Annotated in this window: 86 protein-coding genes, 1 other RNA gene, 3 pseudogenes and 1 riboswitch; of the genes and pseudogenes, 42 read left to right on the forward strand and 48 right to left on the reverse strand. The window is 54.3% G+C overall.

Annotated features, from left to right (window positions below; translation table 11 throughout):
* The 4 genes from argS to VLV32_05715 all read left to right on the forward strand — a co-directional run.
* The coding region (gene argS, locus VLV32_05700) for an arginine--tRNA ligase (GenBank protein ID HUL41379.1) at nt 1-1,113 on the forward strand (1,113 nt) is incomplete at its 5' end.
* A gap of 9 nt (nt 1,114-1,122) precedes the next feature.
* Nucleotides 1,123-1,737, forward strand: a complete 615-nt coding sequence (locus VLV32_05705) for an SPOR domain-containing protein (protein HUL41380.1) — start codon at nt 1,123-1,125, stop codon at nt 1,735-1,737.
* Between the two features lie 26 nt (nt 1,738-1,763).
* Nucleotides 1,764-2,402, forward strand: coding sequence for a thiol:disulfide interchange protein DsbA/DsbL (locus VLV32_05710; GenBank protein ID HUL41381.1), 639 nt, complete (start codon nt 1,764-1,766; stop codon nt 2,400-2,402).
* On the forward strand, nt 2,402-3,163 hold the full coding sequence (locus VLV32_05715) for an SDR family oxidoreductase (GenBank protein HUL41382.1): 762 nt from the start codon (nt 2,402-2,404) through the stop codon (nt 3,161-3,163). Before VLV32_05710 ends, VLV32_05715 begins: the two co-directional genes overlap by 1 nt.
* 4 nt (nt 3,164-3,167) lie before the next feature.
* Here VLV32_05715 and VLV32_05720 read toward each other — a convergent pair whose 3' ends face one another.
* Genes VLV32_05720 through VLV32_05730 form a run of 3 tightly spaced genes read right to left on the reverse strand, consistent with a single transcriptional unit; the run spans nt 3,168 to nt 4,922 of the window.
* Nucleotides 3,168-3,428: a DUF167 domain-containing protein gene (locus VLV32_05720; protein ID HUL41383.1), complete on the reverse strand. Its 261-nt coding sequence runs from the start codon at nt 3,426-3,428 to the stop codon at nt 3,168-3,170.
* Nucleotides 3,425-3,943, reverse strand: a complete 519-nt coding sequence (locus VLV32_05725; protein HUL41384.1) for an O-acetyl-ADP-ribose deacetylase — start codon at nt 3,941-3,943, stop codon at nt 3,425-3,427. The genes VLV32_05720 and VLV32_05725 overlap by 4 nt, the downstream gene beginning before the upstream one ends.
* Nucleotides 3,944-3,959: 16 nt before the next feature.
* Nucleotides 3,960-4,922 (reverse strand): lipase family protein, encoded by a 963-nt coding sequence (locus VLV32_05730; GenBank protein ID HUL41385.1) that lies wholly within the window; start codon nt 4,920-4,922, stop codon nt 3,960-3,962.
* Nucleotides 4,923-5,102: 180 nt separating this feature from the next.
* On the opposite strand from VLV32_05730, the gene VLV32_05735 reads away from it, so the two are divergent.
* Nucleotides 5,103-5,522, forward strand: a complete 420-nt coding sequence (locus tag VLV32_05735) for a secondary thiamine-phosphate synthase enzyme YjbQ (protein ID HUL41386.1) — start codon at nt 5,103-5,105, stop codon at nt 5,520-5,522.
* Nucleotides 5,523-5,539: 17 nt separating this feature from the next.
* On the opposite strand, the gene VLV32_05740 is transcribed toward VLV32_05735, so the two are convergent.
* A complete protein-coding gene (locus VLV32_05740) occupies nt 5,540-6,289 on the reverse strand; it encodes a metallophosphoesterase (protein HUL41387.1) in 750 nt (249 codons plus the stop codon).
* Between the two features lie 352 nt (nt 6,290-6,641).
* Between VLV32_05740 and VLV32_05745 the strand changes: the two genes are divergently transcribed.
* The gene (locus VLV32_05745) at nt 6,642-6,815 is read left to right on the forward strand and encodes a hypothetical protein (GenBank protein HUL41388.1); all 174 of its coding nucleotides are present in this window, start codon (nt 6,642-6,644) and stop codon (nt 6,813-6,815) included.
* 147 nt (nt 6,816-6,962) lie between these two features.
* Here the strand turns inward: VLV32_05745 and VLV32_05750 are convergent, their stop codons facing one another.
* From VLV32_05750 to VLV32_05860, 23 genes are all read right to left on the reverse strand, one after another.
* Nucleotides 6,963-7,355 (reverse strand): DoxX family protein, encoded by a 393-nt coding sequence (locus tag VLV32_05750; protein HUL41389.1) that lies wholly within the window; start codon nt 7,353-7,355, stop codon nt 6,963-6,965.
* Between the two features lie 145 nt (nt 7,356-7,500).
* Nucleotides 7,501-8,379 carry a hypothetical protein gene (locus VLV32_05755; GenBank protein HUL41390.1) on the reverse strand — a complete coding sequence of 293 codons (879 nt, stop codon included), beginning with the start codon at nt 8,377-8,379 and terminating at the stop codon, nt 7,501-7,503.
* Nucleotides 8,380-8,700: 321 nt separating this feature from the next.
* Complete coding sequence (locus tag VLV32_05760) at nt 8,701-9,525, reverse strand: FTR1 family protein (protein HUL41391.1); 825 nt, start codon at nt 9,523-9,525, stop codon at nt 8,701-8,703.
* Between the two features lie 8 nt (nt 9,526-9,533).
* A complete protein-coding gene (locus tag VLV32_05765; GenBank protein HUL41392.1) occupies nt 9,534-9,854 on the reverse strand; it encodes a cupredoxin domain-containing protein in 321 nt (106 codons plus the stop codon).
* Between the two features lie 305 nt (nt 9,855-10,159).
* Nucleotides 10,160-11,716 (reverse strand): serine/threonine-protein kinase, encoded by a 1,557-nt coding sequence (locus VLV32_05770; protein HUL41393.1) that lies wholly within the window; start codon nt 11,714-11,716, stop codon nt 10,160-10,162.
* A 223-nt stretch (nt 11,717-11,939) separates the two neighbouring features.
* Nucleotides 11,940-13,763 (reverse strand): glutamine--fructose-6-phosphate transaminase (isomerizing), encoded by a 1,824-nt coding sequence (glmS, locus tag VLV32_05775; GenBank protein ID HUL41394.1) that lies wholly within the window; start codon nt 13,761-13,763, stop codon nt 11,940-11,942.
* A gap of 97 nt (nt 13,764-13,860) precedes the next feature.
* On the reverse strand, nt 13,861-15,216 hold the full coding sequence (glmU, locus tag VLV32_05780) for a bifunctional UDP-N-acetylglucosamine diphosphorylase/glucosamine-1-phosphate N-acetyltransferase GlmU (GenBank protein ID HUL41395.1): 1,356 nt from the start codon (nt 15,214-15,216) through the stop codon (nt 13,861-13,863).
* 42 nt (nt 15,217-15,258) lie between these two features.
* The gene (glpD, locus tag VLV32_05785; protein ID HUL41396.1) at nt 15,259-16,773 is read right to left on the reverse strand and encodes a glycerol-3-phosphate dehydrogenase; all 1,515 of its coding nucleotides are present in this window, start codon (nt 16,771-16,773) and stop codon (nt 15,259-15,261) included.
* A gap of 69 nt (nt 16,774-16,842) precedes the next feature.
* Entirely contained in the window at nt 16,843-17,262 is a 420-nt protein-coding gene (locus tag VLV32_05790; GenBank protein ID HUL41397.1) for a F0F1 ATP synthase subunit epsilon, read from the reverse strand.
* Between the two features lie 77 nt (nt 17,263-17,339).
* On the reverse strand, nt 17,340-18,749 hold the full coding sequence (gene atpD, locus VLV32_05795) for a F0F1 ATP synthase subunit beta (GenBank protein ID HUL41398.1): 1,410 nt from the start codon (nt 18,747-18,749) through the stop codon (nt 17,340-17,342).
* A gap of 226 nt (nt 18,750-18,975) precedes the next feature.
* The gene (atpG, locus tag VLV32_05800) at nt 18,976-19,839 is read right to left on the reverse strand and encodes a F0F1 ATP synthase subunit gamma (GenBank protein ID HUL41399.1); all 864 of its coding nucleotides are present in this window, start codon (nt 19,837-19,839) and stop codon (nt 18,976-18,978) included.
* Nucleotides 19,840-19,884: 45 nt separating this feature from the next.
* The gene (gene atpA / locus VLV32_05805) at nt 19,885-21,426 is read right to left on the reverse strand and encodes a F0F1 ATP synthase subunit alpha (GenBank protein HUL41400.1); all 1,542 of its coding nucleotides are present in this window, start codon (nt 21,424-21,426) and stop codon (nt 19,885-19,887) included.
* A 31-nt stretch (nt 21,427-21,457) separates the two neighbouring features.
* Nucleotides 21,458-21,994 (reverse strand): F0F1 ATP synthase subunit delta, encoded by a 537-nt coding sequence (locus VLV32_05810; protein ID HUL41401.1) that lies wholly within the window; start codon nt 21,992-21,994, stop codon nt 21,458-21,460.
* A gap of 8 nt (nt 21,995-22,002) precedes the next feature.
* Nucleotides 22,003-22,473: a F0F1 ATP synthase subunit B gene (locus VLV32_05815; protein ID HUL41402.1), complete on the reverse strand. Its 471-nt coding sequence runs from the start codon at nt 22,471-22,473 to the stop codon at nt 22,003-22,005.
* A 56-nt stretch (nt 22,474-22,529) separates the two neighbouring features.
* Nucleotides 22,530-22,832, reverse strand: coding sequence for a F0F1 ATP synthase subunit C (atpE, locus tag VLV32_05820; protein ID HUL41403.1), 303 nt, complete (start codon nt 22,830-22,832; stop codon nt 22,530-22,532).
* Nucleotides 22,833-22,875: 43 nt separating this feature from the next.
* Complete coding sequence (atpB, locus tag VLV32_05825) at nt 22,876-23,658, reverse strand: F0F1 ATP synthase subunit A (GenBank protein ID HUL41404.1); 783 nt, start codon at nt 23,656-23,658, stop codon at nt 22,876-22,878.
* Between the two features lie 7 nt (nt 23,659-23,665).
* Nucleotides 23,666-24,055, reverse strand: a complete 390-nt coding sequence (locus tag VLV32_05830) for an ATP synthase subunit I (GenBank protein HUL41405.1) — start codon at nt 24,053-24,055, stop codon at nt 23,666-23,668.
* A gap of 427 nt (nt 24,056-24,482) precedes the next feature.
* The gene (locus VLV32_05835) at nt 24,483-25,328 is read right to left on the reverse strand and encodes a ParB/RepB/Spo0J family partition protein (protein ID HUL41406.1); all 846 of its coding nucleotides are present in this window, start codon (nt 25,326-25,328) and stop codon (nt 24,483-24,485) included.
* Between the two features lie 13 nt (nt 25,329-25,341).
* A complete protein-coding gene (locus VLV32_05840) occupies nt 25,342-26,124 on the reverse strand; it encodes a ParA family protein (protein ID HUL41407.1) in 783 nt (260 codons plus the stop codon).
* A gap of 11 nt (nt 26,125-26,135) precedes the next feature.
* Nucleotides 26,136-26,756 (reverse strand): 16S rRNA (guanine(527)-N(7))-methyltransferase RsmG, encoded by a 621-nt coding sequence (gene rsmG, locus VLV32_05845; GenBank protein HUL41408.1) that lies wholly within the window; start codon nt 26,754-26,756, stop codon nt 26,136-26,138.
* Nucleotides 26,753-28,648 (reverse strand): tRNA uridine-5-carboxymethylaminomethyl(34) synthesis enzyme MnmG, encoded by a 1,896-nt coding sequence (mnmG, locus tag VLV32_05850; protein ID HUL41409.1) that lies wholly within the window; start codon nt 28,646-28,648, stop codon nt 26,753-26,755. The genes rsmG and mnmG overlap by 4 nt, the downstream gene beginning before the upstream one ends.
* Before the next feature lie 101 nt (nt 28,649-28,749).
* Entirely contained in the window at nt 28,750-29,508 is a 759-nt protein-coding gene (locus VLV32_05855; protein HUL41410.1) for a TSUP family transporter, read from the reverse strand.
* A gap of 5 nt (nt 29,509-29,513) precedes the next feature.
* Complete coding sequence (locus VLV32_05860) at nt 29,514-31,340, reverse strand: phosphoenolpyruvate carboxykinase (GTP) (GenBank protein HUL41411.1); 1,827 nt, start codon at nt 31,338-31,340, stop codon at nt 29,514-29,516.
* Nucleotides 31,341-31,575: 235 nt separating this feature from the next.
* Between VLV32_05860 and VLV32_05865 the strand changes: the two genes are divergently transcribed.
* A complete protein-coding gene (locus tag VLV32_05865) occupies nt 31,576-32,568 on the forward strand; it encodes an aldo/keto reductase (GenBank protein ID HUL41412.1) in 993 nt (330 codons plus the stop codon).
* Between the two features lie 38 nt (nt 32,569-32,606).
* Here VLV32_05865 and VLV32_05870 read toward each other — a convergent pair whose 3' ends face one another.
* Both VLV32_05870 and VLV32_05875 read right to left on the reverse strand, forming a co-directional pair.
* Nucleotides 32,607-33,836, reverse strand: a complete 1,230-nt coding sequence (locus tag VLV32_05870; protein ID HUL41413.1) for an FAD-dependent oxidoreductase — start codon at nt 33,834-33,836, stop codon at nt 32,607-32,609.
* A gap of 92 nt (nt 33,837-33,928) precedes the next feature.
* Nucleotides 33,929-34,549 (reverse strand): rhomboid family intramembrane serine protease, encoded by a 621-nt coding sequence (locus VLV32_05875; GenBank protein HUL41414.1) that lies wholly within the window; start codon nt 34,547-34,549, stop codon nt 33,929-33,931.
* Between the two features lie 152 nt (nt 34,550-34,701).
* On the opposite strand from VLV32_05875, the gene VLV32_05880 reads away from it, so the two are divergent.
* Nucleotides 34,702-35,097 (forward strand): phage holin family protein, encoded by a 396-nt coding sequence (locus VLV32_05880; GenBank protein ID HUL41415.1) that lies wholly within the window; start codon nt 34,702-34,704, stop codon nt 35,095-35,097.
* Between the two features lie 50 nt (nt 35,098-35,147).
* Here VLV32_05880 and mnmE read toward each other — a convergent pair whose 3' ends face one another.
* From mnmE to rpmH, 5 genes are read right to left on the reverse strand one after another with little or no spacing between them, the layout of a single operon-like run.
* Nucleotides 35,148-36,491: a tRNA uridine-5-carboxymethylaminomethyl(34) synthesis GTPase MnmE gene (mnmE, locus tag VLV32_05885; protein ID HUL41416.1), complete on the reverse strand. Its 1,344-nt coding sequence runs from the start codon at nt 36,489-36,491 to the stop codon at nt 35,148-35,150.
* Nucleotides 36,478-38,121 (reverse strand): membrane protein insertase YidC, encoded by a 1,644-nt coding sequence (yidC, locus tag VLV32_05890; protein ID HUL41417.1) that lies wholly within the window; start codon nt 38,119-38,121, stop codon nt 36,478-36,480. The genes mnmE and yidC overlap by 14 nt, the downstream gene beginning before the upstream one ends.
* A 22-nt stretch (nt 38,122-38,143) precedes the next feature.
* Nucleotides 38,144-38,353, reverse strand: coding sequence for a membrane protein insertion efficiency factor YidD (yidD, locus tag VLV32_05895; GenBank protein HUL41418.1), 210 nt, complete (start codon nt 38,351-38,353; stop codon nt 38,144-38,146).
* Nucleotides 38,341-38,697: a ribonuclease P protein component gene (gene rnpA, locus VLV32_05900; GenBank protein HUL41419.1), complete on the reverse strand. Its 357-nt coding sequence runs from the start codon at nt 38,695-38,697 to the stop codon at nt 38,341-38,343. The genes yidD and rnpA overlap by 13 nt, the downstream gene beginning before the upstream one ends.
* Before the next feature lie 11 nt (nt 38,698-38,708).
* A complete protein-coding gene (gene rpmH, locus VLV32_05905) occupies nt 38,709-38,843 on the reverse strand; it encodes a 50S ribosomal protein L34 (protein HUL41420.1) in 135 nt (44 codons plus the stop codon).
* Between the two features lie 164 nt (nt 38,844-39,007).
* Between rpmH and dnaA the strand changes: the two genes are divergently transcribed.
* The 3 genes from dnaA to gyrB all read left to right on the forward strand — a co-directional run bounded on the left by dnaA (nt 39,008) and on the right by gyrB (nt 44,090).
* Nucleotides 39,008-40,330 carry a chromosomal replication initiator protein DnaA gene (gene dnaA, locus VLV32_05910; GenBank protein ID HUL41421.1) on the forward strand — a complete coding sequence of 441 codons (1,323 nt, stop codon included), beginning with the start codon at nt 39,008-39,010 and terminating at the stop codon, nt 40,328-40,330.
* A 207-nt stretch (nt 40,331-40,537) separates the two neighbouring features.
* Nucleotides 40,538-41,641: a DNA polymerase III subunit beta gene (gene dnaN, locus VLV32_05915; GenBank protein HUL41422.1), complete on the forward strand. Its 1,104-nt coding sequence runs from the start codon at nt 40,538-40,540 to the stop codon at nt 41,639-41,641.
* Between the two features lie 31 nt (nt 41,642-41,672).
* Entirely contained in the window at nt 41,673-44,090 is a 2,418-nt protein-coding gene (gene gyrB / locus VLV32_05920; GenBank protein ID HUL41423.1) for a DNA topoisomerase (ATP-hydrolyzing) subunit B, read from the forward strand.
* A 12-nt stretch (nt 44,091-44,102) separates the two neighbouring features.
* Here gyrB and topA read toward each other — a convergent pair whose 3' ends face one another.
* The 3 genes from topA to VLV32_05935 form a co-directional block, all read right to left on the reverse strand.
* The gene (gene topA, locus VLV32_05925; protein HUL41424.1) at nt 44,103-46,367 is read right to left on the reverse strand and encodes a type I DNA topoisomerase; all 2,265 of its coding nucleotides are present in this window, start codon (nt 46,365-46,367) and stop codon (nt 44,103-44,105) included.
* A gap of 100 nt (nt 46,368-46,467) precedes the next feature.
* Nucleotides 46,468-47,547 carry a DNA-processing protein DprA gene (gene dprA / locus VLV32_05930; GenBank protein ID HUL41425.1) on the reverse strand — a complete coding sequence of 360 codons (1,080 nt, stop codon included), beginning with the start codon at nt 47,545-47,547 and terminating at the stop codon, nt 46,468-46,470.
* Between the two features lie 29 nt (nt 47,548-47,576).
* The gene (locus VLV32_05935; protein HUL41426.1) at nt 47,577-48,767 is read right to left on the reverse strand and encodes a LysM peptidoglycan-binding domain-containing protein; all 1,191 of its coding nucleotides are present in this window, start codon (nt 48,765-48,767) and stop codon (nt 47,577-47,579) included.
* A gap of 123 nt (nt 48,768-48,890) precedes the next feature.
* Between VLV32_05935 and def the strand changes: the two genes are divergently transcribed.
* The 14 genes and pseudogenes from def to VLV32_06005 all read left to right on the forward strand — a co-directional run bounded on the left by def (nt 48,891) and on the right by VLV32_06005 (nt 63,631).
* Entirely contained in the window at nt 48,891-49,394 is a 504-nt protein-coding gene (def, locus tag VLV32_05940; protein ID HUL41427.1) for a peptide deformylase, read from the forward strand.
* Nucleotides 49,394-50,323: a methionyl-tRNA formyltransferase gene (gene fmt, locus VLV32_05945; protein ID HUL41428.1), complete on the forward strand. Its 930-nt coding sequence runs from the start codon at nt 49,394-49,396 to the stop codon at nt 50,321-50,323. Before def ends, fmt begins: the two co-directional genes overlap by 1 nt.
* A gap of 69 nt (nt 50,324-50,392) precedes the next feature.
* Nucleotides 50,393-51,241, forward strand: coding sequence for a zinc metalloprotease HtpX (gene htpX / locus VLV32_05950; GenBank protein HUL41429.1), 849 nt, complete (start codon nt 50,393-50,395; stop codon nt 51,239-51,241).
* Between the two features lie 20 nt (nt 51,242-51,261).
* Nucleotides 51,262-52,521 carry a 16S rRNA (cytosine(967)-C(5))-methyltransferase RsmB gene (gene rsmB / locus VLV32_05955; protein HUL41430.1) on the forward strand — a complete coding sequence of 420 codons (1,260 nt, stop codon included), beginning with the start codon at nt 51,262-51,264 and terminating at the stop codon, nt 52,519-52,521.
* Nucleotides 52,522-52,567: 46 nt separating this feature from the next.
* A complete protein-coding gene (locus VLV32_05960; GenBank protein HUL41431.1) occupies nt 52,568-53,089 on the forward strand; it encodes a DUF4390 domain-containing protein in 522 nt (173 codons plus the stop codon).
* A 13-nt stretch (nt 53,090-53,102) separates the two neighbouring features.
* The gene (locus VLV32_05965; GenBank protein HUL41432.1) at nt 53,103-55,226 is read left to right on the forward strand and encodes an ATP-binding protein; all 2,124 of its coding nucleotides are present in this window, start codon (nt 53,103-53,105) and stop codon (nt 55,224-55,226) included.
* 10 nt (nt 55,227-55,236) lie between these two features.
* Nucleotides 55,237-55,584 (forward strand): annotated as a pseudogene (locus tag VLV32_05970) (response regulator).
* A pseudogene (locus VLV32_05975) lies at nt 55,561-56,043 on the forward strand (sigma 54-interacting transcriptional regulator). Before VLV32_05970 ends, VLV32_05975 begins: the two co-directional pseudogenes overlap by 24 nt.
* Nucleotides 56,044-56,313: 270 nt before the next feature.
* Nucleotides 56,314-56,505 (forward strand): annotated as a pseudogene (locus VLV32_05980) (helix-turn-helix domain-containing protein).
* Nucleotides 56,506-56,674: 169 nt separating this feature from the next.
* Nucleotides 56,675-58,672: a transketolase gene (gene tkt, locus VLV32_05985; GenBank protein HUL41433.1), complete on the forward strand. Its 1,998-nt coding sequence runs from the start codon at nt 56,675-56,677 to the stop codon at nt 58,670-58,672.
* Nucleotides 58,673-58,849: 177 nt separating this feature from the next.
* Nucleotides 58,850-59,863, forward strand: a complete 1,014-nt coding sequence (gene gap, locus VLV32_05990) for a type I glyceraldehyde-3-phosphate dehydrogenase (GenBank protein HUL41434.1) — start codon at nt 58,850-58,852, stop codon at nt 59,861-59,863.
* 7 nt (nt 59,864-59,870) lie between these two features.
* Nucleotides 59,871-61,049, forward strand: a complete 1,179-nt coding sequence (locus VLV32_05995; protein HUL41435.1) for a phosphoglycerate kinase — start codon at nt 59,871-59,873, stop codon at nt 61,047-61,049.
* A 63-nt stretch (nt 61,050-61,112) separates the two neighbouring features.
* Nucleotides 61,113-62,546 carry a pyruvate kinase gene (gene pyk, locus VLV32_06000; protein ID HUL41436.1) on the forward strand — a complete coding sequence of 478 codons (1,434 nt, stop codon included), beginning with the start codon at nt 61,113-61,115 and terminating at the stop codon, nt 62,544-62,546.
* 56 nt (nt 62,547-62,602) lie between these two features.
* Nucleotides 62,603-63,631 (forward strand): class I fructose-bisphosphate aldolase, encoded by a 1,029-nt coding sequence (locus tag VLV32_06005; GenBank protein ID HUL41437.1) that lies wholly within the window; start codon nt 62,603-62,605, stop codon nt 63,629-63,631.
* A gap of 20 nt (nt 63,632-63,651) precedes the next feature.
* On the opposite strand, the gene amrS is transcribed toward VLV32_06005, so the two are convergent.
* The 4 genes from amrS to VLV32_06025 form a co-directional block, all read right to left on the reverse strand.
* Complete coding sequence (gene amrS / locus VLV32_06010) at nt 63,652-64,725, reverse strand: AmmeMemoRadiSam system radical SAM enzyme (GenBank protein ID HUL41438.1); 1,074 nt, start codon at nt 64,723-64,725, stop codon at nt 63,652-63,654.
* Nucleotides 64,722-65,291, reverse strand: coding sequence for an AmmeMemoRadiSam system protein A (gene amrA / locus VLV32_06015; protein HUL41439.1), 570 nt, complete (start codon nt 65,289-65,291; stop codon nt 64,722-64,724). The genes amrS and amrA overlap by 4 nt, the downstream gene beginning before the upstream one ends.
* On the reverse strand, nt 65,281-66,063 hold the full coding sequence (amrB, locus tag VLV32_06020) for an AmmeMemoRadiSam system protein B (protein HUL41440.1): 783 nt from the start codon (nt 66,061-66,063) through the stop codon (nt 65,281-65,283). The genes amrA and amrB overlap by 11 nt, the downstream gene beginning before the upstream one ends.
* An 82-nt stretch (nt 66,064-66,145) precedes the next feature.
* The gene (locus VLV32_06025) at nt 66,146-67,060 is read right to left on the reverse strand and encodes a LysR family transcriptional regulator (protein ID HUL41441.1); all 915 of its coding nucleotides are present in this window, start codon (nt 67,058-67,060) and stop codon (nt 66,146-66,148) included.
* A gap of 129 nt (nt 67,061-67,189) precedes the next feature.
* Here VLV32_06025 and VLV32_06030 point away from each other — a divergent pair, with 129 nt between their 5' ends.
* Genes VLV32_06030 through VLV32_06055 form a run of 6 tightly spaced genes read left to right on the forward strand, consistent with a single transcriptional unit; the run spans nt 67,190 to nt 72,497 of the window.
* Entirely contained in the window at nt 67,190-68,653 is a 1,464-nt protein-coding gene (locus tag VLV32_06030) for a form I ribulose bisphosphate carboxylase large subunit (GenBank protein ID HUL41442.1), read from the forward strand.
* A 12-nt stretch (nt 68,654-68,665) separates the two neighbouring features.
* The gene (locus VLV32_06035) at nt 68,666-69,091 is read left to right on the forward strand and encodes a ribulose bisphosphate carboxylase small subunit (protein ID HUL41443.1); all 426 of its coding nucleotides are present in this window, start codon (nt 68,666-68,668) and stop codon (nt 69,089-69,091) included.
* Nucleotides 69,088-70,038 carry a CbbX protein gene (gene cbbX / locus VLV32_06040; GenBank protein ID HUL41444.1) on the forward strand — a complete coding sequence of 317 codons (951 nt, stop codon included), beginning with the start codon at nt 69,088-69,090 and terminating at the stop codon, nt 70,036-70,038. The genes VLV32_06035 and cbbX overlap by 4 nt, the downstream gene beginning before the upstream one ends.
* 51 nt (nt 70,039-70,089) lie before the next feature.
* Entirely contained in the window at nt 70,090-70,587 is a 498-nt protein-coding gene (gene purE, locus VLV32_06045) for a 5-(carboxyamino)imidazole ribonucleotide mutase (protein ID HUL41445.1), read from the forward strand.
* A gap of 21 nt (nt 70,588-70,608) precedes the next feature.
* A complete protein-coding gene (locus VLV32_06050) occupies nt 70,609-71,505 on the forward strand; it encodes a phosphoribosylaminoimidazolesuccinocarboxamide synthase (GenBank protein HUL41446.1) in 897 nt (298 codons plus the stop codon).
* 14 nt (nt 71,506-71,519) lie between these two features.
* On the forward strand, nt 71,520-72,497 hold the full coding sequence (locus VLV32_06055; GenBank protein ID HUL41447.1) for an L-threonylcarbamoyladenylate synthase: 978 nt from the start codon (nt 71,520-71,522) through the stop codon (nt 72,495-72,497).
* Here the strand turns inward: VLV32_06055 and VLV32_06060 are convergent.
* From VLV32_06060 to VLV32_06080, 5 genes are all read right to left on the reverse strand, one after another.
* Entirely contained in the window at nt 72,494-73,288 is a 795-nt protein-coding gene (locus tag VLV32_06060) for a sulfite exporter TauE/SafE family protein (protein ID HUL41448.1), read from the reverse strand. The two genes, VLV32_06055 and VLV32_06060, sit on opposite strands and share 4 nt — an antisense overlap.
* Nucleotides 73,289-73,328: 40 nt before the next feature.
* Nucleotides 73,329-73,790 carry an EVE domain-containing protein gene (locus VLV32_06065; GenBank protein HUL41449.1) on the reverse strand — a complete coding sequence of 154 codons (462 nt, stop codon included), beginning with the start codon at nt 73,788-73,790 and terminating at the stop codon, nt 73,329-73,331.
* Nucleotides 73,791-73,848: 58 nt separating this feature from the next.
* A non-coding RNA gene (ssrS, locus tag VLV32_06070) (6S RNA) lies at nt 73,849-74,027 on the reverse strand.
* Between the two features lie 37 nt (nt 74,028-74,064).
* Nucleotides 74,065-74,364 (reverse strand): cell division protein ZapA, encoded by a 300-nt coding sequence (locus tag VLV32_06075; protein HUL41450.1) that lies wholly within the window; start codon nt 74,362-74,364, stop codon nt 74,065-74,067.
* Nucleotides 74,361-74,561: a hypothetical protein gene (locus VLV32_06080; protein ID HUL41451.1), complete on the reverse strand. Its 201-nt coding sequence runs from the start codon at nt 74,559-74,561 to the stop codon at nt 74,361-74,363. Before VLV32_06080 ends, VLV32_06075 begins: the two co-directional genes overlap by 4 nt.
* Before the next feature lie 237 nt (nt 74,562-74,798).
* Nucleotides 74,799-75,006, forward strand: a riboswitch (cobalamin riboswitch).
* Between the two features lie 110 nt (nt 75,007-75,116).
* Between VLV32_06080 and VLV32_06085 the strand changes: the two genes are divergently transcribed.
* The 11 genes from VLV32_06085 to VLV32_06135 all read left to right on the forward strand — a co-directional run bounded on the left by VLV32_06085 (nt 75,117) and on the right by VLV32_06135 (nt 87,670).
* Nucleotides 75,117-76,970 (forward strand): TonB-dependent receptor, encoded by a 1,854-nt coding sequence (locus tag VLV32_06085; protein ID HUL41452.1) that lies wholly within the window; start codon nt 75,117-75,119, stop codon nt 76,968-76,970.
* Nucleotides 76,971-77,081: 111 nt separating this feature from the next.
* The gene (gene msbA / locus VLV32_06090) at nt 77,082-78,821 is read left to right on the forward strand and encodes a lipid A export permease/ATP-binding protein MsbA (protein ID HUL41453.1); all 1,740 of its coding nucleotides are present in this window, start codon (nt 77,082-77,084) and stop codon (nt 78,819-78,821) included.
* Nucleotides 78,822-78,835: 14 nt separating this feature from the next.
* Complete coding sequence (locus VLV32_06095; protein ID HUL41454.1) at nt 78,836-79,759, forward strand: glycosyltransferase family 2 protein; 924 nt, start codon at nt 78,836-78,838, stop codon at nt 79,757-79,759.
* Nucleotides 79,752-80,543 (forward strand): hypothetical protein, encoded by a 792-nt coding sequence (locus VLV32_06100; protein HUL41455.1) that lies wholly within the window; start codon nt 79,752-79,754, stop codon nt 80,541-80,543. The genes VLV32_06095 and VLV32_06100 overlap by 8 nt, the downstream gene beginning before the upstream one ends.
* Nucleotides 80,540-80,902: an EamA family transporter gene (locus tag VLV32_06105; protein HUL41456.1), complete on the forward strand. Its 363-nt coding sequence runs from the start codon at nt 80,540-80,542 to the stop codon at nt 80,900-80,902. Before VLV32_06100 ends, VLV32_06105 begins: the two co-directional genes overlap by 4 nt.
* Nucleotides 80,903-80,910: 8 nt before the next feature.
* Nucleotides 80,911-81,768: a class I SAM-dependent methyltransferase gene (locus VLV32_06110; GenBank protein HUL41457.1), complete on the forward strand. Its 858-nt coding sequence runs from the start codon at nt 80,911-80,913 to the stop codon at nt 81,766-81,768.
* A gap of 40 nt (nt 81,769-81,808) precedes the next feature.
* Nucleotides 81,809-83,368: an MBOAT family protein gene (locus tag VLV32_06115; GenBank protein HUL41458.1), complete on the forward strand. Its 1,560-nt coding sequence runs from the start codon at nt 81,809-81,811 to the stop codon at nt 83,366-83,368.
* Between the two features lies 1 nt (nt 83,369).
* A complete protein-coding gene (locus VLV32_06120) occupies nt 83,370-84,569 on the forward strand; it encodes a hypothetical protein (GenBank protein HUL41459.1) in 1,200 nt (399 codons plus the stop codon).
* A gap of 19 nt (nt 84,570-84,588) precedes the next feature.
* Nucleotides 84,589-86,052: a hypothetical protein gene (locus VLV32_06125; protein HUL41460.1), complete on the forward strand. Its 1,464-nt coding sequence runs from the start codon at nt 84,589-84,591 to the stop codon at nt 86,050-86,052.
* Nucleotides 86,042-86,392 carry a hypothetical protein gene (locus VLV32_06130; protein ID HUL41461.1) on the forward strand — a complete coding sequence of 117 codons (351 nt, stop codon included), beginning with the start codon at nt 86,042-86,044 and terminating at the stop codon, nt 86,390-86,392. Before VLV32_06125 ends, VLV32_06130 begins: the two co-directional genes overlap by 11 nt.
* Nucleotides 86,393-86,509: 117 nt before the next feature.
* Nucleotides 86,510-87,670: a DegT/DnrJ/EryC1/StrS family aminotransferase gene (locus VLV32_06135; protein HUL41462.1), complete on the forward strand. Its 1,161-nt coding sequence runs from the start codon at nt 86,510-86,512 to the stop codon at nt 87,668-87,670.
* 98 nt (nt 87,671-87,768) lie between these two features.
* On the opposite strand, the gene VLV32_06140 is transcribed toward VLV32_06135, so the two are convergent.
* Together VLV32_06140 and VLV32_06145 are read right to left on the reverse strand one after the other, a co-directional pair.
* The gene (locus tag VLV32_06140) at nt 87,769-88,533 is read right to left on the reverse strand and encodes an FkbM family methyltransferase (protein HUL41463.1); all 765 of its coding nucleotides are present in this window, start codon (nt 88,531-88,533) and stop codon (nt 87,769-87,771) included.
* A 79-nt stretch (nt 88,534-88,612) separates the two neighbouring features.
* Nucleotides 88,613-89,294 (reverse strand): glycosyltransferase family 9 protein (locus VLV32_06145; GenBank protein ID HUL41464.1); only part of this gene is annotated, 682 nt, incomplete at its 5' end.

Below are 89,294 nucleotides of genomic sequence, written 5' to 3' on the forward strand. Positions count from 1 at the left end.
CAGCTCGTCGACAGTCAAGGTAAGCGGTACGTACGAGAAGCGAGCGATTTATTGCGAGGTGTGGCAGAAGCGCAGGCCGACCCCGAAGTGCATTTAGACGGCCTGATCGCCAACGCCAAAAAACTGCTCGGCAAAGACTACGCTGATATTCACCGCTTTGTCCTGACCGAGCAATTGAATGATTGCCGCGACGATCTTTCGGAATTTGGGGTGACTTTCGACGCGTGGTTTTCTGAAAAGTCGCTGTTCGACTCGGGACAGGTGGAACACACCATCGAACTGCTCGAGAAAAAAAAGCAAATCTATGCTAAAGACGGTGCCAAGTGGTTCAGTTCCAGCAAATTCGGAGATGAAAAAGACCGCGTAGTGCTGCGCGAAAACGGTGAGTTCACTTACTTCGCCGGCGATATCGCGTACCACCTCGATAAGTTTGAACGCGGGTTCGAACGCGTGATCGATATCTGGGGAGCGGACCACCACGGGTATGTGGCGCGCCTCAAGGGCGCATTGCAGGCTCTCGGGTTCGATGCGGACAGGCTGACCGTAGCGCTTGTGCAATTCGCGGTGCTCTACCGTAGCGGCAAGAAAGTCTCGATGTCCACCCGCGCCGGCGAATTCGTAACGCTTCGCGAACTGCGGCAGGAAGTCGGTAACGACGCCGCCCGCTTTTTCTACGTGTTGCGCAAAAGCGACCAGCATCTCGACTTTGACCTCGACCTTGCAAAATCGCAAAGCAACGAAAACCCGGTTTACTACGTGCAGTATGCGCATGCCCGGATTTGCAGCGTACTGGAGGAATGGGGCGGAGATGAGGCGAAGCTCAAGCTTGCAGACATGGCTCCGTTAACCAGCGCCCACGAGCTTGCGCTGCTGCAGCGCTTGATCGAATACCCTGAAATCGTTGAAGGCGCAGCGCGGGACTTTTCTCCGCACCTTATCGCGTTTTATCTCAAAGAACTGGCCGCCGAATTTCACAGCTATTACAATGCAACGCGGTTTCTGGTGCCGGAAGCACAAATCAGGAATGCGCGTCTGGCGCTGGTAGCTGCAGTCCGGCAGGTCTTGCGCAACGGGCTTGGCCTGGTAGGTGTAAGCTGTCCCAAAAAAATGTAGGATATGCAGGTGTCTAGGGATTACAAATCCGATTCTATCGTGTCGAATTCGGGCAATACTACCAGCGCATTTTTTCTCGGCCTTTTTGTCGGGCTGATTCTCGGTTTGACTACCGCTTTGGTCGTTGCGTGGTACGTCAACAAAGTGCCCAGCCCTTTTTTGAGCCATGAAAAAACCACGCCGAGCTTGCCCGGCCCCGAATCGAAAATCCCACCGCCCGTTCAGCAAGCCGCACCCAAGCCAGAGGAAAAACAAGCCAAGGTGCCGGCGAAGGAAAAACCGCGCTTCGATTTTTACAAAATCCTCCCGGGAATTGAGGAACCGGTGACTGAAAAAGAATTGAAACAGACCGCGAAACAGCCCGGCGCGTCCAAGGATGTTTATTATTTGCAGGCAGGCGCTTTTCAAGATATGTCCCAAGCGGACAACCTGAAGGCCAAGCTCGCGTTAATTGGCGTTGAAGCCAAGATACAAAGCGCCACGTTGGGTGATAAAGGCGTATGGCACCGGGTTCGGGTCGGACCCTACACCAACGTGGACGACCTCAACCGGATGCGCGCTAACTTGAAGCAGAACGGCATCGATACCAGCCTGATCAAGGTTCACCCAACCCCCGCAGGGTAGCGGGTAGAAATCAACAGGAGATGTGAATGAAACGAATGCAGTGTTTTCTTTTCTTGTGCGCGCTTTTTTTCGCGAATACCGCCTTCGCTGCCACTCCAGTAGCGATGAAAGACTATCGTACGTATGTACCGCCCCAACCCACCGAGAGCGGTAACAAAATCGAGGTCATCGAATTTTTCTACTACGGCTGCCCGCATTGCTTTGCCCTTGAGCCTTATATCAATAAATGGCTGAGCAACGCTCCGAAGGACGTAGCCTTCCGCCGCATCCCCGCAGTGTTTAGCAATGACTGGATACCTCTTGCCAAAACTTTTTACGCCCTGGACGCCCTTGGCGAGCTTAATCGATTAAACGACGCCGTGTACGTCGCCATTCATGTCAAACACATCGATCTAAGCCAGGAGCAAACTTTGTTTGACTGGGTAGCGCAACAGGGCATAGATCGCAAGAAATTCGCAGATGTTTACAATTCCTTTTCGGTAAAAAACCGGGCGGAGTTTGCAAAAACATTGACTTCGACTTACGCGATAGAGGGGACGCCGTCACTAGTAGTCGACGGTAAATACCTCACTTCGCCGTCAATGACCGGCTCGTATCAAAACGTCATGCAGGTGCTCGAACAGCTGATAAACATGGCGCGGCAGGAGCGTTCTTCTAAACACTGATGGCGGTTAAAGTGGTGATTACTGGTGCGACGAGCGGCATCGGCGAAGCGCTGGCGCGCGAATACGCGAAACAGGGCGCGACCCTGGCCTTGATTGCGCGGCGTGGGCAGGTTCTTGCCCAGCTTAAAGATTCGCTTTCCACCACCTGCTTCACTTACGTAGCAGATGTCCGGGATACGCGGGCAATGCAACAGGCAGCTGCCGATTTCGTCGAGGAGCGCGGTTGTCCCGATGTGGTGATCGCCAATGCCGGGATAAGCCGCGGCACCCTTACTGAATGCCCGCAAGATTTGGAGGCGTTCGAGGCCATTCTCGATACCAATGTCGCAGGCATGTTGAAAACATTTCACCCTTTCCTGGACGGCATGCGGCGGCAAAGGCACGGTATGCTTGTGGGGATTGCCAGTATCGCCGGATTCCGCGGGTTGCCCGGCGCAGGAGCTTATTCGGCTTCCAAAGCGGCAGCGATCCGCTATCTGGAAAGCCTGCGGGTGGAGCTGCGCGGCAGCGGGGTAGGAGTGCTGACGGTTTGCCCGGGTTATATTGCGACGCCAATGACTGCGAACAACCCGTACCCGATGATGTTTATTATCAGCGCGGAACAAGCCGCGAGAAAAATCGTCCGCGCCATAGAACGCCGCAGGAAATTCTTGATCATTCCGTGGCAAATGGCGATTCTCGGTCGAATTTTTAGTATTCTTCCGCTCTGGCTTTACGACCGTGCGCTCTCAAAAGCGCCGCGCAAGCCGCGAGACTTTTAGCTTTTCAATTTGCCGCAAGCCGGTGTTTAACGTCCAGCTCGCTCAGTTCGCTGATTTCCACCAGTTTTCTTGCCGAGCCGAAGCCAGACACGACACGCACATTTTGCTTGGGCAACCCAAGCTTGGCGGCGATTACTTCCTGCGCAGCGCGGTTGGCTTTGCCTTTCTCCGGAGCGGATTTCACGCAGACCTTAAGGGTATCGCCGATCCATCCCGCAATGCTGGCACGCGACGACCTGGGCACGACTTTGATTTTGAGCTTCATCGTTTTTCCGCCAATTCCTGCAAATAAGCCCGATAGACCAGCTCGTCAAAACACACGAAATGCACCATCTGCAACGATGGCCAAGCCTGCAAGGCGATCGTGGTTTCGGCAACCGCTATAGCACAGGCCTGCGCGACGGGGTAAGCATATACGCCGCAGCCGATCGCGGGAAAAGCAATGGATTTAACTCCGTGCTCATACGCAAGTTTGAAACTTTCGCGATAACATGAAGCCAACAATGCCGGCTCGCCGCTTTGGCCGCCTTGCCACACCGGACCAACTGTATGAATAACGTGGCGGGCTTTCAGGCGGTAGCCTTTAGTGATTTTAGCCAAGCCCGTGCTGCAACCACCCAGCGTGCGGCATTCGGCCAGCAGTTGCGGTCCCGCCGCGCGATGAATGGCGCCGTCAACGCCGCCACCGCCCAGTAGCGAATTATTGGCGGCATTTACTATTGCATCCACATCAAATGAAGTTATATCTCCCTTTAATACTTTGATGCGGTGGTCCGTCATCGCTTACCTTCTTATCTCATGTCAGTTTTCGGACATATTCAATGATCCGGTGATTCGAGAAAATTTTTGGACGCAGGCCGCCTGCCACCCAGTCAAAAGGTAAGATCATGAATAGGAGCCCAACGCATGTGATCACCGAACCGGCAACAAACAGCAAGTGAGCTTTCCTCCCGTCGGTACAGCTCCCTTTCCGTGTCAAGTAGACCAGGGTGCCGAAATGGCGAAAACCCCAGAATGCAGACGGCACTCTGGGCACGATATCGGTGGAATTCACGATTCTAAAGACCGGTATGTTCCTGCGGTCAAGCGCGCGCGCAAGTTCCGAATCGGCGACGCGAGGACAGCCGAATGTATATAGCATTGCGGGAGGCCGCGGGCATGCGGCAAGACATGCAAGCGCGCCGCCCAGGCTGTGTCCGGTCATGAACACCGGAATATCGCGCCAGCTATTTTCTTCAATAATATCGTAAAGCGCATCGCTTATCCCTTTTGCCCCGTACCATCTTGGCGCTTGCATTTGCCCCTTGGGAGCGAATCCGTCAATGGCTACGCCCCACGCGACTTTCAACGCATAAATGAATCCGGTGTGGGCCCGATATGAAACGCGGTCCGTTTCCGAAGCAGTCAGTACCGGATACAGCTCATCCGGCAATGTCGATTTGAAGATTGCCACATCGGTCAGAATGTCTGCCCAGTCCTTTTCAGTGCCGCGAAACGCGAGCACCGCAAATTGCCCCAGGCCGGAAGTGCCGGGGTGCGAAGCCAAGTAGCCCTGTGTCGCAAGCGTGTCGAAGAAGATCACGAATTCAAATCCCGCATTCGCGAGCTCGTCGTACACGCGACGCTTGTTTTCGTATGCCAATCTGGAACATTCAGCGAGCCACCAGGCAATGTCCCTATCAAAGCCTTTGCGCGTTGGATTGAAATCCGGCCGCACTTTGCCCGCTTTCTGAAAGTAAGACGAGCCTGCGTTGGTCATGCGATCTCCGGCTGCGCGTTGAATGCCGCCTGCTTACGGCAGGCAGTTCTTGCCGCTGGAAATGCAAAGCAAACATTTCCAGGGTATTGCTTTCTGCGGCGTGTACGGGTTAAGTTTAGGGCTCTCATATATTTTAACCCGTCAGTCAAAAACCGCCATGCCCCGCTGCGGAGGAACAAAATGAAAACCTATCGCCATGAACTGCTGTTCAAAACACCGTCCAAGGAGGCGTTCATCAACATTACGCCTCAAATCGAGGAAGCCTTGAAGGCAAGCGGCGTCAGGGAAGGTCTGGTGTTGGTGAACGCGATGCACATCACTGCTTCGGTTTTTATCAATGATGATGAACGCGGTTTGCACAGCGACTTCACGCGCTTTCTGGAGGGGCTGGCGCCGCACGACCCGATCAAGCAATACCGCCATAACGATACTGGCGAGGATAATGCCGACGCGCATATCAAGCGCCAGTTATTTGGTCGGGAAGTCGTCGTGGCGGTGACCGCCGGGAAATTAGACTTTGGTCCGTGGGAGCAGATTTTCTATGGCGAATTTGACGGTCGCCGTCCGAAACGGGTGCTGGTGAAAATTATCGGGGAGTAGTCTTTGACGGCCGACGCCTAAATTTCCACCACCAGCCCGGGGTCAAATTTCTTGTTGAGTCTAAGGCCATGGTACCCGCGCGGGTTACACACCACATGCGTACCCGCTATTTCATAGTCGAATTTGCTGTGCGTCTGGCCGTGCACCCAGAGCGTGATGGGCTTGCCCATAAGGTATTCCAAGCGGTTGAAATAGGCAGCGTCCGCATGCGTGCGGTCGTCCAGGAATTCGGTCGCAATAGATTGAATAGACGGGGCGTGATGGGTGATCACAACGGTCTTGCCGTCAAACGGCTCATCGAGTTTCTTCCGCAGCCACGCTTTGAATTCCGCGTGCTTTTTTTGGGTATCCTCGGGACGTAATTTGCGAAGGCCCATCCCGGCCCTGATTTCGCGGTAATCACTTATCCTGCGGCGCGCATCGGACATGGCCAGCTTAAGATTGCCGGTGGCCGAGAAATCCGTCCAGCAGGTACCTCCCAAGAAGCGGACGTTGTTCTGAATAGCTTCATCGCATTCAAGCACGTGTACTTTCGTGCCAGCGGCTTTTTGCTTGAGCCGCTGCACCGTGCGATCAATGTGCCCCCCATAGAACTCGTAGTTACCCGGAACATAATAGACAGGCACTGAGAAATGCTTCACAGCCCAGTCGATACCGCCTTCTTTTACATGAATGTCCCCGGCAAGAATGACCGCATCCGCGCCGGTTTGAGGCGGCACAAATTCGCCTAGCTCGACGTGCAGGTTGCTAAGGATATGCAGCTTCATGTTCTCGCCAGAATTGCTTTCAGTTCACTTGAAGCCACAGTTTATCTCGGGACACGATTTGCCGTAAGCCCCTACACACGGTATGGTGCGCCGAACAACGGCGTTCAGTCACTCTCGCGCGATCCCGGAGCCTCTGAAGGCAGTCTTGGGCTACAGCGCCCGCAAAAAAGCCTAAAAATCTATCCAGGTCTAGTTTAATTCTTTTTTGCCAATGATCGATCTCAGATAACCGGCACGATTAGGGTATTCTATTGCTAATATTCTGGCTTGCGGGGTATTCACATGTTGCGAATCTTATCCAAAAGATTGACAGGTGTATCGCATAGCGCGTTAAGTCTCTCGGAGAAATAATATGCTAAGCCTTGTATTATCGACGATAGCCTTCTTTGTCGCGGGCTATTACTTCCGGCGCTATCTGGACGATATGGGCATGCCAAAAGGCATGACACGCAATCTCTTGATATTCTGCTTGGCGTTCGTGGTATCTTCCGGCGTCGCGTATATCGTCACCTGGGCCGCTTCCTGACCGCGTAGATATGCAGTTATGATTGCCCTAATTCGCACGTCCGTCCGCAATATTCCGACCTGGGGCAGGGACCCGCAAGTGAAGATGAACCGTGTGGCGACTTCTCGCAGCTGCAATGGCGCCATTGCCTAGAGCCTAAACTTAACTTCATCCTTTCCGGATTTGATCAATACTCCATACGCCACCCCCGGCAACCGACAGGTAAAGAAATACAAAGCAATACAGCACCGCCAACTCACCGTGGTTGAGCGCGGGATAGATGCCCTGTGGGGCGTGCGCAATGAAATACGCGAAGGCCATTTCTCCGGACAGAATGAACGCAACCGGTCGGGTGAACAGGCCCAACAGAACCAGAAAGCCGCCGAAGAGCTCGAGAACACCGGCAAATCCAATGAGCGAAAGCAGCTTAAGCTCGGCGAAAGCCGGAGAAGGTGGAAAAGCTAGGAGTTTCATTGATCCGTGCTCCATGAAGAGCAATGCAGTGACGATGCGCAGAACACTGAGCAGACGCGGCGACCAGCGCATGTACAATGTATCCATCCCGGACATACCTCCCCTTCGGTCAGAAATAATTCAAGTACTCTAGCACAACGCCTCGATTTTCATGCCCATCACTGGAAATTGAATGGCGCCGATCCTCAGTCGCCCCGCATCCGCATCGGGTCGCAGCGTCCTTAAATCGGCGTCAGAATTCGTATTCGATCTGAGCACGTAAATTCTGGCTGGGCGCGTTGTTCGACTTCACAAACAGAAATGCCGCGTTATACCGGATCGACTGGCGGCCTCCCAAAGCAAATTTTCCAAATATGGCGGGCCCCATGCGATGCTGTGGCGAAGGCTCGTCAATAGCATCCCAACTGTTCCAACTCCCCACATCGCCGAATCCCTGAAAACCGAATTCAATCTTTGGCTGCCACCGGTATTTGGCCTGCCACTGATAACCGTATTCCGCGCGCTGCGAGGAATGACTTCCAAAAATTTGTGTAAGCAGAAAATTGGCGTTTAGTTGCACTTTGCCCACATCTTTTTGAAAAAGTGGGCCGGCGACTACTTGATATCCTCCCTGGAGATCGTTTGGTTTCTCGATCTCCACTATCAAGCCCATATCTAGAGGATATTGGCCGGGTTCTGTCAGCTGAAATTTGTTTTCCCACTCCCAGGCATCGAAATGCGCTCCGCGATCGCTGGTATCCTGAAATACCGAATAAAATTCGGTAAACCAGCTTTGCGTCAGCCCAAAACCAAAACCTATGGAGGCGGCGCTGGTCCGGCCTTCGTCGGACTGCTTCCATGTACCTAATTTGAGATCTATCTCACGTTCGCCATACTCAACGGCCGGCAGAAATATATAGTCGTTTGGCTCGCCGGCGGCTGCGGCCAGCGGAATAACTGCAAATACTAAGGCGCACGCAATCTGGCGACAGCGCGTCGAGCTTACACTTTTAGTGTGCTCAATAAAGAGGGGTGGCCGGGTCCCGGCGTTTACGATAGATCCTCCAGGTTGAGCGGCGATTTTCAAAGCCGACAAGAAAAAGCCGCCAAATAATTTGGCTTGATTTAACACAGCCAGCCTCCCTCTCTGATGCGGCATGGATCGTATTACTGGCTGGCTGCTTTGTGCCGGTGACGGCGTGGCTGGCTGGCTAAAATGGACGCGTCTGCAAATATTAGACTACTTTGTGAGTATCAACTTTCCTGACGCAGTGATCCTCAAACGGTATTCTTGGCGACCGTGCTGTATGATGATTAGGCGCTTGCCTTTCATAAGTTGCCCGCTCGCAATTTTGATTGCGTTATCCGCGCCAGGTGCCTGTGGGTATCGTGTCTCCGCATCAATCGTGCTCATGGTATACCGATCCCGAACGTTTTCTGGACGCTGGCACGCTTACGCGAGTACCGGCCGGCGTGGTGCCGAACCGAGCAGCCGCATCAGGACAAATATCGTGGTAAGCGTACCCAGATAGACCAAAAGCTGGAGTTCGGTCGGCCGGTCCGTATAGCCGACCAAGGTATGCAAAACTTTGCCGAGGATGCTGTCGTCGGCAAGGAAATTCGAGGTATCCCAAAGTGTCCTAGCAAAAGGCCTCACGACGCCCGCGATTTGCAGAAAAGCGACCGCCTGAGCTGCCATACCAGCAGCGAGTAACGCGATCAACCAGCTAGTCACAGAAAAAAGATAACGGACCGGAATGCGCAGCAACCCGTTATACATAACTAGCGAGACGCTTGCGCCGAGCAGTACCCCCGCCACGCCTCCGACCGCCATAGCCAAAGGAGTATCTTTACTGGAAACAGCAATGCCGTAGAGGAACAGCACTACCTCGGAACCCTCGCGCAGCACTGCGATGCCGACGACAATGGAGAGTGCGGCCATGGTACGACTGCCGGAAGCAACGGCCTCGCCGACCGCCTTCACCGCCGCCGCAATCGCGCGACCGTGGCGCGCCATCCAGACATTGTGCCAAGCCAGCATGACTACGGCGACCAGCAGGATCACCGCGTTGAAGAGTTCTTGACCCGATCCGGCAAATGCGTTGCCGATCGCTCCCGCGAAGGCTGCCACCAGGCATGCGCCAGCGATGCCTCCGGCAATCCCGTAGCTGATCCAGAGTCCACGCATCGCAACGCCCCGCGTAGCAGCGAGCACAATGCCTACTACCAGGCCAGCCTCAATGACTTCCCGGAAAACGATAATGAGCGCCGCGATCATCAAGTTTCCTATTCAACAATAATCACGCCTTTGGCGCTATCCGAATGGAACTCACCGATGAACGGATATTGGCCGGGCGTCAGGGGCCCGATGTAAACAGGAGCCGTAAAATTCGCGGGGATAACCTTTTCACGATTTAACGCGTGACTGTCGAATTCCTCTGCAGATGAGTCTCGATTCTCTATCATGAGCCGGACTCTCTTCCCAGCGGGAACACGCAGTTGTGCGGGTTCAAATCGGTGATCGTGGATTGTTAGCTTGTATTGGAGATCTTCCGCAAACGCCATTGCAGGTACGACCAGGAAAAAAATGACTAGCAGCAACCGCACGATGCGCAATCTCCTAGATGGAAACTTTAACGTAATGATAATAATTCTTATTTAAAATTGCAATTAATTCCTTTAGCTCAATACAAATACAAGATAATATATGCATGATCAAGCACTTACGCGATGACATAATGGCAGCTATTTCAAGAGTCGGGAACAAAATTAAGGCAAAATCTTCCTGCAGTGCAATAGATATTATCAAAACCCTACTGTCGATGCAGGCTTATTTAGACGATTCACCAATGAGAACAATTGCGCTTTAATCATCGCGCGGCCCAATCTTGCAAGCTTTTCCTCACCAGGCTTTAGCCTTCCGGCGGTTCAAATTGAGCCTTTACAATTGTCGACTGATTTTCTTCGACATTGACTCTGAACACCTGCGCATACGGGGGAATCCTGCTTCTTATCACAACACGGTGCCTACCCGGTGTGACGGCAAGCTTTTTAAGAGGCGGGGAAATTCCTACTTTGGATCCATCGACAAAAATCTCGCCTCTCGGTGTTACGTCGAAGCTCAGGTAGCCCACTTCACTCACCGCGACCGCCGGTGCCGTGCTCATTTTGCCGCTTTGTGCGATTGCAGGTGTTCTGTTCCCGGGGTGAGTGGTCGAAGAGAGCGAGGATTCTGGCTCGCGGGCAGTGCTACCGGGCAACTCGCGTTTGGCGCCTGGTATGCTCAGGTTCCCGGTCAAACGCTTTTCATAGCTCGGCCACCATTCGACGAAAATTACATATAGAGCCACTGCCAGTAGAGCGAACCAACTTAAGGCAACAAGAAGCGTTTTTCTTTTGGAACCTTGCCCCGCGGAGTGTTTTAATTGCCGTTCCCTGCCTTTTGTGCCTGGCAATTCAATGATCGGATATGCACGATCCGTCTGGCTGGCGGAGTTTTTTGTTTGAGACGCTGGCGGAAGCACAGTTTCTTTTCTGGCATTAGGCACTAATTCGATGGTCTTTGCCCCCGTATCCATCCTGCGGGTTGCCCTACGTTCCAATGTCTTCTGTGGTGGCCATTTGACTTGCGCCAGCTGCGAGGGGGCCGGTGACAAGGTTTTGTAATGCCTTAGATCACGCGCAAGCTCGCTTGCTTTCTGGTACCGGTTTTCGGGAAGCTTAGCCAACGCCTTGGAAATTATGAAATCAAATACCACGGGGATCCGCTTATTGATTTTCAGAATATCAGCCGGCGTTTCATTTATGATCCGGTACATTATGGTGCTGATGGAATCCCCGTCGAACGGCGTTTTCCCTGTCACCATCTCATATAAAACTATTCCCAGCGAAAAGATATCGGATCGGCCGTCGACGGCTTTACCTACGATTTGTTCCGGCGACATGTATTTCGGCGAACCGAGAATCGTTCCGGTCTCGGTCTTTGAACCAGTTGGCAGGTGGGCAATGCCGAAGTCGGTGATCTTCACCTGGCCGGTTTTCGTGATCATGATATTCGCGGGTTTGATATCGCGATGCACGATGCCATGCTCCTGCGCATAGGCTAGGCCTTCCGCAATTTGTGCGCCGATCTCGCTGATCCGGTCAAACGACATGCTTGTACCTGCCTTGAGAATTTCGCGCAGGGACTGACCTTCCAGGTATTCCATTGCAATATAGGCTGTATGTTCGGTTTCGCCCGCGTCATAAATAGTGACTATGTTGGGATGATTGAGGCGGCCAGCCGACTTCGCTTCACGATAGAAACGCTCTTCAAAGTCCTCGAACTCGTCTTTTGGCAAATCCAAGTTGATCGCCTTGATAGCCACGGTGCGCTCGATCACCGGGTCAACCGCTTTGTAGACGGTACCCGTAGTGCCGTGCCCCAGCTTCGATTGAATTTCGTAACGACCTAACTTTTGAATTGCCACGGGAATTTCACCGCTAATTTTCGCGCAAGATCGGGGTCGGGAAGAAATTACAAGATACGAATTTTAGCGGAATTTACTACTCCGCGATATGTCGCGTTTCTCATCTTTTTCGCTATGCTTCGATACATTATGCAACGACGGGGAGGCGGGCGATCGAACCAAAAATATTGGCGTTGGGGAAGGAAGTTCCAAAGTAGAAGTTCAGCGTCGCCGAATGCGGCTGCTATTCCACGGTCACCGACTTCGCGAGATTGCGCGGCTTATCGACGTCGGTGCCTCGGTGCAGTGCAGCGTGATACGCGAGGAGCTGCAGCGGTACAACGTGCAGAATCGGACTCAAATAGCCCGCATGCTCCTGCATGCGAATGACGTGTATTGCCTCGTCTTCCTGGACATGCGAGTCCGCGTCTGCGAACACATAAAGCTCGCCACCACGCGCGCGTACCTCCTGCAAATTCGACTTGAGTTTTTCCAGCAACACGTCGTTGGGTGCCACCGCGACGACCGGCATGTCCCTGTCCACCAGCGCGAGCGGCCCGTGTTTCAGCTCTCCAGCCGGATACGCTTCCGCATGAATGTAAGAAATTTCTTTGAGCTTAAGTGCGCCTTCCATGGCAATTGGATGATGGATACCCCGCCCCAGGAACAGCGCATGCTGTTTGGCCGCGAATCGCGCTCCCCATTCCGACACCTGATTTTCCAATCCCAGCACGTTTTGCACCGCGCTCGGCAGGTGCCGCAGGGCAGCCAGCCACTCGGATTCACGCTTTTCAGAGAGACGTCCATGCTGCTTGCCCAGTATCATCGCGAGCATGAACAGCGCGACGAGCTGGGTAGTGAAGGCCTTGGTCGAGGCAACTCCGATTTCAGGTCCTGCACGAGTCATGTATCTTAGCCCCGATTCCCGCACTAGAGCCGATTCTGGAACGTTGCATATGCAAAGCGTGTGCATGTGGCCCAGCGATTTTGCGTGCTTGAGCGCGGCCAGCGTGTCAGCAGTCTCGCCGGATTGTGATATGGCGATCACCAGCGCATCGAGATTCGGCACGGTGTCGCGGTAGCGGTATTCACTTGCCACCTCGACATTGCACGGAATTCCTGCAAGACCCTCGAGCCAATAACGGGCAACAAGACCGGCATGATAGCTGGTGCCGCAAGCGATTATCAGAACGCTTTTAACGCGCGCCAGAGTGTGTGCGGCGCCGGGCCCAAATATTTCGGGAGCAAGCATCGCACCCATCCCTTCCAGCGTGTCGGAAATTGCCTGCGGCTGCTCGTGTATCTCCTTCTCCATATAGTGATGATAGTTGCCGAGTTCCGCCGCTTCCGGATTCAGTTCGCTCAAGTGCACCTCGCGCTTCACCGTGTTACCGCTGGCGTCAATCACGCGGAAAGCGGATAAGCTGACGTCGGCAATATCGCCCTCTTCCAGATAAACGATTTTCTGCGTCACGGGCAAAAGCGCAGATACGTCCGAAGCGATGAAGTTTTCCCGACTGCCTAAGCCCAGTAGAAGCGGACTGCCTTTGCGCGCGCAAATCAGCCGCTGCGGCTCGCTGGAATCGACCACCCCTATGGCGTATGCGCCTTTTAATTCCGCTAGCGCGCGGCGCGTCGCATCCAGCAAATCCCTGCTCTTGCGGAAATGAAAGTGAATCAAATGCGCGATAACCTCGGTATCGGTTTCGGATGCAAATTCGTATCCCAGCGTTTTAAGTTTCTCGCGCAAAGCCTCGTGATTCTCTATGATTCCATTGTGCACCACCGCCAATGTGTCCCCGCTCACATGCGGATGCGCGTTACGCTCGGTGGGGGCACCATGAGTTGCCCATCGCGTATGGGCGATGCCCAACTGCCCGTGGACCTTTTCCTTCTGCGCCTGGCTGCTCAATTCGGCCACACGCCCCACGCTGCGAATGCGCTTCAATCCGCCGTTTACCACCGCGAGCCCTGCCGAATCGTAGCCGCGATATTCCAGGCGTCTTAGCCCCTCTAGCAAAATAGGCACTACGTCACGTTGAGCTATGGCGCCCACTATTCCGCACATTTCAAAGGCCCCGTGAATTGTGAAAAGTGAAAAGTGAAACGAAACAGGCAAGCAAGACCGTACGGTTTCGGCAACGCGGGTTTTGACGTTTCACGTTTCACCGTTCATGTTTCCCTTTTTTCTGTGGACGTTTCCATCCGCGAACGGAAATCTGCTTGACACGCGACAGCGTGAGCTCGCCCGCCGGCGCGTCCCGCGTCACGGTAGTGCCAGCGCCGATAGTTGCGCCTTTGCCGATCGTGACGGGCGCCACAAGCTGGGTATCCGAGCCGATAAATACGTTGTCCTCAATCACAGTACGCAGCTTATTGGCGCCGTCGTAATTGCAGGTTATGGTACCGGCGCCAATATTGACATCCTTACCCACCGTAGCATCGCCTACGTAACTTAAGTGATTGGCCTTGCTTCGATTGGCGACACGGCTGTTTTTCATTTCGACGAAATTGCCGACATGCACCCCGTCTTCCAGCACCGTTCCGGGGCGGATGCGCGAATAGGGTCCGATGCGGCAGTCTCTACCAATTTGTGCGCCATCGATCACGCAATATGGCAGAAGTTCCGTGCTTGCGGCGACCTTTACATTCTTAAGCACGCAATACGCCCCTACTTTAACTTCATTGCCCAGGGCCACTGTGCCTTCGAAGATACAGCCGACGTCGATATTCACGTCTGTGCCGCACAGGAGCTCGCCGCGAATATCAATGCGTTCGGGGTCAGCAAGCGTAACGCCGCGCTCGAGCAATAGCCTCGCCCGTTGCCGCTGATATTCGCGCTCAAGCTCAGCGAGCTGCAGTTTACTGTTGACACCCAGCGTCTCCCAAAAATGTTTCGGCTGAACTGCAGAAACTTTGGCTCCATCTTTAATCGCCAGTGCCACGATGTCGGTGAGATAGTATTCTTGCTGAGCGTTGTTGTTGTTCAGGCGGCTTAGCCAATTGTGCAGCGGCAAGTTTGGGATCGCCATAATGCCGGTGTTGACTTCCCGGATTTCCCGCTCGGACGCTGTCGCGTCTTTGTCTTCGACGATGCGTGATATTTTGCCATACGCATCGCGCACAATGCGCCCGTAACCGGCGGCTTCCTGTAGCTGCACTGTCATTATCGTGAGCTGTCCCGACCTCAGCATCCGCCTAAGGGTGTCCGCCGCAATTAATGGCACATCGCCATACAGTACGAGCGTGACGCCATTCTTGTCCAAATGCGGCAATGCTTTCTTTAGCGCATGACCGGTGCCCAGCTGCGGCTTCTGCTTGACCAGAATCACATCGGCGCCTTTGAACTGATCGGGCACCCTGCCGCCACCATACACTACGCAAAGCTTCGCGGGTTTCAGCGCGCGTGCAGTATCCAGCACATGCTGCAACAGCGGTTTGCCGGCAAGCGTGTGAAGCACCTTTGGCAAATGCGAGCGCATGCGCTTGCCTTTCCCGGCAGCGAGTACGACGATATTCAACATGGTCTTATCGGCAGATTATGGCACAACGAACAGTGGATTTCAGCGTAGCCCAGCACCGGCAAGTTTTCTGAAAACATAGCGCTCTAATGCCTGTTTCTGCGCGCCGCTAAGGAAAAGACCGGTTTTAGTTCTGCGCCATAGAATATCGTCTGCACTCCGCGCCCATTCATGTTCGATGAAGTAATCAACTTCGCGGCTGAATAGTCCCGCGCCGAAATCCTTCCCCAAGTCGGATATTTCAAATGTGTCCTGCAACAGGCCGCGGACCAAACTGCCGTGCCGCCGGGCGAGGTCCCGTAAAAGCACGGGCGGCAAATGTGGATAGGCATTTTGCAAACCGAATAGAAACTGCTCGAAATCTGCCCCGGGAATATCGCCTCCCGGCAAAGGCTGCCGCGCGGTCCAGGGCGATTTTATAGATAACAACCAGGGCGAAAGAAGCCGAAGCGCAGTTTCAGCGAGCTTGCGGTACGTCGTGATCTTCCCGCCGTACACGGATAGCAGCGGCAGCTGACCGTTGTCGTCCGCTTCCACTATAAGCCTATAATCGCGGCTCACGTCGGATGGATTTGGATTCCCGTCGTCATAAAGCGAGCGCACGCCGCTGTAATGCCACACCACTTCGGAGGGATGAATCCTGCCTACAAAATAATGATTCACCGCGTCGCAGAGGTACTCGATTTCGGCATTTGATGCGCTTGCCGTTCTGGGGTCGCCCTGGAAAGGAATGTCGGTAGTGCCAATCAAAGTAAATTTTTCCTGAAACGGAATGGCGAACACGACGCGTTGATCATAATTCTGCAGAAGATAAGCGTGATTCCCCTGGTACGGTCGCGGTATCACGATATGACTGCCTTTCACCAGTCGGACTTTGTGCTCGGTCTTCTGTGCAATGACCTCTTCAAATAACGAGTGAACCCAGGGACCTGCGGCGTTGACCACGGCTTTGGCCTTCACTTCAGTGCGCCCGCGCTCACGCTCCAGTGTTGCTTGCCAAAATTTTCCATTGCGCCTGGCCGAAATGCAACGCGTGTATGGCAGGATGCGTGCGCCCAGGTCTTGAGCGCCGCGCATGTTTGCTATCACGAGCCTCGCATCGTCCACCCGACAATCGGAATAAACAAAGCCCTTATTAAACTGATCTCGTAGTGGGGCGCCGTACCGGCTCTGACGCAAATCTACCGCGCGGGATGCCGAAAAGGTCCCCGTGCCTCCCAGATGATCGTAAAGTAACAGACCCAAGCGCAACATCCAGGCCGGTCGCATTGTTCTCGCACGGGGCAAAACGAACTCAGTTGGGGAGACGAGGTGCGGGGCGCTTTTTAGCAGTACCTCGCGCTCGCTTAAGGCCTCCTTTACCAAGCGCAGGGCGTACTTTTCTAGGTAACGCAGTCCGCCGTGAATAAGTTTGCTGCTCGCCGAACTGGTGGCGCCACCCAGATCCCCTTGTTCGCAGAGCAGAACAGCCAGACCCCGGCCCGCCGCATCGCGAGCAATGCCTGCGCCGTTGATACCGCCACCGATAATCAGTAGGTCAACCGTATCCTGCGCCATGCGCGCAAAGCCGGGGGGCAAACCGGGACTGCCTTGGCAATGGTAACGAGCGTATTGGCGGCAAGAAAACTATTTCTTGCGCAGCCTGCGGATCGCGGCGAGCTGGGCCGCGAGCGATGCCACCTCGGCCTCGACCATCGCCACTTCCTGCTTATCTTTGGCGGTAGTACGCGCTTCCTCGGCTTGCTTGATGGCTTCCAATGCCTTCGCTTCGTCCAGATCCTTACCGCGGATCGCAGTATCAGCCAGCACGGTGATCAGCTTCGGCTGCACCTCGAGAATTCCTCCCGCCACAAACACCAACATTTCTTCTTCCTGGTTCGGGATCTTCACGCGTACCGTACCCGGTTTGATGCGGGTCATAAGCGGCGCATGATGCGGATATATACCGAGTTCGCCCAATTCGCCGGGAAGTACTACAAATTCAGCGTCACCCGAAAAAATGAATTCTTCGGCACTGACAATATCTACGTGTATAGTATGAGCCATCCCAAATTCCAGGTGGGGAGCAAGCTAAGAGCGGCCAAAGCGAAACGCGGTTTTATGCTTGCATGACTGTCTTGACTTCACTGTAACGTCTTCGCTTTTTCCACGGCCTCTTCGATGGTTCCCACCATGTAAAATGCCTGCTCGGGCAGTTGGTCGTAATCGCCGGCAATGATGCCCTTGAAGCCTTTTATGGTGTCATTGAGTGTTACGAATTTACCTTTCTGACCGGTGAAAACCTCCGCCACGCTGAAGGGCTGCGACAAAAAACGCTGGATCTTGCGTGCACGCGCCACTACCAGCTTATCCTCGGGGGAGAGCTCGTCCATCCCGAGAATGGCGATGATATCGCGCAACTCTTTGTAGCGCTGCAGGGTCGCCTGCACCGAACGCGCCGTATTATAGTGCTCTTCGCCGATCACTTTGGGGTCCATTTGGCGCGATGTGGAGTCCAGCGGATCCACTGCGGGATAAATGCCGAGCGAGGCGATATCACGCGACAGCACCACAGTGGAATCGAGGTGCCCAAAAGTGGTGGCGGGAGACGGGTCAGTCAGGTCGTCGGCGGGCACATAAATCGCCTGAATCGAAGTGATCGAACCCACCTTGGTAGAAGTGATTCGCTCCTGCAAACGTCCCATTTCCTCAGCCAGCGTCGGCTGGTAGCCGACCGCGGACGGCATGCGGCCAAGCAGCGCGGATACTTCAACTCCCGCCAGTGTGAAGCGGTAAATATTATCGATGAACAGCAGCACGTCGCGACCCTCGTCGCGGAAAGATTCAGCGATGGTGAGACCAGTTAATCCGACACGCAGTCGATTGCCTGGCGGCTCGTTCATTTGGCCAAACACCATCGCCACCTTTGACTCGGGCAGATTATCGAGCTTGATCACCCCTGCCTCGATCATTTCGTGATAGAAGTCGTTGCCCTCGCGGGTTCGCTCGCCCACGCCGGCGAAAACAGAAAGACCCGAGCGCGCCTTTGCGATGTTATTGATGAGTTCCAACATATTTACCGTTTTACCGACGCCGGCGCCTCCGAACAATCCTACCTTACCACCCTTGGCGAAAGGGCACACTAGATCCATTACCTTGATTCCGGTTTCCAGCAACTCCTGACTTGCGGAGAGCTCCTCGAAGCTCGGTGCTTCCTCGTGAATCGGGCGTTTCTCATCGAATTTTATGGGACCGCCTTCGTCAATTGGCCGACCCAGCACGTCCATGATCCGCCCAAGCGTGCCGTGTCCGACCGGCACGGATATCGGCGCCCCGGTGTTTATCACCTTCATGCCGCGTCGCAGCCCTTCCGATGCGCCCAGTGCAATAGTGCGCACCACACCATCGCCCAGTTGCTGTTGCACTTCCAGCGTGAGATCAATTTTCAACTGGGGATCGAGCGTGAGCGCGTCATAGATCTCGGGCAAATCTTCGCGCGCGAATTCCACGTCGATCACCGCGCCAATGCACTGTACAATTTTGCCTTCACTCATGGTATTTATCCTATAAATACAAAATCAAGTTTGCCTTAAGCAAAGTTGCCGCAAAGCGAAGCAAGTCCTTTGTCACCCGCGCATTCAGCACTGCCCATTGCCGCTTCGGGCGAACTGATGTTCAAACTGCCACCGCGTCATACTGCCGCCGCGCCTGGACGATTTGGTCTCGCCGTAACGTACGCATCGCGCACATTAGTCTCGCCCGATCGTTTAGAGCGCCGCGTCATACTGCCGCCGCGCCGCCCACGATCTCAGACAACTCTTTAGTAATCGCTGCCTGGCGCGATTTGTTATAGACCAGCACGAGATCGTCGATCACCTTGCCCGCGTTGTCGGAAGCTGCCTTCATGGCTACCATGCGGGCCGACTGCTCGCATGCCATGTTTTCGCACACGGCCTGATATACCAGCATTTCGATGTAGCGCTTCAAAACTTCATCCAGCACATATTTCGCATCCGGCTCATAGATATAATCCCACCTGCCTTCCGGTGCGCCCAATCTCTCGCCCGAGAACGGCAGCAGTTGCTCCATTACCGGTTCCTGCTTCATGGTGTTAATGAAGCGGCTGTAGAAAATCATCAAGCGGCCGAATCGCTCCTGAGTATAGCCATCGAGCATTACTTTTACAGCGCCGACAAGCTTTTCCATATGCGGCTTGTCGCCAAGGCCCACAACCTGAGAAACAATATTCGCACCTAGGCGCAGCATGAAGCCAAGACCTTTGTTGCCGATGCTGCAGACCTCGAATTGCTGGCCTTGGGCTTCCCACTCCTTCAATTTCTGGAGGGTGAGCCTAAACAGATTAGTGTTGAGCCCTCCACACAAACCTTTATCTGTAGTGACAAGGATTATGCCCAGTTTCTTCGCAACGGGTCGCTCAACCAGAAATGGGTGACGGTATTCCGTACTGGCGTAAGATAGATGCGCTGCGATGTTGCGGATTTTTTCTCCATAAGGACGAGCTTGGCGCATGCGGTCCTGTGCTCGGCGCATTTTCGAGGCAGCGACCATTTCCATTGCCTTGGTGATCTTGCGTGTGTTCTGCACGCTCTTAATTTTATTCCTGATTTCCTTCGAACTTGCCATTTATAAGCTCTCTGCGCGTCGGTACGCGCTGCGGATTGTGATGGATCAGTACACCGCGTTCTTTTTGAAGTCCTGCATACCTTGATGCAGTTTTTCTTCATCTTCCTTAGATAGATCCTTGTTTGACTCGATGCGGTTGACCAAATCGCCGTACTTGACCTTGAAGTAATCGCGCATTGCGCGTTCTGCAGCGAGCGCCTTCTTCACATCAATATCGTCGAAATAACCATTGTTGACCGCAAACAGCGTCAGCGCCATCTCCGAAACTTGCAGCGGCTCATACTGCGGCTGTTTCATCAGTTCGGTTACCATGCGGCCGCGTTCCAGCTGCTTGCGCGTCGCCTCATCAAGATCGGAAGCAAATTGGGCAAATGCAGCCAGTTCTCGGTATTGCGCGAGCGATAGCCGCACTCCGCCGCCCAGCTTTTTAATCACCTTGGTCTGCGCCGCGCCGCCTACCCGCGACACCGATATACCGGCGTTGATCGCCGGACGAATGCCAGCATTGAACAGATCGGTTTCCAAAAAAATCTGGCCATCCGTGATCGAAATCACATTGGTCGGAACGAACGCCGTTACGTCGCCGGCCTGTGTTTCAATTATCGGCAGCGCCGTGAGTGATCCGGTCTTGCCCTTCACTTTTCCGTTGGTGCTGCGCTCAATGTACTCATCGTTCACTCGAGCAGCACGCTCCAACAGGCGCGAATGTAGATAGAATATGTCGCCAGGATATGCTTCGCGTCCCGGCGGACGACGTAGCAGTAGAGAAATCTGCCGATACGCCCAGGCCTGCTTGGTCAAGTCGTCATATATAATTAGTGCATCCTGGCCGTTGTCGCGAAAATACTCGCCCATGCTGCAGCCGGAATAGGGGGCGATATACTGCAACGCTGCGGACTCGGAAGCAGAAGCAGCGACTACGATGGTATAGGCCATGGCTCCAAACTGTTCGAGTTTTCGCACCACGTTGGCAATGCTGGAAGCCTTTTGTCCTATCGCGACATAAATGCAAATCAGGTTCTTGCCTTTCTGGTTGATGATGGTGTCCACCGCCACTGCAGTCTTGCCGGTCTGGCGGTCGCCGATGATGAGTTCGCGCTGGCCGCGGCCGATCGGTACCATGGAGTCAATCGCTTTCAAGCCGGTCTGCACCGGCTGCGATACCGATTTGCGCCACACCACGCCTGGCGCGATTTTCTCAATGGGTGCAGTTTGCTTCGCTTGAACCGGGCCTTTGCCGTCGATCGGCTGGCCGAGCGAATTCACCACGCGCCCGATCAGCGCTTCACCTATCGGGACTTCCAGAATGCGGCCGGTGCACTTTACGGTGTCGCCCTCGCTGATGTGCTCATACTCGCCCAGTACCACAGAACCTACTGAGTCGCGTTCCAGATTGAGCGCTAGGCCGAAGGTGTCTTTCGGAAATTCCAGCATCTCGCCCTGCATCGCATCGGAAAGGCCGTGTATGCGGCAGATGCCGTCGGTTACCGAAATCACGGTACCCTGCGTGCGTGATTCGGCGGTCACCGCGAGATTTTCTATTCTGTTTTTAATCAGTTCACTGATTTCCGTGGGATTAATTTGCATTTTTGCTCCTAAATTAGTCCGGGTCGCGAATTCAGACTGTTAACGCCCTGCGCATGGCGTCCAGTTTGCCGCGCAACGTGGTATCCAAGACGTGGTCGCCTACTGTAATTTTAATGCCGCCTATCAGCTCGGGTGCGACGTTAAGCTGAGTGACAATTTTGCGCTGGTACCTGTGCCGGAGCCGCTGTACTAATTCGTTCTCCTGTTCTTTGCTCAGCGGATACGCCGAATCAATCTTCACTTCGAGCACGCTTTCTTGCTCGGCCTTGAAAGCTTCAAACAATTCCCGGATTTCCGGCAGCAACACAAGACGGTCGTTGGACGCGAGCACCTGCACGAGATTTCTGCCCGGGCCATCGAGTCTTTCTCCGCAAATACCAAGCAGCAGGCTCGCGACCTGCGCAGCGCTGAAATTCGGGTCATTGACGTAGACGGCTACGCGCGCATCTTTCACCACAGTTTCCAAGAGCGCCAGCTTGGCTGACCACTGGGACAGGGTACGCGTCTCGTCGGCCAGCCTGAATATGGCTTCTGCGTATGGCCGGGCTATGGTGACGTTTTCCGCCATGCTATTCTCTAAAGTTCGCTCTCGATGCTCTTTAGCAGGTCGGCATGCACCTTGGCATCTACTTCGCGGCGCAGGATTTTCTCGGCACCCGCTACCGCCAACGCGGAGACCTGGCCGCGTAATGCTTCCTTGGCGCGGCTGACTTCTTGGGTAATTTCCGCTTTGGCGCCCGCGATAATTCGGTCGCCTTCACTCTTGGCGGCTTGCTTGGCGTCCTCGATGATTTGTAGAGCTCGTTTCTCCGCCTGGGCGATGATATCTGAGACTTGCTGCTTGCCTTCGCGCAGAATTTCCACGGAACGATTGGTTGCTAGCTCCAACTCGTGCTTGCCGCGTTCCCCTGCCGCGAGACCATCCGCGATGCGCTTGCTGCGCTCCGCCATCATGCGAGTCAATGGACCCCAAAGAAACCGGTGAATAAACCAAACCAAAACCGCAAAGGTCATCATTTGACCGACAAGCGTAGCCGTCACGTTCACGTCTAAACTCCTTCTTTAGGTCTGTGCAGCGCTTTTCGCTGGAACCCTGATCACAATTAGCCGGCGCCCGCTTTGACTGCGTTCAACGCGGCCCCGAGAAACGGATTGGCAAAAGTAAAATACATGGCGAAAGCCAGCACAATAAACGGGAATGATTCCATCAGGCCGGCAGTGATGAACATATTAATGCGAAGCACCGGCAGCATCTCCGGCTGCCGGGCGATGCCCTCAATGTATTTCGAGCAAATGAGGCCCCAACCCAAAGCGGAACCCAATCCTGCAGCAGCGAGAATGATACCTACTCCTACTGCTGTATAGGCGTAAACCATGCCGACCAAATTAATCATGCCTGCTTCCATGCTGTCTCTCCCAAAAAATTACTAAATGAAATTTCCTGCGCTCTCAGTGTTCGTCGTCCAGACTTTGATGCGCCAGCGCTAAATACATGATGGTTAAGATCATGAATATAAAAGCCTGGAGAGTGATAATCAAAATATGGAAGATTGCCCAGGCCGTACCGGGCAGCCAGATTATCCACCAAGGAAGCAGTGCAATCAGCAGAAACACCAGTTCGCCCGCGAACATGTTACCGAATAACCGCAAACCAAGGCTGAGGGGCTTGGCAAGTTCTTCAACGACACCCATGACGAAATTGATCGGAATCAGCCATTTCCCAAATGGATGAAACAGAAAACCCTTGAGATAGCCCCAGGCACCTTTGGTTTTGACGTTGTAAAACACGACGAGGATAAACACGCATAGCGCCATTCCAAGGGTAGTGTAAGGATCAGCAGTTGGCACCACTCTGAGGTAATGTAGTCCTAGATATTGGGCTGCCTTGGGTAACAGGTCTACCGGGATCAAGTCCATACAATTCATGAGAAAAATCCAAAGAAACACGGTTAGGGCGAGCGGACCGATAAGCGGATTATATCCAGGAAACGCTGACTTGATCTGGCTGTCCACGAATTCCAGAATGGCCTCCAATAAATTCTGCGCTCCACGGGGATTTTCGAGATTCAGGTTGCGTCCGACGCGCCAGCTCAAAAATACCAGAAGTCCGCCCAGCAACCAGCCGAAAAACAGAGTGTCGACGTTAAATGTCCAGAATCCATGCCCGATCTGCAGGTAGGTCAAATGATGTTGTATGTATTCAACTGGATTGGGTTTCACCGCTTCGCTCACATTAATATCAAAGCGGACGCCGCACACTTCCCAGATTAATCGCGAAACCCAGTTGCGCCACAACAAACGCGACAATTAAAGGAATAGGCGCAAGTTTGAACCAACCCATTCCCGCGGCCAACAGCGCCAGCGTTACAATAAACTTGGGGAGAACGCCGGCGTATAGCCCTAATTGACTCGCGGTGTCGCCCTGCCTGACGATTTCCGGGGTGCGAGAAATCCGCCGTCCCAGTAACCATGTGCCAATCAACGCCACTCCACCGCCATAGATTGCCGCCCCGGCTTGTGGGCCTCCCAGCAGTGCAAACATTAGCGCTGCGCTAATCAAGGTCAGTACAATTTGGGTAACCAGAACCCTACGGACACTTTTATTGAGAAGTTCAGCAGCGTGAGTCATTATGATTTATGCAGAGGACCGGGGGGATTTTCCAGACAACTGCTGCACCGCGAAAAGTGGAGAGTTTAACTGCCACTGCTTCAAGTCGTCAAGCGCAAACATTATCGTAGAACCAGTCATTTAACACCGGTGCCGGAGGCTCGTATCAAACCGTTATTAGCGTCCTTATCGATTTTTAGTACCTCTTCTGCAGGCGTTCTCGCGATTCATTTTTCTGCGCCACCGCTTGCCCGCTTTGCGTAAAACGCTTTGCTGGCAGTTTCTCCCGATTGTTGAGCTTTTGGCCGGAAAACCTTTTTTGCGTTCCGGATCGGTAATTTCTGTGGACCCGGGACACAATCTCAAATTAAAGTGGTGCCGCCACTCACAAGGCAGGAATACCTCATGTCACTACGCGCCACCCGTTAGTTGCACCCATCTGCAGAATTCAGTGCTTACGCAATTTACTGATTAGACTGTCGAGCTCGTCGAGGCTCGAATAATCAATAATCAGTTTGCCTGCGCCGCGCTTCCCCGGGCTAATGCGTACAGTGGTGCCCAATTTTTCCGACAGCTCCTCCTGCAGTCTGATGAGGTCACGGTCCGGTTTTACCGCCTTTTTGTGGACGGGCTTTTCCCGCTCTTTAGCAAGTCTTTCGGTTTGCCGCACTGAAAGTCCTTCTTGCGCAATCCGATTCGCCAGCTGGATTTGCTTTGCCGCGTTCATACCCAAAAGCGCCCGCGCGTGCCCCATGTCAATCTTGCCTTCCAACAACAGCTGCTGCACCGGTGCGGCAAGATTAATCAGGCGCAACAGGTTGGTTACTGCCGTGCGCGAACGGCCTACGGCTTCAGCCGCGCTCTGGTGAGTCATCTTGAATTCGCTAATTAAAAGCTGGATGCCGTTGGCTTCTTCCAAAGGATTCAGGTCTTCGCGCTGAATGTTTTCAATCAACGCCATCGCTAATGCAGATTCATTAGGGACCTGTCTCACCAGCGCTGGGACGTGCGTTAGTCCGGCCATTTGCGCGGCGCGCCAGCGACGCTCGCCTGCGATCATTTCGTAATGGCCCGTCGCGAGGGGCCGCACCAGTATCGGTTGCATCACCCCTTGCGCCTTGATGGACTGCGCGAGCTCCGCCAGCGATTCAGGGTCCATGCGCGTGCGCGGCTGGTATTTGCCAGTCTGAATTTGTTCGATGGCCAGCGTCACCAGCCGCTCCGCGGCCTCCTGCGCATCATCGTCCCGCGCGAGGAGCGCGTCCAGACCGCGTCCCAGACCCTTTATTTTCACCCGTATTTCCCTGTCATGCCGCAGCGGGCTCTACGCCAGCGCGGTTCAAGATTTCACCAGCCAACGCGACATACGCTTGCGCGCCCTTGGAAGTGCTATCGTAGCTGATTGCGGGGACGCCATGGCTCGGGGCTTCGGCAAGCCGGATATTACGCGGAATAATAGTGTCGTAAACTTTATCGCCGAAGTGCTGCTTGAGCTGCTCTGAAACCTGCTGCGCAAGCACGTTTCGCGCGTCAAACATCGTGCGCAGCAAGCCTTCGATTTGCAGAACAGGATTAAGGTTGGTGCGCACTTTCTTGATCGTTGATACCAGATCGCTTAAACCCTCCAGCGCATAATATTCACATTGCATGGGAATCATCACCGCATGCGCCGCGCAGAGTGCGTTTAACGTCAGCAGATTAAGTGCCGGAGGGCAATCAATGAGAATGAAGCCATAATTATCCTGGACGTCGCGCAACGCCTGTTTTAACCGGGTTTCACGGTTTGGCAAATCCACCAGTTCGACCTCCGCGCCGGCAAGATCGCGGTTTGCTGGAATCAAATCGAACCCGCCGCTCTCGGAAGTCCGCCGTACCTCGCCTATAGCAGCGCTTCCCAGCAACACCTGATATACCGTCCGCTGCAGCTCGCGCTTGTCTATGCCGCAACCCATCGTGGCATTGGCCTGTGGGTCCATATCGATAAGCAACACTTTATGTCCCGTCGCCGCAAGGCTGGCTGCCAGGTTTACGCTGGTGGTGGTTTTTCCCACCCCGCCTTTTTGATTTGTGACCGCGAGAATTTTAACCATGATTGCGACGTCTAATTTTTGACAACCACCAAGTGGCGCTGCACCTTGTGACCCGGGATTTTCAGCGCTATAACACTTTCTAAAACGTGTCCGTCTGGCAATTGCTCGATTTCTTCGTGCGGGTAAACACCTTTCATTGCTGCGAATCTCCCGCCTTCATCCAGCAAATGCTTTGATAAAGCCACGAACTCGGCGAGATCTGAGAACGCGCGGGAAATTATCAGATCAAATCTTTGCGTCGGAAACCACGTTTCCACACGTTCACAGCACACCGTAACATTAGCGAGTTTTAAGTCCATCGCTACCTGTTTCAAAAATGCGGCTTTCTTGTGGCTGCTATCCAGTAGGGTCAAATTCCAATCGTTCCTCGCGATTGCGATCGGTATTCCCGGTAGCCCGGCCCCGCTGCCTACATCCAGAATCTGCCGCCCTTGGATGTGCGGCACCACCGCCAAGCAGTCAAGCAGGTGATGGCTGATCATCTTTTGCGGCTCGCGCAACGCGGTGAGGTTATACACCTTGTTCCATTTCTGAAGTAACGCAAGATAATCAAGCAAGCTGCGCAACTGTTGGGGCGAAATCTTGAGCCTCAAGGCGCTTATGCCTTGTTGCAGCTCACTCGCCAGGTTCATGCTGTCTTTTTACGCTTGCCGGGAAAGCCGCGCCTCAAATGAACCAGCAATAACGAAATCGCGGCAGGAGTCACGCCAGATACGCGCATCGCCTGGCCCAGCGTTTCCGGCCGGTGCTGATTAAGCTTTTGCCGAACCTCGACCGAAAGCCCACGAACGTCTTCATAATCCAGATCCAAAGGCAGGCGCGTCGTTTCATAATCTTCGTGACGCGAAACTTCTTCGAGCTGGCGCTCGATGTAACCCTGGTATTTCGTCTGAATTTCCACCTGCGCCGCGACTATTTCGTCATCGACCGCGGGACCGGCCGCCGGAATGGTCATAAGCGAAGCGTAGGTCACCTGGGGCCGGCGTAACAAATCTGCCAGTGAATATTCGCGTTCGATGGCGTTGCCTAAAACGCGTTCCGCATCTCTTCGCGCAAGTAGCTTGGGATTAATCCACGTCGTTTTCAGCCGCTCCAGTTCACAGGCTACCGCCTCGCGCTTGCTTTCGAAATGTTTCCAGCGGGCATCGTCCACGACGCCAAGGCGTCTGCCGATTTCGGTGAGTCGCATATCCGCGTTGTCTTCGCGCAACTGCAGGCGATACTCGGCGCGGCTCGTGAACATTCGGTAAGGCTCGCTCACGCCGCGGGTAATGAGATCGTCTACCAGCACGCCGAGGTACGCTTCGTTGCGCCGCGGGCACCAGGGTTCCTTACCTTGCACCCTTAGCCCCGCGTTGATTCCGGCGAGCAGCCCCTGCGCCGCGGCCTCTTCGTATCCGGTGGTACCGTTGATCTGCCCAGCGAAGAATAGGTTACGCAATGCTTTAGTCTCCAGCGAGCTTTTGAGTCCGCGCGGATCGAAATAGTCGTATTCAATGGCGTAGCCCGGGCGCGTGATAAATGCGTTTTCCAGGCCCTTGATTGACTGCACCATTGCAAGCTGTACGTCGAACGGCAGACTGGTAGAGATGCCGTTGGGGTAAATTTCGTTCACCGTTAATCCTTCGGGCTCCAGAAAGATCTGATGCGATTGTTTTTCTGCAAAGCGATGAATCTTATCCTCAATTGACGGGCAATAACGCGGTCCAATGCCCTGGATAACTCCGGTAAACATCGGCGAGCGATCCAATCCGCCGCGAATGATGTCATGCGTGCGCAGATTGGTATGCGTGATCCAACAGGACAATTGTCTCGGGTGCATTGACTGTTTGCCCATAAACGAAAAGACCGGCACAGGTTCATCGCCCGGCTGTACTTCCATCGCCGAGAAATCCACCGTGCGGCTGTCTATGCGCGGCGGAGTGCCGGTTTTGAGCCTGCCAACCGGAAGTTTGAGTTCCCGCAGCCGCGCTGCGAGGCTGATGGCCGGCGGATCACCGGCGCGCCCCCCTTGATAGTTGGATAATCCGACATGAATTAACCCGGACAGAAATGTACCGGTCGTCAGCACCACGGCGCGCGCGCCGAAACGCATGCCAAGCTGCGCCACCACCCCGGTCACTCGGTCTCCGTCCAGCGTTAGATCATCTACCGCCTGCTGGAACAGCCAAAGGTTAGGCTGGTTTTCCAGCCGGCGACGGATCGCCTGCTTGTACAGCACGCGGTCTGCCTGGGCACGTGTGGCGCGCACTGCAGGCCCTTTGCTCACGTTGAGGATTCTAAACTGGATTCCCGCTTCGTCGGCAGCCAGCGCCATGGCGCCACCTAACGCATCGATTTCCTTGACCAAATGTCCCTTGCCGATACCGCCGATGGACGGATTGCAGGACATCTGTCCGAGGGTTTCGATGCTGTGGGTCAGCAACAGAGTTTTTTGCCCCATGCGCGCGCTGGCCAATGCGGCTTCAGTTCCGGCGTGACCACCGCCCACGACGATCACGTCAAATTGCCTTGGAAAGTGCATGCGATTGCTATGGTTTAGAGAGGCGTCATGATACGCCAAATTGGCTTTCGTGACAGCCGCTCCGAGGTTGTGCTACTAAATGTTTCGAGCGGCATAATTGCTTATCTCAGAAAAGTATCATATGCGAATTTTGCAACTAGCGCGATCACCACCAGGAGAAAGATTTTGCGCACAAATCCGCTCCCATGACGAAGTGCAAGCCGTGTCCCCAGCAGGGCACCGGTCATATTGAATGCCGCCATCAGCAATCCAAGCCGCCAAACCACGTTGCCGTTGGGGCCGAAATAGAGGAGCGCAGCGAAGTTGGTCGCCACATTCACAACCTTCGCTGCCGCAGAAGCGCGTAAAAAATCGAACCCGAAATAGCGCACAAACAAAAATACCAGAAAACTGCCTGTGCCCGGACCGAAGAACCCATCGTAGAAACCGATGCCCGCGCCCAGACCAATGGAGAGAAATCTCTCCTTGGCGCCCGTATGCAGCGGTGCGTGGACAGAACCCAAGTCCTTTCTAAAAAAGGTATACGCGGCAACAGCGACAAGAAGCGGCACCACCAGCACGCGCATGAGGGAGGCAGGAATCAAACCGACTGCCAGCGCACCCAGGTATGAAAAAATGAAAGCGGTAACCGCCGCGGGAAGAACAGTATTCCAGCGTATGCGCACAGTGTGGCCATAACGCAACGCAGCGCTGCCCGTGCCAAAAATCGACGAGACCTTGTTGGTGCCGAATACCGTAGCAGGAGCCAGCGTCGGCATTGCGCTGAATAGCGCCGGGATTTGTACCAAACCACCGCCGCCGACCACGGCATCAAGCAGACCGGCGACCAGGGCTGCAGCGCAAAGGAAGACGAGGTCCAACTAAATCAAAATGAGGATTGTAGATGCTCCCGCCGCTCTACCAGTTCCCTGGGCAGACGCTCCTTGAGCTTGTCGAAGAACTCGCTGTGAGAAGCAAGCTCCCGTTTCCACGTTTCCCCATCGAGCGACATGAGAGCGCGGAATTTATCCGCGGAAATTGCTTCCAAGCCTTTCCACTCCATATCTGCGTAGGCCGGTATCCAGCCCAGCGCGTTTTCAGCCGCGTGGGCACGTCCCTGGCAGCGTTCCACAATCCATTTCAGGACCCGCATGTTTTCCGCGAAGCCGGGCCAGATAAATTTGCCGTCCGGCCCCTTACGGAACCAGTTCACGCCGAAAATTTTCGGCTGATGGCTGATTGCATGTCCCATCTTAAGCCAGTGATTGAAATAGTCCGCCATGTTATAGCCGCAAAACGGCAGCATGGCGAACGGGTCGCGCCTAACCACGCCTTGCTGCGCGGTGGCCGCTGCTGTCGTCTCCGAGCCCATGGTGGCAGCGAAATATACACCTTCATCCCACGAACGCGCTTCACAAACCAAAGGCACTGCGCTGCTTCTGCGTCCGCCGAAAATGAAAGCGCTGATCGGCACGCCGTGCGGGTCATCCCAATGCGGGTCGAGCGAGGGGCATTGGGTCGACGAAACGGTAAAACGCGAGTTGGGATGCGCAGCGGGGCGGCCGGAATCCGGCGTCCATTCCTTGCCCTGCCAGTCGGTCAGCCTTGGCGGCGGAGTCTCGGTCATGCCCTCCCACCAAACATCGCCTTCAGGGGTCAGCGCAACATTAGTGAAAATGCAATTTTTCCCCAACATGGTTACCGCGTTGGGGTTGGTGTGCTCGGAAGTACCGGGAGCAACTCCGAAATAGCCGGCTTCCGGGTTGATGGCGTACAAACGACCGTCGTCGTGCGGCTTGATCCAGGCAATGTCGTCGCCGATAGTCGTAACTTTCCAGCCTTTGAAATTTTCCGGCGGGATCATCATGGAAAAATTAGTTTTTCCACACGCGCTGGGGAAAGCCGCGGCTACATAAAGTTTTTCCCCTTGCGGCGGCCTCACGCCGAGAATCAGCATATGCTCCGCTAGCCAGCCTTGGTCCCGGCCCATGACTGATGCGATGCGCAGTGCAAAGCATTTCTTGCCGAGTAATGCGTTGCCTCCGTAGCCGCTGCCATAAGACCAGATTTCGTGCGTCTCTGGATAATGAACGATATATTTATGCTCTTTATTACATGGCCACGGAACGTCTTTTTGTCCGGAATCCAGAGGCATACCTACCGAATGCATGCAGGGCACGAACCCACCGTCCGCGCCAAGGATATCAAGCACCTTGCGTCCCATGCGGGTCATGACGCGCATGCTGACCGTGACATAAGGAGAATCGGTGATTTCCACACCAATATGCGCGATGCGCGAGCCTAACGGACCCATGGAAAACGGGATCACATACATGGTTCGGCCGCGCATGCAGCCGTCAAACAGCTTTTCCAGCGTGGCCCGCATTTCATCCGGAGCAACCCAATTATTATTGGGACCGGCGTCATCTTTGCTCTTGCTGCAAATGAAAGTGCGGTCTTCCACGCGCGCCACATCTGTTGGGTCGGAGCGCGCGAGATAGCTGTTTGGGCGAAGCGCAGGGTTGAGTTTGATAAAAGTGCCTGAAGCCACCATTTCCTGGCACAGGCGGTCATATTCGTCCTCTGTACCTTCACACCAGTACACACGCTCCGGTTTGCACAGCTTCGCCATATTGACGACCCATTCTTTAAGTCGCTTGTTTTTCACATGCGCCGGAGTCAAGTCAACGCTCGAGTTAAAGGACTGATGCATGTTCTAATTCCTTCTGATTACTTCGAACAGAAACCCAGAACCGCGCTAAACCGAAATCGACGGAAGCTAAGGACAACGTCTCCCAGGAACCGACGGCAGCGCGAGGAATTCTATAGTGAGTATAATTAATTGCGGAGACACTTGCTAGCGGCTCCCGGAGCATTGGGCGTCGTCAGACTCGGCCCCCTGAATGTGCTGTGCGCCAGCGGAAACCGACTGAAAAGGAATTTTGCGCATGCAACGTCGCAAGCTTGGCACCCAGGGTCTTGTCGTTTCGGCCATGGGCTTGGGATGTATGGGCATGAGCGAATTTTACGGCAAGCGTGACGATGCCGAATCCATTGCTACCATCCACCGTGCGCTTGAACTCGGCATCGATTTCCTCGACACGGCAGAAATCTACGGCCCGTTCGCCAACGAGGAACTGGTGGGGCGCGCAGTCAGGGGCAAACGCGGTAAATTTGTCATCGCCACGAAATTCGGCATTGTGCGTAAGGCGGACGATCCAGACTACTGGGCGCTGGACAGTCGCCGGGGGCGAATTCGTTCCTCCTGCGAAGGCTCGCTGAGACGCCTCGGAGTGGACTATATCGACCTTTACTACCAGCATCGCGTTGACCCAAAGGTGCCCATCGAGGAAACAGTCGGCGCTATGGCAGAGCTTGTGCGGGAGGGCAAAGTCCGATATCTGGGCCTCTCCGAGGCCGGGCCCGAGACCATTCGGCGCGCCCACGCGGTGCATCCGATAACCGCGCTGCAGAGTGAGTATTCCCTATGGAGCCGTGAGCCAGAACATGATGGCGTTCTGAGCACCGTGCGTGCGCTTGGAATAGGCTATGTGGCCTACTCGCCATTGGGCCGCGGCTTCCTGAGCGGGCAGATTCGCAGCCTGGACAACTTGGCACCGGACGATTGGCGTCGCAACCACCCGCGTTTTCAAGCCGAAAATTTTAACAAGAACATGGAACTCGTGGAGCGGCTGAAAGACATTGCCATAATGAAAAACGCAACACCGGCTCAGATCGCCCTTGCCTGGCTGCTTACCGCCGCAAGTGACATTGTGCCGATTCCAGGCACCAAGCATCGTGCCCGGCTCGAGGAGAATGCTGCGGCTGTCACGATTAAACTTTCATCTCGCGATCGGGCGCAGCTTGATGCGGTGTTCCCTTACGGCGCGGCGGCCGGCCCGCGCTACGGGCCCGCGGCCACAGCACGGATCAACCGTTAAGCGAAATTACTAATTCCTTGCCGGCTAGCGGTCCTGCGTCAATGAGGCGACGCTGCGGGAATCGTTACGTGCTCCGGTCGTACCCCGATGCCGATCAGCCGAGCAGGAATTCGGCGCAGGAACGGGAAGCGGGCGAGTAGCCGGACTGCTAGAGGCGGCGAAAGCGTGGTGACGCCGCTCAGAACCTGCGTGATAACCCGATCTTGCATGAAGATCTGGAGCCACTGAGTGATGCGGGTGGGCAGCTCACGCCGCCGCTGAACCTGACGCAGGTGTTGAGTATTCAGTCTGTTCCCGCGCACCGGCGCGGCGAGCATATTGGCAGCTGCGACCGCATCCTGGATCGCCAGATTAATGCCAACTCCGCCAATCGGGGACATCGCGTGCGCCGCATCGCCGATGCAGAGTAGCCCCGGGAGATACCACTGTTGCAGCCGGTCGACCTGGACAGTCAGCAGCTTGATCACCTCCCAATCCTCAAGTTCAGCGACGCGGTCTGCGACAAACGGCGCAAGCTGCGCCACGCTGTCGCGGAACGCCTGCAGTCCCTTCTCCTGGAGTTGTTGCAGCGAGCCTTTAGGGATCACGAAGCCGCATTGCCAATGTTCACTCCGGTTGAGCATAATGAAGATGCGCCCGGCGTCGAAGCGGCCCAAACTCTGCTCCTTATCATCGGGGCGGCGCGATAGCCGAAACCACAGCACGTCCATGGGCGCGCCGAGCTCTTCGATCTTCAATCCAGCCTTTGCCCTTACGGTCGAGTGCCGGCCGTCGGCGCCTATGACAAGGCTAGCACGAATCTCCAAAGTGCCCTCCGAAGTTGCCGCACGCACCCCGATAATGCGTCCTGCCTCCTCGATCAGTCCGGTTACTTCGGCGCGCATTCGCAGTTTGAAAGTCGAATAACGCGAGCCGCATCCGGCTAGGAAGTTAAGGAAATCCCATTGCGGCATGAAGGCGACAAAACCGCAGTGCGTCGACAGATGGCTGAAGTCTGCAATGGTCAGCGCCAGAGCGCCGACCTGGATATTCAGCCGCGATGCTTTCTGGTGCGGCAATTGCAGCAGTTCCTCAAGTAATCCCAGCTCGTACATGATTTCGAGCGTAGAGGGATGAATCGTATCGCCGCGGAAGTCCCGAAGGAAGTCGGCGTGCTTCTCGAGGACCAGAACATCGACGCCGGCACGGGCCAATAAAAGCCCCAGCATCATTCCAGCCGGACCGCCGCCAGCAATGCAGCAGCGGACCGTGACCTTCTCTTCCACCATGGTCACTCCCGGAGCTTTCTACAAAATGGCTTATGTACCAGACAACGGGTGTGCAGTTGCAAACTTCGCACGGCCGATAAATGACGCTCGAGTTAGCGCTTGCGAAAAGGCGGACGACCGCGCCAATACTGGATCAATAGCCATGCGCCCAGCATGCCGCCTAGATGCGCGAAATGCGCGACGCCTTCTTGTGTTCCCGTAACACCCAAGTATAGTTCCAGCGCGCCATATAGGATCACAAATAAGCGCGCAGGCAAGGGAATCGGTGGAATGAGCAGGATAATGGTCCGGTTGGGAAAGTAAAGGCCATACGCAAGCAACAGGCCGAAAATGCCGCCGGATGCGCCGACGGTGGGATAAGGTTCGCCGCCTGAGATCCCGGAAACGATGAGCTGCATTATTGCCGCGGTAATTACGCTTGCGAAATATAGATTAAGATAGCGCTTGGGGCCGAACAACCGTTCAAGCTCTCCGCCGAACATGTACAATGCGAACATATTGAAAAAAAGATGCAGTACGTTGGCGTGAAGAAAACTGTATGTCACCAGTTGCCAAGGCTGGAACCCGACGAATCCGCTGAATGTCGCCGTTGTTCCCCAAGGCCAGAGGGCGAGATTCAAGGTAAGCGCGTCCCCGATGAGAAACTCGCCCATAAACATTACGACGTTGGCCAAAATTAGTGTCAGCGTTACGGGCGGAATGGAATAGAACATTTAGGAACGAGAAACGTAAGAACAGCGGCCTATTGGCTTTTGGCCATGCGAGCGATCAGTTTAACAGTTTCCCGATGGCACCGCTAAAATCCATTGGCTTCTCTCGCCGCTCATTATAAAAACGAACGTTCACTTCAATGTAGAAAACGTGCATGTTACAAAATGTGATACCGTTTGTATTACACTGGGCAATCATCGCGCTTTCACTGTGGGTAACGAGCCATGTTTTCCGCGGAATTACGTTTGAAAGCAAATCATCGCTAATTGTCTCCGCGCTGTTGCTCGGATTCGCCAATGCAATAATCCGTCCGCTCCTTATCCTGTTCACGCTGCCGCTAACACTGATTACGTTCGGGTTCTTCATTCTGATTATAAACGCCCTCATGGTATTGTTGGTCTCATCGCTCGTTCGCGGCTTTAAGGTATCGGGATTCTGGACAGCTTTTTTTGCGAGCATCTTTATTTCCGTTCTTAGTTTTCTTGTAGGTTTTGTCATATTTGGTGGACAAGCGGGATTCCAGTCATCAACGACCGGTATAGCAGTATAGGCTTTCGGCGTTCTTTAACTGGACTGTGACGAGCAGGTTGAACGGCGAGATTATTTTCCGATGCAAAATCGGGAAAATATTTCCCCAAGCAAATCATCGGAGCTAAATTCGCCAGTAATATTGGAGACCGCGTTTTGAGCAAGCCTCAATTCTTCGGCGAAAAGCTCGATTTGGTCCTGCCTTTCCAGTGCTGCCGATAAATGCTCCTGCGCCTTTTGCAGCGCGCTCAGGTGCCGCTCGCGCGCCATGAACACGCCCTCGCCCGTAGGCTGCCAGCCAACCGTGGCCAGCAATTGTGAGCGCAGCAAGTCAATGCCGGAGCCGGTTTTTGCTGAAACATAAACGCGGATTTCACCATCTACAGCTTCCGTTTTTGGTTCGTCCGGAAGCAGGTCAATTTTATTGTACACGCAGATGCGATGCAGCCTGCTCGGAAGTCGCTCAAAAATCTGTCGATCTTCCCGCGATTTACCGTGGGTGCAGTCCATTATCAGAAGGACTGCGTCCGCCTTACCAATAGTTTCCCAGGTACGGGCGATCCCGATTTTTTCCACCTCGTCCTTCGTGTTCCGCAAACCCGCGGTGTCGACAATGTGCAGCGGGACGCCCTCGATTTCGATGGACTGGCGCACCGCATCGCGCGTGGTACCGGGAATGCTGGTGACAATCGCCACCTCTTCTCCGGCAAGCCGGTTTAGCAGGCTTGATTTACCTACGTTCGGTCGCCCCGCAAGCACGACCGTGATCCCTTCGCGCAAAATGTTGCCTTGGCGCGCTGCGTGTTTAACTTTTTCGAGTTGTTTCCGTATTGCCTGCAATCTCCCGACGGCATCCACGCGCGCCAGCGGCTTTATATCCTCTTCTTCAGGAAAATCCAGGCTGCCTTCAATCAGCATTCGTAATTCAATGAGTGAGTTGGCGAGCGCGTTCACTTCAATCGAGAATGCGCCTTGAAGCGAGCGCATCGCGCTCTTCGCGGCCTCCCCGGAGCTGGCTTCGATTAAATCGGCGACGCTTTCAGCTTGCGCCAGATCCAGTTTATGGTTAAGAAAAGCGCGCCGGGTAAATTCGCCGGGTTCGGCCAGACGCGCGCCCACGGCGAGGCACCTGCGCAGAAGCAATTGTAAAACCGCGGGCCCGCCGTGACCCTGCAGCTCAAGAACGTCTTGCCCGGTATAGGAATGCGGCGCCGGGAAATAAAGGGCGATGCCCTGATCGATGGCCTGTTTATCTTGGTCCAGGAAATCGCACAGCACCGCGCGCCTTGCCACCGGTGGCTTGCTCAGAAGCAACTGTGCCATTGCTCTTAAGTTGGCACCGCTAATGCGCACCACGCCGATGGCTGCGCGTCCAGGTGCTGTGGCGATGGCCGCTATGGTTTCAACGCTTGCCATGAGCTGGCTTTGCCCGCCCGATGGACCGCGTTATCTGCCACTGCTGGGCAATGGAGAGGATGTTGTTTACCAGCCAGTACAATACCAGCCCGGCAGGAAAGAAAAGGAAAAAAACACTGAATGCAACCGGCATTATTTTCATAACCTTGGCCTGAATTGGGTCAGGTGGTTCCGGACTCAAGCGCGATTGAATGATCATAGTAATCCCCATGATCACGGGCAGCACGTAATAGGGATCGGGCGCGGAAAGGTCGGTAATCCACAGTACAAATGGCGCATGGCGTAGTTCAACACTTGCCAAAAGCACCCAGTAGAGCGCGATGAAAACCGGAATCTGCACGACTATAGGCAGACAGCCGCCAAGCGGATTGATTTTCTCGGTCTTGTAAAGTTCCATCATCGCCTGATGCAGTTTCTGCCGGTCGCCACCATACTGCTCCTTGATCTTTTGCATCTTTGGCGCAAGCACGCGCATTTTTGCCATAGAGCGGTAACTCGTCGCGGACAGCGGATAAAATAAAGACTTAATCAGTACAGTAAGCAGGATAATTGCGACCCCCCAGTTTTGCACCCATTTGTGAAGCCAGGATAGAACCCAGAATAACGGTACCGCGATTACGGTCAGCCAGCCGTAATCCACGGTGAGGCCCAGGCCTGGGGCCAGTTTGCTGAGACTGTTCTGTTCCTGTGGCCCGGCATAGAACGGAACGCTAATGGAAACGGTTTTGCCCGGTTCCACTTTGGCTAGCGGCAGGATTGTTCCCACCGCATACAAATCGTCACCCAGCTTCTTCATGTAGTATTCGCGCGGCGTCTTGTCTTTGGGCAGCCAGGCCGCGAGGAAATAATGCTGCAGCATGGCAATCCAGCCGTTATCTGCATTTTGCGGGTATTTTGCCGTTCCCTTCTCGATGTTTTCAAACTTGACCTTCTCGAATTTTTCCTGGTTCGTGTAAACCGCCGGGCCGGTATACGTCGGCACCATCTTGGTTTCTCCGGCCGGGCGCTTGCTATCGCGAACAAACTGGAAGTATGCGTACGGCTGTAGCGGACCCGAACTGTTATTGGTGATCTCAAAGGTAACATCTATCAAGTAGCTGCTTTTGTGAAATGTATACACCTTGGTCACTTTAAAGCCGCCTAGCGAAGGAGCGGAAAGCCCGACACGCAGGCTTTCCGCTCCCGGCTTCAATTCATAACTTGTAGCCTCCGCCGTATAGATTGTCTTGTGGGTAGGTAAATCGTCCCCGATCAAGCCGCTTTGCGCTACGTAAACATGTCCCGGCTCGTCCTGAAACAGCACAAAATTTTTGTTCTTGTCGAGGGTATCCCGTTGGTTCAGCAATTCCAAGCGATCCAAGGTGCCGCCAGAAGTGTTAATTTCCGCAAGCAAATAATCGGTTTTTACCGAAATGTTTTGGCCTGAGGTCAAAACCGCCGCCTCGGTGCTAGCCGGAGCTCGCTGTACTGCAGTTAACTTCTGGCTGGGCGTGGGCGCGACCTGCTGAGTGCTGCGGGGCGTTTCGCTTTGCTGCGCCGGCGCCGGTTTGTTTTGCCGCTGCCACGCATCCACTAACAGGAATATCGAAAGGCAAAAAACCATCAGCAGGAAGAGTCTTTGCACATCCATAGCCGTAATTGACTTAAAAGTTTTAGGGTACTGGGTCGTACCCGCCGGGATTCCATGGGTGACAACGCAGGATTCGCTTCAGCCCGATCCACAGGCCTTTTGAAACACCGAATTTGACAATCGCGTCGCGCGTGTATTCGGAGCAGGACGGCGCGAACCTGCAATTATTGCCGAGCAACGGGCTAAGTATAAAGCGGTATAACGCGATAACCGCCAGCGCTACGCGGCCCATCGCGATACCTTGGATAACAAATCCGAGAGCTCCATGCGCGCTTGCCGGGAATGTGATTTTGAGACCACCCCATGCACCCGGATCACTATGTCCATGTCCACCAGGTCGCGTTTCCGAATACGAAATTGCTCGCGTATTAGGCGTTTCACGTAATTTCTGTCCACCGCGCGCGGTGTCCCTTTTTTGTTAACCACCACACCCAACCTTGCAATCCCCTGGCGCTTGCGCTTTACCAGAACCTGAAACACCGCGCCGTTCTCGCGGTGGTCGGCATGGCGCGCAGCGCCAAACTGTTCGGTCTTAGTAAGACGAGAAGCTTTAGACAGGGAATAAACGGAAACCAACTTGCGTACTATTATACTCCCAACCGCGTGCGGCCTTTGGCGCGCCTGGCGCGCAGCACTGCTGCGCCGCCGCGCGTTTTCATGCGCACCAAGAATCCATGAGTCCTTTTGCGCCTGGTGTTGGACGGCTGATAGGTACGTTTCATTATTTTCCCTTTGCTTTTATCGGTTCGGAAAGCCGACTATTCAACCTTTATGCGTGCCTTCTGTCAACCCGAATTATTTTTTGACTTCGCATGGAATTGTTTCGTTATAATAGCGAATATTAAACTTACCCGCAGTCATCCCCTGAACAGCATGGTCGTCAGAAATGGATCCGTTTTGGCTCTCTTGCCTCGCGTACTTCGAAAAAGAACTGACCGCGCAGCAGTTTAACACCTGGATAAAGCCGCTAAGGTTCGTTCCTGATAATGATTCGATGCTCCTCGTTGCGCCGAATCGTTTCGTCATGCAATGGATTAAGGAACGGTTCCTCGCGCGCATACAGAAAATGGCTGAGCAGCATTTCGCGAAGCCAATCAGCCTGGTGCTCGCCCTTCCCGAGAAAATCGCCACGAAACCTTTACCCGAGGATAAGCCCAAAGTTACAGTAGCGAAACCGTCCAGCAAGAGCCTGTCGCGTCTCAATCCGTCATTTTGTTTTGACACGTTCGTTACCGGCAAAGCCAACGAACTTGCGCGCGCTGCCGCGATACAAGTCGCGGAGCATCCAGGTGCGGCGTATAACCCGCTGTTCATATACGGTGGTGTTGGCTTGGGGAAAACGCACCTGCTGCAAGCGATCGGCAATCTGGTACAGGAACAGGATTCCGATGCGAAGGTTCGCTATACCCATGCCGAAAGGTATGTCTCCGATGTAGTACGCGCTTACCAGCACAAAGCCTTCGACGATTTTAAGCGCTATTATCATTCACTCGATTTGTTGCTGATCGACGACATACAATTTTTCAGCAACAAGAACCGGACGCAAGAGGAATTCTTCTATGCGTTTAACGCGTTGATCGAGGCTCACAAACAAGTAGTTATAACTTGCGATACTTATCCCAAAGAAATTTCCGGAATGGAAGACCGCCTGATTTCGCGCTTCGGCTGGGGTCTTACTGTTGCTATTGAACCGCCGGAACTCGAGATGCGTGTGGCAATTCTGCTCAAAAAGGCCTCCTTGGAGGGTATTACTCTTGATGAAAACGTGGCCTTCTTCATCGCGAGTCATATTCAGTCTAATGTGCGCGAGCTAGAGGGCGCGCTGAAGCGCGTGCTTGCTTTTTGCCGGTTTGCCGGACTGCCTGTCTCTGTAGACCTGGCAAAGGAAGCATTACGCGATCTTCTGGCTGTACAGTTGAGGCAAGTATCCATCGAAAATATTCAGAAAACTGTCGCTGATTATTACAAGATTAAGGTTTCGGAAATGTATTCCAAAAAAAGGTCTCGTGCTCTTGCACGCCCGCGGCAGGTCGCTATGGCATTGTCAAAGGAACTCACCGAATTGAGTCTTCCGAATATAGGGGATGCCTTTGGCGGGCGCGATCATACTACTGTTCTGCACGCATGCCGCAAGATTGCAGACCTGAAGTCTCGCGATGCTGAACTAACCCGTGACTACAGTGCGTTGATCCAGGTCCTGAGAAGCTGAAAAAGGGAGATCAGGTCGGTCTACTTGTGGATTTCTTCGTTTCCTTTCATTCCCAGCGACATATTCACAATTCATCCTCTGTTCGTAATACGTTTGTCCACCGCATCTTCAATATTTTTTCCCGTTGTTTAATTGAGCTTTATCAGAAGTAGTCACAGGTACGAGAGATTTCTATTAACATGTCTCAAATTTAAGGAATAATAAACCATGGTTCTAATAGAAGCTGATCGCGATGTCTTGCTGAGGCCCCTTCAGGCGGTCTCGGGTATCGTAGAGCGGCGCCATACACTGCCCATATTGTCGAATGTGTTGCTCGAGCGCAAAGGGAAAAAGATCCGCTTGGTAGCGACAGATCTTGAAATCCAGATTGCGACAGAAACCGAATGTGAAGGCAAAGGGGAAGACGCGGCGGTAACGACTTCCGCAAGGAAGCTTCAGGAAATACTGCGCGCGTTGCCGGACGGCACAAAAGTCGTGTTGGAGCAAAAGGACAACCGCATTTTAGTTAAGGCAGGCAAAAGTCACTTCAGCTTACAAACGCTGCCGGCAGAAGATTTCCCTAGGCAGACGGTGGCAACGGCGCAGCATAAGGAGAAGCTAACGCAAAAGCTTCTCAAGCAGTTGTTCGGCCTGGTTCAGTATTCGATGGCACAGCAAGATGTACGTTATTACCTAAACGGCCTGCTCCTGGTTTTCGAAGGGGACCAGCTAAGAGTTATTGCAACGGATGGACACAGGCTCGGGTATGCGAGTCTAGCGCAGAAACAGAAAAAACCTCACCAAGAAGTGATTCTACCCAGAAAAGCGGTACTCGAGCTAAGCCGGTTGCTGGAAAATTCAGATGACGAAGTCAGTATCGAAATTGCGCAGAACCAAGTCGTGTTTTCGTTTTCCAATATATGGCTGACAACAAAAGTGATAGACGGTAAATTCCCCGATTACACGCGGGTAATACCCAGTAACTACCAAAAGCACATTGTCGTGTCACGGCAGTTGCTGCAGCAAGCGCTGCAGCGAATAGCAATCTTGGCAAACGAGAAATTCCGTGGAGTGCGATGGGTGCTTAGCGAAGGAAATCTGCGGATTGTCTGTACTAATAATGAGCAGGAAGAGGCGCAAGAAGAACTGGACGTAGATTATAAAGGCGATACTCTAGATATTGGCTTTAATATCAGTTACTTACTCGACGTTCTGAATTATCTGGATTGTGATCAGGTAGACTGCGCATTTGGGGACGCGAGCAGCAGCGCACTGTTCACAATTCCGGGGAGCAGCGACTTTAAATATGTAGTCATGCCGATGCGAATTTGACTATGTTTCACGTGAAACCAAACCTATGCCAATGACAGATAAAGACCTGCAGGGAAAAGACAACGGAGATTACGATTCCGATAGCATTAAGGTACTAAAAGGCCTGGACGCCGTGCGCAAGCGCCCGGGAATGTACATTGGCGATACCTCGGACGGCACGGGCCTTCACCACATGGTATTTGAGGTGGTGGACAATGCCATAGACGAGGCTCTTGCCGGCTATTGCGACGCAATTACCGTAACGATCCATACTGATAACTCGATTAGCGTGACCGATAACGGTCGCGGCATCCCGACCGAGATTCACAAGGAGGATGAGCAAAAACGCTCAGCAGCTGAAATCGTCATGACCGAGCTGCACGCGGGAGGCAAGTTCGACAGCAACTCCTACAAGATCGCCGGCGGCCTGCACGGTGTAGGCGTATCGGTCGTTAATGCTCTTTCCGAATGGCTTCGGCTGACTATCCGCCGTGACGGCAAGGTATATTTCATGGAATTTCGCGGCGGGGCGCCGGTTGCGCCACTTAAAGTTACTGGAAAATCCGACCGTCGGGGCACCGAAGTGCATTTCTTGGCCAGCAAAGAAACCTTCGGCCAGATTGAATTCCATTACGATATTTTGGCGCGTCGTTTGAGAGAACTGTCGTTTCTCAATAACGGTGTAAAGATTAAGCTGGTTGATCAGCGTTCTGCCAAGGAAGAAACTTTTGGGTTTACCGGCGGTGTTAAAGGCTTTGTCGAGTTTATGAATCGCAATAAGAATGTTTTGCACAATACGATTTTTCATGCTGTGGGTCAGAAGGAAGGAATTACCGTCGAGGTCGCGATGCAGTGGAACGACTCTTATCAGGAGTCGGTCCAGTGCTTTACCAATAATATTCCGCAGCGCGATGGCGGCACCCACCTGACCGGGCTGCGGGCGGCGCTGACGCGCACCCTCAACCAGTATCTTGAGCAGAACGAAATCGCCAAGAAAGCCAAGGTGGAAACAACCGGGGATGATATGCGGGAAGGTCTGTGCTGTGTGCTTTCGATTAAAGCACCCGAGCCCAAGTTCTCATCGCAGACGAAGGACAAGTTGGTGAGTTCCGAGATACAGCCGGTGGTCCAAGAGATCGTGGCACAGAAACTAATGGAATTCCTGCTGGAGAAGCCGAACGAAGCGCGGGTGATTACCAGCAAGATCATTGAAGCGGCGCGAGCGCGTGAAGCGGCACGCAAGGCGCGCGACATGACACGGCGAAAAGGCGTGCTCGACTCCATGGGTTTACCCGGCAAACTTGCGGACTGTCAGGAAAAGGACCCGGCGCTGTCGGAGCTATATCTAGTGGAGGGCGATTCAGCAGGAGGTTCGGCGAAACAAGGCCGCGACCGCAGGTTCCAGGCAATTCTTCCGCTCAAGGGCAAAATTTTAAACGTGGAGAAAGCACGCCTGGACAAAATGCTTTCCTCGCAGGAGGTCGCGACGCTTATTACCGCGTTGGGATGCGGAATTGGCGATGACAAGGACGTCAGCAAACTGCGCTACCACAGGATAATCCTTATGACCGATGCCGACGTCGATGGCTCGCACATTCGTACGCTTCTACTCACTTTCTTTTACCGGCAGATGCCCGAGCTCGTGGAGCGCGGCCACATCTACATCGCCCAGCCGCCGCTTTACCGGGTGAAGCATGGCAAGGAAGAGCGCTATATCAAGGATGACCATGAACTCAAGCAATATCTGCTGCACTTGGCGTTAAGCGATGCGGAACTTTACACCTCTGAAAACGCCAAACCGCTCAACAAGAAGACGCTGGAAAAAATAGCCAAGGAGTATTTACTTGTCGAGGCCATTATCGAGCGTCTAAGTCAGATCATTGATCCGGCAGTGCTGTATGCTTTGCTTAAGCAGCCTGAGATTGATTTATCGGACCCGGCGGCAACGAAGAAAAGCGCCGCCACGCTGGCAGCGCTGGTGCGAAAAGATGATCTGCAAATCGAAGCGCAGTACGACGAAAAAAATGAAAGGCACCAGTTACTTCTAAAGAAAACGCAACACGGGAACCTGCGGCTTACCTTGCTTGACCAGGACTTTTTGCAAAGCGGTGATTATGAGCAAATAAAACGCACTGCGCAGTTGCTCCAGGGGCTGTTGGGCAACGGTGCCTATGTGAAGCGCGGCGAGCAGCAACGTCAGGTCACTGAATTCAAGCAAGCGCTGGATTGGCTGTTGCAAGAGGTTGAGAAAGGTATTTCGGTTCAGCGCTACAAGGGATTGGGAGAGATGAATCCCGAGCAGCTGTGGGAAACCACCATGGATCCGGCAAGCCGGCGGCTGCTGCGCATTCAGATCGAAGATGCAATCAGCGCCGACGGCATTTTTACAACTCTGATGGGCGACGTCGTCGAGCCCAGGCGCGCGTTTATCGAAAATAATGCGTTGGGGGTGCGCAACCTCGACGTATAGCAGCAATGAGGCTTACGCCGCAGCGCTGTATCCACATTCCTTTACCGGACACACTCGCTGGGAGCCGTGGCGCTTGGTCGTTTTTAGAGTCAAGATCGGCCACTTGCACTTCGGGCATGACTCAAGCACTGGCGGGTTCCATATCGCATAGTTGCACTTTGGATACGTGCTGCATGCGTAGAAAACCTTGCCGAAGCGGCTCTTGCGCTCGATCAGGCTGCCGACCTTGCATTGTGGGCAGGCGATGCCGCTGTCGCGCGGCTTGTTAAGCGACTCGATGAATTTGCATTTCGGGTAAGACGAGCAACCAATGAACTTGCCGTAAGGCCCGTTTTTGATGATCAGGGCACTGCCGCATTTGGGGCAAAGCCGGCCTTCCACCATTTGCGCCGATTCCACGGTTTCCGGCTCTCCGTTCAGGCTGCGCGTATAGTCGCAAGCCGGAAAACCGCTACAACCCACAAATTTGCCGCGTTTCCCCAATCGAACCGTGAGCTGCTTTCCGCATTTTGGACAGACCTCGTCCAACTTCTCTTGTGTTACCTCCTTGCGCGACAAATTTTTCTTGTCCTCGATCAGCCGGCTAAAGCCCTCCCAGAAATTTTCCAGCAGCGGAATCCAGTCGAGCTTGCCGGTAGAAACCAAATCAAGCTCGTCTTCAAGCTTGGCGGTGAAATCGTAATCGACGTAGCGGGTGAAATGTTCGGTCAAGAATCTGTTTACCACCCGGCCAACGTCGGTAGGCAAGAAGTGTTTCTTGTCGAGGACGGCATACTCGCGTTCGAGCAAAGTCGAGATGATACTGGCGTAGGTCGACGGCCGCCCAATGCCGTGCTCTTCGAGCGTTTTGACCAGGCTTGCCTCAGTGTAGCGGGGCGGCGGTTGCGTGAAATGCTGCTCGCCGTACAGTTTGTCGATTGGCAGCACATCGCCGACCTGCAGTTCCGGTAAGCGTCCCTCCGCCGGTTCTTCCTGCTCGTCGAATTCTTCTTGATAAACGGCGATAAAACCGGGAAACGCGAGCGTTTGCCCGCTCGCGCGGAACAAGTTGTCGGCATTTAGCGCGCTGATATCCAAGCTTGTAACGTCGAATTTAGCGGGGCTCATCTGGCATGCCAGCGTGCGTTTCCAGATCATTTCATAAAGTCTCGCCTGTTCCGCGCTAAGATACTGCCGAACACTTTCTGGGGTGCGGATTATCGAAGTAGGACGGATAGCCTCATGCGCTTCCTGCACATTTTTCGATTTACTTTTGTAACGCAAGGCTGATTTTGGAAGGTACTCGACGTCGAAATTCTTGCTAATGTATTCGCGAATTTCGGCAATAGCTTCATTGGCCAAAGAAAGCGAATCAGTCCGCATGTAGGTAATGAGGCCAACGCCGGTCCCGCCGATGTCCACGCCTTCATACAATTGCTGGGCAATGCGCATGGTGCGCCCCGTCGACAAATTAAGCTTGCGCACCGCTTCCTGCTGAAGTGTCGATGTCGTAAACGGCGGTGCAGGCGAGCGCTGTTTACGTTTCTTGTCGACCTTTTCCACGCGCGCGTTATCAGCGGCGCTTAATTCCTGAATTATTCTTTTCTGTGCGTCTTCATTCCCGATGCTGAACTGCTCAAGTTTTTCACCATGATATTGAAATAACCGGGACTTGAATCTATGTTTTTCCTTGTGCGTGTCAAGATGAACCGTCCAGTATTCTTGCGGACGGAATGTCTCGATTTCCTGCTCCCGTTCCACAATTAGGCGCAAAGCCGGGCTTTGCACGCGACCCGCAGACAGACCCGGACGAATCTTGCGCCACAACAACGGCGATAAATTGAAACCCACCAAGTAATCGAGCGCGCGGCGCGCCTGCTGGGCATTGACCAGCGGCATTGATATTTCGCGCGGGTCATTGACTGCGGAATTCACCGCAGATTCGGTGATCTCGTAAAATACCACGCGCTTCGGCATCTTTTTTTTAAGGAGCTTTCGCGATTTGAGGATTTCGGTAATGTGCCATGCGATCGCCTCGCCTTCGCGATCCGGGTCAGTCGCTAGAAATACGGTGCCTGCCTTGGCAACTGCTTTGGCAATCGCTTCAACGTGCTTATGATTGCGTGCAATCAATTGGTATTTCATGGCGAAGCCATGTGCGGTATCGACCGCGCCTTGTTTGGGTATCAGGTCACGCACATGGCCGAACGAGGCGAGAATTTCGAAATCACGGCCCAAATATTTCTTTAACGTCTTGGCCTTGGACGGTGACTCCACGATCATTAAATTGCTGGACATGCGCTTTCAACGGCGGGAATAAAGCGCAAGATGATAAAAACTATTTGCAGTGATAGCAAGAAATTTGCATCACGTATATGTCAGCTACGGTGACGCGCAATCAATGCAGTCGTTGAAATAGCCCGCCGGGAAGCGCGGCCACGCGGCCCGCGAGTTCGAGTTTCAGGAGTATTGCAGTAACCGCATCAGGGGAAAGCTGGCTGCGTGCGCACAGCGTGTCGATATTGCATGGGTCGAATCCCAAATGATCGAGCAAAGGCAAGGTCTCCTCCTCACGACCGACCAACACCCTATTGTCTTGGGCTTTTTGCCAGCCGATTTCTTCAAGAATGTCCTGTACGCTTTCCGCGAGTTTTGCGCCCTGCTTAAGCAACGCGTGACAGCCCTTGGAAAGCGGGGAATGGATGGATCCTGGAATGGCAAATACCTCGCGGCCCTGCTCCAGTGCGCAGCGCGCAGTGATCAGCGATCCACTTGAAAGCGCGGCCTCGACAACCAGGCAGCCGCGCGCCATACCGCTGATGACGCGGTTGCGCCGGGGGAAATTGCTGGCGATAGCGGGTGTGCCCAGCGGAAACTCGGAAATCAGCGCTCCGCGCTCGGCGAGCATGTACGCCAAATCACGGTTGCGCCCGGGATATACGATATCCAGTCCCGTGCCGACGACTGCAATGCTCGAACCTGCGCCGTTAAGCCCGCCGCGATGCGCGGCAGCATCGATGCCAACGGCGAGACCGCTCAAAATGGTCAGGCCAGCGTCGCTGAGATTACGCGCGAAGCTTTCGGCATTGGCAATGCCTTGCGGAGTGGCGTTGCGGCTGCCGACTATCGCCAGCGACGGAAAGTTAAGAAGATCGCGCCTGCCTTTGACATAGAAAAGAAGCGGCGGATCGGGAATTTGCAGCAGGAGTCTGGGATACTCATCGTCAGCGATCGTGATCAGAGAGTTCCGATCCTGTTCAAGCCATTTGAGCGCGCCTAGAATTGCGCTGCGGTCCGCGCCTTGAGTGATGCTGCCGGCAAGCTCGCTCGAAACCACGCGGGCAAGCTGCGAGTGGCTCGCGCGCAGAATTGCATCGGGTTCCTTAAAGGCCAGCAGAAGTTTGCGGCACGATTCGTTTCCCAACCCTGGCACTAGGCTTAACGCAAGCCAGTTTTCAGTGTCCTTGTCGGGCTGCATTTGCTGACAGCCAAGCGTGGCGTGTTAAGTCAAGGCGTCTGTGCCGCGTCCAACACATGCACCGGGCGCGTGATCTGCATGACGAGCCCGTAAGAGACTTTTTGAAAGGTGCGGAACACCATCAACAACCCATAGCGCTCATCGGGAATCCGCAGAACGATTTCGCCCTTTGGGTTTCTCACTGGCGGCGAGCGGCGGTAAAGGGCGAGCACATCTCCTCTCTCAATACCATCGCGTGTTCCCTTGTTGAGCGTGACGATAGTGTCTTGGCCGGCTTCCGAGATCCCACCATAAAGCGATATGATGCGTGCCCTGATGAATTTTTCCGGTGCATGCGGTACGTAATTATCGATTGAAACCCGGGTGGCTGTGACTAGACGGTCTCCGGCATTAATTTCCTGGACGGATTTGGTGATCTCGATCGGACTCGCCATATCTACTCGGGTCTCAAATTTAAGGACTTTTGCTTCGCCAAGATAAATGGCTTCGTAACCGAGGAGTTCGCCGGTTTCCGGGTCAACCAGTTTTTTGCCCGGGCGATAGATTTGCCAATCGGCTCCCTCGTTTGCGGGTAATCTGTATACATAGGCACGGTCGCCTCCTCCCAGCACAACACGCTCGTCTTCCGTGGCAACAATGCGCGGCGCGCCATTAAGCCCACCGGCTTCAATGACCAAGGGCTGGCTTAGGAAAGGTTCAATGGCAGCCCGCGGGATGGTGGGTATCGGAGCGCGCTCCCGGGCTTCTACACGCATATGCGGGCTTAGCTTAACGGTTTCCCTACCCTCTACGGTTTCCCGACCCTCGACAACCGCGCCTCTCACCTGCTCGCCCTTCAGCAAGTGCAGTTCAGGCGCGCGGTGCGACAGATCGAGCATAATGACGTCACCCGGGTAAATTAGATGCGGATTTTTAATTTCGTCCCGGTTCATGCCCCAAATTTGCGGCCATTGCCAAGGATCTTTGAGGAAGCGTTTCGAGATTCCCCACAACGTATCACCCTTTACCACGACATAGCGGTCTGGGGGATTGTCTTGCAGCCTGACCGGTTGCTCCGCTGCCGATTGTGTAGGTACATCTGCTGCTGTTGTTTGCGCAGGCTGATCCGCTGTCGTTTGCGCAGGCTCATCCGCGGGTGCTTGCGCAGGCTCGTCAGCCGCCGCTTGCGCAGTAAGCAAACCCGAGATCAGAATCAGCGATATAATGTGAATATTGGCCATCGGAATCCCCGCTCGCGGTAATTCAAACCTGAAATTCTGCGATACCCAAAGTGTATCATACGTCATAAGAAATCAGCAGTTAGTCTAAATTCTGCATGTGGTTTATTAAATTAGCAAGCGAAAATGGCACTTTTGAGAATTTTGCAATACCCGGATGCGCGCCTGCATACCCTCGCCCAACCCGTGGCAGCGGTGAATGACGAAATAAAAAAGCTGGTGGCGGATATGGCGGAAACTATGTATGCCGCTCCAGGCGTGGGCTTGGCGGCGACTCAGGTGGATGTGCACAAGCAAGTCATCGTGATCGACATTTCGGAAACGCACGACAAGCTGCTAACGCTGATCAATCCGGAAATTCTGGCAAGCATGGGGACTTCCGATTGTGAGGAAGGCTGCCTTTCAGTGCCGGGGATTTTTGAAAAGGTGCAGCGCGCCGAGCGTGTCACAGTACGGGCACTGGATCGCGAGGGGAAAGCGTTTAGCCTGGATGCTGACGGAATGCTTTCGGTGTGTATCCAACATGAGATCGATCATCTTAAAGGGAAGGTATTCGTGGAATATCTTTCTCGCCTCAAGCAAGCAAGAATACTTAGCAAGCTCAAAAAAATGCGGCGCAAGATAATGTAATGAAATTAGTCTTTGCGGGCACCCCTGATTTTGCGGCGCGCGCATTAGATGAGCTGCTCCGCTTCGACTTCAAGCCGGAGTTAGTGCTCACTCGCGCAGATCGTCCCGCCGGGCGCAGCTTGGCACCAAAGGCGAGCCCCGTGAAAGGGCTGGCGTTAAAGCACGGACTCAACTTGCTCCAACCGCAATCCCTGAAAGAACCGGGTCTACTGGAGGTACTGAAAAAGCTTTCGCCGGACGTGATCGTGGTTGCTGCATACGGATTGATTTTCCCGAAAGCCGTATTAAGCGTGCCACGACTGGGCTGCATCAATATCCATGCGTCGCTGTTGCCGAGATGGCGGGGCGCGGCCCCGATTCAGCACGCGCTGCTTGCGGGGGATAAGGAGACCGGCATCAGCATCATGCAAATGGACGAGGGATTGGATACCGGGCCTGTGTTAATGCAAAGCCGCATGAAGATTGCAGCAGACGACACCGCTCAGACCCTGCATGACAAACTTGCGCAGCAAGGCGGAGAAACGATTGTCCTCGCATTACGCGGGCTCGAGCGCGGGGAACTCAGGCCGCAGCCGCAACCGCAGCATGGCGCAAGCTACGCCGGCAAACTAGAGACGGAAGATGCGCGCATCAATTGGAAAAACGAGGCGCTGCAAATTGAGCGCGCAGTACGCGCGTTCAATCCAAAACCTGGAGCTTACACCTCGTTAGATGGTGAAACGTTGAAAATCTGGAAAGCGCGGCTGGAGCACGGTCGTCGCGGGAAACCCGGAGAAATTATCAGCATCGATGACGAAAGTTTGGTCGTTGCATGCGGAGCGGGAGCGATGCGCGTTGAGGAAGCGCAACGAGCGGGCGGCAAGCGCCTGCCGGTGCGGGAATTTCTTAAAGGGATGAGGCTGAAACCGGGTATTTGTCTCGGCGCTTGAATTTTTTTACGAGCGGCATTATCTAATTAACGCGGGCGTCGTTGAACATGTGCTGAGGAAACATCGATGTTGGGGAATTGGGTTAAAACTACGTTGCTGATGGCCGCGATCGTCGCGCTGTTCGGTGCGGTCGGACTGTTGCTGGGTGGCATCTCGTGGATGGCGGTGGCTTTGGTTTTGGGCTGCGCCATGAACCTTGCGGCTTATTGGTTCTCCGATAAAATGGTCCTCAGAATGTACCGTGCCAGGGAGGTAGATGAACACCGCGCGCCGCAGCTTTACAGGATGGTGCGTGAACTTACGCAAAGCGCGCAGCTTCCGATGCCGAAGGTGTACGTGATCGATGAAACGCAACCTAACGCCTTTGCCACCGGTCGCAATCCAGAACATGCCGCGGTAGCCGCCACATCCGGAATCTTGCAATTACTTACCCCACGTGAGCTGCGGGGTGTGCTGGCCCACGAGCTGTCGCACGTGAAGCACCGCGATATTCTTATTTCGACTATTTCGGCAACTATCGCCGGCGCGATCTCCTCCATAGCGCAAGTGGGCCTGCTGTTTGGAGGCAGCAACCAGAATGAGCGCAATGTGCATCCTCTGGTAGCCCTGCTCGTACTGATCGTGGCGCCGCTCGCCGCGATGTTGATACAACTTGCGATTTCCCGGTCACGTGAATTCGACGCGGACCGCGGCGGCGCCGAAGTCTCGGGAGATCCACAGGCTTTGGCCTCCGCGTTGGAGAAAATCGAACGCTACGCACGAGGCCAACCGATGCCAACAGCGGAATTGCATCCCGAGACGGCGCAAATGATGATCATCAACCCGCTCTCCGGTGGCGGCGTAAAGGGGCTATTTAGCACCCATCCGTCAACTCAGGAACGCATCGCGCGTCTTTTGGCTATGGCGAACAAAGCATAGATCGCCCCCTGGCGGATGCGATGGTCGAAATACAGCGCTTGGCCAGCCTCGCGGTGCACCAGACTTTGGCCGGGCGGAATCTGTCGCAAGTCCTCTCTTCCTTGTGGCAACGCCAGCAAAACTTGAGCCCGCAGCAACGCGCCGCTATTCAAGACTTGAGCTACGGTACACTGCGGTTCTATGGGGGGTTGCAAGCGCTTGTTGAACATCTGCTGGATAAGCCGCTACGTGATCAGCAGCTGCGCGCATTGATTTTGGTTGGATTGTACCAGCTGCAACACACCAGAGCCGCGCCGTATGCAGTCGTGGACCATGCGGTGAAGACCGCAGCGACGCTCCATCACAGGCGCGCGATGGGGCTGGTGAACGCCGTATTGCGCAACTTCCTGCGCAAACGGGAAACCCTTCAGGCGCTGGCCGCAGCCGATGAGGTCGGCCGATATTCGCATCCACAATGGTGGATAGACAAACTCAAAGCGCAATTTCCGCGCGACTACGACGCAATTCTAACAGCTTCCAACCTCCACCCCCCGATGACGCTGCGGGTTAACCGCCGCGCCATTGCAAAGCGCGACTACCAAATGCTGCTGAAAAATGCCGGTATCGAAGCGCAAGACCTTGGCGGCGAAGCGCTGCTGCTCAAGCACGCCATTGCGGTCGCGAATCTCCCCGGTTTTGCCGAAGGCATGGTTACGGTTCAGGATGCCGCAGCGCAGTTGGCTGCGCCGCTGCTGGACGTACAACCGGGAATGCAAGTTCTTGACGCGTGTGCCGCCCCAGGCGGCAAGGCTACGCACATACTCGAATTGGCGGACGTTCAGCTTACTGTGCTGGACAATGACCCGGAGCGATTGCGGCGCGTTGAGGAGAATTTGCGAAGATTGAAGCTTGAAGCTCGTGTTATCTGCGGCGACGCCGCGAATCCTTCAAGTTGGTGCAAGGGTAAACTTTTCCAGCGCATCCTCGCGGATGTTCCTTGTTCGGCGTCAGGTGTCGCGCGCCGTCACCCTGACATCAAGTGGTTGAGACGCGAGACCGACATCGCGCAGTACGCCGCCGTCCAGCGGCGCATGTTGGATGCATTGTGGCAATGCCTGGATATAGGTGGTAAATTGCTGTATGTTACATGCTCGGTTTTCGCCGAAGAAAATGGCCGGCAAGTCGACGCATTTCTGGAACGCCACCGCAACTCCGAGCTTCTGCCGCTCAACGCGCAAAGTCAATTGCTACCCGATAGCCAGCATGATGGTTTCTTCTACGCCCTGCTCCGCAAGAATTAGACCGTTATTGATTTTGCGGCGCTGGAGCAGGATTACCTGCGCGGTCGTGTTCTGGCTTGCTTTAGCTCCGGGGAGCTTGTTTGCCGAAGGCATCCAGGTGCGCAGCGCGCAGCTAGACGTGGATTCGGATGGCTACCGGCTTAACGCCGAGTTCGATATCAATTTGACCAACACTCTGGAAGACGCGCTCAATAAAGGAGTGGCATTGTATTTCGTCACCGAGTTCGAATTGGTGCACCCGCGATGGTATTGGTTCGATAAAAAAGTGGTAGAGCTGCATCAGCAATTCAAGCTGAGTTATAACGCGCTTACCAGGCAGTATCGCTTGAGTGCAGGGTCGCTGTTCCAGAATTACGCCACCCTGGGCGAAGCGGTGGATGTGATGAGTCAGATGCATGACCGTCTGGTGGCGGATAAGGATGCGCTCCAAAAAAACCAGAAATATACTGCTGCGTTGCGCATGAAACTCGATCTGTCACAGCTGCCGAAGCCATTTCAGGTGAATGCGCTGGCGTCGGATGATTGGTCCTTAAGCTCAGACTGGTACCGCTGGGAGGTTACGCCGTGAGCGGGGGCGAGACATGAAATACTTCCTGATCCTGTGTCTAGGCTTAGGTGCAGTCTTTCTGTTCTTGCTGTCCACGGCCAGCGCGAACACCGCTTTGTTTGCCCGGAATTACCCGTTGCTGCTGGCATTAAACGGGGTCATGGCGCTGTGTTTGTTGGGCTTGGTGGTTTATCAATTGTCAGTGCTGCGCAAGAAGCTTGCGGCCCGCGTATTCGGTTCCAAGCTTACGTTGCGCCTCGTGCTGTTCTTCTCGCTGATGGCGGTACTGCCCGGTGCCCTGGTTTACGGTGTGTCGGTTCAGTTTCTGGCGAAGAGCATCGAGTCTTGGTTCGATGTGCGCGTGGACAAGGCGCTGGAAGGCGGCTTGAGTCTGGGCCGCACCACGCTTGACAACATGCTCAAGGACCTGAGCAAGAAAGCGGACACGGCAGCGTTATCGCTATCCGAAGTTCCTGCGGCCGAGCGCCTTACCGCGATTAACAATTTGCGCGAGCAGCTTGGCGTACAGGAAGCTACATTGTTCACCCAGCGCGGCAATATAATCGCTTTTTCCACGAGCGAGCGCAATGTGTTAATGCCGGATTTGCCGAACACCGTTTTACTGAAGCAGCTTCGCCAGCAGCAATCGTACAGTAGTATTGATACGATTCCAGGCAAAGGCCTTTTTCTGCGTGTGGTGGTACCGGTGAATGTGTTAAGCCTGAACGACGACATGCGCGTGTTGCAGCTGCTACAACCCGTGCCCCAGCAATTGGCGCGAGATGCTGAGACGGTGCAATCGGTATATCGCGATTACCAGGAACTTTCCCTGTCCCGCCTTGGATTAAAGCGGCTCTATGCTTTGACGTTGACGCTTACGCTGCTGCTTGCTTGGCTCTCGGCCCTGGCGCTGGCGTTTCTCATTAGTGAGCGCTTAAGCGCTCCGCTTGAAGTTTTAGCTGAAGGTACGCGCGCAGTCGCGCAAGGCGATTTCAGTCAACGGGCCCAAGTAAAAAGCCGCGATGAACTCGGCATATTGATGCAGTCGTTCAACGATATGACACAACAATTATCGGAAGCAAGAGCCACAGCGGAACGCCATCAGGAACAACTGCAAACGGCCAAGGCCTACCTGGAGAGCGTCCTCGCCAATTTATCCGCAGGTGTACTGGCCTTTGACGAGGATTTTAGGCTGCGTTCGGCAAACCTCAGCGCGGCCCACATACTCGAGACCGAATTTTCAACGTTGCGCGGGTCCAGCCTTGAGGAATGGCGTGCAGCAAACGTCGCACTGCACGGCCTGAGCGAGCAGATTTTATCTTCGTTTAGGCAATCGTCTGCCGACGAATGGGAGAAACAGGTAGAATACTCGGGAAAATCCGGCACGCGCATGCTTTTGTTGCGCGGCAGCAACCTTTCGCGCGCGGGGCAATCCGGTTATGTGGTGGTGTTCGATGACGTCACTCATCTATTGCAGGCGCAGCGCGATGCAGCCTGGGGCGAAGTGGCGCGCCGATTGGCGCACGAGATTAAAAATCCGCTTACGCCCATTCAGCTCTCTGCCGAAAGGCTCAAGCATAAGCTGGCAGATAAGCTTGATAAACCGGATCTGGATATTTTGAAACGTTCAACCCAAACGATTATCAGCGAGGTAGCGGCGATGCAAAATATGGTGGATGCTTTCAGTGACTACGCGCGCACCTCGGAGTCCCGATTGCAATCTATCGATCTTAATAATCTGCTGCGCGAAGTGCTTGCGCTTTACGAATCGCCGGCATTCACCATCAAGCTTGAACTTGCACCCCAGCTGCCACGCATCATGGGCGACAGGACACAACTCCGCCAGGTTATTCATAATTTATTGCAGAACGCCCAGGACGCGCTGGCGGATGTGCCCAGACCGAGCATCGTGGTGCGAACCGAAGCGCAAAGAAACCATATACAGCTCAGCGTTCAAGATAATGGCAGCGGATTTCCTGAACAGCTGATGACGCGGCTGTTCGAGCCGTATGTGACCAGCAAGCCTAAGGGCACCGGCTTGGGACTGGCTATCGTTAAACGAATTGTGGACGAACACAGCGGCATCATCCACGTCGAAAATGTTAAACCGCATGGTGCCTGCGTCAGCATTTCGTTGCCGCTGGCACGCGCCGCGTAGAAGACAATAAATGGCAACGAACCAGATCTTAGTCGTAGACGACGAAGTAGGCATTCGCGAACTGCTTTCTGAAATCCTTGAGGACGAAGGTTATCAGGTGAGGCTTGCCGAAAACGCCAGTCAGGCGCGCGCGCGGCGCATGGAAATGCGTCCTGACCTGGTGCTACTTGATATTTGGATGCCTGATACTGATGGCATCACGCTTCTCAAGGAATGGGCGAGCAACGGACTGCTCACCATGCCGGTCGTCATGATGTCGGGTCACGGCACCATCGAGACCGCCGTAGAAGCGACTCGCATCGGCGCGGTTGATTTCCTGGAAAAACCCATCGCGATGCAAAAGCTTCTAAGTACAGTTGGACAAGCGCTCAGGCGCGGCACCATTCATACCCAGCAACTGCTTTCGCTGGCAAGCCTTGGCAAGTCGCCGCAAATCGCTGAGCTCAAAAAACGCATGGAGCAAATCGCCAATCTCAATTTACCGCTGTTGCTGGTTGGCGAAGTGGGCTGCGGAGTGGAACTGTGCGCACGCTTCCTGCATGAGCCCAACACACAATGGGTTAACCCTGAAAATAACGCTCAACTCGTCGGTGCGCCATTGGATCTGCTGCAGCAGGCGCACGACGGCTTACTGTTCTTAAGCGAGATAGGAAATCTTAGCCGGCAAGAGCAAAAAGGCTTGATGTTTCTTGTCAGCAAGCTCGGGAAGTACAACGTACGGCTGGTGTGCGCCACGTCAAAACCGTTGCCGCAGTTGGTGAGCCAGGGCTTGTTCGATGGCAGCCTGTATCAACTGCTGAGCGTCCTCACCCTTGGCGTGCCCAGTTTGCGGGAGCACCGCGAGGACATCCCCGATCTTGCAAGACTCATGCTGTCGCGATGTGTCGAAGCCGGTGAAGCACCGTTGCGTGAATTCAGTACTTCAGCACTCAACGCATTGCGCAACTACTCTTGGCCGGGCAACTTGATCCAGTTGGAAAACGCCGTAAAGACTTTGGCGCTAACTTCGCTTGAAAAAGAGATTAGCGTCGATGAAGTCAATCGAGTCCTGTCGCAATTTGACATTGAACCGCAGGTTGCAGACCACGCGCTGCCACTCGACGTCGGTTTGCGCGAGGCGCGGGATGCATTTGAGCGCGTCTACTTCAGGCACCACATTAACAAAGAGCGAGGCAATATGAGCCGGATTGCTGAAAAAGTCGGACTGGAGCGGACACACTTGTATCGCAAGCTGAAACAACTCGGAATCAAGATGGGAAGGCGCAATCACGAACAATAAATCATTGCCAAGCCTGGCTCTACCTCAGTAACGTTCCATTATAATTGCGGTACGGATATTCAATTTCTGGCACGTGCGGTTTGGATGATGTTCTTGAATCCGCCCCGTGTCTGGAAGCAATTGCGATTTTCCGGTGCACCGGCTGAGCTGCTATGTTCGAGGTTCTAAAATGGCAAAACGCAAGGATCTGACCAACGCCATACGCGCACTGGCAATGGACGCCGTTCAGAAAGCAAATTCCGGTCATCCGGGAATGCCGATGGGAATGGCGGAAATCGCCGAAGTATTGTGGAACCACCATTTGCGATATAACCCGTCCAATCCCAACTGGCCGGACCGCGACCGATTTGTGCTTTCCAACGGCCACGGGTCAATGCTTCAATACGCGCTCCTGCACCTTACCGGCTTCGACCTGCCTATGGAGGAACTGAAACGTTTTCGGCAACTTCATTCGAAGACACCCGGGCACCCCGAATACGGGTGTACCGTGGGGATCGAAACCACGACCGGTCCCCTTGGCCAAGGGCTTGCCAATGCCGTGGGAATGGCCATTGCGGAAAAGGTACTTGCCGCTCGTTTTAACCGTCCCGAATTCGACATCGTTAATCACCATACTTATGTATTTTGTGGCGATGGTTGCCTGATGGAAGGCATTTCACATGAAGCATGCTCCCTTGCCGGCACCCTGGGACTCAACAAGCTAATTGCGTTTTACGATGACAATGGAATTTCCATTGATGGTCAGGTAAAAGGCTGGTTTACAGACGACACGCCGAAACGCTTCGAGGCTTACGGCTGGCATGTCATTCGCAATGTCGACGGTTACGATAGCGCGGCGCTGGATGTGGCAATCCGGGCTGCCCTGCAGATCGGTGACAAGCCGACCCTGATATGTTGCAAGACGGTAATCGGGAAAGGCGCGCCGCACAAGCAGGGTACGCACGAGGCGCACGGCGCGGCTTTAGGCGAAGCGGAAGTGGCGGCGACCCGCGCCAATATCGGCTGGAACTATCCGCCGTTTGAAATCCCAAGAGAGGTATACGAGGGCTGGGATGCCCGCAGCCGGGGCGCCACGCTTGAAGCGGATTGGAGGCGTAAGTTTGGCGAGTTTGCGAAGAAATTCCCACTTGAAGCCGCCGAGTTTCAGCGTCGCGTTGATAGCGAACTTCCCGCCGATTGGCGCGAGCATGTGCAGCAGCTCATTTCCAAAGTGAATGAAAAATCGGAGAGCATTGCCACCCGCAAAGCTTCGCAAAATGCAATTGAAGGCTTGGCGCCGCTGCTACCCGAGTTAATCGGTGGCTCCGCGGACCTCACCGGCTCGAATCTCACACTGTGGTCGGGTTCCAAAGCAATCGATAAAAACAGCGGCGGCAACTACATTTACTACGGTGTACGCGAGTTCGGCATGACGGCCATTGTGACAGGATTGGCTCTTCACGGCGGCCTGATCCCCTTTGCCGGGACATTTCTCATATTTTCTGATTATGCACGCAACGCGCTGCGCATGGCGGCGCTGATAGGAATTCGCGCGATTTATGTCTTTACGCATGATTCCATCGGTCTGGGCGAAGACGGGCCAACGCATCAGGCTGTGGAGCAGGCGGCTACGCTGCGCTATATACCCAACATGGATGTATGGCGTCCTTGCGACACGGTGGAGTCTGTGGTTGCGTGGGCGCAGGCTATAGAGCGCAAAAGCGGACCGTCGAGTTTGTTGTTCACGCGTCAAAACGTACCTTTTCTAAAGCGCGATGCGATGACTATTGCAAACATCGCAAAGGGAGGCTACATCCTTGCGGAAGCCTCGGCCGGCGATCCGCACGCGGTAATTATCGCGACGGGGTCGGAAGTGGCGCTGGCGATGGCGGCACAAAAAACGCTTGCTAAAGAAGGTATCCCGGTGCGTGTAGTGTCAATGCCATGCACTTCGGTATTCGACCGCCAGGATGAGGCTTTTAAGTCTCTGGTTTTGCCCGCCGGAGTGGCGCGCGTGGCCGTCGAAGCCGGCGTCACCGATTTCTGGCGCAAATATGTCGGGTTGCAGGGCGCAGTGGTGGGAATAGACCGCTTTGGCGAGTCTGCTCCCGCTGCAGATTTGTTCAAATACTTCGGATTTACAGTGGAAAATGTGGTAAAAGCTGTGCGCAATGTCGTAAAGACTTGACGTTGGTCAAATGCAATCGCGGGTTGACGCGGTAAGCTGTAAGGGAGGCTTGCGGGTAGCCGGTCAAGTCGGTTCTAAGACGTGGCGAGATCGCCAAAAAGTTTTGCTTAAAGTTACTTACGCCCGGTTCAAGCGCCCGCTGTAAAAATTATTGATTTTATTCCTGGAGCAGAAACAATGGCTATTCGCATCGCTGTTAACGGTTATGGACGCATCGGACGCAACATTTTGCGCGCTCTCTATGAATCGGGGCGTAACAAGGAAATTGCCATCGTTGCTATCAACGACCTTGGAAACGCCGAAACCAATGCCCATCTTACCCGTTATGACACGGTACACGGGCGATTTCGGGGCAGCGTTGAAGTGGAAAACGACGCTATGATCGTCAATGGCGACCGCATCAACGTGCTAGCCGTGCGCAACCCTGCGGAACTGCCTTGGAAGGAACTCGGTGTAGATGTAGTACACGAATGCACCGGTCTTTTCAACAGCAAGGAGAAGGCCGCGGGGCATATAAAAGCCGGCGCAAAAAAAGTCCTTATTTCCGCTCCGGGGGGCAAGGATGTCGATGCTACCGTGGTCTACGGAGTCAACCATAGAAATCTGAAAGCTTCTCACACGGTAATTTCAAATGCATCGTGCACCACAAATTGTCTTGCGCCGCTTGCCAAAGTTCTGCACGAGAAAATCGGAATTGTCAGTGGTCTGATGACCACAGTGCACGCGTATACCAACGACCAGGTGTTGATCGACGTCTATCACAAGGACCTGCGGCGCGGCCGTTCTGCCACTATGTCCATGATCCCAACCAAAACCGGTGCCGCTTCGGCGCTAGGCCTAGTGTTGCCGGAGCTTGACGGTAAGTTCGACGGCTTCGCAGTGCGCGTACCAACCATCAATGTATCATTGGTGGATTTGAGCTTTATCGCGAAACGCCCGACGACGGTTGAAGAAGTAAATGCGGTGATGAAGCAGGCATCAGAGGGAGAATTAAAAAGCATCATCGACTACAGCGACGAGCCGCTGGTTTCGATCGATTTCAATCATCATTCCGCTTCCTCGATCTTCGACGCGTCACTTACCAAAGTAACTGGGGGCACACTTGTGAAAGTGCTGTCCTGGTATGACAACGAGTGGGGGTTTAGCAACCGCATGCTGGATGTGACGGTTGCATGGATGAACGCAAGATAATCCGGCCATGTCTATCCTGAGGATGACCGATCTTGATCTTGCGGGCAAGCGCGTGCTGATACGCGAGGACTTCAATGTGCCGTTGAACAACGGCGAGGTGGCGGATGATACGCGCATCCGCGCCTCATTGCCGACCGTAGAACGTGCGCTCAAAGCGCGCGCCAAAGTCATGCTGATGTCGCATCTGGGGAGGCCAGAAGAAGGAACGTACGATGAACGCCGCTCCCTGAAACCGGTGGCGCGGCGCCTTTCCCAATTATTGGGTCGTGAAGTGACAGTGGTTAGTGACTGGTTAGACGGAGCGGAAGTTGCGGCAGGCAATGCGGTTTTATTTGAGAACGTGCGCTTTAACAAGGGGGAAAAAGAAGACAGCGATGAGCTTGCGCAAAGAATGGCGAAATTATGCGATATTTATGTCATGGACGCTTTTGCCGTAGCGCATCGCGCCGAAGCGTCCACTCATGGAGTTGCGAAATTTGCCAAAGTCGCCTGTAGCGGTCCCTTGCTTGCCGCCGAACTGGATGCGCTTGGAAAAGCGCTGCACAACCCTAAGCGACCATTAGTTGCCATCGTCGGAGGCGCTAAAGTCTCCACTAAGCTCCCCGCGCTGAATTCGCTGTGTAAAATTGTAGACCAATTGATCGTGGGGGGCAGTATCGCGAATACGTTTATGCTCGCCGCAGGTCACGCGATCGGCAAATCCCTCGCAGAGGCGAAATTGACCGGGGAGGCGCTGGAGATTATTCAGGCGGTGCGTGGCAAAGGTGGCGAGGTGCTAATTCCGCACGACGTAATATGCGCCAAGGAATTTTCGGTTACTGCCAAAGCCACGTTGAAGGACATCAAAGAGATTGCCGCGGATGACCTGATCATGGATGTCGGGCCTAAAACCCGCGAAACGATTGTTCGCATAGTGGAGAAGGCCGGTACCATCGTTTGGAACGGGCCGCTCGGTGTGTACGAATTCGAGCAGTTCAGCGCGGGCACCCTGGCGTTGGCTAACGCCATTGCCGATTCCAGGGCATTTTCCCTCGCGGGCGGCGGCGAGACGCTTGCAGCGCTGGCCAAATTCGGACTTACAGACAAAATATCCTATATTTCGACCGGTGGCGGCGCGTTTCTTGAGTTTATGGAGGGCAAGAAACTGCCGGCTGTGGAAATTCTTGAACAACGTGCAAGGCAGTGATGCGGGATAAATTCTCAAGTTTTTTCGGCGGATTTTATTTCATCCGTCAATGTCCGAATTGTTATGCTGCGTAGAACTAAAATTGTCGCAACGCTCGGACCTTCCTCCAGCGACCCGAAAGTACTTGAACGCATGATAGCTGCCGGCGTCGATATGGTGCGCATGAATTTTTCCCACGGTTCAGCCCAGGATCATCTGCAACGGTCTGAGACGGTGAGCGAAATGGCACGGAAAGTAGGTCGCAGTGTCGGCATCATTGCCGATTTGCAGGGTCCCAAAATCCGCATTGGCAGGTTCGAGCAGGGCAAAATCACGCTGCGCGCTGGCGATTCATTTGTTCTCGACACCAGCGACAAACCGGGCAATGAACGGCGTGTGGGCCTGGATTACAAGGAACTGCGGCGCGATGTCGTCCCGGGCGCGGTGCTGCTGCTCGATGACGGGCGCATGGTGTTCGACGTAAAGGCGGTGCGCGACGACGAGATTGTTTGCAGCGTGAGGCACGGGGGAGTGCTGACTAACAACAAGGGCATCAACCGGCAGGGCGGAGGGCTGACCGCGCCGGCTCTTACTGAAAAAGATCGGCAAGACATCAAAACGGCGGTTCAGCTCAAAGCGGATTATTTGGCGGTATCGTTCGCCAAAAGCGGCTCCGATATGCGCCTGGCCCGCCAGCTGCTGCGCGATGCCGGCGGACACGCATTGCTAATTGCCAAGATCGAAAGAGCAGAAGCGATTCCCGCGTTGCAGGAAATTCTAGAGGCGTGTGACGGTATCATGGTTGCGCGCGGAGATCTTGCAGTTGAAGTCGGCGATGCAGCGGTTCCTGCGTTGCAAAAACGCATGATTCGCGTCGCACGCGGTATGAACAAGCTCACCATTATCGCGACACAAATGATGGAATCAATGATAGAGAGCCCGATACCCACCCGCGCCGAGGTATCGGACGTGGCGAATGCGGTACTGGAGGGCACCGACGCAGTCATGCTGTCTGCGGAAACGGCCAGCGGCAAGTTTCCGGTGGAATCGGTCGAAGCAATGAACCGTGTCTGCGTTGAAGCTGAAAAATCCGATGAAGTGGCGCTGGACCGCGATTTTTTGGATCGTGTCTTTACCCGTATCGACCAGTCAATTGCAATGGCCGCGCTGTTTACTGCGTATCATCTGAAAATCAAGGCAATCGCCGCACTCACGCAGTCGGGCTCTACGGCATTATGGATATCGAGGCTGAATTGCGGTGTGCCGATTTATGCGCTCACGACTGAAACTGCAACGCGCCACCGCGTCTGCCTGTTTCGCGATACCTACCCGCTGATGTTGAAATACACCGGTCAGGACAGGCAGCAATTGCTGCTTGAAGTCGAGAAAGAGCTGCTGGCAAACAAGGTGGTGCGGGAGGGCGATCTAATCGTGCTGACGATCGGAGAACCTATTGGCAAGTCCGGGGGTACTAATACGATGAAGATCCTAAAAATAGGGCAGCATCAAAATGCGTGATAAGCAGGATTTTTTTATGATTCGCTGCTAGAATTTTTATTGGAGGTGAAGGACAAATGTATGAACGTGAACTTGAAACCACAGCCGCTGCCATGGTGGCGAAAGGTAAAGGCATACTCGCGATAGACGAGAGCACTCCTACCTGTAAAAAGCGCTTTGACAGCATCGGTGTAGAATCCACCGTCGATAACCGCCGCGCCTATCGCGAAATTCTGATAACGGTGCCCGGAGCGGCGCAATACGTAAGCGGTATGATACTTTATGACGAAACAATACGGCAGTCCGCCGCGGACGGCACGCCGTTTCCGGTCGCGCTCAAGCGCCAGGGAATCCTCGCCGGGATCAAGGTAGACGCCGGCGCCAAGAAACTTGCCGGCGCTCCGGGAGAGAAGGTTACTGAAGGGTTGGACGGCCTGCGCGAGCGTCTCGCAGAATACCGCGGCATGGGCGCGAGCTTCGCCAAATGGCGCGCGGTTATCACCATAGGCGAAGGAATTCCGAGCGCATACTGCCTGGATGTCAATGCGCATGCGCTGGCGCGGTATGCGGCGCTTTGCCAGGAAGCCGGATTGGTGCCGATTGTTGAGCCGGAAGTGTTAATGGATGGCAAACATTCTATACAGCGCTGTTTTGAGGTTACTGAAGCTACGTTGCGCGGCGTTTTCAGTGAGCTTTATCTGCAGCGCGTGGCACTGGAACACATGGTGCTTAAAGCGAGCATGGTAATTTCGGGAAGCGAATCCGCGGAGCGCGCAGGTGTTGAACAAGTGGCTGCACAGACCCTGCGCTGCATAAAGCGTGTGGTACCCGCCGCAGTGCCCGGAATCGTGTTCCTCTCAGGCGGGCAAGGCCCCGAAGAAGCGACCGCGCATCTAAATGCCATGAACTTGATGGGCCCCAACCCCTGGCCTTTGAGCTTTTCCTACGGTCGCGCGCTGCAGGAGCCCGCGCTCAATACCTGGAGGGGACAGGCCGCCAACGCAGCGGCAGCGCAAAAGGCGCTTTACCACCGAGAAAAAATGAACAGCGCCGCGAGCCTTGGCCGCTACAGCGCGCAGATGGAGCAGGGAAAAGCCGCGGCTTAACGCGGTTCGCTGGCTAGGCGTTAATGAAACGCGCGTATCGCAACCGGGATGCGTCGGTTGCCAAACTGCCGGGTGAATTGCGCGAACTCGCCCGCGAGCGGCGTGGCGCAGCCGGGGCATTTACCGTCGTCCGTGACGCGGTAGCTCACAATGCGATGCCAATCGCGCGCGATAAGCGGTGTTTTGCAGGCGGCACAGTAAGTGGTGCCGCCCTCAGTATCGAACACATTGCCGGTATAGACATATTGCAATCCTTCTTGCTGAGCAATGGCTCGCGCTCGGCTTAATGTGTGCGGCGGAGTCGGCGGCAGGTCCGTCATCTTGTAATCGGGATGGAATGCGGTGAAATGCAGCGGCACATCCAGTCCCAGCTCGCGCGCGATCCACTGCGATTCATTGCGAATTTCCTCATCGCTGTCATTCTTGCCGGGGATCAGCAGCGTGGTGATTTCTAACCAGACACGGGTTTCATGTTTGAGGTACTTGAGTGTATCCAGGATCGGTTGTAGCTGGGCGCCGCAAAGCTTGAAATAGAATTCGTTGGTGAATGCCTTGAGGTCTACATTGGCGGCATCCATTTTGGCATAGAAGTCCCGGCGCGGCGCATCGTGCATGTAGCCTGCAGTAACCGCGACCGTCTTAATACCGCGTGCGCGACAGGCATCCGCGACGTCCATGGCGTATTCAGCGAAAATCACCGGGTCATTGTAGGTAAAAGCGACGCTCTTACAACCATGAGCAACCGCGGACTCAGCAATGGCATCAGCCGAGGCGGTATCTGCAAGGGTATCCATTTCTTTGGACTTACTGATATCCCAGTTCTGGCAGAATTTACACGCCAGATTGCACCCGGCAGTGCCGAACGACAGCACGCTCGAGCCGGGATAAAAATGATTGAGCGGTTTTTTCTCTATGGGATCAATGCAAAATCCTGAGGAACGGCCGTAAGTCGTTAGCACCATGGCATCGTCCAACCGCTGGCGCACGAAGCAGGCGCCGCGCTGCCCTTCGTGCAGGCGGCAATCACGAGGACAAAGGTCGCATTGAATGCGGCCGTCGTCCAGCTTGTGCCAATATTTCCCTGGGTGATTCATGAGTACAGGTTTTCCTCATGTTCAGCTTCGTGGAACCGAAGCACAGTATAGCGCGACAATCGGATACCCTCTGCCCAAAAAGACGGCGACAACCCCGCTTTCTTTTTCAGCAGCCCCATGAATACCTGCGGTGTGGGCAGGCTTTCCCACATCTGCGGCAAAAAAGTGCTGCGCCAGCTCTGGTACTCGAATATGACGCCGTCAATCGCGGGACGCAGCTGGCTGAGGGCGTCCTGCTCATTCGCAAAATACATCGGCTCTACGGCAGAGATCAACGATACCTCTATGCGCGTGCAGTTTAATTCATCGTCGCTAAGCGGTTCAAAGCGCGGATCGTGGAATGCCGCCGCCAGCGCATTGGCCTTGAGGTCCGCAAGTAGCGAGCGCTGCGCGTGAAGTGAGCCAATGCAGCCCCGCAGATCGCCATCTATCTTAAGTGTGACGAAACAGGCTTTCAGCTCCTGCAGCCAGGGTGCGGATTCGTCCGCAGCAGCTTGCCGACCCAACGCTTGGCCGATAGTCACGCGGGCAATGGGGAGGACAATTCGCTCTGCGTTAGTGTACATTGCGTGCGCTTTCGTAGAACGCGAAAGCCGCGTAACCCACGACCCGGCTGCGATCGCCTACGGTATCACCTGAATTGCGTAGGTCGAGAAGCCGAGGTCTTAGGCTGCGGCGCTGCGCCGCGAGCAATAGGCCGTTCACCGGCGATGCGCCACAGGCTTGCTGGTGGCTGATAGGCTGGCGCAAATCCAGGATCGCTTGCGCCGTCGCCTGGTCTACCCGGCGCGCAGTTTCATAGGGCAGATAATGGGAAAGGTCTGAACTCACCACGATCAAGGTTTCCTCGCCACCCCACACGAGGTCCAAGGCATCGGCAATTTCCTCAGGTGTTGCGTCTCCGACCGCAATTGGAACCAGAGTAAATTTCTCCAGCACAACCTGTAAAAACGGAAGATGGACCTCAAGTGAGTGTTCCGAAGCATGGGCCGCTTTGCTTTGCACCACCTGCGGCAATCGCGATAACATTTCCAAACTAGCTTCATTTAACGAGACCATACCGAGCGGTGTGGCAAAGCCGCTGGCGTTGGGCAAGGCTAATCCGCGCACCGCTACAAAATGCGCCGGTCCCAGCAGAATCACGCGCTTGACCCGCTGCCAGGCGGGTTCAAGCAGGGCATAAGCGCTTGCCGCAACCGGGCCGGAATAGATGTAGCCGGCATGCGGGGCGACAATTGCTTTGGGAATCGCAGGTTCAATCCGCTTTGCGTTGCCCAGTAGCGCAACCACCTCCTGCTCCAGCGCTTCGGGCTGGAGGGGGTAGAAACTGCCTGACACGGCAGCAGGACGAACCTGAATCATAGGAGACTTCAAAAAGCTAAACTAATGTTTGTCTATTTGGTGACGTTGAATAACATTTTCAAGTAGCTTTCTTGCTCATCAATCTAGGAGCTTCCTTCAGCAAATAATCCTTAAATGCATGTGCCACCTTGGACAGGCGCTTCTGGCTTCGGTGCGCTACATGCCAGTGGCGCTGGATCGGGAATCCTTCCACGTCGAGCAGCTTAAGCCGACGTGCTTCCAGTTCCAGTTCGACCGTATGCAATGATACAACGCCCAATCCCATACCGGCCTGCACTGCCTGTTTTATGGCCTCATTGGTGCCCATTTCCATCCCAGGGTTGAGCTTGATGCGATGCTCTGCGAAAAAACGTTCCATCGCGCCACGTGTGCCGGAGCCCATTTCCCTCAGCAGAAATATCTCGTGCTGTAGTTTGGCAAGCGGAATTTTGCGTAGCTTTGTCAAGCGGTGATTAACGGGGGCAATGACCACCAGCGGGTTCTCCATGAATGTTTCTGCGATGATGTCCGCGTTTTGCGGCGGCTGTCCGATTATAGCCAGATCGGTATCGTTGTCCGCAAGCTGCTTAAGCACGGTCTCCCGGTTGGAGACGTTCAGGCTTACAGCCACTTTTTTGTGCAGTTGGCAAAATTTGGCCAGCAGTTGCGGCGCAAAATAATTGGCGGTGCTTACAACCGAGATATTGAGCTTACCCCGGTCCAGACCTTTAATCTGATCCAGTACGCCTTCCATTTCGGCAAGCTGCTGTGCGATCGCCCGGCTGTAATGAAACAGTTCGCGCCCTGCCTCGGCCATGTAAATGCGCTTGCCCAGCTGTTCAAACAGCGGCAGTCCGATGTTGTCCTCAAGCTGTTTGATTTGCATCGATACCGCGGGCTGCGACAAGTAGAGCTCTTCGGCAGCGCGCGAAAAATTCAAGTGGCGAGCCACTGCTTCGAACACGCGTAGCTGGCGCAATGTTAAATGCAGCATAGCGGATGACCGGGGCTGAAATTAAATAATACTATAACAAAAATCTTATTATAACAATCAAAACACATGAGTATCATTTATGATTATTTGGAGTACCATTAATTAGGCATCATTTTCAAGGAGATGGTCATGGGCGGGCCGGGCGCAGGAACGATCAAAGGCAAGGAACGCTATAAGGCGGGCGTCATACCTTACAAGACCATGGGTTACTGGGAACCCAGCTATACACCCAAGGACACCGACCTCATCGCGCTGTTTCGCGTTACGCCGCAGGACGGCGTTGATCCGGAGGAAGCCGCGGCCGCAGTCGCGGGCGAATCGTCCACGGCTACCTGGACTGTGGTTTGGACCGATCGTTTGACTGCCTGCGAACATTATCGGGCTAAGGCCTACCGCATCGATCCCGTTCCTAACAGTCCCGGACAGTACTTTGCCTACATTGCCTACGATTTGGATTTGTTCGAGCCGGGATCAATAGCCAATCTCACTGCATCCATCATCGGCAACGTGTTTGGTTTCAAACCGCTTAAAGCGTTGCGTCTGGAAGACATGCGCATGCCCGTCGCTTACCTTAAGACCTTCGACGGTCCTCCCACCGGCATCGTGGTGGAAAGAGAACGATTAGATAAATTCGGGAGGCCACTGCTCGGCGCAACGACAAAGCCTAAGTTGGGGCTTTCAGGCAAAAATTATGGGCGGGTGGTATACGAAGCGTTAAAAGGTGGTCTCGATTTCGTAAAAGACGACGAGAATATAAATTCTCAGCCATTTATGCATTGGCGCGACCGCTATCTGTATTGCATGGAAGCGGTGAATCGCGCTTCTGCCGAGACCGGCGAAGTCAAAGGGCATTATCTGAACATCACCGCGGCGACCATGGAAGACATGTACGAACGCGCCGCGTTTGCGAAGGAATTGGGCTCATGCATTGTCATGATCGATCTTGTCATCGGCTATACCGCAATCCAATCTATTTCCAAATGGGCGCGCAAAAACGACATGATTCTGCATCTACACCGCGCAGGACACGCCACCTACACGCGCCAGAAGGCTCACGGCGTCAGCTTTCGCGTGATTTGCAAATGGATGCGCATGGCGGGAGTTGATCATATTCACGCCGGCACCGTGGTAGGCAAGCTCGAAGGCGATCCGAACATGGTGCAGGGTTACTATAACGTCTTGCGCGAGCCGCACAATGATGTTGATTTGCAACGCGGCATTTTCTTCGAGCAGGACTGGGTTGGCCTGCGCAAGGTCATGCCGGTGGCTTCTGGCGGCATTCATGCCGGGCAGATGCATCAATTAATTCATTATTTGGGCGAGGATGTGGTTCTGCAATTTGGCGGCGGCACCATTGGCCATCCTATGGGTGTGCAGGCGGGCGCAACTGCCAACCGCGTGGCGTTGGAAGCGATTATTCAGGCGCGTAATGAAGGCAAGGATATCTGGAACGAGGGAGCGCAGATTCTCGAAACGGCTGCAAAGGCGTGCGCTCCGCTGAAAGCCGCGCTGGAAGTGTGGAAAGACATTACCTTCAACTACGCCTCCACCGATACCGCCGATTTTATGCCCACACCCACGGTCAGTGTCTAAGGAGACCGCATCATGAGAATTACGCAAGGCACGTTTTCTTTCCTTCCCGATTTTTCCGACGCCGAAATCCGCGCACAAGTTGCGTATTGCTTAAAAAGCCGTTGGGCGGTGAGCGTGGAGTTCACTGACGACCCGCATCCGCGCAACTTTTACTGGGAAATGTGGGGGATGCCGATGTTTGATATTAAGGATGCAGCGGGAATCATGTATGAGATCGATCAATGCCGCAAAGCCTATCCCAACCACTACATCAGAGTAAATGCGTTCGATTCGACACGCGGCTGGGAAACTGTGCGCCTGTCCTTTATCGTCAATCGCCCCAAGCACGAACCCGGCTTTCAGGTGCTGCGTCAGGAAGGCCCGGGGAGGAGTATCCGCTACACGCTACACAGTTATGCCACCGATAAACCCAAGGGTGGGCGCTACCAGGAACCATGAATCCTGAGAACGGCATTGCCCAGAGTTTGCCCGACGATACGCCGGTAGACTTAGAAGGCGCGTTTCGCGATTCGCGCATTCAGGACGTGCTTGATCAACTCGACCGGGAGCTGATTGGCCTCAAACCGGTGAAAACCCGCATCCGCGAAATTGCAGCGCTACTTTTAGTTGATCGGCTGCGCAGTGGACTGGGTTTGAGTTCCGGCGCGCCTTCTCTGCACATGTCCTTCACCGGCAATTCGGGCACGGGCAAGACCACCGTCGCTATGCGCATGGCCGAGATTCTGCACCGCCTGGGATACGTGCGCAATGGCCACATGGTGGCGGTCACGCGCGACGATTTGGTCGGGCAATATATCGGGCACACCGCGCCCAAGACCAAAGAAGTGCTGAAAAAAGCGATGGGCGGCGTATTGTTTATAGATGAGGCTTATTACCTCTACCGCACGGAAAACGAGCGGGACTACGGACAGGAGGCGATCGAAATTTTGCTTCAGGTTATGGAGAATCAGCGTGAAGACCTGGTCGTGATACTCGCCGGCTATAAGGACCGCATGGAGGAGTTTTTTCGGAGCAATCCCGGCATGTCTTCGCGAATTGCACACCACCTGGAATTTCCTGACTACTCGGAGCAGGAATTGCTTGCAATCGCAAAGCTGATGCTGCAACAGCAACAATATCATTTCAGTGCGCCGGCAGAAAAAGCATTTCAGGATTACATACTGAAACGCATGCACATGCCCCGCTTTGCCAATGCGCGTAGCATCAGAAACGCCATCGACCGGGCGCGGCTGCGCCAGGCAAACCGCCTGTTTGCAAGCAACCGCGCAAAGCTTACCAAGAAAGATCTCATAACCATTGAAGCGGAGGATATTCTGGCGAGCCGTGTTTTCAATGACGGCGTGCCCGACGACAAGAACGCAGTGAAGCAAACCTCGGCTGACTAAACCTCCCGGTGATAGTGTAAAATCTTTGTAAAGCGAAGAATCGGGGCATCAATGAATAAAAAGCCGCTGGTTAGCGTGCTAATGGGAAGCAAGAGCGACTGGGAGGTGATGCAGCACGCGGCCATACAGCTCGAAAATTTCGGGGTAAGCTATGACGCGCAGGTAATTTCTGCTCACCGTTCTCCCGAAATGCTGGATGATTATGTAAAAAGCGCCGCCGTACGGGGTACCCTATGCTTTATAGCCGGTGCGGGCGGTGCGGCGCATCTTGCCGGAGTGATCGCGGCCAAAACGATTTTGCCGGTTTTGGGCGTGCCGATGCCGTCGAAACATCTACAAGGATTGGATTCGCTGCTTTCCATCGTGCAAATGCCCAAGGGCATACCGGTTGCAACGTTTGCCATAGGCGAAGCCGGGGCAGCGAATGCCGGGCTTTTCGCTATTGCCCTGTTTGCGCTGCACGACGCAAAGCTGGCAAAACAACTGCGGGAATTCCGCAAAGCACAGGCTGAATCGGTAAAAGCGGCGAGCATATCGAAGATTTCTTGAAGCGAGTTACTGTCGCAAAAAATGGCGGGCCCAGATAAGTTGTTGTTCCAATCCACCCTTAGCAGCGTTCCGTTATTGCACCGCGGAAAAGTGCGGGACATCTACGCGGTGGACGGCGACAAGCTGTTGATCGTCCAAACCGACCGCCTTTCAGCATTTGATGTCGTTCTGCCAACCCCGGTACCCGGCAAAGGCAAAGTACTTACCGGGCTTTCCAATTTCTGGTTTCACAAGCTTGGCGATGTTATTCCCAATCACCTGACAGGGCTTGCTCCGGAGTCGGTTCTGAAACAAGAGAGCGAGCGCGAACAGATTGCCGGACGGGCCTTCTTGGTGCGGCGCTTGAAGCCTCTGCCTGTCGAAGCTATCGTGCGCGGCTATATCGCCGGGTCAGGATGGAAAGAATATCTGAAAACCGGCAAAATCTGCGGCATTGCCCTTCCTGCGGGCCTCAAGGAGGCGCAAAAACTTCCGCAACCGATTTTCACGCCTTCTACTAAAGCGCCGGCGGGAGCGCATGACGTAAACATTCCGTTTGCCGATGCTGAAAAACTTCTGGGGACGGAGACCGCGGCCAAGGTGCGCGCCATATCCCTCCGGCTTTATACCGACGCTGCAGATTACGCCGCAAAGAAAGGCATAATTATCGCGGACACCAAATTCGAGTTCGGCCTGGACGATTCCGGAAAACTGTATTTGATCGATGAAGCGCTTACTCCGGACTCATCGCGTTTTTGGCCGGCAGACCAATATAAAGTCGGATCGAGCCCGCCGAGTTTTGACAAGCAATTCGTGCGCGACTGGCTGGAGGCGCAGCACTGGAACAAAAAACCGCCTGCGCCGCAGCTACCTGCAGACGTGCTGGAGAAAACCGCAGAAAAATACCGCCTGGCCTTGCATTTGCTCACCGACGCCTGATGCGGACGCGGGAAGTGAAGGCCGTATCCGTTCGTGAAATCGAAAGAGCGGTCGTGATATTGCGCGGCGGCGGCTTGGTGGCATTCCCCACGGAAACCGTGTACGGACTGGGCGCAGATGCCTTAAATCCTGCAGCGGTCAAAAAAATCTTTGCGGCAAAAGGCCGTCCGGAAAGCCATCCGGTTATCGTGCACCTTGCTGACGCTTCGCAGCTCGCGCGCTGGGCGCGCGGGATTCCCAAGGCAGCGCTGCGTTTGGCTGACGTATTTTGGCCGGGGCCGCTTACGCTGATTTTGCGCCGCGCGGAAAAGGTACCTGACGCTGTTACCGGCGGCCAGGATACTGTGGGTTTGCGTGTTCCCGCCCATCCCGTGGCGCACACCCTGCTGCAGGCATTTGGCAGCGGTATCGCCGCACCATCAGCCAACCGCTTTGGCCGCCTCAGTCCCACCACTGCCGACCATGTGCGTGGGGAGCTGGGGGAACGGGTGGATATGATATTGGATGGCGGTCCCTGCGCGCTTGGCCTGGAATCGACTATTGTGGATTTATCCGGCAGCCATCCCGCACTGCTGCGACCCGGGAAAATTTCCGTTTCTGAACTTAAAAAAGTTTTGAAAACACCGTTGGTTTTGCCCGGACCGACTTCGCCGCGCGCGCCTGGAACAATGACGGTACACTATGCACCGCTTACGCCTTTACGACTGATTTCCGGCAAGGCATTGGCAGAAGCGGCTCACGAACTGGGCTCACTGGGCAAACGCGCAGCGATACTTACGTATCGTCATGCGCCGCTCGGCGGTGCGAATGTCACTTGGATTGCAGCGCCGGCACAAGCGACTGCCTACGCGCGCGCGCTATACTCCAATCTGCGCCGACTCGATCAGAAGCGGGTTGACGTGATACTAGTCGAAGAGGTACCGCCGGGAGAGGAATGGGACGCGGTGCGTGACCGTTTGGAGAAGGCTGCGTCACCCAAAGAAAGATCCTAGAGCAACCCAAACAGCATTTTGGCTGCGATGATGTATAGAAAGGCGGCAAAAACTTTTCTAAGCCGAGCAACCGGCAGTCGGTGCGCTAGCTTGGCTCCAAACGGCGCAGTGAGCACGCCCGCCACCACCAACCACAGCAGCGCCGGCAGGTAAACAAAACCCAGGCTCAGCGGAGGCAGATTGTCCTGCGTCAATCCGGTGAAGATGTAGCCTACCGCGCCGGAGACTGCGATAGGAAATCCTATTGCCGAAGAAGTGCCGATGGCATCGTGTGTTTTTATGTTGCAGTAGAGCATGAATGGAATGGACAGAATCGCTCCACCGCCCCCAACCAAGCTGAAAGTGATGCCGATTATAATCCCAACAAAGAACGTGCCGAGCGCCCCCGGCATCTGTCGCGAAGGTTTGGGTTTGATCTCAAATAGAATCTGGGTGGCCGCGAAAAATACGAACAGTGCGAATAACAACGCCAATGCGGAACTCGAAAGCAGCGCGGCGAATCCTGATCCCAGAAGCGAGCCAAGCACGATGCCGGGGGTGATGCGGCGCACGATCGTCCAATTTACCGCTCCGTGCGCGTGATGGGCGCGAAAGCTGGACACAGAAGTGAAAATGATGCTCGCCAGCGAAGTGCCGAGCGCAAGATGCAGCAAATTAGTTTGCGGAAAATCCTGCGATTGGAAGAGAAAGACGAGTGATGGAACAAAGATGAACCCACCGCCAACCCCCAGCAAACCTGCGAGGAAACCCGCTAAAGCGCCCACCGCAAGATAAGCGACCCACCATTCCATGGTCAGCCCTTTGCGTTAAGGCGAGCGTAGACCGACGCGCTCACTTTAGGAGAACGCGCGTAATGAATTGCCACTCTCTCGGATCAACCGGAGTAATCGAGAGGCGGTTGCCTTTTTGCAGAACGCGCATGTTCCTGAGCTCGTGGCGGCCGCGCAATTCCTTGAGGCTGATGAGCCGGGTTTTGCGCAGGAGCCTCACATCCACGTTGAACCAGCGCGGGTTGTGCGCAGTGGCCTTGGAATCGTAATACCCGCTCCTTCGGTCATATTGACTTGCATCCGGATAAGCGCGCTTGCAGATTTCGGCTATTCCTGCAATTCCAGGTATTTCGCAGTTTGAATGGTAAAAAAAAGCCTTGTCCCCTACTTGCATCTGGTCCCGCATGAAATTGCGCGCTTGATAATTGCGTACGCCAAACCACGCAGTTATTTTTCCCGGTGCCGAAGCCAGATCGTCCACGCTGAATTCGGAGGGTTCCGATTTCATAAGCCAGTAACGCATGCGGCCTGGTCAAGTGCCACGGGGCATAAAAAATGCGGCATAGCCGCATCATGAGATAAAGCCCCCCGCAAATGCCGTCTAGGCCGATATTTTGAACCTGGGGTTCACGGTGGTTCGCTCACCGAGCGCATCAGGCAATTCCATGTCGGACTCGCACAACAGCACTCATCAGGCTCGCAACCCAGGCAAAAATATTGGTTCAAAAGAATCTCGCCCGGACAAACACCGCAGGGGACAACCCGATTGCAGACGGACTTGATTGAACGGTCGCGCTTTACTTATCCAACATCGCTTTATCAAGCGTTGCCTGCATGCTGGCCATTCTACGCTTAAATTCCGCGATGTCAAAACCATCGGCGACGCACGTCGAGAAAAGTTCATAGGTAATGTTCAGCGCAGCCATAATGGCGATGCGCTCAAGTCCGACTACTTTTCCCTGGTCGTGGATTTCGCGCATTTTTTTATCCAGGTAGGCCACAGCCTGCAGCAATTGTTTTTGTTCGTTCTGTGCGCAAGCGACGCGGAACTTGCGCCCCATGATGCTGATATCCAGCCCTTTGCCGGCAGCGCTCATTTCTCGTATTCCGGAATGTGCCTTAACAGGGCCTCAAGACGTTTTTTTGCGCTCTCTATTTTTATTTCAAGCTGCTTATTTTCACTGAGCGAAGTGGCAAGTTCCTGACGCAATTGATGGTTATGGGCGCGCAGGTGCTGGCAGGCCTGCACGAACTGGCTGATTTTCTCTTCGAGTGCTTTGAGTTCCGCTTCCATAAGCACACTATAGTTTTGAAAATCCTGAAAAGTCAACTGTTAACGTTATTTATTGAATGTGTTTTGATACCAGTTCCCGAACTGTTTGCGGCGCTCCGAGTTCACGCTTATCCAACCCTTAATCCAGGCCAAAAATCGCGTAAGTGGGTAATTACTTGAGCTTACCAGGCGGTTCTTGTATAAACTATGAACCATGACGCAGCTTGCCGTGCTTATTCCGGCAAACTTGCGGCTTGAAGCAGAAGTCCGTTTGCAGGTGCTCGTGCTGATTTCATTGGCTCGGGTTAAACGGGAAACAGGTGCGCATTATTTTGCAAAACCTGTGCTGCCCCCGCAACGGTAAGCGATGCTGGCGTATTAATAAGCCACTGTGAGGACTCCTCATGGGAAGGCGATACGTCTAATCTCGCGAGCCCGGATACCGGCCTGGAAACGCGGTTTGGAAATCCCGCGGGAGGCGGTATCCGGGTCCCACCCTGATGTCTCAAGCAGTACCTCCCCGTGTATTTCCTTTTGTGCCTGCGGCGGGCGCGCGCCACTTTTGGAAAGCTACATGTGAAATATCTTCACAAGCTTGGCTTGCTGATTCTGGTATTAGGAAATTCCGCATACGCGGACGATAACTTGTCAGTGGTAACGGAAAATGTCGTGGTGACTGCCGCGCGGATTCCACAGAAAGCGTCGCAGTCCTTGCAGCCAGTAACCGTGATTACGGCCCAGGATATCGCTGAAAGCGGGCAGCAGACGTTGGTTGAAGTACTGCAATCGCGCGCCGGCTTGGAAATCACCAGCAACGGCGGGTTTGGACAGCCCTCCGGCGTGTTCATCCGCGGTGCCAACAGCAATCAGACCCTGGTCTTAATCGACGGATTGCGGGTCGATTCGGCGACAACCGGCGCCACCGCGCTGGAAAATATTCCGCTCAACCAAATCGAACGTATAGAAATCGTGCCGGGGCCGTTGAGCAGCTTGTATGGCTCCGAAGCGATGGGCGGCGTAATACAAATTTTTACTAAAAGCGCCGAGAATGCTCCAAGCCTAAATGCATCGGTGGGTTACGGGAGTTTCGACACTCGGTCAGCGAGCGGCGGAGTGAACAGCAGGATCAAGGATACCGACTTTAGCCTGAATGCGGGCTATTTTATCACCCAGGGTTTCGACGCGACCAAGGCGACGATCGACGCGCCCGGTACCCCCCCTGCCTTTCAAATTCATAATCCGGACCTCGACGGCTACCATAATTCGAACTATTCGCTGAAGCTTGCGCAGCATTTAACTGCGGGTGACGAAATCGGGGCGACCGCATTTCAAAGTTTTGGAAATACGCGGTTTGACTCGGGGCCGCTTACCGATGATATCAACCGGCAGACTCTCAGCGCGTTTTCCGTGTACAGCAGCAACCAGTTCACTGCGCTGTGGCGTAGCCTGCTGCGCTTCGGTCTGGGACGCGACAATCAGCAGATTAGCGGCGCATTCCCGGGCTATTTTCGTACCACTCAGCCCCAATTTACCTGGCAGAATGATATCAAGCTCGGCGCAGGATCGCTGCTCGCCGGTTTCGAATATCTCAACCAGCAGCTGGCGAGCGATACGCCTTACAGCGGTACTCACCGCGATGTCCGCTCCGTATTTGGCGGCTATGTCGGAGAGTTTGGGCCGCACAGCGTGCAACTTAATGCGCGCAACGACGACAACAGTCAGTTCGGCGACCAGACGACCGGCTCAATAGGTTATGGCTACCGCTTGAATTCCTACTTGAGGCTCAGGGCGAGCGGCGGCAACGCGTTCAAGGCACCGACGTTCAATGATCTTTATTTTCCCGGCTTCAGCAATCCCAACTTGCAGCCCGAGCGTTCGCGCAGCTATGAAGCGGGCGTGGATGTGGACATCGGCCCCCACCATTTAAGCCTTACTTATTTCGATAACCGCATTACCGATTTGATCACGCTGGTGTTTAATCCGAATACATTTACTTTCACGCCGGAAAACGTGGACGAAGCGCGCATCAACGGCGGCGAGATTTCTTATCAGGGCAGTTACGCCGGATTTTCAAGCAGCGCACATTTCACGGTGCAAGACCCGGTCAATACAGCAACCGGGGATCTCCTGCAGCGTCGAGCTACGCATTTTGGAAGTCTTTCTGTCAGCAAAAGCCTGAGTCGGCTTCAGCTCAGCGTGGAAATGTTCGCGAGCGGCGCGCGCTACGATTCGCCGAATGAAGACCCGGCAACGCGCTTGCACGGCTACGCCCTTTACAATTTAACCGCAAATTACGCTTTTGCGCGCGGCTGGTCAGCAAACTTGCGCTGGAACAACATTTTTAGCCGCAGCTACGAGCTGGTGCAAAATTACAATACTCCGGGCAGCAATGTATTTTTTACTGTGAGCTATCAGCTGCCCCAAAAATAATCAACCATAATGCAAACGAAACCGACCTGTTGTTCCAGAATTACCGCGGCGTTGCACACTTAAGAAGCCTGCCGCTTTTTATTTTCGGGGAAACTCTGCTATTGTTCGCGCATGACCAACATGACGAGCGGCCAGCTGTATCTACGCCTGTTGCGCTATGTCGCTCGCTACTGGCGCACATTTCTGGTTTCCATATTAGGCATGGTGCTCGTTGCCATCACCCAGGCAGCGGTACCGATTCTTTTGAAGCCGATGCTGGATGGGAGTTTCGTTAACAAGGATCCGACCTGGATCCGCATAATTCCGATTTTAATCGTGTTGCTGATGCTGGTGCATGGCATCGCCACATTCGTTTCCGGCTACGGCATAAATTGGGTGGGAAACAAAGTTGTTCTGGATTTGCGCGAAGCGATGTTCCGCAAGCTGGTGCAGCTTCCCACCATGTATTATGAAAACCAAATTAGCGGTAATTTAATTTCCAAGTTTATCTTCGATGTCGCGCAGGTAACCTTCGCGGCTACCAGCGTGGTGACCGTTGTCATCAAGGACGGCTTGAGCATTCTCGGGCTGTTGGGATGGATGGTCTACCTTAACTGGAAGCTGACCGCGATCACATTGATCATGGGTCCCCCGATCATGGTCATCATACGCGTCATCAGCAAGCGCCTGCGCAGCATGAGTCGCGAAGTTCAGCAGGCCATGGGTGAGGTCACACAGGTCCTGCAGGAAGGCATCGACGGACACAAAGTGGTCAAGATTTTTGGCGGACAGAACTACGAATCGGGCCGCTTCAATGACCGTGCCAATCGCGTGCGGCGCTTCGAGATGAAGCACGCTGCCGCTGCCGCTGCCAGTTGGCCGTTTGTGCAGCTCATCGCAGCGCTGGCGCTGGCATTGATTGTGTATTGGGCCACCTTGCAATCGGCGGCAGATGAAACCACGGTGGGCGGATTCGTTTCCTTTATCATTTCGATGCTGATGCTAATAGCGCCGCTCAAACGGCTCACGGAAGTCAATGCTTATCTGCAGCGCGGCTTGGCGGCTGCAGAATCTGTATTTGGGTTGCTGGAACAGCAAGGAGAGCCCGATGAAGGCAGCATAGTCCTGGCGCGACCGCGCGGCGAGATACGGTTTGAGAATGTGAGTTTTACCTATGGTGATCCTGAGCGCCTGGCACTCAAAGACGTTACGCTTAGCATTCAGCCGGGAGAGACGCTTGCCCTGGTAGGCGCCTCGGGCGGGGGCAAGACCACGTTCGTCAATCTGGTGCCGCGTTTTTATCACCCTACGCGTGGCAGAATTCTGCTCGATGGCCACGATCTGGAGACGCTCAAGCTATCCAGCTTGCGCGACAACATTGCTCTGGTAAGCCAGGATGTGATGCTGTTCAATGACTCCGTGGGAGCCAACATTGCGTACGGTGTGATGGGAACCGCCACTCAGGCGGATATTGTCAACGCGGCCACGGCGGCCCACGCGATGGAATTTATCAGCGAATTAGCGGAGGGGTTGAACACCTTGGTGGGGGAGAACGGTGTCAAGCTGTCAGCGGGACAGCGCCAGCGTTTGGCAATTGCGCGGGCGCTGCTTAAAAATGCCCCGGTGCTGATTCTCGATGAAGCAACCTCGGCACTGGATTCCGAATCGGAGCGGCATGTCCAGGCGGCACTTGACGTGCTGATGAGGGGACGCACTACAATTGTAATTGCGCATCGGCTGTCGACTGTGGAAAAGGCCAACCGCATCGTGGTGCTGGAAAAGGGAAGCATCGCCGAAATCGGCAATCATCAAGAATTGCTGGGGCGCCGCGGCGCTTATGCCAAGTTTTACGATATTCAGTTCGCCAGATAATCCAGTTTCCGACTATGGCCCACATTTCGGTCGTGACTCCGGTTTATAAGGCGGAAGCCTGCCTTGAGACGCTCTATCAACGCCTGGTTGCGGTTCTCGCACCCATCACCCAGAACTTCGAAATCATCATGGTGGAAGACTGTGGCGGCGACCGCTCGTGGCAGATTATCCAGGAGCTGTCGCGCCGGGATTCTCGGGTCAAGGGCATCCAGTTCAGCCGCAATTTCGGGCAGCACTATGGCATAACCGCCGGCCTCGACCACTGCGACGGCGACTGGGTGGTTGTTATGGATTGTGACTTGCAGGATCGGCCGGAAGAAATACCGCGTCTCTACGCAAAGGCGCAGGAAGGTTACGAGGTCGTTATCGCCCGCGGCGGTGTACGGAGCGACCATTTGCCGAAGCGCTTAACTTCGTGGGTGTTCTACAAAGTGTTTAGCTACCTGACGGACACCGAATACGATGGCCAAACCGGAAACTTCCGCATCCTGTCGCGCAAGGTGGTCATGAATTTCCGATTAATGCGCGAGCAACTGCGGTTTTTTGGCGGGCTCATCAATTGGATGGGCTATCCCGCCGCAACCATTGATGTCGAGCACGGGACGCGATATGAAGGACAATCCACCTACACCTACAGAAAGCTGTGGAAGCTCGCTGCGGACACCATCGTCGCTTATTCTGACAAGCCGTTACGGCTCGCAGTCCGCTTCGGCTTCGTTATGTCCGTGCTGGCATTTTCCTACGGCATGTACATAGTAGTGCTTAAGCTCGCTTACGGATCGGCGGTGATGGGTTGGCCGAGCTTGATTGTGTCGATCTATTTCATCGGCGGAATCATTATCAGCCTACTCGGCATTATCGGCATCTACCTTGGCAAAACGTTAGACGAGGCGAGGAAGAGGCCGCTGTACGTCATTCGAAACACGACCAATGTCTGACAGCGGATGCCTGATCCCATTGCCATGGGAAACACGTAACCTAGGCATCGAGTCCTTCTCACTCAGTGAGGCCTTCCTCCGCCATTGGGACGAAACGATGCTGCACACCGCCATGGAACAGAAAGCGAAGGATCATGGCAGCTTCTTTATTCAGGCACGAATTGGAATTGATACCCGGCTAGCGCAGTTATTGGAACGCAACGGTTTTTACTTTGTGGAGGCGACTGTCGATGTCCTGAACGTTTTCCGTCGGAATACCAAACTGCAGAGCTTTGTCTCGAACCGCTCTTCATTTTTGCCGCCTCGATATAGCGCGTCGGATCTTACGATAGCTGCTCTGGACAAAACGGACAGCGTCCTCTGCGCTGCGGTGAAGCAAATCGCTGCAGAATCTTTCACTGAAGACAGGTTTCATGTTGACCATAACTGCGCCAAAAGTATTGCCGACCGGCGTTTCGTCTACTGGATTGAGGATCTGCTTGGCGACGCAAAAGTTGTCATGGATGTTTTGCTTTTCAAGCGGGAGCCGATTGCATTTATGGCGAGAAAGACGGACCATTTTATGCTCAGCGGCTTTGCCAAAAAGTACGTGAGCGCCGGATTAGGCGATTATTTTTGGCTCAGTGTGATTGAGCAAGTGAAACAGGCGGGAATCGGACATGCGCGCGGGCTGGTTTCGATACGCAATATTCCTAGTCTGAACCTGTGCTGCAGGACGGGATTTAAGTTTCGGGAAACGTTCGTAACGTTCCATTATTGGAATCGACCGAACGCGGCGCCATGAGCTATTTTTACGTCGCTCTAACAATTGCCCTAACTGTCTACGGACAGATTGTAATCAAGTGGCAGGTGCTGCATGCAGGTGCGTTTCCTGAAGCTGTTGTCGATAAGCTCTGGTTCCTATACAAGCTGCTGATCAATCCGTGGGTCATCAGTGCACTGTTGGCGGCGCTGCTCGCGGCAGTGGCATGGATGGCTGCAATGACCCGACTTGATCTGAGCCAGGCCTATCCGTTCATGAGTTTGGCTTTCGTGCTGGTATTGATTCTAAGCGGGCTCTTTTTTAACGAGCCGATAACTACACCGAAGATTGCAGGCATCATACTTATAGTGCTCGGTATCGTGGTCGGGAGCCAGGGTTGAAGCGGTGTATGCGCTGCGAAGCGCAGTACGACAGCAGTACCTGGCGCTGTCTCGCCTGTGGATTTGAGCCCGTCATCATCGAGGGATTTCCGGCATTTGCACCGGAACTTGCCAGCGACGCCAGTGGTTTTAACGCTGCACTTTACGCTGCGCTCGCCCAAGTCGAAACGAACAACTTCTGGTTTCGCTCCCGCAATCGGCTGATTGCGTGGGCGCTCAAGCGCTATTTCAGAGGAGCATGTAATTTCCTGGAAATCGGCTGCGGCACCGGTTTTGTCCTGACCGGAGTGGCCGCAGCCTTGCCCGCGCTCGAGCTTAATGGCAGCGAGGTGTTAAGCTCCGGCCTCGGATATGCGTCTAAGCGCGTGCCGCAAGCGCGGCTCATGCAGATGGACGCGCGCAATATACCGTTTGCAGACGAGTTCGACGTGATTGGCGCCTTCGACGTAATTGAGCATATCGAGGAGGACCATTTGGTGCTGCGGCAAATCCGCCGGGCGCTGGCCGCAAATGGCGGGATTTTGCTGACCGTACCGCAGCATCCTTTTCTGTGGAGCCAGTACGATGTGCACGCCCGCCATGTGCGGCGCTACCGGGCTCGTGAGCTGAGAGAGAGGGTAATAAATGCCGGATTCGAAATAATCAGGATGACGTCATTCGTAACTTTGCTGCTACCATTCATGATGTTGTCGCGTCTGGTACCACGCGCGCCGGAGCAAGGTTGCGATCCGTTTGCGGAATTTCGTTTGCACCCCCTGCTAAATGCCGTGCTGGAAAAAACGCTGGACTTGGAACGAGCTGTGATCACATCTGGTTTGACGCTACCCGTAGGCGGCTCGCTTCTCCTGGTCGGACGCAAGCGCTGAATGTTTATGTTTGGGTGGTACCGGCGCAACAAAAAAGATCATGTTGTTTAATTCTTACGAATTCATTTTTCTTTTCCTGCCGTTGACGCTGATTTTGTTCTTTCAGCTGGGCAAGGTGAACCACAAGCTGGCGGCGGGCTGGCTCGCCGGAGCGTCCGTATTTTTCTACGCGTGGTGGAATCCTGTCTATGTTGTATTGCTCGCCACCTCGGTACTGTTCAACTACGGCATGGGACTGAGCATGTTGCGGGCCAACGCCGTAGGAAATGTTCGGCGCAAAAAACATTTTCTAATTCTCGCGCTTCTTTTTAATCTCGGCCTGCTCGCTTATTTCAAATATGCGCATTTTCTGATCGACAACTTCAATTTCGTTTTCAATTCTTCGTTTAGTCTGGGCGCCATCATCCTGCCCCTGGGAATTTCGTTTTTCACTTTTACTCAGATTACCTACCTGGTGGACACATACCTGGGCAAAACCAAGGAGTACAACCTGGTTCATTACGGGTTATTTGTGACCTACTTTCCCCATCTCATTGCCGGACCCATAATGCATCACAGCGAGATGATGCCGCAGTTCGACAAGCCGCAAGTCTACCGCCTCAATTACCAGGATCTGGCGACCGGCCTAACGATATTCATCATCGGGCTGTTCAAAAAAGTCATCATCGCCGACGGTGTCGGCGCCAACGTGGTGCCGCTGTTCGACGTAGCGCAAAGCGGGTTTGCACCTGGCTTCCTGGAAGCGTGGTGTGGCGCGCTGGCGTATACATTTCAACTCTATTTTGATTTTTCGGGATACTCCGACATGGCGATCGGTATGTCACTCATGTTCGGCATCCGCTTGCCGCTCAATTTCAATTCCCCGTACAAAGCGGCCAGCATCATTGATTTCTGGCGCCGCTGGCACATGACGCTCGCGCGTTTTCTTCGGGATTATATTTACATTCCGCTCGGCGGCAACCGCAAGGGCCAAGCGCGGCGCTATTTCAATCTGATGGCGACCATGCTGCTCGGCGGTTTGTGGCACGGAGCAGGATGGACATTCGTGCTGTGGGGCGGTCTGCACGGAGTGTATCTGATGGTGAATCACGCGTGGCGCGCGCTCAAGCAACAGCTTGGCCTTGACTTGCTCCCGCCCACGCGCTGGGGCAGGACGCTGAGTTGCTTGCTAACCTTTATCGCCGTGGTAGCGGGCTGGGTGATTTTCCGGGCGCCCAACATGGAAACGGCCTTTGCCATCCTGCGCGGGATGGCTGGATTCAACGGACTGGTGCTCCCCGACGCGTGGCTCGCGAAATGGGGCATAGCGGGCCAGTGGCTCGCACAGCATGGTGTTCGCTTCGGCAATCCGGTGGCGCTGCCGCACACCGGAGTGATCAACTGGATTTGGATTTTACTTCTAGTGGTCTGGCTGGCGCCAAACAGCCAACAGATAACGGCCGCTTTCAAACCGGCGCTTGCCATGCCGCTGCAAGCCGAAATCGCGGAGAAATGGCAATGGCGGCCGACTGTATTCAATGCCTTAATCGTCGCAAGCGTGGCGTTGGTGGCGATCGCGAACTTAAGCCGCTATTCGGCATTTCTGTATTTCCAATTCTGACGTGAACGCAAGCCGCAGTTACGTTTTTCTCGTGCTGGGGCTGTGTGGCTTGGTCATTTTACTGACGCTTACGCTTAATTTGCTGCTTGCGGCGAATGATCTGCGCTTCGACAAAAACAACCTCGCGAGCGCCTGGCAGCATAAAACGCATGGTGTGACCTTTGCCCCGCCCATTAACTACAACCGCCCGTTCAAAATTCTGCGTCTCAACGACCGCATCGGCGATATCAACACAGTAATATTCGGCTCCTCGACCGCAATGAGCCTGCGCCAGGATGCATTCCCGCCCCTAATGAAAGTCTACAACTTCGCGCAAAGTGGTGAGTCGTTGATGTTGGTGATTGGCGATGCAGAATATATTGCCGAACATTGGGGCAAATCGGTAAAATTCCTGATCATACCGCTCGACTGGTCGCTCGGTTTCCCCTACGAACCCGGAACGCCGCCAGCGGCGAATCTATCTGACGCGGCTCTCATCAAGTCAAGCAGCGCCGTGAGCGGGTCGGCGATCGCGTCGCGGATTAAAGACGCGGTTACGCTGCCGCAGATTAAAAACCTGCTGAGAATTCTTGGCGAAGTGCTTCGCTCTAAACACAAGCTCGCGGTGTTTGAGCAAATTTTCTTTGAGCCGTCGAGCCGGGATTATTTATGTCCGGACGGAACGGTGGCGCGCGATTTTGGTACTCTTTCCCGTGGTCTTTGTGCCGGTTTTCGATATGATGGCAGTGCAACGTTTAGCAACGAACGCCCGGTGCAACCAAGCCGACAGCAATTGCTGGTGGAAGAAGCTGCCAACGAGAGTTCCCAATACTCGAAAGCGTTGGAAAGCACAAAGGGGGAACCGAATCCCATTATCTTGAACCGGCTTGCTGCGCTGGCGCACCGGTTTGCCAGGGACGGCGGAAGAGTCGTGTTCTTTTTGCCCCCGCTGATCCCGACGCTCGAGCAGAACCTACTGAAAACGCATTATGCCGGGCCTTATCTCGCGCACACCAAAGAGGTGCTGGATAAATGGGCCAAACGCGAAGGCTTGGTTATTCTTGATGCCGGCGCTTCGGAAAAGTTTGGGTGTAAAGCGACTGAGTTCATAGATCCACACCATGCATTGCCGGATTGTTTCAAAAAAGTATTCGCCGAATTTTGGAAGGCATATATGAGTCCTCAAAGCGTAAAGCCGGGGTTATACCGTGCAGCCGGTTAACCATGGCTTGCAGCAGCGAATGGCGGAGTTGCTGCGACAGGTGAATCGCTTATTGGACTTCAATAATGCAAGAGCGTGCTGGATTTTCTACGCGATGGCGGCGCTCACTTTTCTGCCCGCGCTTGGTTTCTATTATGTGGGCGAGGAGGCCATACACCCGATAGTTTCGCTCGAAATGTGGTATCGGGGCGTGTGGCTGCAGCAGCCGCTCTTTGGCCAATTGTTGAAGCACAACCCGCTGTTCCACTGGCTGATCATTCCGGCCTCAAGTCTCATCGGTTGGGAGCACGTGCTGAACGTGGCGCGCGCCATCACTATTTGCGCCGCTGTTATGACAGGCATCGTTGCCGGCTGGCTGGCCCGCAAGTTATACCGCGACAACGCCTTGGCAGCTTTTACAGCGCTGGTTTACATCACGCTGGAAGATGTTTTCTTCTATCGCGGCTGGCTTGCGTATGTTGACCCGCTTTTTGGTTTGCTGGTGTTCAGCGCGATCGCCTGCCTGTGGGTGGGTTCTGCTGAAAAACGTCCGGGTCTGCTTTGGCTGGCTTCGTTCGCGCTTTTCGGCGCCTTCATGACCAAGGCGCTGACGGCGTATGCCTTTTACGTTGTCGCGGTCATGGTACTGGCCTTGCGTCGAGAATATCGGCGTTTTTTGCTGCGGCCAGGTGCGTTGCTGCCGCATCTCTTGGCGTTTGCCGCACCGGTTTTATGGTTTGCGTATGTTACCGGCGGCGCCCAGCAATCCGTCATGATGGGGGATATTCTTCGCAAGTTCAGCCTGGATAACTTGCCCGTATATGAAAAGCAATTGGTGATTTTTCCTTTGTTGACGATCGCGCATTTGCTACCGTGGAGTTTAGTCATACTGTATTTTGCCCGCGCCAGGCGATTCATTCGTTCGGCGCCAGGATTATCGGAGCTAAATACCGCAGCGTGGATACTTGGCCTGAACTTCATTCCCTATTGGCTATCTCCACAGAGCCAACCTCGCTATGTCGTGCCCCTGTACCCGTTATTTGCTCTGGTTCTGGCCTACTTTATTTGGGGTCTTGGCGACAAAGCAAAAGTGGTCGCCGTGCGCGCGGTCATGGTCTCGATTGTCCTGAAGCTCGTTTTCGTTTTGGCGGCCTTTCCTTACTATCAGAGACACTACCGTGGGGAGAATTACGAAATTGCCGCGCGCGAAATTCTGCATCGAACCGAGGGACATAAGCTGTATTCAAGCTATACGGGTTCCAGCGGACTGAATATTACTGCCTATCTCGATATCTTTCGCCTGCCCCAGGCGCCGTTGACATTTCCTCCTTCCCAATGGAATTCGGGCTTTGTGCTTGCCCACATGCCTGACCCCGCTCTAGGTCAAATCGCTGAGCAATATCGATTGGGGCCAGAAACTATTTATTTGCTCTGCCGAGGCAGCGCCTGCGGCGTGGGCGGTACCCATAATAGTCCAAGCGGAGAGCCGTCCAATGCGCATTGACGCGAATCCGTCCCGAAGTTTGCGGAACATGAGGCTGCTTGCAGCGCGAGAAGTCAATAATTGCCATTTGAAGCTTGGTCGCCTCGAGGTGGTAAAAATGGGAAGAGGCCTGGCGTGGCTGAGCACCGGAACCCGTGAATCTTTTCTTGAAGCGGCGCTTTTCATTCAAACTATCGAAAAGCGGCGGGGATTTAAAATTGCAAGCCCGGAGGAAATTGCATATCGCAAGGGGTATATTTCAGCCGATCAACTGCGGAAACTTGCGACGCCGCTTAAAGACAGCGGATACGGCGGTTATTTGCTGGAGATTCTTGAAGAGCCGGCGTCCGAGTCCCCATGAAGCAGCAAAAGCGTGATTGCTAAACTTTGCCTGCGGGTCGACGTTGAAATTATTTTATATGTGCTCGGAATTGCAATCATTTGCTGCCGGATGCAAGCTTAAACTCATCGCATAAATATGACGCGTAAAGAATTTCTGCCTTTCGGCAAGCCCAATTTTTCCGATCAAGAAATTGATGCAGTCGCGAAGGTGCTGCGTTCCGGTTGGATTGGAATGGGACCCGAAACTCTGGCTTTCGAGAAGGAGCTCGGAGAATTTTTTGGTGCGCCGCATGTCGTCACCGTCAACTCGTGCACTTCGGCGCTGTTTCTGTCTTTATTGGTACGCGGCGTGGCTCCGGGAGATGAAGTCATCTGTCCCAGCTTTACGTGGTGCAGCACCGCCAACGCCGCGCTGTACCTGGGCGCAAAACCGGTTTTTTGCGATGTGGATCCGGACACGTTGTGTATCACCGCGGAGTTCGCGTTGCAGAAACTTACTCCCAAAACCAAGGCAATAATGGTGGTTCACATGGCCGGGCTGGGAGTCGACGTCAACACGATTCGAGCCGCGCTACCCGAAAACGTGGCAATCATTGAAGACGCAGCCCATGCTCTGGGAGCCAAATTCAACGACGGGAAGCCGGTTGGATCCTCCGGCAACATGAGCTGTTTCAGCTTTTACGCCAACAAGAATCTTTCCACCGGCGAAGGAGGGGCGATTGCCTTGTTTGATGCAGCGCTCGCAGACCGGCTGCGTTCTCTTAGGCTGCACGCCTTGCCGGCGGATGCATGGAAGCGATTTACGAACCCCAAGTCGATCGTTTCGCGGGGATTGGAAGAGTTGGGCTATAAAATGAACTATACCGACCTGCAAGCGTGTATCGGCAGAGTGCAACTCAGGCGGCAGGCGGAGTTTCATCGCACGCGCCTGGCGATTGCCAATCGCTATCACGACCGGCTGAGCAAGCGGGTACCAGGGATCAAATTTCAGCACGGCTTGCTGCACCCACACCATGCGCGGCATCTATTTCAAATCATGCTGCCGCTGGAGGAAACCGCAATTTCCAGGGATGCCCTGTTGCTGGAATTGCGCAACCGCAATATCGGCGCAAACGTCCACTACCTGCCGCTGCACACCATGCCGCTCTATTCGGCCCATGGACACGCGAGCCTCCCGAATACGGAAAAAGTTTGCGAGCGAATATTAACCCTGCCCATTAGCGGTTCGATGAGTCTGGACGACGCGGATTATGTAATTCTGAATCTTGAAGAGCTGCTGAATGAGCACAGGCGCTGAATCGGCGGAATTATTTTATTTGCGCGGTTAAAGACGCGCTTTGAATTTCCGCTGCGCTGGATCAGAAACGTATTGGCACCTTTCAGAAACGTCCGCCCTCATGCTTTGTTAGACGCGAATAAGTAACCCCCGGTAGCTTCCTTCTTTTGAAAATCAATTTGGAATCCTGCTGTTTCAACCATCCTGGAAATCTCGTCATGCCTTTGGTGCGGTTCGAATAAATGGTATTCCATAGCCAGGTGTCCGACGTTCTCCCAGGCTTTTCTATCCCTTAATATGGACCATTCAGCCCCCTCGCAATCAAGCTTGACCAGGTCCGCCTTGCCGCCGATCCTTCTGACAGCTTCCGCAAAGGCAATCTGCGGAATTTTGCCTCGTGCGTCCAGGACTGACCTCGTTTGGAGCGACTCACGGCCCGGGATAAGATTTATCATTCCGTTCTCTTCGCCGACCGCTTCAAGGAAGACGCGCGCTTTTGCCAACGACGCCTGGTGATTTAGAAATCGAGCCAGCTGTATGTTCGGTTCATAGGAATGAATGACGGAATTCGGGAACCGGATCCTGGCATAAAGAGTGAAAAAGCCAACGTTAGCTCCTACATCCAGGATTGAAGTGTATTCACTCGTCGCGTTCCTTAACCCATACACGTCATCCAGGAAAATATCAATGAAAGCAAACCGGATTCCCTTTTCTTCCGGGAATAACAGCGGAACCCGCATTCCTTTCATCAAGATGGACTCCGGCGTTTTAAAACTCGGACTCCTGAAGAAGGAGACGCCGAGTTCTTTTGCCCTGGCGCGTCTTACCAGACCTCTCCTGATGGTGTTAGCGTTTTTTAAGAACTTATACTCACTTTGCTTCACGGCCGTTTTCGCCTTGCCAATACGTCCGGCGCTGTGTGTCTAGAAATGCTAGTAATCATAATGCGTCTCTGACGTGGAATCATGCATAGTTTTTACACAGCAAGGATTCCACGGCGGTGATGACCTTGCTTGACGGCAATCCCTGCAGGCAATCGCTGAAGCTCTCGATATGCCTGTCGCATCCCTCCCCCATGCACGGCACGCAGGCGTCCTTCCCCTGCAGCAGAACTACGTTGCCAGCCTTCTGGCTGCCGAGCCGCTTCCAGGGATTTTGCTCCTTGGCGTGATTTTTCGGCCAAGGCCCCCATTTGACCGGATTGGACGGTCCGAAAAGCGCCACGGTCGGAATGCCCAGCGCCGCTGCCATGTGGGTGAGCGCGGTGTCCGGGCCGACAAAAAGCATCGCGCGACTCAGCAAACAAGCTGATTGTTCCAGAGTCAATTTGCCGACCAGATTAACGGTGTTTTCAGTTAACAGCGGCAAAAGTTTCGCGACGTAACGGCGCTCATCGGGAGCATCGCCGCCGGTAAGTATAATGCGCAGTCCCTGCTTTTCCAGCCAGCGCGAGAGTTCGCCCCAACCCTGTGCGTGCCACATCTTGTAATTGAATTTCGGATAGAGATGCAAAACCGCAAAACGTTGGTTTGGCGCATGGCGTAATAGGAGCGCATCGATATATGCGGCGGTTGCATCGCTCCAGGAGACGATTACTTCATAATGTTTGGGAACCTGAAGGAGCTCCGCAAGCTTGAGGTTCATC

It is taken from the genome of Burkholderiales bacterium (genome assembly GCA_035518095.1).
Classification (GTDB): domain Bacteria; phylum Pseudomonadota; class Gammaproteobacteria; order Burkholderiales; family JAHFRG01; genus JAHFRG01.

What these genes read in the sequence shown, in the direction of transcription:
- VLV32_06030 (HUL41442.1), top strand. Translation starts at nt 67,190, where the DNA reads ATGGGCGGGCCGGGCGCAGGAACGATCAAAGGCAAGGAACGCTATAAG.
- atpG (HUL41399.1), bottom strand. Translation starts at nt 19,839, where the DNA reads ATGGCAAGTTCGAAGGAAATCAGGAATAAAATTAAGAGCGTGCAGAAC.
- VLV32_06005 (HUL41437.1), top strand. Translation starts at nt 62,603, where the DNA reads ATGTATGAACGTGAACTTGAAACCACAGCCGCTGCCATGGTGGCGAAA.
- VLV32_06125 (HUL41460.1), top strand. Translation starts at nt 84,589, where the DNA reads ATGGCGGAGTTGCTGCGACAGGTGAATCGCTTATTGGACTTCAATAAT.
- VLV32_06110 (HUL41457.1), top strand. Translation starts at nt 80,911, where the DNA reads ATGCGCTGCGAAGCGCAGTACGACAGCAGTACCTGGCGCTGTCTCGCC.
- mnmE (HUL41416.1), bottom strand. Translation starts at nt 36,491, where the DNA reads ATGGCAAGCGTTGAAACCATAGCGGCCATCGCCACAGCACCTGGACGC.
- VLV32_05840 (HUL41407.1), bottom strand. Translation starts at nt 26,124, where the DNA reads ATGGTTAAAATTCTCGCGGTCACAAATCAAAAAGGCGGGGTGGGAAAA.
- VLV32_05760 (HUL41391.1), bottom strand. Translation starts at nt 9,525, where the DNA reads ATGATCGCGGCGCTCATTATCGTTTTCCGGGAAGTCATTGAGGCTGGC.
- VLV32_05720 (HUL41383.1), bottom strand. Translation starts at nt 3,428, where the DNA reads ATGAAGCTCAAAATCAAAGTCGTGCCCAGGTCGTCGCGTGCCAGCATT.
- VLV32_06130 (HUL41461.1), top strand. Translation starts at nt 86,042, where the DNA reads ATGCGCATTGACGCGAATCCGTCCCGAAGTTTGCGGAACATGAGGCTG.
- VLV32_06065 (HUL41449.1), bottom strand. Translation starts at nt 73,790, where the DNA reads ATGCGTTACTGGCTTATGAAATCGGAACCCTCCGAATTCAGCGTGGAC.
- atpE (HUL41403.1), bottom strand. Translation starts at nt 22,832, where the DNA reads ATGGAAGCAGGCATGATTAATTTGGTCGGCATGGTTTACGCCTATACA.
- VLV32_05965 (HUL41432.1), top strand. Translation starts at nt 53,103, where the DNA reads ATGAAATACTTCCTGATCCTGTGTCTAGGCTTAGGTGCAGTCTTTCTG.
- VLV32_05995 (HUL41435.1), top strand. Translation starts at nt 59,871, where the DNA reads ATGTCTATCCTGAGGATGACCGATCTTGATCTTGCGGGCAAGCGCGTG.
- VLV32_06080 (HUL41451.1), bottom strand. Translation starts at nt 74,561, where the DNA reads ATGGAAGCGGAACTCAAAGCACTCGAAGAGAAAATCAGCCAGTTCGTG.
- VLV32_05725 (HUL41384.1), bottom strand. Translation starts at nt 3,943, where the DNA reads ATGACGGACCACCGCATCAAAGTATTAAAGGGAGATATAACTTCATTT.
- tkt (HUL41433.1), top strand. Translation starts at nt 56,675, where the DNA reads ATGGCAAAACGCAAGGATCTGACCAACGCCATACGCGCACTGGCAATG.
- mnmG (HUL41409.1), bottom strand. Translation starts at nt 28,648, where the DNA reads ATGCACTTTCCAAGGCAATTTGACGTGATCGTCGTGGGCGGTGGTCAC.
- VLV32_05750 (HUL41389.1), bottom strand. Translation starts at nt 7,355, where the DNA reads ATGGATACATTGTACATGCGCTGGTCGCCGCGTCTGCTCAGTGTTCTG.
- pyk (HUL41436.1), top strand. Translation starts at nt 61,113, where the DNA reads ATGCTGCGTAGAACTAAAATTGTCGCAACGCTCGGACCTTCCTCCAGC.
- rsmG (HUL41408.1), bottom strand. Translation starts at nt 26,756, where the DNA reads ATGAACCTGGCGAGTGAGCTGCAACAAGGCATAAGCGCCTTGAGGCTC.
- VLV32_05745 (HUL41388.1), top strand. Translation starts at nt 6,642, where the DNA reads ATGCTAAGCCTTGTATTATCGACGATAGCCTTCTTTGTCGCGGGCTAT.
- amrS (HUL41438.1), bottom strand. Translation starts at nt 64,725, where the DNA reads ATGAATCACCCAGGGAAATATTGGCACAAGCTGGACGACGGCCGCATT.
- dnaA (HUL41421.1), top strand. Translation starts at nt 39,008, where the DNA reads ATGGATCCGTTTTGGCTCTCTTGCCTCGCGTACTTCGAAAAAGAACTG.
- VLV32_05880 (HUL41415.1), top strand. Translation starts at nt 34,702, where the DNA reads ATGTTACAAAATGTGATACCGTTTGTATTACACTGGGCAATCATCGCG.
- VLV32_05735 (HUL41386.1), top strand. Translation starts at nt 5,103, where the DNA reads ATGAAAACCTATCGCCATGAACTGCTGTTCAAAACACCGTCCAAGGAG.
- VLV32_05730 (HUL41385.1), bottom strand. Translation starts at nt 4,922, where the DNA reads ATGACCAACGCAGGCTCGTCTTACTTTCAGAAAGCGGGCAAAGTGCGG.
- VLV32_05830 (HUL41405.1), bottom strand. Translation starts at nt 24,055, where the DNA reads ATGACTCACGCTGCTGAACTTCTCAATAAAAGTGTCCGTAGGGTTCTG.
- gyrB (HUL41423.1), top strand. Translation starts at nt 41,673, where the DNA reads ATGACAGATAAAGACCTGCAGGGAAAAGACAACGGAGATTACGATTCC.
- VLV32_06100 (HUL41455.1), top strand. Translation starts at nt 79,752, where the DNA reads ATGTCTGACAGCGGATGCCTGATCCCATTGCCATGGGAAACACGTAAC.
- VLV32_05810 (HUL41401.1), bottom strand. Translation starts at nt 21,994, where the DNA reads ATGGCGGAAAACGTCACCATAGCCCGGCCATACGCAGAAGCCATATTC.
- cbbX (HUL41444.1), top strand. Translation starts at nt 69,088, where the DNA reads ATGAATCCTGAGAACGGCATTGCCCAGAGTTTGCCCGACGATACGCCG.
- dprA (HUL41425.1), bottom strand. Translation starts at nt 47,547, where the DNA reads ATGCAGCCCGACAAGGACACTGAAAACTGGCTTGCGTTAAGCCTAGTG.
- VLV32_06035 (HUL41443.1), top strand. Translation starts at nt 68,666, where the DNA reads ATGAGAATTACGCAAGGCACGTTTTCTTTCCTTCCCGATTTTTCCGAC.
- VLV32_05790 (HUL41397.1), bottom strand. Translation starts at nt 17,262, where the DNA reads ATGGCTCATACTATACACGTAGATATTGTCAGTGCCGAAGAATTCATT.
- atpD (HUL41398.1), bottom strand. Translation starts at nt 18,749, where the DNA reads ATGAGTGAAGGCAAAATTGTACAGTGCATTGGCGCGGTGATCGACGTG.
- VLV32_06095 (HUL41454.1), top strand. Translation starts at nt 78,836, where the DNA reads ATGGCCCACATTTCGGTCGTGACTCCGGTTTATAAGGCGGAAGCCTGC.
- VLV32_06115 (HUL41458.1), top strand. Translation starts at nt 81,809, where the DNA reads ATGTTGTTTAATTCTTACGAATTCATTTTTCTTTTCCTGCCGTTGACG.
- amrA (HUL41439.1), bottom strand. Translation starts at nt 65,291, where the DNA reads ATGTACACTAACGCAGAGCGAATTGTCCTCCCCATTGCCCGCGTGACT.
- rpmH (HUL41420.1), bottom strand. Translation starts at nt 38,843, where the DNA reads ATGAAACGTACCTATCAGCCGTCCAACACCAGGCGCAAAAGGACTCAT.
- dnaN (HUL41422.1), top strand. Translation starts at nt 40,538, where the DNA reads ATGGTTCTAATAGAAGCTGATCGCGATGTCTTGCTGAGGCCCCTTCAG.
- VLV32_05865 (HUL41412.1), top strand. Translation starts at nt 31,576, where the DNA reads ATGCAACGTCGCAAGCTTGGCACCCAGGGTCTTGTCGTTTCGGCCATG.
- VLV32_05870 (HUL41413.1), bottom strand. Translation starts at nt 33,836, where the DNA reads ATGGTGGAAGAGAAGGTCACGGTCCGCTGCTGCATTGCTGGCGGCGGT.
- fmt (HUL41428.1), top strand. Translation starts at nt 49,394, where the DNA reads ATGAAATTAGTCTTTGCGGGCACCCCTGATTTTGCGGCGCGCGCATTA.
- VLV32_05860 (HUL41411.1), bottom strand. Translation starts at nt 31,340, where the DNA reads ATGCATCAGTCCTTTAACTCGAGCGTTGACTTGACTCCGGCGCATGTG.
- VLV32_06050 (HUL41446.1), top strand. Translation starts at nt 70,609, where the DNA reads ATGGCGGGCCCAGATAAGTTGTTGTTCCAATCCACCCTTAGCAGCGTT.
- gap (HUL41434.1), top strand. Translation starts at nt 58,850, where the DNA reads ATGGCTATTCGCATCGCTGTTAACGGTTATGGACGCATCGGACGCAAC.
- VLV32_06025 (HUL41441.1), bottom strand. Translation starts at nt 67,060, where the DNA reads ATGCTGCATTTAACATTGCGCCAGCTACGCGTGTTCGAAGCAGTGGCT.
- rsmB (HUL41430.1), top strand. Translation starts at nt 51,262, where the DNA reads ATGGTCGAAATACAGCGCTTGGCCAGCCTCGCGGTGCACCAGACTTTG.
- VLV32_05740 (HUL41387.1), bottom strand. Translation starts at nt 6,289, where the DNA reads ATGAAGCTGCATATCCTTAGCAACCTGCACGTCGAGCTAGGCGAATTT.
- glmS (HUL41394.1), bottom strand. Translation starts at nt 13,763, where the DNA reads ATGTGCGGAATAGTGGGCGCCATAGCTCAACGTGACGTAGTGCCTATT.
- def (HUL41427.1), top strand. Translation starts at nt 48,891, where the DNA reads ATGGCACTTTTGAGAATTTTGCAATACCCGGATGCGCGCCTGCATACC.
- VLV32_05710 (HUL41381.1), top strand. Translation starts at nt 1,764, where the DNA reads ATGAAACGAATGCAGTGTTTTCTTTTCTTGTGCGCGCTTTTTTTCGCG.
- VLV32_06135 (HUL41462.1), top strand. Translation starts at nt 86,510, where the DNA reads ATGACGCGTAAAGAATTTCTGCCTTTCGGCAAGCCCAATTTTTCCGAT.
- VLV32_06075 (HUL41450.1), bottom strand. Translation starts at nt 74,364, where the DNA reads ATGAGCGCTGCCGGCAAAGGGCTGGATATCAGCATCATGGGGCGCAAG.
- VLV32_06060 (HUL41448.1), bottom strand. Translation starts at nt 73,288, where the DNA reads ATGGAATGGTGGGTCGCTTATCTTGCGGTGGGCGCTTTAGCGGGTTTC.
- purE (HUL41445.1), top strand. Translation starts at nt 70,090, where the DNA reads ATGAATAAAAAGCCGCTGGTTAGCGTGCTAATGGGAAGCAAGAGCGAC.
- atpA (HUL41400.1), bottom strand. Translation starts at nt 21,426, where the DNA reads ATGCAAATTAATCCCACGGAAATCAGTGAACTGATTAAAAACAGAATA.
- topA (HUL41424.1), bottom strand. Translation starts at nt 46,367, where the DNA reads ATGTCCAGCAATTTAATGATCGTGGAGTCACCGTCCAAGGCCAAGACG.
- VLV32_05715 (HUL41382.1), top strand. Translation starts at nt 2,402, where the DNA reads ATGGCGGTTAAAGTGGTGATTACTGGTGCGACGAGCGGCATCGGCGAA.
- msbA (HUL41453.1), top strand. Translation starts at nt 77,082, where the DNA reads ATGACCAACATGACGAGCGGCCAGCTGTATCTACGCCTGTTGCGCTAT.
- VLV32_05875 (HUL41414.1), bottom strand. Translation starts at nt 34,549, where the DNA reads ATGTTCTATTCCATTCCGCCCGTAACGCTGACACTAATTTTGGCCAAC.
- yidC (HUL41417.1), bottom strand. Translation starts at nt 38,121, where the DNA reads ATGGATGTGCAAAGACTCTTCCTGCTGATGGTTTTTTGCCTTTCGATA.
- VLV32_05935 (HUL41426.1), bottom strand. Translation starts at nt 48,767, where the DNA reads ATGGCCAATATTCACATTATATCGCTGATTCTGATCTCGGGTTTGCTT.
- glpD (HUL41396.1), bottom strand. Translation starts at nt 16,773, where the DNA reads ATGGCGCAGGATACGGTTGACCTACTGATTATCGGTGGCGGTATCAAC.
- VLV32_06105 (HUL41456.1), top strand. Translation starts at nt 80,540, where the DNA reads ATGAGCTATTTTTACGTCGCTCTAACAATTGCCCTAACTGTCTACGGA.
- yidD (HUL41418.1), bottom strand. Translation starts at nt 38,353, where the DNA reads ATGGGCCGCGTAGCGCTGGCGGTTATCGCGTTATACCGCTTTATACTT.